Raw genomic sequence first — 89,516 nt, 5'->3', positions numbered from 1 at the left:
ATTTGATGAAGCGGCTCTTTACGTTCAAGAGCCATGCCAACGATGCACCAGACCATCATTTCCAGGGGCAGGCGGCGTTTACGCAGGGTGACTGTGCCGGACTCGGCAAGACAACGAGAGATGAGCTCCGGGTCAAGAAAATCGCCGAGAGAAGTTAGTGGGTTACGCAAGGAGTCGTAACGAGAAACGAGATCAAGGGCCTGTCCAATGTGCATAAAAAAATCCGGAAACGGGTGAGCATTTCCGGATTCTTACACAACCACTGGATCGGTCAACCGATCCTTAACTGATCGGCATTACCTATTAAGCGGGTTTTTTACTATCGGTGATTGACTGAATTAGTCATCAATCGGAGCCGGTCGGGCAGCCGGAGCTGCAGCAAAGTTAGTTGCTGCATGACCACCGGCAGAACCTTTACCGCTGAACTCATCTGTTGATGGTTGTACGGCCTGTGGTTCTGGCTCGACGGTAGGTACAACCGAAGGCGCAGCAGATTCTGTCTCTTCAGCCGCAGGCTTAAATACCGGGGAGCTGGCAACCACGTTGGCTTCTGAGCTTGGCTCTTTCGCTTCAACCGCTGGAGCTTCAACTACCGCCGGTGTGGCTACATTCGATGTAACTGTATCGCTAACGGCTTCCATTTCGATATCAGCTGGCGCGACAGGTGCCTGAACTTCTGCAACCGGTGCTGGCTGTTCAACCTCGGACACTGGCGCGGCGGCAGGGGCAGAAGCCACGCTGGTCGCGACAATGGATACCGGCGCTTCGATTGGTGCCTCAACCGGTACGTTTACCGTTGGTTCTGGCATTACGCTATCCGGCTGCTCATCAAACGCTTGAATGGCCGGTATCGCTTCAGCCGCAGGGTTAACGTATTCGTTAAACTCGCCGCTGGTTGCCGTGTCGACCATTGTCGGTGCGGTTACGATATCGGTAACGATAGGAGTAACTGCCGCAACGCTAGCTGCTTCAACGACCTGTGTTTCAGGCTGCTGACGCTGACGACGAGCGTTATCTTCAGCAACGTTAGCCGCTTCCAGTGCTTCAATTGGTTCAAACACTTTAGGCTGCTCGGTCACCATCGCCGCATAGTTGATGAAAACTTTACCCGATGCCAGTTCAGGCGATGCCATTGCGAAGGTCAGTGGCATGGCTGAAGCCGTTGGGTATTGCTCATCACGGTAACGACGACGACGCTGACCACTCACGCGCAGATGACGAGGTGAGCGGCGTGAACGACGCGGCATGCCGTTAGTGTCGTTATTGTTATAGCCATTTTGCTCGCTGTCTGAATCAGAAGCCGCATTGGTTTGAGCGACGGCCTCGTCGTTATGAGCTTCAGCAATAACGGGCAGTAACTTAATGTCTTCTACTGGCGCCGTATTCATTACGGCTACCGGCGCTTCAACACTATTTTCAGTCGAAGTTTCAGACTGAGAGGTTACGCGCACTTTATGAGGCAACTGGCGGCGCTGGCGACGTTGTGCAATAACGGCCGGTTTGTCCTCTTCAACCACGACTTCCGGAACGATTACGCTTTCAACAACCGCTTCGGCAACCTGTTCGGTTTGCTGAACCTGTGCCTGCTGTTGACGCCTGTCTTCGTTACGGCGGCGTTGACGGTCGGCACGAGACTCACGACGGCTATCGTCACGGGCTGGGGCCGGGGCAGCAGCAGCAGTTTCTTGAGCGACGGCCTCTTGCGGCTGACGATTGTTACGACGAGCATCCTGCGCGTTATCGCGGTTTGGACGTTCATTATTACGTTCGCCATTGCGGTCTTTACGATTGTTATTGTTGCGACGGTTGTTATTACGGCGATCTTGTTGAGCGTTAGTGGTTTTTTCACTTACCGCTGGCTCAGCTGCTTTAACCGGTTCTGCCGGTGCTAACAGGTTTTTCAGGCCGCTGACAAAGCGAGATAACAGCCCCGGACCCGCTGGCGCAGCCGGTGTTGATGCTGCTGGCGCAGGTGCCGTTTTTTTCTCTTCAACAGGAACGGATTCCGTTGCTAGGGAGAAGCTGGCTAGTGCCGGTTGCTCAGGCAGCTTACGCTCATGGGTTGTTTCTTCTTCGCTTTCTGTTTCTGCTTCATGTAACTGAGGCAGTAAGTAGCTTAATACGTTACTTTCTTCGCCAGGTTTTTTACGAATCACTTCGTAATGTGGCGTTTCCATACGGTCGTTTGGTACCACAACAACGCGAACTTTACCGCCTGAACGACGTTCAATGGCGTTAATTGATTCACGTTTCTCGTTCAGCAGGTAAGAGGCAACCTGTACAGGAACGATGGCGTCAACTTCTTTGGTATTGTCTTTTAACGCTTCTTCTTCAATCAGACGCAGAATCGACAGGGCCAGAGATTCGTTATCACGAACGGTACCGGTTCCGTTACAGCGAGGACACACGTGGTGGCTTGACTCGCCTAACGATGGGCTCAGACGCTGACGGGACATTTCTAATAGGCCAAAGCGTGAAATACGACCGATCTGGATGCGGGCACGGTCTTGACGAACGGCATCTCGCAGACGGTTTTCAACTTCACGCTGATGGCGAATTGGGGTCATATCGATAAAGTCGATAACGATTAAGCCACCTAAGTCACGCAGGCGTAACTGGCGGGCAATTTCATCGGCGGCTTCGAGGTTAGTATTAAAGGCCGTTTCTTCAATATCGCCGCCGCGGGTTGAGCGCGCGGAGTTGATATCAATGGCGGTTAATGCTTCGGTGGTATCGATAACAATTGAACCGCCGGAAGGGAGGCGAACCTCGCGCTGGAAGGCCGATTCAATTTGAGATTCAATTTGATAATGGCTAAATAACGGAATTTCACCGGTATAAGGCTTGATTTTGCTGCTGAAATCAGGACGGCCAAGGGCTGCAATGTGCTCTTTAGCCAGATCGAGGATTTTCATATTGTCGATCAGGATTTCGCCGATGTCCGGGCGTAAATAATCACGGAAGGCTCGAACAATAACGTTGCTTTCTTGATGGATTAAGAACGGAGCAGGGCGACCTTCGGCCGCTTTCTTAATGGCTTCCCAGTGCTTTAAACGGAAGGATAAATCCCACTGTAAGGCTTCTGCAGATTTACCAACGCCAGCCGTACGGACGATCAGGCCCATACCGTTAGGAATTTCAAGAGAGTCCAGCGCTTCTTTTAATTCCTGACGATCGTCACCTTCGATGCGACGGGAAATACCGCCGGCACGAGGGTTGTTTGGCATTAAAACTAAATAACTACCGGCCAGACTAATAAATGTAGTTAGTGCTGCGCCTTTATTTCCACGCTCTTCTTTATCAACCTGAACGATAACTTCCTGACCGACGTGTAAAACATCTTTGATGTTCTGGCGCCCATGGGAAGAACTGTTGGATGAAAAGTATTCGCGGGAAATTTCTTTAAAAGGGAGGAAACCGTGTCGATCTGCACCGTAGTCAACAAATGCCGCTTCAAGACTTTGTTCAACTCGGGTTATTTTGCCTTTGTAAATATTAGCTTTTTTCTGTTCATGTCCTGGACTTTCAATATCCAAATCGTACAGACGTTGCCCATCAACTAAGGCTACACGCAACTCTTCTTGCTGAGTTGCGTTAATTAGCATTCTTTTCATTTAAACTTTACTCATTTTTTTACATTGTCAATTGAGTCTACGCATAGGGGAACTAATGGACGGAGTTAACCGATGGCCCCGAGTCTTATCGCAAAATCGTCAACCTCACGGCTGTCGCTTGCATAGGGGCGCATTATCTCGGTAAGCCTGTATTTCTTTGTGAAAACAGCGCTTTTTATCAGGGAAAGCCATCTCTAAAAAGTAAATCGAGAGCGGTTCCTTTTTACCATCCAAGCCACTACCCGTAGCTCGCTAATTGCTTGATATCTTATAGTGTCTTACGCCATTGCTGCACTGATTAAGCGATCTGCAAATTTTATTTTTTGCCTATTTTCTCGCCATCGGCGGGTTTAAGGCATAAAAACAGCCACATTATCAACTGCTGGCCGCGTTATGGCAAGGTGACTTTTACTGTTTCACATAATCATGTAAAAACAATGTTAAATTATCACGGTGTTCAAGTCAGCGTGCCAGAACATTCACAGAACTACCTCAGTGGTATATAACTCATTTTGTTGCCGAAATAGCGTTATTATAAGTGTAGACATGAAAACAATTTAATAAGGCATATTTAGCAAAAAATGATCGTGCTAGAATCCACATTATGAAAACAAGTAATCCATCGGTACCATCCGTACAAAATATCGCTATCACTGCCGATACCGCAGGGCAGCGAATTGATAACTTTTTAATCACCCTGCTAAAGGGCGTTCCAAAAAGTATGATTTACCGCATCTTGCGTAAAGGTGAGGTTCGCGTTAATAAAAAGCGTATTAAGCCGGAATATAAGCTACAGGACAGCGATATTATTCGCGTCCCGCCGGTTCGGGTCGCTGAACGGGAAGAGTCGGTCGTTTCCGCTAAGTTAGATAAGGTGGCGGCGCTAGAAAACTGCATTATTTTTGAAGATGACTATATTTTGGTGCTAAATAAGCCGTCAGGCACTGCCGTTCACGGTGGAAGTGGTTTGAGTTTTGGCGTAATTGAAGGGCTTAGGGCATTAAGGCCTGAGGCTAAGTTTTTGGAGTTAGTTCACCGTTTAGACCGTGAAACGTCCGGCGTGCTGTTAGTGGCTAAGAAGCGATCCGCTTTGCGAACGTTGCATGAACAGCTGCGGCTTAAAACCATGCAAAAAGACTATCTGGCGTTGGTTCGGGGACAATGGCAATCCCATTGCAAAGTGATACAGGCGCCTTTGTTGAAGAACGTGCTGCAAAGCGGAGAGCGTATTGTCCGGGTTGATGCAGACGGTAAACCGTCAGAAACCCGGTTCAAAGTCGAAGAACGCTTCGATAGCGCGAATGCGACGTTGGTGAAAGCCAGTCCGGTAACCGGTCGAACCCACCAGATTCGGGTTCATGCATTATATGCTGGCCATCCGATTGCGTTTGACGACCGCTACGGCGATCGGGAGTTCGACAGCGCTTTAGCGGCGACTAAGCTGAATCGGCTATTCTTACATGCGGCTGCGCTGCGGTTTGAGCACCCAAACACCGGTGAAACGATGAGAGTGGAAGCCCCGATGGACGGCGCGTTACGCTATTGCTTAACGGTGTTACGCAACCCAAAATAGTATCGTGCTAAATGCGTCGGTAGCGATGTAGCTATATATAGAAGAAATATCGCTACCGACCAGATTGATAGGTCAGGGGATTGATACCCGCTTTTATCAATAATTTCGTCAATGAGATTAAAGGTAGGCCGACTAAGGTATTGGGGTCGCTTCCGGCCAGCCTGTCAAACAGGGCGATACCCAACCCTTCACATTTAAAACTGCCAGCACAGTTCCACGGCCGTTCTTTATCTAAATAAGCGCTGATTTCACTCTCTGTCAGTTGACGAAAATGGACCTCAAAGGTTTCGCACAGCGCTTCATATTGGCCTGACTTCCCATTATATAGGCATAATCCAGTGTAAAAAGTAATGCACTGGCCGCTGGCCTGAGATAGCTGAATCATGGCATTGGTTTTGTTATGTGGTTTGCCCGTTATTTGGTTATTGAGTACGCAAACCTGATCGGAACCAATAATTAAGCCGTCAGGATGGCTGATTGCCACCGTTGTTGCTTTTTCTATTGCTAAACGAACCACTAAATGCTCTGCCGTTTCATTTTCTTTAGCCTGTTCATCAATATTCGGTGCGACGGCAATAAACGGGATACCGAGTTTTTCGAGCAAAGCCATCCGATAGGATGAGGTTGAAGCTAAGACTAACGATGACATAGTGATACCTGATAGCACTGCGTTGGGCCGTATAGTCTATCGTAGCCCATAATAGAGTTACATTTTGTTTCGCTCATTTTATGCTTATTATTGGTTAAATCCTGATTAAAAGGATGGCGAAATAGGGCGGGCTACCTTAAACTATGGCCCATCTTAAGCGCTGAGATGTTAAATGCAGGTGATTTACGTGCTTTTTCTTTGACTATCAGCCATTACAACGTTAATATGCGCGCCCTATGCAAAAGGTAAAATTACCCTTAACTATTGATCCGCTTCGTACGGCTCAGAAAAGTCTCGATTACGCTGGAATTTACTCAGCCGATCGGGCCGTGCGTTTAGCCGAATCAGTAGTAAGTGTGGATAGTGATATCGACGTAGAAGTATCATTTAATATTGATAATCAACGTTTAGTTGTTATTACAGGCAAAGCGAGCGTTCCAGTAACGCTGATGTGCCAGCGCTGTAATCACAACTTTGAATATACCGTTCACGCAACGTATTGTTTCAGCCCGATCAAAAATGATGAGCAGGCAGAAGCATTACCGGCAGGCTATGAGCCAATCGAAGTCGATAACTTTGGCGAAATCGATTTGCTGGCACTGATTGAGGATGAACTTATCCTTTCTTTGCCAATAGCACCGGTTCATGAATATGAACACTGTGAAGTGTCCGACGCGGACATGATATTTGGTCAACTGTCCCCTGAGGCAGACAAACCAAATCCATTCGCCGTATTAGCCAGTTTAAAGCAAAAGTAACCGAGGAGTAAGGTCGATGGCCGTACAACAGAATAAAAGTACCCGTTCAAGACGTGGCATGCGTCGTTCACATGATGCATTGACTACTGCCGCAGTATCTGTGGATAAAGTCTCAGGTGAAACCCACCTGCGTCACCACATCACAGCTGACGGTTACTACCGTGGCCGCAAGGTAATCGTTAAGTAATCGGCGATACCTTGACTCGTCTAACCATTGCGTTAGATGCTATGGGCGGGGACTTCGGTCCCTGCGTTACAGTGCCTGCATCTTTGCAGGCATTGGCTTCTAATCCAGCCCTCATTCTTCAGCTTGTTGGCGATCCTTCCACCATCGAACCCCTGTTAGTTAATAGCAAACCCGATATTCTCAAACGACTTCAAGTTATCCCAGCCGAATTAATGATTGCTAACGACGCGAAACCGTCATCCGCCATCAGAAATAGCCGCGGCACCTCTATGCGTATTGCTTTAGATTTAGTGAAAGAGGGGCAGGCTCAGGCCTGCGTCAGCGCAGGAAATACCGGCGCACTGATGGGGCTGTCGAAATTGATGCTAAAGCCCTTAGAGGGAATCGAGCGTCCGGCATTAGTGACTGCGGTACCCAACCAGAATGGCGGTAAAACGTTATTGTTGGATTTGGGGGCTAACGTTGAATGCGATAGCGAAATGCTGGTTCAGTTTGCGGTGATGGGCGCGGTAATGGCAGAGGAAATTCTGCAGATCCCTAACCCTCGGGTTGCGCTGTTGAATATTGGTGAAGAAGAAACTAAAGGGCTTGATAACATTCAGGCTGCCGCGGCTATACTCCGCAATGCACAACAGATAAACTATATTGGCTATCTGGAAGGGAACGATCTTCTGACTGGTGAAACTGATGTGCTAGTATGTGATGGTTTTGTCGGTAACGTAACGTTAAAGACATTGGAAGGCGTAGTTCGAGTATTTCTTTCATTATTATCGTCAGGTAAAACAAAACGTCCGTGGTGGGCAAAACTCATTGGTTATTGGTTCAAAAAGAGTTTGTCTAAACGTTTCGGGCATTTAAATCCCGATCGATATAATGGAGCCTGTCTGTTAGGATTACGCAGTACGGTGATTAAAAGTCACGGCGCTGCAAACCAACAGGCTTTCACCGTAGCCATTGAGCAGGCCATACAGGCCGTGGAGCGGAACGTTCCTACGCAAATTGCTGCTCGTCTTCAGGCTGTATTACCTAAGAGTGACTGATCGTTCATGTATACAAAAATTCTTGGTACCGGTAGCTATCTGCCTGTACAGGTACGAACCAATGCCGATCTAGAGCAGATGGTAGATACAACAGACGACTGGATTGTTTCTCGTACAGGGATCCGTCAGCGTCATATAGCAGCACCAAATGAAACTGTCGCCACCATGGCTTGCCATGCGGCTGATAAAGCTATTGAAATGGCCGGTATAGACAAAGATGAGATCGGGTTGATTATTGTTGCAACCACCTCTTCCAGTAACGCCTTCCCGAGTGCGGCTTGCGAAGTTCAGAATTATTTAGGTATTAAAGATGCTGCCGCATTTGACGTTGCAGCAGCCTGTGCCGGGTTCGCCTACGCTATTAGTATTGCCGATCAATATGTGAAAAATGGTGCTGTAGCGAAAGCGCTGGTTATTGGTTCTGACGCATTAAGTCGGACGTTGGATCCACAAGACCGCGGTACGATCATTCTATTTGGTGATGGTGCAGGAGCCATTGTTGTCGGCGCTTCACAAGAGCCGGGAATTATCTCTACCCATCTTCATGCGGATGGCCGTTATGGCGATCTGCTCACGTTGCCTAATCACGATCGGGTTGATCCGTCTAAGTCGGATTATTTGACCATGAAAGGGAATGACGTATTTAAAGTTGCAGTTACCGAGTTGGCGCATATCGTTGATGAGGCTCTGACTGCCAATAATATTGATAAATCTGAGCTGGACTGGTTAGTGCCACATCAGGCTAATTTACGCATTATCTCTGCCACGGCGAAAAAGCTGGGAATGGGAATGGAAAAAGTGGTTATTACTTTGGATCGTCATGGTAATACTTCAGCCGCGTCGGTTCCGGCAGCGTTAGATGAAGCGGTGAGAGACGGTCGGATCCAACGAGGCCATTTGATTATTCTTGAAGCCTTCGGCGGTGGATTTACCTGGGGCTCTGCGTTAATCCGGTTCTGATTTTTGTCTGAAACTTTTGTTTGGAAAAACAATAATGAGTCAATTTGCAATAGTGTTCCCCGGGCAGGGGTCACAGACGGTAGGAATGCTGTCCGCGCTGGCGGATAGCTTTCCGATTGTACAGCAGACTTTTGCGCAAGCGTCTGACGCTTTAGGTTACGATTTATGGGATCTGGTTCAACAAGGGCCTGAAACTGAATTGAATAAAACGTGGCAAACCCAGCCGGCGTTATTGGCCGCGTCAGTGGCAATCTGGCGAGTATGGCAGCAGCAGGGCGGTAAAACGCCTGCGGTTTTGGCCGGGCATAGCCTTGGTGAATATTCCGCATTAGTTTGTGCTGGCGTATTAGATTTTAAAGATGCAATTCGCTTAGTCGAACTTCGCGGTAAGCTGATGCAAGAAGCGGTTCCTGAAGGCACCGGTGCGATGTCCGCTATTATCGGATTGGACAACGATGCTATTGCTAAAGCCTGTGAAGAGTCTGCTCAAGGGCAGGTTGTTTCTCCAGTGAATTTTAATTCACCGGGGCAAGTGGTTATCGCAGGCAATAAAGAAGCCGTAGAGCGAGCAGGCGCAGCCTGTAAAGAGGCGGGTGCCAAACGTGCTCTACCTTTACCCGTTAGCGTGCCTTCTCACTGTGCGTTAATGAAGCCAGCGGCAGATAAATTAGCCGAAGCGTTAAAAGCCATCGCATTTAATGCGCCTCAGATAACGGTAATTAATAACGTTGACGTTAAAGCTGAAACCGATGCTGAGGCTATTCGTAGTGCGCTAGTTCGCCAGCTATACAATCCGGTTCGTTGGACTGAAACCGTTGAGCGTATGGCGGCCGAAGATATTACTTATTTATTAGAAGTTGGTCCGGGTAAAGTATTAACCGGATTAACGAAACGAATTGTCGATACGTTATCCGCTGCGGCGGTGAACGATCCTGCTAATTTACAAAGTGCGCTTGAGCTGTAAGTTAGAACAGAATAATCGTAAAGGGGAAATGAATGAGATTAGACGGAAAAATTGCTTTGGTCACCGGTGCTAGCCGTGGGATTGGCCGAGCGATAGCTGAAAAACTCGTTTCTGAAGGTGCCACCGTAATTGGAACCGCAACGTCAGAAAAGGGCGCTGAAGCTATTAGTGAATATTTAGGCAAAAATGGAAAAGGATTGGCGCTGAATGTGACCGATTCCGCATCTATTGAAACTACGCTTAATACTATTCGTGCTGAATTTGGTGAAATTGACATTCTGATCAATAATGCAGGTATCACTCGCGATAATCTGCTAATGAGAATGAAAGATGATGAGTGGCAAGACATTCTTGACACGAATTTGACGTCGGTTTTTCGCCTATCAAAAGCAGTTATGCGTGCAATGATGAAAAAACGTTATGGACGGATAATTACTATTGGCTCAGTTGTTGGTACAATGGGTAATGCAGGGCAGACTAACTACGCGGCAGCTAAAGCTGGTATAATTGGTTTTAGCAAGTCGCTGGCGCGTGAAGTTGCCTCCAGAGGTATTACCGTTAATGTTATCGCGCCCGGTTTTATTGAAACCGATATGACGCGTGCATTGACAGACGAACAACGGTCAGGCATTTTGTCACAAGTCCCAGCTAATCGCTTGGGCGAAGCAAAAGAGATAGCCAGCGCTGCTGCATTTTTAGCCTCTGATGAAGCTGGATATATTACGGGTGAAACCTTAAACGTGAATGGTGGCATGTACATGCTTTAAGAATCGCTAATTTTTTAAGCAATTTGAGTCAGTTTTGGGCAAAAAGTTTAAAATTGTGGTTCGACCAGCCGTTATTTGGTTGCATCTTTTTCAACATTGAATAAACTACGAAAACCATCGCGTTAGCGAGTTTTGATAGGAAATTTAAGAGTATGAGCACTATCGAAGAACGTGTTAAGAAAATTATTATTGAGCAACTGGGTGTTAAAGAAGAAGAAGTTAAGAACGCCGCTTCTTTCGTAGAAGACCTCGGTGCTGATTCTCTTGACACCGTTGAACTGGTTATGGCTCTGGAAGAAGAGTTTGATACTGAGATTCCAGACGAAGAAGCAGAGAAGATTACTACTGTTCAAGCAGCGATTGATTATATCACTGCTGCTAACGCGTAATCTGAACATATCTAGGCGGTCACTCGACCGCCTAAGTTTTTCTTCATTTCCTAATTCAAATTATCCCTCTTTGGAGGATTCAGCGTGTCTAAGCGTCGAGTTGTAGTGACTGGTATGGGCATGTTATCCCCTGTCGGCAACACTGTAGAGACTACATGGAAGGCTCTCCTTGCTGGGCAGAGTGGTATTAGCCTTATTGACCATTTCGATACTAGCGCCTACGCAACGCGTTTTGCTGGTTTAGTTAAAGGTTTTAACTGTGAAGAATTCATTTCACGCAAAGATGCGAGAAAAATGGATGCCTTCATTCAATATGGTATTGCTGCCGGTATGCAGGCAATGCAAGATTCCGGTATTGAAGTAACCGCAGAAAATGCACCGCGTATGGGTGCCGCCATTGGTTCAGGAATCGGTGGTTTAGGCTTAATTGAAGAGAACCACAGCGCACTAATGACCGGTGGCCCTCGTAAAGTAAGCCCGTTCTTTGTGCCTTCAACTATTGTGAATATGATCGCAGGTCATCTTTCCATTATTTATGGACTAAGAGGCCCGAGTATTTCTATCGCTACGGCCTGTACTTCAGGCGTACATAATATTGGTCATGCGGCAAGAATTATTGCGCATAACGACGCAGATGTTATGTTGGCCGGTGGGGCAGAAAAAGCCAGCACGCCGTTAGGCGTTGGCGGATTTGGTGCTGCACGCGCACTTTCAACCCGAAATGATGATCCTCAGGGCGCAAGCCGTCCGTGGGATAAAGACCGCGATGGTTTCGTACTTGGCGACGGTGCCGGCATTATGGTGCTGGAAGAGTATGAACACGCCAAAAAGCGCGGTGCGAAAATTTATGCTGAAGTTGTTGGTTTTGGTATGAGCAGCGATGCTTACCATATGACTTCACCTCCTGAAGATGGCGCCGGAGCAGCGTTAGCTATGGAAAACGCATTACGTGATGCTAACGTGACCCCGTCACAAATTGCTTACGTTAATGCCCATGGCACTTCAACTCATGCCGGTGATAAAGCAGAAGCCTCGGCAGTGAAGAGCATATTTAAACAGGATGCCAAGCGGGTTATGGTTAGCTCAACCAAATCCATGACCGGCCACCTGTTGGGTGCTGCTGGTGCGGTAGAGTCGATTTTCTCTATTCTTGCACTGCGCGATCAGGCTATCCCTCCAACCATTAATCTGGATAATCCGGATGAAGGTTGCGATCTTGATTTTGTTCCGCACGAAGCTCGTCAGGTCAATGGAATGGAATATGTGTTATGTAATTCATTCGGTTTCGGCGGTACTAACGGTTCGGTTTTGTTCCGTAAAATATAGGCTCAGAGCGGATATCTTCTCTAATGAGTAAATAAACGGCCCGGTATATTCACCGGGCCGTTTTACTTATAGAATCGGGGAATGCTTAATGATAGTTAACGCGTTCCTGATAACATCTCGATGATAATGGCCAAAACGATGAAGAAAAAAATTATAGGGATTTTTGCAGTACTTATACTGGCCGGAGCTGCCGGACTTTTTTCTGGCTATAAATGGCTACAGAGCTACGCAGAAACTGCGTTAACTATTCAACAGGACGCTTACTTTACTCTGCCTGCGGGCACCGGGCGGGTGGGCTTAGCTCAACTGCTGGTAGATAAGAAGATTGTCGAGAATATCAAACCTTTTCCATGGTTATTACGGGCTAAGCCTGAATTAGCTGGCTTCAAAGCAGGAACCTATAAATTAACTCCGGGAATGAGTATTAAAGATTTACTTCTATTGCTCCGTTCCGGTAAAGAAGCACAGTTCTCGATTCGATTTATCGAAGGATTGAAAATGCAGGACTGGCTGCAGCTGCTAGCCGAAGCGCCATATATCAATCAGACCTTAAAAAATTTGAACAATAGCGATATTGCTGAGCGCCTTGAGATTAACGATCCTAAGCATCCGGAAGGCTGGTTCTACCCGGACACCTATAATTACACTGCCGGTACCACGGATATTTCATTGCTTAAGCGAGCCCACGAACGGATGAAAGCCACTGTGGATGAAGTATGGCTCGGCAGAGCTGAAAACCTACCTTATAAAACACCTTATGAAATGATGATCATGGCATCTATCATTGAAAAAGAGACGGCTTTGGATTCTGAACGGGATAAAGTGGCCTCGGTGTTTATTAACCGCATGCGTATTGGAATGAAGTTACAGACCGATCCGACGGTAATTTACGGTATGGGTAGTCAATATAACGGCAATATCACCCACAAAGATCTGGCCACGCCAACGGATTACAACACTTACGTTATCAACGGGCTGCCGCCAACGCCAATTGCGATGCCGAGCGTTGCTTCATTAAAAGCGGCGGCGCATCCGGCAAATACGCCTTACCTGTATTTTGTTGCGGACGGTAAAGGTGGTCATACTTTTACCACTAACTTACAAAGCCATAATCAGGCCGTGCGCAGCTATCTTCAAATTTTACGTGCAGGAAAATGATCGTTATGAGTGGTAAATTCATTGTTATCGAAGGGCTTGAAGGTGCAGGAAAAACTACTGCCCGGGATACCATTGTTGCTGAGCTGAAAGCCAAAGGGATTCAGGATATTGTCTTTACCCGCGAGCCGGGAGGAACGCCGCTGGCAGAGAAATTGCGCGAGCTGGTTAAGCAGGGCGTTGAAGGCGAAATACTGACGGATAAAGCCGAAGTATTGATGATGTACGCTTCACGAATTCAGCTGATTGATAATGTGATTAAGCCTGCATTAGCGCGCGGAGCTTGGGTAGTTGGCGATCGGCACGATCTCTCTTCTCAAGCCTATCAGGGCGGCGGCCGCGGTATTGATAGTAAACTGATGACGGCATTGCGAGACACCATTCTGGGTGATTTCTATCCGGATCTGACCTTATATCTCGATCTTCCTCCAGAAATTGGTTTACAGCGGGCCCGGCAACGAGGCGAGCTTGATCGCATTGAAAAAGAGTCGTTAGCCTTCTTTGAACGCACCAGAGCGTGTTATCTTGAGTTAGCCTCAGGTAATGATGCCATTATCACTATCGATGCTTCACAACCTCTTGACGACGTTACGGCAGATATCCGTCAGGCGATGCAACAATGGTTGGAGCAGGTTAAGTGATTTGGTATCCGTGGTTAACGCCGGTTTATAAGCAACTAGTTGCTCAATACGCCTCTGAGCGTAATCATCATGCATTATTGATCCAGTCGGTTCCGGGCTGTGGAGATGAGCCACTGATACAGGCGTTAGGCCGTTGGCTGATGTGCCAACATCGCAACGGTGAAAAAACCTGTGGCGTTTGCCATAGCTGCAATTTGATGAAAGCTGGAACGCACCCCGACTGGCTGGTTGTGGAGCCGGAAAAGGGCAAAAGTGCGCTTGGCGTAGACCAGATCCGCCAACTGACTGAAACCCTCTATTCTCACTCCCAACAGGGCGGGCTAAAGGTTGCTTGGATCCCTCAGTCTGAGCTGCTTAGCGAAGCCGCCGCAAACGCATTGCTTAAAACGCTGGAAGAGCCGCCAAAAGATACCTACTTCCTGCTGGGTTGTTACGATCCGTCACGCTTATTGGCCACGATACGCAGCCGTTGTTTCCACTGGCTGTTATCTTGTCCCGATGAAGAATTCAGCGTTAAATGGCTGACACACCAGAATGCAGGCCAACGTGATAGCTTAAAGACCGCTTTGCGTTTGAGCCATGGCGCACCCATTGCCGCGCAACAGCTACTAACCTCAGACATCTGGGGAAAACGCGAAGCGGTTTGCCGTGGCTTAGGCGTGGCTTTTCAGCAACGGGATCTACTGTCACTGCTTGCGTTATTGAATCATGACAATGCTGACGAGCGCATTCACTGGGCAGTTTCTCTCTTGCTAGACGTTTTAAAATACCAGCAGGGAGCGGCGACGTTCATTGTGAATCAGGATTTCACTGCTATCATTCAAAATATGGCTGAGCTAGCCTCTTCGGTGACGTTTAATCAGATAATCCAGAAGTGGCTCAATTGCCGCCACGATTTGTTGTCCGTTGCCGGAGTTAACCGGGAACTGCTATTGACCAACATGCTTAATCAGGCCGATGAGCTATTAGCCTGATTTTTTATTGAAACGAGTTAATTTCCCCTATGTATTTAGTTGATTCCCATTGCCACCTTGATGCGCTGGATTATCAAGGCCTGCATACCAATTTAGACAGCGTTCTCGAAGCCGCCAAACGGCGGGGCGTTGGTGCGTGTTTGGCCGTGTCAACCACGCTGTCCGGTTTTAATAGCCTGAAATCGATGGTTTCAGGCTATCCGCAGGTGTACCTTTCCTGCGGTGCCCACCCGTTGAACTTAGACGAAGTCTATCAACCCGAGGAGCTACTACGGTTGGCATCTGACGAGCGGGTAGTTGCGCTGGGCGAGACCGGTCTGGACTATTTTTATCAAAAGGATAACCTTCAGCTGCAGCAAACCTGCTTTCGCCAGCATATACAAATAGGGCGTCAGTTGGGTAAACCGGTGATTGTTCATACCCGTGACGCACGTGCCGATACGCTGTCAATTCTAAAACACGAAAAAGCGGAAGAATGCGGCGGCGTGCTGCACTGTTTTACTGAAGACTGCGACACCGCCAGGCAGCTGTTGGATATCGGTTTTTATATTTCGTTTTCAGGCATTGTTACCTTCCGCAATGCGGATGCGCTGCGTGAGGTTGCCCGCTATGTGCCGTTAGAGCGGATGTTAATCGAAACCGATTCGCCTTATCTGGCTCCGGTGCCACACCGTGGTAAAGAGAACCAGCCGGCCTATGTTAGAGACGTGGCTGAATATCTTGCGGTACTGAAAGGGGTTGATGTGGCCGAGCTGGCAGAAGTGACCACGCGGAATTTTAGCCAATTATTCAACGTGACGTTGTAATGTATACGGGCGGTTTACCGCCCGTATAAGACTAAACGGGAACATTATTACGCGAATAAATACTGGCCGTTATATTTTTATGCTGATAATATGCGCACGCCTTCAAAGTACCACCGCGTTTAATCCTCTTCTACGCAATATCATATGCTCATCTGGGTAAGTTTTTTTGTGCCTGTTTTACCGAATTTATTCACCTAACCTGATTAGCTGACTAAATCCTAGGTAATAAATACAGGGCATGTAAAGGATAGATAGCATCATGGATATGCAATCAAGAAAGTACGGCAGGACATTTCATTACCCGTTTTCACCGGGAACAACGAGTGACGACCGGATTAATCATCAATGGTGGCATGATATATCGCTAATAGAACGATTAGTGCACACCGAAAAACTGGATGGTGAAAATAACTGTCTAAATAAATATGGCGTTTTTGCACGTTCGCACGGCGCATCAACGCAGTCTGCATGGACACAGCAAATTCGCCAGCGCTGGCAATTGATTAAAGATGACTTAGGCGATATTGAGATATTTGGTGAAAATCTTTATGCGATTCATTCTATTGAATATCGGCAGCTTGAAAATTACTTCTTTGTATTTGCCGTGCGCTGCAAAGATGTCTGGTTAAGCTGGGAAGAGGTTAACTTTTATGCCGATCTCTTTGATTTTCCTTGTGTCCCAGAAATTGAAGTATCACCCGTTGCTGACGGTGAAGCTCATTTTAGTCAGATGATAATTAATCATGCTCAACAAAGTAGTCGATTTGATTCATGGGATATCTCTACTCAGGCAGCAAGCCCGATGGAAGGCATTGTCAGTCGAAATCGTGCAGAGTATCCGGTATCTGATTTCGCTCATCAGGTGTTTAAATATGTTCGTAAAAATCATGTTAAAACCGACGTACACTGGAAGAGAAATTGGAAGCGAGCGGCACTATCTTTTGAAACCTCAAGGATAGGTGAGTGATATGACGTGGACTCTAAGTGAAAATAAGTCGTGGGCGTTTTTAGAAAAGAATTACGCTTGGGTCGCCGATATGAGAGGCGTTGAACAAGACCCCTCATATCATACTGAAGGCGATGTTGCTGAGCATACTCAAAGGGTATTGGAATCATTAGTGTCATTACCTGAATACGCTGAGCTGACACCGTTAGAGCAAGAGATCCTTTGGGCGGCTGCGTTGTTGCATGATGTCGAGAAACGAAGTACCACCAAAGTGGATACGGATGGAAAGATTATTTCACCGGGGCATGCTAAGCGCGGTGAGCTTACGGTTAGGAAGCTATTGTTTAAACAGATCCCGACGCCGTTGGCGATCAGAGAATCAATAGCGGCGTTAGTTCGTTACCACGGGTTACCTTTATGGATAATGGAAAAACCGGACCCACAAAAAGCGCTGCTTTTAGCCTCATTGCGGGTAGATACTTATTTATTAGCCATTTTGGCTAAGGCTGATGTGCTAGGGCGAGAATGTTCGGATGCCGATGAACTGCTGAGCAGAATAGAGCTATTTGAACTCTATTGCCGTGAACAGTTATGTTGGCGGCAACCGCGAGAGTTTTGCTCTTCGGAAGCGCGGTTCAACTATTTTGCTAGCGATAGTCGGGATTTAAACTACCAGCCTTATGATGATTACAAAAGTAGGGTGACTTTACTGTGTGGCTTACCGGGAATGGGAAAAGATCGCTATCTTCAATATCATTATTCGGCGTTACCGGTGGTTAGTCTAGATGATATTCGTCGGCAGCTTAAAATCAAGCCGGATGATAAAATGGGTACCGGACGGGTAGTTCAGCAGGCGAAAGAGCAGGCTAGGATGAAACTCCGTGTGGGCGAAGATTTTGTCTGGAATGCAACTAACATCACTTATCAGATGCGTCAGCAATTGATAAGCCTGTTTGTCAGCTATAACGCTTGGGTTCGAATTGTTTATCTGGAAGTACCCTACGATCGCTGGCGGGTACAAAATAATAACCGTGAATATGCGGTGCCGGAAAAGGTTCTAGAACGGATGTTGAGTAAACTTGAATTGCCTACGCCCGATGAAGCTCATGACGTGATTTACCATACCGACTATTGATGATGATTATAAACAAAAACGCCGTTCGGTAAACCGCACGGCGTTTTTTTAAACCTAAACTAGGTCGATGGCTTGAGGTAATTAAACCAGATTCTTAGCGACAAATTCCCAGTTAACCAGTGCCCAGAAGTTTTCTAAATATTTAGGCCGAGCATTGCGGTAGTCGATGTAGTAAGCATGTTCCCATACGTCGACGGTCAAGAGTGGCTTATTACCGTCAGTCATCGGGTTAGCGGCATTAGAGGTGTTTACAATTGCTAATGTGCCGTCAGCCTTCTTCACCAGCCAGGTCCAGCCTGAGCCGAAGTTTTTGATAGCAGAATCAGTTAACTGCTCTTTGAATGCGGCAAAAGAGCCAAAGTGCTTTACGATGAGATCGGCAACTGCACCCGTCGGTTCTCCACCGGCTTTTGGTGACAGGCAATTCCAATAGAACGTATGGTTCCACACTTGCGCCGCGTTATTAAAAATTCCGCCGGAAGATTTAAGCACGATCTCTTCCAGCGATTTTCCTTCAAACTCAGTCCCTTTGACTAAGTTATTCAGGTTAACAACGTAGGTATTGTGATGTTTACCATAGTGATATTCTAAAGTTTCAGCCGAGATGTGTGGTTCTAAACCGTCTTTAGCATAAGGTAGGGCTGGTAATTCAAACGACATTTGATTGCTCCTCAAGAAAAAATAGAATGCTCATTGATTTCTGTAACCCTAAACCGGCTGTTATCTGAATCATGAGTCATTTGAAAAAAAACTGTTGTTACATTGTTATAAGATATGATTTTATCAACTTTTTTTTATATTAAAAGAGGGAGATAGGAAAAGGTCAAAATGTTAATCGCCGTAATAACCGGTGAGCGACCTGATAGCGGGGAATTAGAGTGAATAAAAAATTGGTTGCACGATGGGTTGAAGCGGTAAAACTCAACGAGGTATTCTGATTGCAACTTATGCAGTGTAACTCCATACCAATCTGCTACAATAAAGCCCTGCGAAAGAGAGCAATTTTCTTATCGATACAGCCCGCTACCATAGTAAAACAATGAGCGCCACGCATGCTTGAGGAAGCAAGACAATGACAACAATAGAAAAAATTCAGCTTCAAATTGCTGAAAACCCAATCCTACTGTATATGAAAGGCTCGCCTAAGCTACCGAGCTGTGGCTTTAGCGCTCAGGCTGTACAGGCTTTGTCTGCCTGTGGTGAACGTTTTTCTTATGTCGATATTTTACAGAATCCGGATATTCGTGCCGAGCTGCCTAAATATGCTAACTGGCCAACTTTCCCACAGCTGTGGGTTGAGGGTGAGCTGATTGGTGGCTGTGACATTATTTTAGAAATGTATCAGCGCGGTGAATTACAGCCGTTATTGAAACAGGCCGCATTAAAATACGGTGCTCAAGACGCTGAATAGTTTTCTGCTTTGATATAAACAACCCCCGGAAGCCTATGCTTGCGGGGGTTGTTTTTTTAATCTTTGACCTGTTGGTCCGGGGTTAAAGGCCATCCGCCCAGTTTCTTCCAGCGGTTCACCAGTTCACAAAATAGCTCAGTTGTGCGCTCCGTATCGTATAGCGCCGAGTGAGCCTGAGAGCTATCAAAAGCAATACCTGCAGTCAGACAGGCTTTGGCCAAAACGGTTTGCCCCAACACTAATCCGCTAAGCGCGGCAGTATCAAAGGTAGCGAAGGGGTGGAACGGATTGCGTTTTAGCCCCGTTCTGTCGCATGCGGCCATTAGAAAACCGTGATCGAAAGCCGCATTGTGTGCCACAACGATTGCCCGGTTACAGTTTTGCTCTTTGATGCCGTTTCGCACCATTTTAAAGATGGCGTGTAACGCCTCATATTCACTGACCGCACCGCGCAGAGGATTCGTTGGGTCAATACCGTTAAACGCCAAAGCGTCGGGAGAGAGTATTGAGCCTTCAAAAGGGTCTACGTGAAAATGCAATGATCGATCTTTGATCAACCACCCTTGTTCATTCATTTTTAAGGTAAAAGCGGCTATTTCTAATAAAGCATTGGTTTTTGCGTCGAACCCCGCAGTTTCTACATCAATAACAACGGGATAAAAGCCACGAAATCGATCGCTTAAACTGTTTTGAGTATTATTATCAGCCATGTCTACCTATTCTTAACGCCGTTTTAAAAAATCAGAGGGCTATTATGCCAAATTTTGTTGTGCCTTGCAGTCAGCATCATTCTGAAGGATGCAAAGAAATCCGTTTTAACCATTTTTGAGTCAGCGAACGCCGATAAAGCGCCCGTTTGGCTACGCAACGACAAGGTTAGTTGCCTAATGCGTCACTGGCCTGTTTGTTTTCAATTAGCTCAATTTTATAGCCATCCGGATCTTCAACAAAAGCGATAACGGTGGTGCCGCCTTTGACTGGACCTGCCTCTCTGGTTATTTTTCCACCGGCTTTGCGAATTTGTTCACAGGTCTGCGCAACGCTATCAACGCCTAGTGCAATATGGCCAAACGCGTTACCCATATCATAGCTTTCAACGCCCCAGTTATAGGTCAGTTCAATGACTGAACCTTTGCTTTCGTCGCCGTAGCCAACGAATGCCAGAGAATATTTATATTCAGTATTTTCGCTACTGCGCAGCAGATTCATGCCGAGTACTTGGGTGTAAAAATCGATAGACCGCTGTAAGTTACCAACGCGTAGCATGGTATGAAGTAAGCGCATGTTGTTATCCTCTTTATGGTAGAACCAGAACGTTCAATTAGGCGGAAAGTATACTCTGATGTCTATACCCGGTTGAAGCTTTCTATTTATCACTACATTTATCATTATCTTTATCATTAATGAAAAGGGCAGAGAACCATTGACCCATCTGGTTTCCTTGCTTTTTAGCCCGGTTCAATCTATTACCTATTAATAGGGCATTTAGTCATAGGCTTTGTCACTACGTCTACGGGCATCGGGTGTTATCATGGCACAACAGCTTGAGTTTTTTGATATTCCATCCCCTTGCCGGGGCATTTGTCAAAGCGATGCTCGGGGATATTGCTTGGCATGCTTAAGAAGCAGGGAAGAACGTTTTCACTGGACCATCATGAGTAATAGTCAAAAGCGTGATGTTCTTCGGTTATGCCATCAGCGGCAGTTAGCCCGCAATAGAAAGTCAGTAGATAAAAACAATTCAGATCCCCAGCACCCCACATTATTTTGATTTACCAATAGGGTAATTATTTTATTCATTGAATTTTCTTAATTAATTCAATAACCGACCGATTTAAATAGGAAGAGGTATTATTTGAATTACTGCAATAGCGGTACATTTGCAGCATAATGAATATGCTTATATGAGTAAGCATATTTAAAAAGGATGAACTATGAAACGTTATTTAACCGCTCTGGCTATTTTGGTTGCCTGTGCTGGCGCTCAGGCTGCAATGATTGAAGTTCCTGTTAATAGTGTTTCTGCTGAAGGAGTTGGTCAATCAATCGGTAATGTGGCCATCAGCGAAACTGAATATGGTTTACTGTTTACACCCAACCTTAAATCATTACCCGCAGGCGTTCATGGGTTCCATATTCATGAAAAGGCCAGCTGTGAATCCGCTACTAAAGATGGCAAAGCGGTGGCCGCTCTGGCTGCCGGTGGTCATTTTGACCCTGACAATACGGCAAAACACTTAGGTCCTTATGCCAATGGACATCTGGGTGACTTACCTGCCATCTATGTGGCCGTAAACGGTACGGCAACCACGCCAGTGCTAGCCCCTCGTTTAAAAACCATTGCTCAAATTAAAGAGCATGCACTAATGGTTCACGCCGGTGGTGATAACCATTCAGACCACCCGGCACCGTTAGGCGGTGGGGGAGCAAGAGCTGGATGCGGTGTGATTAAATAATCTGATGATTATGGTTCAATGTATCGCTTACCGTTTCTGACGATGTCATGTATCCGTGCCGCCTTTGTGGCGGCACTTATCTTTATTAACTCATTAATAATTAATTTAATTATTTTAATGAGCGTGAAGGAGTGTTTAATTTGTTAAAAATATTAAGTGTGTGGATTGATTTATCGGCTAAAATTAGTTCTATAGGGCCGTGATGGATACATTTGTCGTATGCAGTAAATTATTATTGAATGTTTTGATTATTGGCATTTTTATAGGAAGAAAAGTCATAATTGAATCCTAATTACCCATATTTACTTATAGATTAGGTTATCATATGAATTCTAAAACCCAATATACGTTAGGTGCAGATATAGCAAAGCTGGTACGAAGCTGGCGTAGTATTATTGACCTTCGCCTTAAACCCGTTGGTTTAACACAAACCCACTGGATCACGCTTTACTATTTAAATGGTTTACCACCAAACCAGTCACAAATTCAATTAGCTAAAGCGATTGGCATAGAGCAACCCTCCTTAGTTCGTACGCTCGATCAATTAGAACGCCGTGGTTTAGTTCGACGAGATCCTTGCCCATGCGATCGTCGGGCAAAAAAAATTAATCTGACTGAAGAAGCAAAACCGATACTAAGTCAGGTCAGTGAAGTTGTTGATAGCGTAAGAGACGGTATTTTATTGGATGTGGAAGAGCATGAGCTGGCCGTTTTCGTTAATCTGGTTAGAAAGCTTGAACAGAACATTGCTAATATGGCAAGTAAGTAAATTGCCTTTTGCATAACCGTTACCGGATATGCATATCTACCTGATGATAAACAGTATTTCTTGGCGTAGAGCGCATAAGTATTATTCAAGATTAATGATATCAATGCTGGCATTATTGCTGACTTCATTTTGAGGTGGCAATTAACGGAGATTTTGATTTAATACCTATCCCATATTATCTGATTTCCTTCAGAACAATAAGCGTAGATAAAAAGGTATTAATGATGATATCTGGTAAATATATCGGTGTTATGTCTGGAACCAGTTTAGACGGCGTTGACGTTGTTATTGCTGACATTAGCGCCTCAACGGTTATTCAAAAAGCAAGTTATTCACATCCTATGCCACCTGACATAAAGCAAAGTATTCTCGCCATATGTCAGGGGCAGCTAGCAACACTTTCTCAAATTGGTCAATTAGACCTGCGCTTAGGCATACTGTTTGCCGAAGCGGTTCAGGGATTATTAGACCAATATCAAATTCCTGCCTCAGATATCTTAGCGATAGGTAATCATGGTCAAACCGTCTGGCATCAGCCGGAAGGGCAATATCCTTTTACCATGCAGCTTGGGGATAACAATCGCGTCGCTGCGATGACCCAAATTACCACCGTAGGGGATTTTCGCCGCAAAGATATGGCATTCGGTGGGCAGGGCGCGCCATTAGTTCCCGCTTTTCATCAGGCCCTATTAGCCACGCCCGATGAGCGTCGGATGGTATTGAACATCGGTGGAATTGCTAATTTATCTTTGCTGATCCCCGGCGTTAACGTGAGTGGCTTTGATACCGGGCCGGGCAACATGTTGATGGATGCCTGGATTGAAAAACATCAGGGAAAAAGCTTCGATAGAGATGCCGTATGGGCTCGTCAGGGCAGCGTTAATTTCCCGCTGCTATCGGCCATGTTATCCGATCCATATTTTGGTTTGGCCGCACCGAAAAGCACCGGTAGAGAGCATTTTAACCTGCAATGGCTGTCTCGCCAGCTTGAGTCGTTTGCACAGGTTTCGCCTCAGGACGTGCAGGCAACGCTAGCGGAACTCACCGCGGTGAGCATTGCTGACCATATCCAGCGTGCCGGCGGCTGTGAGCGATTATTGGTTTGTGGCGGAGGTGCCCGTAATCCTCTTCTGATGGAACGTATGGCTCGGCTGCTCCCAGATACCGTTGTTGATACCACCGATAACCATGGCATTAGCGGTGATGATATGGAAGCGATGGCCTTTGCCTGGCTGGCGGCCAGAACGCTTTCCGGATTACCGGGAAATATTCCTTCTGTGACCGGCGCCTCAAGGCCTACGGTTCTGGGTGCTGTTTACACTCCCTAGGCGAGAATAATTGATACAATATCTGGTATGCTATACTTGACGTGAGATAATCCACGTCAGGAGTGAAACATGAAAAAGTTAACGTTAAGCTTAGCGCTAGTAACTCTGGTTGGCACGTTAGTCGGTTGTAGTAATAATGTTGCTAAGACCGATAAAACAACGACTGAAACGTTGTTACATTATCAATGTGGGAATCAACCGTTAGACATTCGATTAAATGCTCCCGCACAACAGGTTCGCGTTATTATTGATGGAACTGACCAACTGCTTCATCGGGTTGCTTCGACCTCAGGCACTCAGTACAGCAACGCTTACTATTCCTTTTGGTATAGTGCCGATAACGCTATGATTTTACGCGGTTCTACCATCATTCTTAATGACTGCAAAATAATCCCTTAGTCTGAGCATATTTTCTTCACTTACTGCGTTAGAGCGTTTGAAATCCTGACGTAGTAAGTGCAAGATAAGGCAAAATTAGATCTCTATAGGTTTTCTGGTTATGCCGAATCAATTCAATAGTGATATTGCCGATCTGCGGCGGGAATATACTCAAGGTGGCCTACGCCGTAAAGATTTACCGCCAGAACCCTTAACGTTATTCGAACTCTGGCTAAAACAGGCCTGCCACGCCCAAATTCCCGATCCTACTGCGATGGTGGTGGCTACGGTTGATGAACAGGGCCGTCCCTATCAGCGAATAGTTTTACTAAAACACTATGATGAAAAAGGCTTCGTTTTCTATACCAATCTGGGTAGTAGAAAGGCACAGCATATCGGCCACAATAACAATGTGAGTCTGCTGTTTCCGTGGCATATGTTCGAGCGTCAGGTCATCGTTTCCGGTAAGGCTGAACGCATCTCTACAATGGAAGTGGTGAAATATTTCCATTCCCGTCCTAAAGATAGCCAGATTGCCGCATGGGTATCGCAGCAGTCTTCTCGCATATCGACCCGTGGTGTACTTGAAAGTAAATTTCTTGAACTAAAGCAGAAATTCTTACAGGGTGAGGTTCCACTGCCGAGCTTCTGGGGTGGATTTCGCGTCAGCATTGAGTCGATGGAATTTTGGCAAGGCGGCGTAAACCGGCTCCATGACCGATTTATCTATCAACAGACAGAAAATAATTGGAATATTGACCGTTTAGCGCCTTAACCCCTAGCCATTGGCTTACGTGACGTTTATTCTATCCGGCTTAATAAAAACGATTTATACATTGCGATAATAAAACTGAATATCTATCGCAGCTTAATAACAACGGAGTTATGTATTGATGGCGAATAACCTGATTAAACAATTGCAAGAACGCGGTCTGGTCGCCCAGGTGACGGATGAAGTCGGGCTATCAGAGAGACTGGCTCAAGGGCCAATAGCTCTGTATTGCGGCTTTGATCCCACCGCTGACAGCTTGCATTTGGGCCATTTGGTTCCGTTATTATGCTTAAAGCGCTTTCAGTTGGCGGGTCATATGCCAGTGGCATTAGTGGGTGGCGCGACCGGCCTGATTGGCGATCCAAGCTTTAAAGCGGCCGAGCGTAAGCTCAATACCGAAGACACGGTTGGCGACTGGGTTGAAAAAATCCGCCAGCAGGTTTCCCCGTTCCTCGACTTTGACTGCGGCAGCAACAGCGCCAAAATGGCCAATAACTACGACTGGTTTGGCGGAATGAAAGTGCTGACCTTCCTGCGTGATATTGGTAAACACTTCTCTGTTAACGCCATGATCAATAAAGAAGCGGTTAAACAGCGTTTGAACCGCGACGACAGCGGTATCTCGTTTACCGAGTTTTCCTATAATTTGTTGCAGGCCTATGACTTCGCCTGCCTGAATGAAGAGCACGGCGTTGAGCTGCAAATTGGTGGTTCAGACCAGTGGGGTAACATTACTTCCGGTATCGATTTGACCCGTCGTCTACATCAGAATCAGGTATACGGCTTTACCGTACCGTTAATCACCAAGTCTGACGGTACTAAGTTTGGTAAAACTGAAGGCGGGGCAATTTGGCTGGATCCGAGAAAAACCAGCCCATACAAGTTCTACCAATTCTGGATAAACACCGCCGATGCCGACGTTTACCGTTTCTTAAAATTCTTCACCTTCATGACGCTAGAAGAGATTAATGCGTTGGAAGATGAAGATAAAAACAGCGGTAAAGCGCCGCGTGCACAGTATGTTCTCGCTGAAAACGTGACTCGATTAGTCCACGGTGAATCAGGCCTTGAAGCCGCTAAGCGTATTACTCAAAGCCTGTTCTCCGGTGAGCTTAATGATATTACCGAAGACGATTTTGCTCAGCTAGCTCAGGACGGTATGCCAGCGATAGCCCTTGAGTCGGGTGCCGATTTACAGCAGGCTTTAGTCAATTCTGAACTGGTACCTTCCCGCGGCCAGGCAAGAACCATGATAGCCTCTAATGCGGTAACGATTAACGGCGAAAAGCAGTCAAATCCGGAATATGTGTTTGTAGACAGCGATCGTTTGTTTGGTCGTTACTCTCTGCTACGCCGGGGTAAAAAGCATTACTGTTTAGTCTTCTGGCAATAAATGATTGTCTAAATTGGCCGTGAATGCGGCCATTTTTTTGTTTTTATGCATAGCGTAAATCGTCTGACTCCTGACACAACGTATCCGATGCGTTTAATTATTTAGAGATAATCCCAAAATGAAAAATATTCTATCCATTCAATCCCACGTGGTTTATGGCCATGCGGGCAACAGCGCTGCGCAATTTCCTATGCGTAGAATGGGTGTAAACGTATGGCCTTTGAATACGGTTCAGTTCTCTAATCACACGCAATATCGGCAATGGGAAGGCTGCGTAATGCCCGCCAGCCATTTGACCGATATTGTTCGTGGCCTCAGTGAGATTAATCAGTTAGAGCGCTGTGATGCCGTTTTGAGCGGTTATATTGGCTCTCCGGAACAGGGAACGCATATTCTTGATGCGGTTGCTCAGGTTAAGGCGGCTAATCCTGCCGCATGGTATTTTTGCGATCCGGTCATGGGCCACCCGGAGAAGGGCTGCATTGTTGCGCCCGGCGTTTCTGAGTTTTTCTGCAAACAGGCGATGCCGGTTAGTGACATGATGGCGCCAAACCTGCTGGAGTTAGAGCAACTGTCGGGAAAAACCTTAACCAATGTTGATGAAGTGATTACTGCGGCGCGAAGCCTGTGTAAACAGGGGCCGAAAGTCATTTTGGTTAAACATCTTAGCCGCGCCGGATATCGTGCCGACGCCTTTGAAATGGCGTTAGTCACCCCTGATGATGCTTGGCATATCAGTCGTCCGTTGGTTGACTTCGGGCCTCGTCAGCCGGTTGGCGTTGGTGACATTACCAGCGGATTACTGTTGGTCGATTTATTACTCAAGAAGCCGTTGCCACAGGCGTTAGAGCACGTTACCGCCGCCGTGTATGAGATTATGCTGGAAACCCAGCGCCGCGGAGAATATGAGCTACAGATCGTGGCGGCTCAGGATAAGATCGTTAATCCTGAACATCATTTTGAAGCAGTAGCGCTGTGAGTTAAGTTATCCCATAAACTGCGGGCCATCTGGCCCGCTGACAACGTAGTTTAATTCAGTTTGATCGTCAGTTTTGTCCGCATACTCAAGGCTGGAATATTTATTTTTCCTAGCGGCCGAGGGCGATATTTTTAATAAAGAAGCGGGCTTTTTTGCCCGCTTTTTTACATCTGAATCAAAGCTTATTTCAGGCCTTCGGCCTTTAGCGTTGCATCAACCGCCGGGCGGGCGGCTACGCGGGCTAAGTAAGCATTGATTGCCGAGTAGGCGCTTAAATCAAGCTGAACGCGCGGTGCCCAGCTCAGGACGGTGAACAGATAAGCATCGGCAACGCTGAATTTAGCGCCAAGAACAAACTGGTGCTTTTCTAGCACGCTGTTCACGTGGCTAAACTGCTTATGCAATTTTTCTTTGGTCACGGTTTTATATTCTACCGGGGTTTGAGCATTAAACAGCGGGCTAAAGCCTTTGTGTAATTCGGTAGAGATATAGTTCAGCCACTCGACGGCATGATAAAACTCAGGCGTTCCGTGGGCCGGCATTAAATGTTTTTCAGGGGCGCGATTTGCCAGATACTGCACGATAGCAACGCCTTCGGTCAGGATACTTCCATCGTCAAGCTGAAGAGTTGGAACCTGACCTTTAGGGTTTACCTGTAAGAAGTCATCACCGCGTTCCGTTTTCTTGGTCGCTAAATCAACTTTTTCCAGCGAATACGTCAGGCTGGCCTCATTAAGAACGATATGAGGGGACAGGGAACAAGCGCCGGGTTTATAAAACAGTTTCATTGAGTTTCTCCGTTAGCACATAAAAGTGAAGCTTAGCGTCTGGAAGTATACTCTAACTTGTAGGATGAGAGCGCCGACAAAGCGGTTTAATTTGGTTATTACGCCCGTTTTATTCGCAAAAAATTTCCGAATATCACTCTGTTCTGGTGGTTAAAGGGCGAGGTTTTGGCGTTTAATATCAGCGACTATTTTGCTATTCGGCCTTTTCTTTGAATTCACATAAATCTTCAATCAGGCAAGATCCACAGCGTGGCTTTCGGGCTACGCAGGTATAGCGACCGTGAAGGATTAGCCAATGGTGGCAGTCGACTTTAAACTCAGCCGGTACCACCTTAAGCAATTTCTCTTCAACCTGTTCTACGTTTTTTCCCGGAGCAAAACGGGTGCGGTTACACACTCTGAATATGTGGGTATCCACCGCAATGGTTGGCCACCCGAAGGCGGTATTGAGCACCACGTTGGCCGTTTTGCGGCCAACGCCGGGAAGGGCTTCCAGCGCGGCGCGATCTTCAGGAACCTGACTACCGTGCCGTTCAACTAAAATACGGCAGGTTTTAATTACGTTCTCCGCTTTAGCGTTAAACAGCCCGATAGTTTTAATGTAGCTTTTAATCCCGTCAACGCCCAATGCCAGAATGCTCTCTGGCGTATTGGCCACCGGGTAGAGTTTGGCCGTTGCTTTGTTCACGCTAACGTCAGTCGCCTGCGCAGACAGCAAAACTGAAATCAGTAATTCAAAAGGGCTGGTGAACACCAGTTCAGTGGTGGGTTTTGGATCGTTATCACGTAAGCGCGTTAAAATTTGTATACGTTTTGCTTGATTCAAACCGGATATCCTTACTGAGTCATTTCCGTCTGTTTATCTGACGGATTCGCTATTTTTAGTTCAACGGGCTTACTTTTATATGCTTTAACCTTTTGGTCAATCACATATTTTAGCGCGAGCAGAAAGCCAAGCCCAAGAAACGCGCCGGGCGGTAACATCGCTAAGAGAAATGCGTTATCTAAATGAATCACTTCAATGCGCAATACCTTAGCCCACGCGCCTAATAGCCGTTCTGCGCCGTCAAATAGCGTGCCGTTGCCCAAAATTTCACGCATTGCCCCCAATACGAATAAAACGCTGGTGGCACCTAGCCCCATCGCCAGACCGTCGATGGCCGAAAGGGGAACCGGATTTTGTGCGGCATAGGCTTCTGCACGGCCAATAACGATACAGTTGGTGGTAATCAGAGGAATAAAGATCCCCAGTGATTGATACAGGCCGTAAGCGTAAGCATTGATCAATAGCTGAACGATGGTAACCACAGAGGCAATGATCATCACATAAATCGGTATTCTGATCTCTTGCGGAACCCACCGGCGCAGGGCAGAGACCGCCACGTTAGTACAAATCAGCACCATGGTGGTGGCTAATCCTAAGCCCAATGCATTGGTTGCCGTAGACGAGACGGCTAACAGAGGGCATAAACCCAGCAGCTGAACCAGCGCTGAGTTGTTTTTCCACAGTCCCTGATTGAGTAAATATTTTATATCGTTCATTCTCTGGCCTCGCAGCGCGGGAGTGACGTTAAATGCTCATGATTCAGCTGTAAATACAGCGCGGTTTTTTTGACCGACTTGACTACCGCTCGGGGCGTGATGGTGGCGCCGGTAAACTGGTCAAACATGCCGCCGTCCTTTTTTACGCCCCAGCGGGTATCGTTATCACCGTTAACCTGCTGGTTAGAAAAATGGGTAATCCAGTCGGATATGCGTAGCTCAATTTTATCGCCTAAGCCGGGCGTTTCATGATGCTCAAGCACGCGAGTGCCTAAGACTTCACCGTTAAAATTTGCGCCGACAATCAGCTGGATTGCGCCGGAATAGCCGTCAGGGGCGGTTGTCTCTATGGCTGCTGCCACCGGAATATTCGCTTTGCGGGCAATAAACAGCCGGTGCGGGGTATCCGTTCCTAATGCCGAGTCGGTGACAATGTAACAATCATTAACCAACTGATTATCATACAGGTCGGGGGGGATGACCTGATCGAAAATTGCCTTTTGCTGTAGATCGGCCTGATAGGCAATGGTTGATTTGGTGACCAGATAAACCGCGGAAGTTAAACCCGTAGACAGCGCGGCAAACAGCGCTAGCGTTATCCCGTGTCGTCTCATCGTATTTAGCATAATGGATCCTTAACGATGCCCGTAAGCGCGCGGTTGGGTGTAATGGTCAACTAACGGCACGGTAATGTTTGCCAGCAGTATGGCAAACGCGACGCCGTCAGGGTAGCCACCATAGCTGCGAATGAGCCAGACTAAAATAGCAACCAGTGCACCAAAGATTATCCGGCCTTTCGCCGTGGTTGATGCGGTAACCGGATCGGTAACAATAAAGAAGGCACACAGCATGGTCGCGCCCGATAGCAGGTGGATCCACGGAGCCGCATTGTTTGAAGGATCGATGAGCCAGCCTAAGGTAGAGACAACGGCTAACGTCGCTAAAAAGCTAAAAGATAGCTGCCACTGAATGATTTTTTTCCATAACAGAAACAGGCCGCCAACGAAGAAACCTACGTTGATCCATTGCCAGCCGATGCCGCCCATATTGTTATAAATCGGCTGCCCCAATACCTCGCTAATGCTGTGGCCGCTACGCAGCCCGGTCTTTAGCGTATCCAGCGGCGTTGCCTGACTGATTCCATCAACGCCCAGCATCAGTTTGAATATGTCGTCACCGTTGAGCGTTTGCCCGCTAAAAATGATGCTGAGGGTGTCGATTAGCCCAATGTGGGTGCCCTGAAGCGGCGACGGGGGAAGCCAGCTGCTCATTTGGACCGGAAACGAGATCAGTAGGATGACATAGCCGACCATCGCCGGATTAAACGGATTTTGGCCCAAACCGCCGTACAGCTGTTTAGCAATAATAATCGCGCAGAACGTACCGATAACAATCACCCACCACGGAGCCAGCGGAGGGATACTCACGCCTAAAAGCAGCGCCGTCAGTAGGGCTGAGTTGTCTGCCAGCCGCGCTTTAACCGGTAAATGCCGAAGCTTTAGCACAGCACCTTCGGCAATCAGGGCAATAGCAATAGCGAGAATGACCTGAATAATGCTTCCATAACCAAAAAAGTACCACTGCGCAGCCATTCCCGGAAGGCAGGCCAAAACGACCCACAGCATCAGGCGACCGGTAGATTGCTGGCTGTGGGCAAAGGGTGAACTGGTTATACGAAATGACATTTATTCATCACCTGGAGACGTTAGCTGTGAAGAGGTTAGCTGTGAATGTTGAACTTGGCCAGAAGGTGCAATCTGTTCTGTCGGGAGTGAATCAGCCGGTGTGGGTAATGCCTGTGACTCTTTTTTGGCTTTTGCTCTGGCAATAGCCGCGGCGACCGCCGCTTTACGATCGTCTTGGGTCGGCGCTATTTCTGATGAAGCTAGAGCCACATCAGGCGCGTTAGCCTGAGATAGTTCGCGTTTAGCTTTTGCTCTGGCAATGGCTTCGGCCACCGCCGCTTTGCGCGGATCGGTACCTTCCTGATCTTCCAGAGTACTTTGGCCTGCTGCGTTACTAGCAACCGACAGGGCTTGCTGAGATTTCTTTGCTTTAGCGCGGGCAATGGCCGCCGCTAACGCGGCTTTACGCGCATCGGTTTCTTCTGTGGTTGGCGTATCAGCGGGTTGAGAAACCACACTTTGGGCATCCAGCTTGGCCTGTCGCTGTGCTTTTCTGGCCTGACGGGCAGCAATCGCTGCGCTGTTGTCAGGAAGTGCGCTGCCGTTAATGGAGTGAATAACCGGATGTACCGATTGCGCGACGTCAACCGGCCTTTGCCGTTTGACGCGTTCAAGCGCTGACTGAATGGCCTGACTGTCTTCCGCTGTGACCTGCGTTTCAGCCTTTTTGTGGCGCTGTAGCCGGGCGGCTTTCTCTCTTTCTAAACGGGCCTGTCTGGCTTCAAAGCGGACTTTAGCCGTTTGGGCCAATTGAGCCTGTTGGTCTTGCTCTCGAATTTCCGCCTTTTCCTGACGATAGTACTGAACCAGAGGAATATTGCTGGGGCAAACGTAGGCACAGGCGCCGCATTCAATACAGTCGAACAGGTTATAATTGCGGGCCTTATCATGTTCTTTGCCGCGGCTGAACCAATATAGCTGCTGGGGTAATAGCCCGGCAGGACAGGCATCAGCGCATTGAGTACAGCGGATGCAGGGCTGTTCCGCTTCAGGCGGTGAAAGCTCACCGGCGCTTGGCGCAATAATACAGTTACTCATTTTGGTCACCGGAACGCTAAGGTCCGGTAGGGCGAAGCCCATCAGCGGGCCGCCCATAATCACCATCGGCGGCGACTGGGTTTGGTAACCAAACTGGTTTAATAGCTCCGAAACGGGCGTGCCCAGCAACGCCCAAACGTTTCCTTTATCGCCCATCGCGTTGCCGGTAAGGGTAACCACTCGCTCAAGCAGCGGTTCTCCGTCCATGATGGCGCGCTTAATCGCAAACACCGTACCGACGTTCTGCATCAGAACGCCGATATCGGAGGAGCGGCCACCGTGAGGAACTTCCAGACCGGTTAAGATCTTGGTCAACTGCTTTGCGCCGCCGGAAGGGTATTTAGTCGGGATAACGCGAAGAACAACGTGAGCAATATCGCTTGCATTTTCGTGACGTTGTAACGAATCCCTGATTGCCTGAACGGCTTCTGGCTTATTGTCTTCGATGCCAATAACGATCGTTTCGGGCCGTAAAATATGGCCAAGAATATTACAGCCGATCAGCAGTTCGTCGGCGTATTCCTGCATCAGCCGGTCGTCAGCGGTGATATAAGGCTCGCATTCAGCACCGTTGATAATCAGCGTTTTTACCCGATTCAGGGCACCGTCAATTTTACTGGCGGTAGGGAAAACGGCACCGCCCAGGCCAGCAATGCCCGCCTGATGAATATGGGCGATAAGCTGCTCCGGCGAGTGGGCCCGGTAGTCGGTCAGGCGGTCGCGCTCACACCATTGCTCTAACCCGTCGGGCTCAAGGCGAACGCAGCGTTCTGGCAGGGCAGATGGATGGGTGCTTGGGTAATAATCAATGGCGCTTATGGTGCCGGAGGTTGAGGCATGAACCGGTAACATACGGTTTTTGCCTTCCGTCAGCGGCTGGCCTTTTAATACGCGATCGCCAACCTGAACCAGAAGTTCGCCTTCTGGCCCTAAGTGCTGCTGGAGCGGAATTTGTAAATACGCGGGCAAAGCGGCCCGCTTAAGGGGAATCAGGCGAGTTTGATCCTTCATCTCGGGAGGATGAATACCGCCGTCAAAATCCCAAATCTGGTTTTTCTTAAACCGGGAAAACAGATCAAACATGTGGATTTGTCTCAATAACCTGTATCGGGATTGCCTGTAAATCCCATTTCCAGTTGGCCGTAGTTTGCAAAACCGGTCGCATTTCTATGCATTCTGTAGGACAGGGTGCCACACAAAGATCGCAGCCCGTGCAAAGGTCGGCGATCACCGTATGCATTGCCCGGGTCGAACCCACAATGGCGTCAACGGGACAGGCCTGAATGCATTTAGTACAGCCAATACAGTTGCTTTCGTCAATGAAGGCCACTTTACGCACCGGATTGGTTTCCATCGTGGCAAGATCCAAAGGCTGAGGCTCAATGCCCAGCGCGTCAGCCAGTTTTAGCATGACCGCTTCGCCGCCGGGGGCACATTTATTAATCATTTCACCGTTGTTAGCCACGGCTTCGGCATAGGGACGACAGCCCGGATAGCCACACTGGCCACACTGGCTTTGTGGCAACAGGCTCTCTACCGTATCAACAATCGGATCGGCATCTACCTGAAAGCGTCGGGCGGCAAAGCCTAAAATAGCGCCGCAGACTAATGCTAATAGCGTCAGAACGATGACGCTGGACCACAAAGAGAACATTAAAATCTTACCAATCCGGTGAAACCCATAAATGCGAGTGACATAAGGCCTGCTGTAATCAATGCGATAGATGAGCCTCTAAAAGGGGCTGGTATATCCGCCGAGGCTAAACGTTCACGAATAGCGGCAAACAGCACCATCACGAATGAAAAACCGACGGCGGCACTAAAACCGTACACCGTTGATTGCATAAAGTTGTGCGACTGGTTGACGTTGAGTAGCGCAACGCCTAATACCGCGCAGTTGGTGGTGATTAGCGGTAAGAATATCCCCAGCAGCCGGTAAAGAACCGGGCTGGTTTTGCGCACCACTAGCTCCGTGAACTGAACCACCACGGCAATAACAAATATAAACGCCAGCGTTCGCAAGTAGCTCAACCCCAGCGGCTCTAAAATATAGTTTTCTACTAACCACGCGCAAATCGACGCCAGCGTCAGCACGAAGGTTGTTGCTAATCCCATTCCGATAGCGGTTTCAAGCTTTTTAGATACGCCCATAAACGGGCATAGACCTAAAAATTTAACCAATACGAAGTTATTAACAAAAACGGTGCCGACAAAAAGTAGCAAATAATCGCTCATCTTGATGCCTAAAAGAAAAGAAGCCGCCATATTATCAATAATTGGCGGCTGAACCACAACACTACAAGTGTAAGGATATTGTGTTTTACCCCTATCGGGGTAGGTTAATGCCTGAAAAAACGGCCTAACTCAGACCAATAATAGCACCGTGCTCATCAATATCGATATTGCGGTAGGCCGGTAAGGTACCTAAGCCGGGCATTGTCATGATACTTCCGGCATAGGCACGAATAAAACCGGCTCCGGCAGAAACTTTAAAGGATGAAATCGTGACGCTGAAATTTTCAGGTACGTTTTTCAATGCCGGATCGGCGCTGATAGACAGCGGCGTTTTAGCAATACACAAGGGTAAATGGCCGAAACCAAGCTGTTCAAGCTGCGTTAACTGCGCAGCAGCCTGCGGCGTGATGATGGTTTCATTGGCACCATAGGTATTGACAATCGCTTCGATTTTGTCGGTGAGTGACAGTTCGTTGGGGTACAGCAGGGTAACCTGATGCTGATTCTGGCAAGCTTGAGCGACGGTTTTCGCCAGCGCCGCCGTCCCTTCACCGCCGTTGGCGAAAGCGTCGCTGATTTCTACGCCGTCAGCACCGCACGAAAGCGCAAACTGATGCAAATAGTCCAGCTCTTCCTGCGTATCGGTCGGGAAGCGATTGATGGCGATCACTACCGGTAAGCCGTAGCGTTTCGCGTTGGTAATATGCCAGCCAAGATTCTTGCAGCCAAGGGCCAGCAGCTCAACGTTACTGTCGGCAATTTCATCGGGCAGCGGTTGGCCCGGCTTAATATTAAATTTACCGCTGTTAGCCTTAAGGCTACGCAGTGTGGCAACTAGCACCACGCAAGAAGGGCTAATGCCGGACTGGCGGTATTTAATATTGAAGAATTTTTCCATTCCCATATCGGAACCAAATCCGGCTTCGGTGACCACATAGTCAGCCTGTTGCAACGCAATGCGATCGGCAATTACCGACGAGTTGCCGTGGGCAATATTGGCAAAAGGACCAGCATGGATCAGAACCGGCGTATTTTCGCTGGTTTGCATGATCGTTGGCTGAATGGCATCTTTCATTAATACCGTCATCGCACCGGCGACTTCCAACTGTTCTGCGGTAATCGGATTTCCATGAATATCATGGGCCAGAATGATGCGGCCAATACGCTGGCGCATATCTTTCAGGCTTTCAGCCAGCGCCAGTATTGCCATTAACTCCGACGCTGCGGTGATATCGTAACCGTCGGTGCGTTCTACGCCGTTAACGCCGCCGCTTACGCCGATGGTAATGTGGCGTAATGCACGATCGTTATGGTCAACCACGCGTTTCCACAAAATATGGTTCGGGTCGATGTCTAAGCGGAAAAGGCCGGTATGCTCGGTAAATTGATGGCCTAACCGCTGTTCGTGATACAGGCGGGCATCTAGCGCTGTGGCGGCCAAATTGTGCGCTGCCGTAATCGCGTGAATGTCTCCGGTGAGGTGGAGATTGAGCTTTTCCATCGGCAAGACTTGCGCTTTACCGCCGCCGGCCGCGCCGCCTTTCACGCCGAACACCGGGCCAAGGCTGGGCTGGCGAATACAGGCGATACAGGATTCACCGATAAAGTTTAGCCCTTGGCTTAGCCCAATGGTGGTGACCGTCTTACCTTCACCCAGAGGCGTAGGCGTAATGCTGGATACCAGAATTAGCTTGCCTCTGGGGGCGTTAGGATTTATCAGCGAGAGATCGATTTTAGCCATGCTAGAACCGTAGGGGATCAAATATTGTTGTGCTATGCCGTAACGTTGAGCAACTTCATTAATAGGTTTTAAATGAATAGAGGTCATCTCTTTACACGATCCTATGTATTAAAATCAAAATACGCGCGTGGCGTGGCGAAAGCAGGGGGTAAATTATGTCATAACTTGAGGGGAAATGGGGGATAACGATCGCTTTATTTCGCCTTAATTGATATAAAATTTAGACAAATCAACTACTCATTTTTATAGATTGGCCATCCCGTTTGTCTGTAAAATATTCGGCTTACCGCTAATTTGAGTAAAAACAGATTATTTCCCCTGATTAAGGACTGTTTTTCATGTCGTGGCTGAAGCTTTTACGTATTGATCCCTTTTTATTAATTCTGATTTCGGTGGTGATACTCGCCTCCGTCTTTCCCTGTGAGGGGGAGGTGAAAGTCGCGTTTGGCTATATCACCAAAGCAGCCATTGCGCTGCTGTTTTTCATGCACGGAGCCAAGCTGTCTCGCGAAAATTTGTATCAAGGGCTGGGGAACTGGCGGCTACACGGGGTGGTTTTTGCCAGCACGTTTGTTCTGTTTCCAATATTAGGCTGTTGCCTGTACGTGTTGGTACCCAGCGTGTTAACGCCGGGCATGTATCTCGGTTTTCTCTATTTGTGCGCGCTGCCGGCCACGGTACAGTCCGCCATTGCGTACACCTCCATGGCGGGAGGAAACGTTGCGGCGGCGATTTGTAGCGCCTCGGCATCCAGCATTTTGGGCGTGTTTCTTTCACCGATTCTGGTTGGGCTATTAATGCATACTCAGGAAGGCAGCACCGATACGGTCGATGCCATCATGGCTATTATCATGCAGCTTATGGTGCCTTTTATTATCGGTCATTTATGCCGCCCGCTGATTGGCCAATGGGTTGAGAAGCATAAAAAATTGATTAGTAAGACTGACAGAACGTCGATTTTGTTGGTGGTGTACACCGCGTTTAGCGAGGCGGTTATTGAAGGCATCTGGAATCAGGTCAACGGTTGGTCGCTGCTGATTATTATTGGCCTTTCTCTTCTCTTATTGACGGTTGTTCTGATCGTCAATACCGGGGTGGCGCGTTTAATGGGCTTTAGCACACCGGATGAGATAACCATTGTGTTTTGTGGTTCGAAAAAGAGTTTGGCAAACGGTATTCCCATGGCTAACGTACTGTTTCCTGCGGCGTCCGTCGGGATGATGGTTCTACCGTTGATGATTTTTCATCAGGTTCAGCTTATGGTTTGTGCCTTCTTGGCTCAGCGCTACGCAAGACGGATAACGTAGATGCGTGACGGTGAACGGGTATTCAAGTCAGGCGCGGAGAGAAAGGGCGTATGAAAATGATACAATCGATAAGAACTTGATTATTTATTTGATGTCGTAGAAGATGCCCAGCGTTGTATCAATTGGCCTGAGTATGTTAGCCATTAACCTGTTCGTTCCTCCGATTGATCAATGACATATATTATTTGTTAATTGCAGTCGTAGCAGCCAGAGAATAAAAACGTAAATGTCAAAATTTCAGCCTCCAAAGTTCAATTACTCATTCTTTTTGCCTAAATATTGGCTTACATGGTTTGGGCTAGGCTCACTTTATTTATTGGTTCAGCTACCGTACCCAGTGATTTATTTTCTTGGGACCCGGCTGGGTCGTTTCTCGATGCGCTTTTTAAAGCGCCGGCTGCATATTGCCCGACGTAACTTAGAACTTTGCTTTCCTGATATGCCCGAGCTTGAACGAGAAAAGCTGATCGTTCAGAATTTTGAATCCGTAGGCATGGGGCTGTTTGAAACCGGTATGGCGTGGTTCTGGTCAGATAAGCGGATTAAGAAGTGGTGTAAGGTTGACGATCTAGACATCATGGCGCGTATTAGAGCCGATGGAAAAGGGGTGCTGTTGGTTGGCATTCATTTTTTGACTCTCGAATTGGGGGGGCGTATTTATGGAATGTATAACCCCGGCGTTGGCGTTTATCGCGCCCATAACAATAAGCTGATGGACTGGATTCAGGTTTGGGGCCGCAGTCGTTCAAATAAATACTTTATCGATCGTCACGATATGAAAGGGATGATCCGTGAGCTGCGAAAAGGCGAAATATTGTGGTATGCGCCTGACCACGACTACGGTCCGCGTAATAGCGTTTTTGCGCCGTTTTTTGCCGTACCAGAAGCGGCTACAACCATTGGTACCAGTATTTTGATGCGCATGGCTAATCCGGTTATTTTACCGTTTACGCCTAAACGTAATCCGGACGGCAGTGGATATACCGTGATGACAACCGAACCACCGACCGGTTTTCCCACGGACGATCCCATCGCGGCGGCGGTTTTTATGAATAAAATAGTTGAGAAAGAGATCCTCAAAGCCCCCGCGCTGTATATGTGGCTTCATCGCCGCTTTAAAACACGACCGAATGATGAAATATCTCTTTATTAATCAAATTATAAGCAGTTGTAATCTAGATAGCATTTTGTTTACCCAAAAGGGTGATAAAACGCTTGCGTTATGTAGTCCATTATGAGTAAATGTGAATCGGCCTGTGCTACAGACCTATTTATGTACGACATTTGAGTAAAGCAGTTCCCTCTTAAAAGCCGTTATCTTTTGATTCCGCTTATTAGACGAACATCTTCTTAGTGCCTCCATAAGTAATGACTCTGAAAATCTGGCCTTAATGCCTATACCCTATGATGTATGGCAGGTTAACTAATTTAAAGGTAAGTAAAGATGTCCAAGAAAACCGGCAAAGTTAAATGGTTCAATGAAAGCAAAGGTTTTGGTTTTATTGAGCAAGATGATGGTGGCAAAGACGTATTCGTACATTTCTCTGCTATCGCTAGCGAAGGTTTCAAAACCTTAGCTGAAGGCCAAAAAGTAGAATACACCATTCAAGACAGCCCACGCGGTCCAGCAGCTGCAAACGTTGTTGCTATCTAAGTTAGCATTAACGTTTATAGAGGCTAGCAAAAGTTAATTTTGCCCTCTAGTGACAAGGACCCGCATCACTGATGCGGGTTTTTTTGTAGTGTATGACAGACAAATTTACAACACCTGGCACAGAATGTGCGGATGTCCTTAAAATTCATAGTAAAAGGATAAATTACATAAATATATTAAGAGGTAATAAACATGACCCTAAGAATGGGACAAGTAAAATGGTTTGATCAAGGCCAAGGCTTTGGTTGGATTTCACCAATCGATGGTAGCTCCGATGTGTTCGTTAATCGCAGCTCTATTGCAACATCAACTAAATCATTGACTGAAGGGCAGAATGTGGAGTTTTCTACATTTAAAAGCTCAAGAGGTCTATCTGCATCAGACGTAATTGCGTTTTAGTTCTATTATCAACTACTGAGTGAAGGAAAGAGAGTCGTTAAGGTTTTTGCATCAAATAACGTGTTATCGTCACAACTAACACGCCTCCCAATTAATTGCTGCTTTAATGTTATACTTTCCTTCATCAAAATTTCTAAGCTGACTCTTCGATACCCTGTCGTATCGAATATGCTCATCAGGGTTTCCTCTCATGCGATATCAATGTCCACTTTGTCATCAATCATTACAACTGGGCAGTCAGGCATGGCGATGCAGTAACAATCATCAGTTCGATCGGGCAAAAGAGGGTTACGTTAACCTTATGCCGGTTCAGCATAAAAAATCTAAAAATCCCGGCGATAACCAAATGATGATGCAGGCTCGTCGTCAGTTCCTCAATGCGGGTTACTATCAGCCTCTGCGTGATGCGGTTACCGCCATACTGGATAAACAGTTACCGGAACGCCAGAATGGACTATCGCTACTGGATATAGGCTGTGGTGAAGGGTATTACACCGGTTTTTTGGCTGAGTCACTCAATAAAAATAGGCAGTTGACCGTTTACGGTCTGGATATCTCTAAAGGTGCGATCCGTTCTGCTGCAAAACGCTATTCCGTTGCTAATTTCTGCGTGGCTTCCAGCTACCGTTTGCCGTTTGGCGACAATTCCGTCGATGCAATCTTGCGTATTTATGCCCCGTGCGAAGCGTCAGAACTTCAGCGGGTGGTTAGTGATAATCATGGGATTATTGTTACCGTTACGCCTGCGCCACATCACCTGTTTCAGCTGAAAGAGCTTATCTATCAGACGGCCCAGCCGCACGATGAGGTTATTGAGGCAATTGAAGGGTTTGAGCTGGTCGAAGAGCAACGGTTGAGCTATCCAATGAGCCTATCCGGCACTCAGGCGGTTAATTTACTGCAGATGACGCCTTTTGCCTGGAAAGCATCAGAAAAGCTGATTGCTGATCTGGCGGCTGAGTCAGATTTCCATTGCGAAACGGATTTTTTTATCCGCATATACAAGAAGTAATCACATCGCTATTGATACGGAAAAGCCGGGTATATCCCGGCTTTTTGCTGTGTGAATGACGGAGAAGACTAGTCGCAATGAATAAACTTAATGGCCAACCCGCCGCGAGACGTTTCGCGATATTTTGAGTTCATGTCTTTTCCGGTTTCAAACATGGTTTCGATAACCTTATCTAAAGACACGCGAGGCTCACTGGTACGGCGCAATGCCATGCGCGATGAATTAATTGCCTTAACGGATGCGATAGCGTTACGTTCGATACAGGGAACCTGAACCTGACCGGCAACCGGATCGCAGGTCAGCCCCAAATTGTGTTCCATGCCAATTTCAGCCGCGTCGCACACCTGCTGCGGGCTACCGCCAAGTAGTTCCGTTAAGCCTGCGGCCGCCATCGAGCAGGCAACGCCAACTTCACCCTGACAGCCCACCTCGGCACCCGAGATTGACGCGTTCATTTTATACAGTGCGCCAATAACGCCTGACGTCATAAAGTAGCGGATATAAGATTCAGGGCTCACCGGTTGAATAAAATGATCATAGTAGGCAAGAACGGCCGGGATGATGCCACAGGCACCGTTGGTTGGCGCCGTTACTACGCGGCCACCGGCAGCATTTTCTTCATTGACGGCCAGAGCAAACATATTAACCCAATCAATCACGTTCATTGGGTCGTTTGACAGCTTGTCCGAAGATACTAACATTCGGCGTAACGGCGCGGCACGACGGGGAACCTGAAGCGGGCCGGGTAAAATACCTTCGGTATTGATGCCACGATCGATACAGTCACGCATGGTTTGCCAAACGGCGGCGAAGTAGTTTTCAATATCCTTTTTGCTATGCATCGCCAGTTCGTTTTGCATCACCAGACCGGATAATGAAAGCCCGTTGCTTTTACAGTGCTCTAATAAATCAGCCGCTGATTTAAACGGAAAGGGTACGGTGACTTCGTTTACCGATTCTTTACCAAAATTCTCTTCATCAACGATAAAGCCGCCGCCGATTGAATAATACGTTTTAGTATAAATAATTTTTTCACCGGCAAAGGCGGTAATCGTCATGCCGTTTTCGTGCAGAGGAAGGTTATTGTTATGGAAAACCATTCCGCTGTCATGAGGGAAGTCCACTTCATGTTTGCCATTTGCTAAAGGCAGGCGCTGACGTTCTTCAACGCTACGTATAAACCCGTGAATAGCGTCAATTTCAACGGTGGCCGGTAGGTTTCCTGCCAGCCCCATAATGATAGCAATATCCGTGTGGTGGCCTTTACCGGTTAAGGATAACGAACCATAAACGTCTACGGCAATGCGGGTAACGAACGACAGTAACTCTTTATGACAGAGATCGTCGACAAACTCTTTGCCGGCTTTCATTGGGCCAACGGTATGTGAACTCGATGGGCCAATACCAATCTTGAACATGTCGAAAACGCTAATCACATACAACTCCTCAGTGGCGAAAACTTTTTAATTTGTGCACGGCTGGCCTATGACTGCCATCCATAGAAAATCGTGACTTGCTAAGATAATCCCGTTTTGAGTAAGTTCATTAAATCATTAGTCAATTGAGCTATATGATTTTCATTGACTGAAGTTTCATCTTGCAACATTGGCTAATTGTAGTCTTTTTCTATGGTGCGAGGCTAATAATATAGTGTATTTGTGCTATCAATAATGGTTTTCTTGTAGCGTAAAGAGCAAGATAGTTAAAAACGTGAGAATAATCACTCTCGACGCCTTATATTTCAGCAGAGGAAGCTGTGTAGATCTGCCTTGCAAGCCGGTAAAGAATAGAGGCTGTCAGCCCCCAGATTGGGTAACCGGCATAAAACATAAAGTAGATACGATGAGGCTGGCCTCGGCGAGTGATGTCCATAGAAAAGTAGTTTTTGCTATTCAGGACATAACGCAGCGGTATTTCAAACATCATTTCAACTTCATCCTGATTAGCTTTAAACATGATGTTTGATGGTAGAAGACCGACAACGGGGGTTACCTGAAAACCGCTGATGCTGTCGAGCGCCGGTAGTTGGCCAAGAATAGACGCGACCTCAGGATTAAGGTTAATTTCTTCATAGGCTTCTCTCAGGGCGGTTTCTTCCGGCGAGCTATCGCTGAGGTCTGCGGCTCCGCCAGGAAAAGCGATCTGTCCCGGATGTTGGCGTAGATGGGAAGCGCGACGAGTCAGAAGCAACGTGGGTTCCCGATGGCAAATAATGGGAATCAAGACTGCCGCTTTGCGTGATTGTTGAAGTAACGGCGTTGGCAGCGGAAGCTGCAATTGGAAACGTTGGATAAACTGGCCGATCGCATCGTTCATGGAAAACCATCGAAAAATAGACATAATAGAACAGTATATCGTGTGTCACGGATGAGTGAATACATCTGCACTACTATTCGGTTATACTATCAAAGAACCCTACAGGAATTATCTGTTAGCGTTGCGTTGTACCAAACGCGCCAGCTCGTTACCCCCTTATCGTTAAAAGCAGGTTTATATATGACTCTCGGCACACCATCACTGCGTCACGAAGAGCAACAAGAAGCGGTAGAACGCATTCATAAACTGATGTCTGAAGGAATGAGTAGCGGAGAAGCTATCGCGTTAGTGGCGCAAGATATTCGGGCAAATCACACCGGAGAGAGAGTGGCATTAATGTTTGACGACGACGACGAATAACGGTTTTTTTATTTAGCAGACCGATCGTCAATAACTGGCCATAAAAATTAACCATCAATAGTTAGTCATCAATAAAGGGGACCAAATTTATCCAGATAGGTAAGATACAATCGAGTATCAAATTCTAGCTGGTGGTAGTTTGGTTCCATGTGGCAACATAAATTATAGAATGTCTTATTATGATCTTTCTCTTTTAAATGAGCCAGTTCATGGACAACAATCATCCGCAATAATGGTTCCGCTGATAATTTGAATACGTTTGCTATTCTGATTTCTGCTTTAGCTTTTAATTTCCCGCCTTGAATTCGAGATATGGCAGTATGGGTTCCTAACGCATGCTTAATTACTTGAATTTTATTATCGTAACAAACTTTGCTTACTTGCTGAGCATTTTTCATTGATTCATTTTTTAACCCACTAGCAAATTGATATAACATTTTGTCGGTAGTATAACCGTGGGGAACGGGGTATCGGCTTAATAATAATTTGCCCAACGTTTCTTGCTTAATCAGCGTAGCCACCTGCTGGCGTATGCTTTCTGGGTAACCGGCGAGATAATTTAATGAGTCCACAGTCTTTTTATCCTAAACGGTTGACAGCTGAAAATGCAGCGCTGGTTATTTTATCATCCAATAGTGCGCATTGCATTTTACATTGGGATGAGAGGGCGAAATAATGGAATTCAAGTCTCATCTAAGCGTGTTAATTATATGAAAATCCAATAATAAAAATAATTTTTTATTTACCAAACGGTTTTGTTTAAAATAAAAATATATAAAATATGTGCACCCGATCTAATTTTTTATTTCCCCAAGTAAAACACCTTGCCATCGCTTATCGAATATGCGGTAATGTTTTTGGCCTGTTAAACAGGGCTACTTTGAGTAAGTCATTTTGATTAAAATAGTTCCTTGGTCAGACGTTATCTACAGATCACATCTTATCGGATCTTTTCTTAGTGCCTGCATAAGTAACCACTGAAATACTACCGGCCTTCTGTGCCTTATGGCGGGTTAAACATCCAAGTAGGAATTTTTGTAATGTCTAAAAAAACTGGTCACGTTAAGTGGTTCAACGAAAGTAAAGGTTTTGGTTTCATCACCCCAACTGACGGTAGCAAAGATGTATTCGTACATTTCTCTGCAATCGCAAGTAATGGCTTCAAAACTCTGGCTGAAGGCCAACATGTTGAATTTTCAATTCAAGATAGCCCACGTGGTCCATCAGCAGCAGAAGTCGTTGCGTTGTAATTGATTTAAAATTACTTAAAGCGTTAACGCTGTTGTCAAAAACCCGCATTCGCGGGTTTTTTTTCACCTTCATCATTGGCCTGAAACTGACTGGAAGACTATTTTTATCGAGAGACTTGCTACTCTATTTCTTGCTCAATGCCTTAGTGGCTTTCTTTAACACCATCTTGATTCTAGCTACCTCTTTAGCCGACAGCTCAACGCTATCGGGCTGAGATGGTTTAGCCTTTACCGGAGAATGTGTGAAGCTGTCTTCGAGCCGTTTAATGATCTCTGCATTCATTGAATGATTATTTTTTTCTGCCTGAACTTTCAGTTTGGTTTTAAGCTCTGCCGGGATCCGTACGCTGAGAGAGGTGATAGTCATAAATAGATTTCCTGTATGGCAAGATCAATAAATGAACCCAATGGTTGTTATAACGCCTTTACCCATCGGGATAAAGAATAATTAACCATGGACCACCGGAAATGATAAAAATAATGCGCTTTGGCCGACGGTAACGTTAACCGACGGTAACAAAGCGCAGTGATTCTAAATAATTAGGCGAGAGACGGAGCCGGGCGGGCAATAATGCTGCGGGTTTCCATACGGACTTCGGCAATCGTAACGTCAAGCGAATCACCCTGACGATAGATAACCTCACCGTTAATCATAATGGTGCCGGTTTCAGAACTACATACCAGCTCATCGCGTACCGCATGGATAAACGGTGCCGGAATAAACGCAACGGCACCGTTTTCGAGCAGCTTGATCCGCATTCCCCCTCGGGAAACGTCCATAATCTCTGCATGATAACGAGTATCGGTACCGGCTTTGTCCTGCAAGAAACGGGCATATAGCCAGTCACCAACGTCACGTTCAGCCATTCGGTTGAAGCGGCGGCGATCGGCAAGCGGTTGCAGTATGCTTTCATCCGGCGGAGAGGATGGTTGCCCGTGAATTAACGCTTTTAATAACCGGTGATTGACAATATCACCGTATTTACGGATTGGAGAGGTCCAAGTGGCATAAGCTTCTAGCCCCAAACCAAAGTGAGGCGCTGGCTTTGCGCTTATTTCCACGTAAGTCTGGTATTTACGCACTCGGCTGTCTAAATAGGAGGTTGGCTGAGCGTCAAGGAAACGACGCAGCTGGCAGAAGCCCTCAAGCGTTAGAATATGTTCTGCGCTAAATTCAGCTCCGTTGGTTTGTAATACGGTAATAGCCTGTTCGACTAGCGTTGGTTCAAAACCGGCATGGGCGTTAAATATGCCATAGCCTAAGCGTTCAGTTAACACGGTAGCCGCACAGACATTGGCGGTGATCATGGCTTCTTCAACGATGCGGTTGGCTATCCGACGATGCTCGGTAACGATCTCAAGAACTTCGCCTTTTTCACCCAGAATAAACCGATAATCAGGGCGATCTTTAAACACCAGAGCGTGCTGAGTACGCCATTCAATACGGCGCAAGGCTACCTGATGCAAGCGCCTGATTTGCTCTGCAGTATCTTCATTTTCTGGCTGCCATTGGCTGGAATTATCTTCCAGCCAGTTGGACAGTTTTTCATAGTCCAGCTTAGACTGAGACATCATCCAGGCGCTGAAAAATTCAATATCCGAGCCTATTGTGCCATCATTGGCAATAGTGACCTGACAAACCAGCGCTGGTCTGCGCTGATGGGGATGCAAAGAACATAAATTTTCAGACAGTTCCCGCGGTAGCATCGGGATATTAAATCCGGGTAAATAGTTGGTGAATGCCCGTTTTAACGCAATCCGATCGAGTTCGCTGCCGGCGGTAACGTATGCAGTAGGGTCGGCGATGGCGATGCTCAGCCTTAACCCGTCGTTGTCTAGCTTTTCTACAAATAGTGCGTCATCCATATCTTGCGTTGACTCACTATCAATAGTGACGAAGTGCAGTGATGTCAAATCGCGGCGGGTGATTCCTTCATCGTGAAGCTCAGTGGGTATCCACTCCGGGGCTTCACGCTCTAACTGATGGCGTGACAACGTCACCCACCACGGCGCTAAATGGTCATCACCAAAGGTAATAAACTGCGTTACCTTGGCCTGAAAACCATTATTACCGTTAAGCGGATGGCCGCTCATTTCCGCTACCGCCCAGTCGCCTTGGGCGAATTCATGAGCCAGCCCCGCAACGGGTTTGCAAGGATAGGCATCTTTTAACAGCGGATGGTCGGGGGTAATAAACAGGCGTTCGCCTTTCTTTTGTATCCGGCCAATAAAGCGGGTTAGAAACGGTTCGATCAGCGTTTCAGGCTCAACTAATTCACGATCTTTCTCGGTATGTACGCTGGCGGTAATTTTGTCACCGTGCATCACTTTCTTCATGGCTGGCGGCGGTATGAAATAGCTTTTCTGGCTATCTATCTCTAGAAAACCAAAGCCTTTTTCAGTTGCTTTGACGACGCCTTCAACTCGGGGAGTTGTAGCATGGAGTTGCTGTTTTAGCTGAGCGAGCAGCGGATTGTCTTGAAACATAGATTCCGGACGTCATGAATTAATGAGTAGATTTATGAGGGACTGTTTTACACAAAACCACACTCTGGGGCAAGTGCAGCGTGCATTTTGGGGTGATAAATATCGACAAAATGGTTAACAAAAATACAATAGCACGGGAATATTAAGCTCTGGCTCACATAGTTGCGTTTTATGCGTGACATCGATCGGCCTATATTCCTAATATAATGATTCTATTTCATCACTCACATCAGGTGCCGAACAATGCTCAATGTAAATGAATATTTTGCAGGAAAAGTAAAATCAATTGGCTTTGAAAATGGAAGTATTGGCCGTTCAAGCATCGGCGTTATGGCGGCGGGAGAATACAACTTTAGTACCGCACAGCCTGAAGAGATGAAGGTCATTAGCGGTGCCCTGAAAGTACTGTTACCGGGGGCAACGGAGTGGACCGTATTTGGCGTGGGAGAAACGTTTCAGGTTCCGGGGAAAAGCGAGTTCAGCGTGCAGGTTTGTGAGTGTTCGGCCTATTTGTGCCGCTATTTGTAGTGTATAGCTTAGCGTTTATCTAGCCCAAAAAATTAGGCCTGCGAAGTAGCTTCGCAGGCCTAATGTCATTCTAGCCGGTATTCAGGCTTAGTCTTTCAGTTCTAACTCGTTCATTGCAGCAATGCTAAAGCCACCGTCAACGTGTAACACTTCACCGGTCACGCCCGAAGAAAGGTCGGAACACAGGAAGGCCGCTGAGTTACCCACGTCTTCAATAGTTACCGTACGGCGAATTGGCGTAACGGCTTCACAGTGAGACAACATCTTTTTAAAGTCTTTAATTCCTGATGCGGCTAACGTGCGGATAGGACCGGCAGAGATTGCGTTAACGCGAACGCCTTCTGGCCCCATGGCGTTAGCCATATAGCGAACGTTGGCTTCTAAAGACGCTTTGGCTAATCCCATTACGTTGTAGTTAGGAATAGCGCGCTCTGCGCCTAAATAAGACAGCGTTAATAGCGCTGAGTTAGGATTTAACATGCTGCGACAGGCTTTGGCTAAAGCAACAAAGCTGTAAGAGCTGATGTCATGAGCGATATTAAAACCTTCGCGGGTTACGGCGTTGACATAGTCACCGTCTAACTGGTCGCCTGGGGCAAAACCAATTGAGTGAACAAAGCCGTCGAACTTAGGCCATACTTTTGCCAGCTCTGTAAACAGGTCAGTCATGCTTGAGTCTTCAGCAACGTCGCAAGGTAATACGATTGTTGAGCCTAATTCTTCAGCGAAACCTTCTACGCGAGATTTCAGTCTTTCATTCTGATACGTTAAAGCCAGTTCGGCTCCTTCGCGTTTCATCGCCTGAGCGATGCCGAAGGCAATAGAACGATTGCTGGCTACGCCAGTAACCAGAATGCGCTTACCGGTTAGAAAACCCATAGCTATTAATCCTTGTAGTAAATAGAGCGACCACCGGAGGAGCTCCGAAATGGTTGTCGTTAAAAAAACGGAGCGATTCTATCATGCATCAACAAAATATGGTGAACCTTGTCGTGCTGCTCCGATCTGTGATAATCAATAAGCTAATCAAACGGCCCATTAGCCTACGTTTTATTGGCCAATTATTGCGCCATTAAATATCGGTAATATCTTTGCGCCAGTGGTCAGCGGTGAGCGCCTCGGTAAAGTGGCTGGCGATCATCCGGCGGGTAATATCGTGCAGCGGAGAAGCGATGACTTCCGCAGTATTACCGCGTTCAACCACTTCGCCAGCGTGCATAACCAGTAACTGGTCGCTGATGTGCTTGATCATGCCCAAATGCTGACTAACGTAGATATAGGATATACCGTGCTTTTCTTGTAATTCCATCATTAAGTTCACTAACTGTGAGCGCATGGACATATCCAGCGAAGCTAATGCTTCATCGGCAACAATAATTTTTGGCTGAAGTATCAATGCCCGCGCCAGCGCAACGCGTTGTTTCTGCCCGGATGCCAGCATTTGTGGGTAGTAATAGGCATGATCGGGTAATAAGCCGACCTGACGCAGGGTGAGGTTAATCCGTTTTTCCCGCGCGGAGGCTTCTAAATCGGTATTCAGTTTTAAGGGTATATCTAACAGCTGACCAATACGCTGGCGAGGGTTAAACGAGGTGTTCGGATCCTGAAAGATCATTCGAATATGTTGGCTGCGATAGCCATAATCGCCAAACTCTAGCTTATGGTCATCAATGGTGATATCACCGGAGGTTGGCTTTATCATGCCGGAAATCATTTTTGCCAGCGTTGATTTTCCTGAACCGTTCTCGCCAATAATTGCCAAGGTCTGGCGTTCACGCAGAATAAAGCTGAGCGGTTTTACCGCTTCCAGTTCATGAGGGCGGAACAGGCCGGTCCGGTAGCGGAAGGTCTTGGATAAATTGCGCACTTCGAGCAACGTGGTACCCATTATGACGGATCCTCCATATTCAGAGGAAAGTGGCAGGCAAACTTGTGGCCTTTAATATCGCGCAGGCGTGGAGTTTCAATACATTTCTTTTGCGCATACGGGCAGCGAGGCCCTAACCGACAGCCAATTGGCAAATGTTCCAGCGACGGGATCACGCCCGACAGCGTATTAAGCCTGCTTTTATGGGGTAAGGTCAGGCCAAAATCCGGCATGGCTCGGATCAGCGCCTGCGTATACGGATGATTAGGCGCATTCAGCAAGTCATCACATTCAGCGCTCTCTACCGTTTGCCCGCAGTACATCACGTTAATCCGGTTGGCCCATTTGCTCATCACCTGAAGGTCGTGGCTAATCAGCAAAATCGTGGTGTTGTTGTTTTGGTTCATCCGGGCTAACAGGCGAAATATTTGAGCCTGAGTCGTCGGTTCCATCGCATTGGTTGGTTCATCTGCGATCAATAGCTTGGGTTGATTAGCCAGCGCGATAGCGATCATCACTTTCTGGCACTCGCCCTCGGTGATTTCGTAAGGATAGCTGCCCATAATATCTTTATGGTCTTTTATTCCTACGCGGTGCAGTAGCTCAATGGCCCGATGCTTACGCCAGTTAAATCGCTGCCACCACCGGCCTTTATAGGTCCACGCGGGAACGGCCTGAATAATCTGTTGGCCAATTTTCTCTGACGGATCCAGACAGGACTGCGGTTCCTGAAATATCATGGAAATATTGTGGTCAACCAGCTTGCGCCGTTGGCGGGGAGTCAGTTTAAGTACGTCGATATCATTGAAGCGGAAGCGGTCTGCCGTAATGCGCCAGTTATCTTTGCTGATGCCGCATATCGCTTTGGCTATCAGGCTTTTACCTGAACCGGATTCGCCGACCAGCCCGCGAATTTCCCCTTCGATGAGAGTTAGGCTTACGCGATCGACCGCCTTTACCGGGCCTTCTGCGGTCATAAATTCGATGGTGAGGTTACGAATGTCTAGTAGTGGCATTATTCATCACCCGTAGAAATTGCACGGTACAGACCGTCACCGAGCAGGTTAACCAGCAGCACGCTAATCAAAATGGCACCACCGGGCAACATCACGCTCCATGGCGCAACGTAAACCAGCTCCAGAGAGTCACCCATCATCGCGCCCCATTCAGGCGATGGCAGCTGCGCGCCCAAATTGAGGAAACCCAGCGCGGCAATATCCATAATCGCCATGGACAGCGAGCGGGTGAATTCGCCTACCAGTACTGGCGCAATATTGGGAAGTAATCCGCCCCACAAAATATAGCCGGTGGTCGCGCCATCCAACCGGGCGGCAATCACATACTCTTTTTCCAGTTCCTCATGAACCGTAAGGTAGATGGTATGTACCATCCGGGGCAGCAGGGCAAGCCAAACGGCAAACATTGCGTGTTCCAGCCGTGGCCCCATAAATGCCACCACCACAATCGCAATTAACAGCGATGGAATCGACAGCAGGGTGTCCAGAATATGGTTAAGAGTGGCTGAAAGCAGGCCGCGGGTTACGCCAGCGATAACGCCCAGTATGGTTCCGCACAGCGCGGCGGCCAGCGTGACTAATAGCGCGGAGCCAAAGGTCGGTGCGGCACCGTTAAGCAGGCGGCTTAATATATCCCGCCCCAGATCGTCGGTTCCCAGAAAGAATGAAACATCGCCGTGGCGCGACCATGATGGGGGTAATAGCTGATAGCCCATAAACTGTTGGTCAAGCAGGTAGGGAGCGATCGTACCGCCAACGATGGTTAGCGCGATCAGCGCCAAAAAGCCATAAAGCCCGACCGTTGCTAAGATATCCTTGTGGAGCCGCTGCCAAATAAAGCTCAGCGGACTTAGCGTTTTTTTCTCGCGGTATACGTTATCGGAAAGCATACCATTCCTTCTTTTTGAGTGGATTGGTCATGGCGCTGAAAATATCGGCCAGCAAACTGACGGTAATCGCCAGCGTTCCCATAATCATGATACCGGCGGAAATAACGGCAAAGTCCTGCTGGCGAATGGCAATAATTAACCAGCGCCCCAGCCCCGGCAGGTTAAACACCGACTCGGTAATCATGGCGAGTGCCAGCATGGTTGAGAACTGTAAGCTTAGCTTAGGCAGCATAATCGGTAACGCATTATGCAGCACGTGACGGCGAATAATGGTAATGCGCGACAGCCCACGGGTTGCTGCCGCTTTAATGTAGTTCTGCCCGTTAATTTGAATCACGCTCTGGCGCATTAAACGAATTACTTCAGTGCAGGGCGCTACCGCCAGCGTAATCACCGGTAATATCAGGTGGAGTAATACGCTGATGATAATCTCATCCCGATAGGGAGATTCAGACAGCCAGGCATCAATCAGGGAAAATCCGGTCACCGGATTAATCTGATATAACAGGTCATAGCGGCCAGAAACCGGAAGCCAGCCAAGGTTGAGCGAAAAGAATAGCGTCAACAGCAGGGCTAACCAAAAGATCGGAATAGAAAAGCCAAATAGCGCGACGGAGGTAATAATATTATCCGGCCACTTATGTTTACACACACCGGCAATCAGGCCTAGTGGAATGCCTAAGCCTAACGCCAGAATAAACGCGAGCATGCACAGTTCGATGGTGGACGGAAATACCACTTTGAGCTGATATCCAATCGATTGGCCATTGATGACCGACGTCCCGAAGTCGCCGTCAAGCAGGCTGTTGAGATAAAACGAGTAAGCGTCCAACAGATGGGCGCCGCTTAATGGCGCATTCGGCGTGTAATAAGAGACGCTAAAGCTGACTAAAGTCAATATGCCGAGCGTCACTAACGCTAATAGACAACGACGAAGAATATGGATAATCATTTCTGCTCCGCCTCTGCTTTTTCCCGGTAAACGCCGGCAAACGACGCGTTACCCAATGGCCCCAGCACCAACCCCTTGATGTCATAACGATAAGCCTGAATCCGAAGCGATGACGCCAGCGGGAGTACCGGTAATTCATGCGCCAGAATTTTTTGGGCCTGCCGATAGGTTTCGATTCGCACTGACAAATCCTGAGACATAACGCCTTGAGACAGCAACCGATCGAATTCAGGGTTACACCAGCGGGCGTAGTTACTCTGAGAGCCGATCGCCGCACAGCTTAGCAGCGGGCGAAAAAAGCTATCGGGATCGTTACTGTCCGTGGTCCAGCCGCTAAGGGTTAGGTCATGGTCATCATCGCCAAGCCGGGCCTCTTGAAAACGGCCTTCAATCGGAACAATGGTAACTTTGACATTAATTCTGGCCAGATCGGCCTGAATCAGCTCGGCCATTTTGAGCGGGCTTGGGTTATAGGCCTGAGAAGCGGTCGGAACCCAAAGGTGTAACCGCAAATCTTTAATTCCCACTTCTTGCAATAACTGCCGGGCCTTTTCTATATTATATTCGGTAATCTGTGAGTCATTATCATAGGCCCATGAGGTTCTCGGCAATATCGATGAGGCAGTTTCTGCGGTACCGTAATAGATTGATTGCATCAGGCGAGGGTTGTTGATAGACAACGCAATCGCCTGACGTACACGAAGATCGTTTAGCGGCGGCTTTTCGGTATTAAACGCCAGATAGGCGATGTTCATGCCGGTACGCAGTGAGATCCGAAGCCGTGGATCGTCACGCAATATTGAGAGCTGGCTGGCGGCCGGATAGGCCAGAACGTCACACTCGCCGGTTAATAGCTTCGACAGCCGACCGGTACCACCCGCGCCTAAATCGATCACCACCTGCTGCATTTTTGGTAAACCGCGCCAGTAAAGCGGATTGCGCTGGAGACGGACAAACTGCCCGGGGCGATACTCATTGAGCAGAAAAGGGCCGGAGCCAACCGGCTGGCGATCAATCAGTTCCTGCGTGCCGACTCTGGTCAGATTATTCGCATATTCAGCGGACAGCACCGGCGCATAGTGGGTGGCTAAATGCCATAGAAAAGAGGCATCGGGCTTCGTCAGCTGAATTTCTACCGTATAGCTATCCAGCTTCTTGATGCTTTGTACGGTGTCGGAAAACTGCATACTGTCGAAATAAGGGTAATGGCCGCCGTTAACCGAATGGTAGGGCGCTTCCTGATTGAAAATCCGGCTAAAGCTAAACACCACATCATCGGCGTTCAGGGTTCGGGTTGGCGTAAACCATTCGGTGGTCTGGAAAGGCACATTTTTGCGTAAATAAAAGCGATAGGTTGCACCGTTGTTCAGGGTTTCCCAACGTTCGGCCAACTCGGGGACTAAACGGTAGGTATACGGATCGACGTCCAGCAGGCGATCGTAAAGCTGAGCGGCAATGGTATCGACTAAAATCCCGCCGTTGGCGATTTGTGGGTTAAAGCTGTCAACGACGCCGTTAACGCAATAGACAAAGCCACTCTGGCGGATGTCCGGTAACGGCGTTTTTACCGGCCCGATAGGCGATGATACCCCTGACGGAGACGTTGTTGGCGCTGCCGCATTTTCCGGGGCCGCTGAGGCCCATGCCGGAGCGATAAATCCGGCACACAGCAGCACACATAGTTTTAAGCCACGCATCATATAAAGGGTTCTTAGCTATCGGATAGAACAGGGCGATGATTATACAGGAGTATAGCCATCATCCCAATCCTTAGCGTTGCTTAAGCAAGGATTACTGAATAAGTTGTAGGATTTTTAGTCCGATCGAGCAACATTCAGTCACTATCCTGACGATTCAGCGGCTCTGACCTGCGTAATATTCCCCGCAGCTGGTGGTAGCTTAAGCCTAACAGCTTGGCCGCCTGACGCTGATTATATTGAGATTGCCTCAGCGCTTTGCCGATAACGGCCTGTTCCCGATCGGATAACCACTGTTTTAAATTGACGGGTAGCTCCGGCACGGCATCATGGGGTTGGCTATCAGCTGAACCGTCCGTTGATATCAACTTGGCTAAGCCCGTATGGGCGAAGGGATCGATAATAATGTTATCTAATGGTCCACCATGATGCCCATGACGATAAATCGAGCGTTCTACCACATTCTTTAGCTCACGCACGTTACCCGGCCATGAATAGCCCATTAACGTTTCTACCGCGTCAGGGGTGAAGCCTTCAAATACCTGAATTTCCAGCTCGCTGCACATCTGAATGGCAAAGTGATTGGCTAATAGCATGATGTCTGGCCTGCGCTGGCGCAGCGGCGGTAAATTGATTACGTCAAAGGCCAGCCGGTCTAGCAGGTCTGCCCTGAATTTCCCCGCTTTTGCCATTGCCGGTAAATCTTCGTTAGTCGCACAGACTAAACGAACGTCGACCTGCAGGGGCTGGGTGCCGCCAACGCGTTCCAGTTGACCATATTCAATCACCCGCAGTAGCTTTTCCTGTACCAGCATCGGGGCATTGGCTAGCTCATCGAGAAACAGCGTTCCGCCGTCGGCCCGTTCAAACCGGCCAAGATGTCGCTTTTGTGCGCCGGTAAACGCGCCGGCTTCATGACCGAACAGCTCAGAATCCAGTAGGGTATCGCTCAGCGCAGCGCAGTTCAGAGAAATAAAAGGCCCTTGCCAGCGTTTGGATAGGTAATGAAGGCGGTGAGCAATCAGCTCTTTACCGGTTCCTCGCTCGCCAATCACCAGCACCGGCTTATTCAAAGGAGCAACCTGCGATGCCTGCTCGAGCACTTCAAGAAAGCTGTTGGCTTCGCCAAGAAGGTTATCAACGTTATTTAGCATGGTGAATTTCGCCACTAATTGGTTTTTTTCATCACATCATTTTTTATGGGTAAAAGGCAAGAAAAATAAACGCTATTTAAAATCATTAGGTTACAAAAAATGAAAGGTTGGCACGCTTCTTGATATATCTACGGTATCTACCACGGTGGTATCGCCACCGGCTAATTGATGAATGATTAACTAACTAAAGAGGATTTAACCATGGGTATTTTTTCTCGCTTTGCCGATATCGTGAATGCCAACATCAGCACGCTATTAGAGAAAGCTGAAGATCCACAAAAGATGGTTCGCCTGATGATTCAGGAAATGGAAGACACGTTGGTCGAAATTCGCTCCACTTCCGCCAGAGCGCTGGCTGAAAAGAAACAGTTAACCCGCCGCATTGAGCAGGGTGAAACGCAGAAGGTTGACTGGCAGGAAAAAGCCGAACTGGCTTTACGTAAAGATAAAGAAGATCTGGCTCGTGCTGCGTTAATAGAAAAGCAAAAAGTGGCCGATTTAGTAGTTACTTTGCAAAATGAACTGGTTACCATTAATGAAACGCTAGACCGCATGCGCAGCGAAGTTGCCGAGCTGGAAGCTAAGCTCAGCGAAACCCGCGCTCGCCAACAGGCGCTGACTTTACGTCACGAAGCGGCCAGTACCACTCGTGAGGTTCGTCGTCAGTTAGACAGCGGTAAGCTCGACGTAGCGATGGCCCGTTTTGAGCAGTTTGAGCGCCGAATCGACCACATGGAAGCAGAAGGCCAAAGCATTGGTTTGGGCAAAGAAAAGAGTCTGAGCCAGCAATTTACCGAGTTGAAGGTTAACGAGCAAATTGACAGCGAACTGGCTGCTCTTAAAGCTAAAATGAATAAAGAGATCTGATATACCCGTCGTTGCACCATGAATGATTAAGGTATAGTTCACACTCGTTCAGACGATGCCGCTTATTTTCCCACGGTCAATAAGCGGCGGTTACCGGATTTTAGAAGAAGGAAGACCAATGAGTTGGCTAATGGGTTTACTTGCCATACCGCTAACGTTATTTATCTTGTTTATTGTCCCTATCTGGCTGTGGATGCATTACCGCAATAAACAGCAGGACGGGGGCCAGCTAAACCAGCAAGATAGCCAACGGTTAGCGACACTAACGGATGAAGCGCAGCGAATGAAAGCGCGCATTCAGTCGCTGGAAGCTATTTTAGACGAAGAGCATCCAAACTGGAGACAAGGCTAATGAACAACAAACTGTACCGTATTCCAGACGAAGGCATGATCGGTGGCGTATGTGCCGGAATAGCACGTTACTTCGGTCTTCCGGTACTTTTAGTCAGAACCATGGCCGTACTGGCACTGTTTTTTGGCTTCTTTTTCATTACGACGATTGTTTATTTTGTGATGGTATTTGTGCTAGACAGCGCACCGGGAGAAGAGGCGTCGTTACACAGTCGCGTACCGGCCCGTGTGCGGATTAAACAGGTTGAGCAAGATCTTGCCGCCAGCGAACAGCGCCTGCGCGAATTAGAACGTTATCTGACGTCAGAAACGTTTCAGGTTGAAAGTCGCTTTCGCCACCTATAGCTTCAATTTCCCACCGTTCTTGCGTCATGCTTTACGTGAAGTTCCTTCTTAAAGGAGGAACTTCACGCTGATGCCAAACCCCGGTGTATATATAGCACCTCTCAAATTACTTCAATTTACTTCAATTTTACCACACGCATCCTTGGCCTCAGGAGTGATACCACCATGGCAACCAAACTAACGGCTCATATACCAAAGCTGGTGGCGTTAATATTATTTTTTGGTAAATCTTACGCGCCCGTCTTAGTGTTATCATTATTATTGAAAAGCACTTTATGGCGACCGGTACGATTGTTGCTGGTCTTATTTGGTGAACCATTATTAAGAAAGCTATTTGGTTCTATTGCCTATCGCTTAACTAAGGCTGCGGATGAAACGATTACAAAATGAAATAGGCTCACTGGTTAACCGCTCAATGGATCGCCATTTGCGTCTGGCGGTTACCGGCTTAAGCCGCAGTGGTAAAACCGCGTTTATTACTGCCTTTGTAAATCAACTGCTCAATATTAATAACGGCGCACGGCTACCGTTATTCTCAGCGGTGCGGGAAGAACGCCTGCTGGGGGTGAAACGTATTCCTCAAAAAGACTTCGGCATTCCGCGTTTTAGCTATGACGAAGGGCTGGCCTCGCTGTACGGCGCGCCGCCAAGCTGGCCGACGCCCACCCGTGGCGTTAGCGAAATTCAGCTAGCGCTGCGCTTTCGCTCCAAAGATTCACTGCTACGCCATTTTACCCACCACTCGACGCTTTATCTGGAGATCGTTGATTATCCGGGCGAGTGGCTGCTGGATTTACCGATGCTGGAACAGAGCTATCTCGACTGGTCACATCGAATGAACAGCGTCAGGCAAGGGGAACGCGCCCAGTGGGCGGAGCCTTGGCTGGCACTGTGTAAAACCTGCGATCCGCTGGGGCCGGTAGACGAAAATCTGTTGGCAGCGATCGCCGAAGAGTACAGCAACTATCTTTTACGCTGTAAAAACCAAGGGTTGCACTTTATTCAGCCGGGTCGCTTTGTGTTACCCGGCGATTTGGCCGGTGCGCCGGTTCTGCAGTTTTTCCCGTGGCCGGAAATCGATGCCAAAAATCAGGCTAAGCTGGCTCAGGCCGATAAGAAAACCAATTTCGGCATGCTGCGGGCCCGCTATGACTACTACTGTCAGCACATCGTTAAAGGATTCTACAAAGATCACTTTATGAAGTTTGACCGACAAATCGTATTGGTCGACTGTTTGCAGCCGTTGAACAACGGGCCGCAGGCGTTTAACGATATGCGCTTGGCGCTCACTCAACTGATGCAAAGCTTCCATTACGGCCAGCGCACCATACTGCGCCGTCTGTTTTCCCCCTGCATTGATAAACTGATGTTTGCCGCCAGTAAGGCTGACCATATTACCCCGGACCAGCACGCCAATTTGGTTTCTCTGCTACAGCAATTGGTACAGGAAGCATGGCAAAACGCTGCGTTTGAAGGCATTAGTATGGACTGCGTTGGCATGGCTTCGGTGCAGGCCACAGACAGCGGAATGATTGACAGCGGCAATGGTAAAATGCCGGCGCTGAAAGGCTACCGGTTAGAAGACGGGCAGCCGCTTACCGTTTATCCGGGTGAAGTTCCGGCCAAACTGCCTGAACCTTCATTCTGGCAGCAGCAGGGTTTTCATTTTGACCAGTTCAGGCCGAAGCCCATGAGCGTTGACTCCCCGTTACCGCACATTCGGTTAGATGCGGTAATGGAGTTTTTATTAGGAGATAAGCTGCGATGAATCAGCCATTGAAAGGGCGCATTACCTTTGATGAGCCTCTGATTGAAGAAAAAGATCCGGTATTACGCAGTAACCAAATTTTTGATCGTCAGCAGGCCGAGCATTTTTATCCTTCCGCCCCTGAGCTTGAACAAGAGCAGGAAGAGGGGCAGGCTGAAGGCATTATCAATAGCGCATTGAGGCCAAAGCGTAGCCTATGGCGCAAAATGGTCACGCTCGGGCTGGGCCTGTTTGGGCTTAGCGTGGTCGCGCAGGGCGTTTACCAGATTGCGGTGGCCATTCAGAACCATGAGTGGATTACCTTAGGCGCTTACAGCGCTGGCGGCATTATCGTTATTGCCGGTATTGGTTCGGTAGTCGGAGAGTGGCGCAGGCTATACCGACTGCGGGAACGGGCCGCCGAACGCGATATTGCCCGAGAATTGTTACACAGTCACGGATTAGGCAAGGGCCGTGAGTTCTGTGAAAAACTGGCCGCACAGGCCGGTATAGACCAAAGCCATCCGGCTTTACAGCGCTGGCACGCCTCGTTACATGAAACGCAGAACGATCGTGAAGTCGTCGCGCTGTATGCCAAGCTGGTTCAGCCTGTATTAGACCAACAGGCGCGGCGTGAAATCAGCGGTTCGGCTGCCGAATCCGCGCTGATGATTGCGGTTAGCCCGCTGGCCATTGTCGATATGGCTTTTATTGCCTGGCGCAATATTCGACTGATTAACCGTATTGCCGCAATCTATGGCATTCAACTGGGCTATTTTAGCCGTATTCGGTTGTTCAAACTGGTGATGCTAAACATCGCCTTTGCTGGCGTAACGGAGCTGATCCGGGAAGTCGGGATGGACTGGATCTCTCAGGATATCACCGCCCGCCTTTCCACCCGAGCCGCGCAGGGCATCGGAGCCGGACTGCTGACGGCCCGCTTAGGCATTAAAGCCATGGAGCTTTGCCGCCCGCTGCCGTGGATGGAGGGCGATAAGCCAAGGTTAGGGGACTTCCGAACCCAGCTTATCGCTCAGCTGAAAAGCAAATTGCCTAAAGGCGGAAGCGATAATCAGTAGTTCTTGTTGGATCAAACAAAAATGGCGGCAAGGTCAATAACCTGCCGCCATTTTTATAACGCGATGCGTTTTAGACTGCTGACATACTCAACGGTTAAAATACCGCCCCTCGGCCGCTAGAGAAAGTTAATATTCCGATATTGATTATGCGGACGAAATTTACGCTAAAACTAAATCGAACTACTCTATCAGCAACCCCGATCGTTATGCGTTTAACGCCTGCTCTAAGTCTTCCAGAATATCTTCAATCGCCTCAATGCCAACGGACAGCCGGATCATTTCAGGCTTAACGCCCGCCGAGGCCTGCTCAGTTTCAGACATTTGACGGTGAGTAGTTGAGGCAGGATGACAGGCCAGCGACTTAGCGTCGCCAATATTGACCAGTCGTTTAAAAATTTTCAGCGCATCGTAAAACTTAACGCCAGCCTGATAGCCATCCTTCAAGCCGAAAGAGAGTAAGCCAGACGGCTTGCCTGACATGTACTTCTGCGCTAACCCAAAATGCGGGTGGGCAGGAAGCCCGGCATAGCTTACCCATGCGACCTTCCCGTGCTGCTCAAGGTATTTAGCGACTTTCATCGCATTATCCACATGCCGCTCCATGCGCAGCGATAGCGTTTCCAAACCCTGTAGCAGCAAGAAGGCATTCATTGGCGACAGTGCCGCGCCGCAGTTGCGCAGCGGAACCGTTCTCGCTCTGGCAACAAACGCAGCCGGGCCGAAGGTATCGTTATACACCACGCCGTGGTAGGCCGGTTCTGGATTGCTGAACATCGGGAAGCGCTCTTTGTGCTCGGCCCATGGGAATTTACCTGAATCAACAATCACACCGCCCAGCGAGTTACCGTGGCCGCCGACGTATTTGGTGATCGAGTGAACCACAATATCTGCGCCAAACTGAATCGGCTTACACAGTACTGGCGATGCCACGGTATTATCGACAATCAACGGAATACCACGGGCATGGGCAACGTCAGCCAGCCCTTGAAGATCGGCAATATTTCCTGCCGGGTTACCAATACTTTCGCAATAAACCGCTTTGGTATTTTCATCAATCAGTTCGGCAATGGCCTGCGGTGAATCATCGCGGGCAAATTTTACGTTAATGCCTGAGCTTGGGAGCATATGGGCAAACAGCGTATAGGTTCCGCCGTAAAGCTGTGGGGTGGTGACAATATTGTCGCCGACCTGAGCAATAGTCTGAATCGCATAGGTAATAGCAGCACTGCCAGCCGACACTACCAGCCCGGCAATACCGCCTTCCAGCGCGGTCAAACGCTTTTCTAATATGTCATTGGTCGGGTTCATTATTCGGGTGTAGATGTTTCCCGGTACCGCCAAATTGAATAAGTCAGCGCCGTGCTGGGCATTATCAAATTCGTAAGCAACGGTTTGATAAATAGGAACAGCCACAGATTTGGTGGTTGGATCGCATTGAAATCCGTGATGTAGGGCAAGCGTTGCGTCTTTCATTCCATACTCTCTATTATTTTGCTTTCAACGGGTAACTCATATAAGCAGTCTTTGTTGAGAAAGGGAATCCTGTTTAACTGATATTTTACGGCTACTATTGAATACAGATTAAAGACAGAAACAATATATGTGCTTAAAGCGTTTTTTCCAGATCTGTCAACTTTTTGTGACAGTGCTCTTCATCTGCTATTCGCTAACGGGTATCATAGCGATAACTATTGTCCACAGTACCAATTGAGTAAGGCTATAAGCGATGCGTCTTGAAGTTCTCTGTGAAGATCGGCTGGGATTGACCCGTGAGTTACTCGACCTGCTCGTGGCGCGCAGCATTGACCTGCGCGGCATTGAAATCGATCTTGCCGGCAAAATCTATCTCAATTTATCCGCTATTGATTTTGACGCTTTTAGCGCACTAATGGTCAGTATTCGGCGTATTTCTGGGGTTACCGACGTTCGAACGGTCACCTATATGCCTTCAGAGCAACGGTTCAGAGCGCTACGGGCGTTGCTTGAGTCTTTGCCTGAACCGGTTATTTCTATCGATTTAAAAGGGCGAATTGAGCTAGCAAATGATGCTGCACTGATGCTGTTTGGTATGGATGAAGATAAAATCCTGACCCAGTGTGCATCAGCGCTGGTGAGTGGCTATAACTTCCAGCGGCACCTCGACGACGACGATATCGCGCCTTATTCTGAACGAGCGATCGTCCGGGGGCAGGATTATCTGATAGATATCATGCCGATTTATCAGGCAAATGAACAAGATGCTGAGCAGCGTGATGTTACCGGTGCGGTTATTGTACTGAAATCTGCCGTTAGAATAGGCCGCCAGCTACAGAATAGAAATATCGCCGATAATAATGCGTTTGGCCATATTGTTACCGTTAGCAATAAAATGCGCCAGTTGATTGAACAGGCGAATAAACTGGCGGTGCTCGATGCGCCGTTGCTGATTATCGGTGACACCGGAACCGGCAAAGATGAGCTGGCTCAGGCTAGCCACTTGCGCAGCGCCCGCCGCGATAAACCGTTCTTGGCCTTAAGCTGTGCCTCATTGCCTGATGATGTGGTTGAGAGTGAACTGTTTGGCCAGGCGGCCAGCGGTTACCCCAACGTGGTTGAAGCTAAAAAGGGATTTTTTGAGCAGGCTAACGGTGGTTCGGTATTGCTGGACAGCATCAGTGAAATGTCGCCAACGATGCAGTCTAAATTATTACGTTTCTTAAATGACGGCACCTTTCGCCGGGTGGGTGAAGACAACGAGGTTCACGTTGACGTACGGGTGATTTGCGCCACACAAAAGAGCTTGCTCAATCTGGTGAGTCAGGGGTTATTTCGTGAGGATCTGTACTATCGGCTAAACGTGCTGACGTTAAATATTCCCCCCTTGAGGGAGCGGGTTCAAGACATCATGCCGTTAACTGAACAGTTCATCACGCTGTTTGTCGACCAGTTGGGCATTCCACGGCCAAAACTGGCGCCTGAACTGACCGCGCTGCTAACCCAGTACGGTTGGCCGGGTAACGTTCGCCAGCTTAAGAACGTGCTCTATCGTGGTTTAACCCAGATGGAAGGCAACGAATTAAGGGTGAAAGACATTGTGCTGCCGGAGATAACATCAGAAATGATGCTGAATCACAATATTATGGAAGGCAGCCTTGACGATATCTGTAAACGTTTTGAATGCTCGGTTCTGACCCAGCTTTATAGCAGCTACCCAAGTACGCGTAAGCTTGCGAAGCGCTTAGGCGTTTCCCATACGGCGATAGCCAATAAGCTAAGAGAATATGGCTTGAGCCATACGTCACGTCATGGCGAAGGAGCTGATGCAGAATAGCTTCAGACAGTGTTAATAATAAAGGGAGCCACTGGCTCCCTTTATTATTGACTAAACCCAAGCTACTTCAGTGAGGCCAGTGCAGCATCATAGTTAGGTTCAGTGGCGATCTCTTTCACTAACTCGCTGTATATCACCTTGTCATGCTCATCAAGAACCACCACTGCGCGAGCGTTTAGGCCTTTCAACGGGCCGTCTAGCATTTCTACGCCATAGTCTTTCTTAAAATCAGTACCGCGGAAGGTAGACAGCATAACGACGTGGTCTAAGCCTTCTGCGCCACAAAAACGAGCCTGAGCAAACGGCAGGTCGGCAGAAATGCACAGAACAACGGTATTTTTTACGCTGCCGACTAATTGATTAAAGGTTCTTACTGAGGTTGCGCATACGCCGGTATCAACGCTCGGAAAAATGTTAAGCACTTTGCGTTTGCCAGCGTAGTCGCTTAATGACGCGTCGGACAGGTCTTTAGCCAGAAGGGTAAACGGCTTAGCCTTATCACCGGCTTTTGGTAGTTGGCCAGCGACGGACAATGGGTTGCCTTTCAATTGTACGGTTTGTGTCATGACGACCTCCAAGTGTTACTTTTATTTAACAATTGGATTAGCTTAGCTCAACAATTGTGGTTTGGGTATGACAAATATTGTCGTTGAGCAAATAAATAACGGTCGTTGAATTTGAATACGTTATTCCAGCCCCGTTGGCTGCTGCCAAAAATAAGCGCTCAGAACCCGTCTGGAACCGCTTAAATGATTTCCCTCATAATCAGTTAGCATCCTGCCAGATGGCTGCTATTGGCCTTCCAATTTAGAAATGGCAGGTAGGATTAATTTGATCGGGGCTAGAAACGTGTTTTCAATTGCAAAAGGCGGGTGGGGCTGATGTACCAAACGGAGAGGGAAACGTACGGATAAAAAAATGGCGCACAAAGTGCGCCATTTTCACAAATACAAAAAGACTTACTTAGTGTATTTACCACGAGACATGTTGTCTAAACGTTGGTTTGCACGAGCAGCTTCATCTTTAGCAACTTGTACATCAGAACGTAAAGCAGCAACATCGCTGATCAGTTGAGTCAGCTTGCTGTTAGTAGTTGTATCAGTTTTAGCACAACCTGCTAACAGAGTAGCGCCTAAAATTACTGCACCCAGTACCAGTTTAGTACGGTTCATATTTACACCCTCAATTTGAATTAACTTTTTTGCATGTAGCCCGATAAGTATTACACAAACTATTTTGGAATGAGAATAATTTTTTAACTTCGTATCAACTATTTTGCTTATTTGGTTAAAGAATAGTCAAAATAATTTTTTTACTGGAGAAAAAAGGATCTTACGCTACTTAAAAACATCGGGGAAAGTCATTTTCAAGATATTTGCGATAACGGTCTGAAAAATAAGGCTGTGTTTATATCCACTATCGCAATTTTATTAAAGATAAAAAAAACGCCGTATCAACGGCGTTTCTTAAAACAAAATATTATCTTAAACGATATGGACCGACGAAGTATTGGTTGTGCCGCTGGCAACTAATGCACCGGTTACCATGACAATCATTTGGCCTTTCTGAGCCAAACCGCTGGCTAATGCAGCTTCTTTACCGATACGGTAGAAGTCATCGGTCGAAGCGATTTCTTTCACTAACTGTGACGTCACGCCTTTGGTCAATACTAACTGACGAGCAGTCGTTTCGTTAGTAGTCAGAGCCAGAATAGGCGCGGTAGGGAAGTATTTACGCACGGCCTTGGCAGATTTACCGCCCTGAGTTGCAACAACAATCAGTACCGCATCCAGCTTCTCAGCCGTTTCAACGGCACCGCGGCAGACTGCTTCAGTAATACGTAACTTACCGGAGGTAGCCAGCGTATCAACACGACATGGCATCACGCGGTCAGTACGCTCACAGATAGTTGCCATGATGGTTACGGCCTCTAACGGGTACTTACCCTTGGCGCTTTCACCAGACAGCATCACAGCATCAGTACCGTCTATAATGGCGTTAGCAACGTCGCCCGCTTCTGCACGGGTAGGGCGTGGGTTTTTAATCATCGAGTCCAGCATTTGGGTTGCAGTGATAACAACTTTACGTGCACGATTACATTTCTCGATCATCATCTTCTGGGCAAAAATAACTTCTTCAACCGGGATCTCTACGCCTAAGTCACCGCGGGCAACCATGATGCCGTCTGAGGCTTCAAGGATTTCATCAAAGTTATTCAAACCTTCCTGATTTTCAATTTTGGAAATGATTTGAATATGCTCGCCGCCGTGCGCTTTTAGATGTTCACGGATGTCTAAAACGTCTGAACGCTTACGAATAAATGATGCTGCTACGAAGTCAACGTTTTGCTCACAGCCGAACACCAGATCATTTTTATCTTTTTCAGATAACGCAGGCAGTTGGATTGAAACGTTTGGCAGGTTGATGCCTTTGTTCTCACCCAGATCGCCGCTGTTCAGAACGCGACAGATAACTTCGTTCGCTTTAACGTCGATAACCTGCATGCCGATTAAGCCATCATCGACCAGCACGGTGTTGCCTACCTGAAGGTCACTAGCAAAGCCGGTGTAAGTCACGGCAACGCGCTCGCTGTTACCAATAACGCTTTGATCTGTGGTGAAAGTGAACGTTTGGCCAACGACTAATGACGCATCGTTACCGCCTTCCAGCTTCATGGTGCGAATTTCTGGGCCTTTAGTATCAAGCAGGATAGCCGGCTTATGGCCAGTTTTAGCCATAACGGCACGAATGTTCTTAATACGTTGACCGTGCTCATTGTAATCACCATGAGAAAAGTTCAAACGCATTACGTTCATACCTGCATCAAGCAGCTTTCCCAGAACTTCTTCAGATTCAGTTTTAGGACCGATAGTACATACAATTTTGGTTTTTTTCATGATGATCAATTTTACCGATAGAGTGTGTTAGAAGAAAATGATGGCCTGCTGTGAAGTCTTCAGGCGAGACGGTATTCGTTTTTATGTTTCTTTATCTTATGGAGAAACAAAACAATCCCGCCGGTTTATAGATTAAAAACGTCAGGAGCAAAACGATGCTCCGCTTCAATATAGCTGGCGAATAATTGACCAGTTTGACGTGCTGAAACCTTTCACCTGCTATATTTTGCCTATTATAGTGGGGAATAGCTATAGAAGAAAATGGATAAATGCTGAAATTGTAAGGTTGATAATAGCTGATTTTAGTAGAAACGCACAAAGAGAGCGGGGCGAGCGAGAATTAACCGGAGATAAAAAGATGGTGCGCCCTAGTGAACTCGAATCACCGACCTCCACCATGTCAAGGTGGCGCTCTAACCAACTGAGCTAAGGGCGCATTAAGATATTTGGTGCGTCCGAGTGGACTCGAACCACCGACCCCCACCATGTCAAGGTGGTGCTCTAACCAACTGAGCTACGGACGCACAGACTAACTAAAACCAAATCGTTATTACCTGATAGCAACAACAATGCGCACGAATATTAACGATGAAGCGTCTGGCTGGCAAGGAGAAAAACTGAATTTATTGTGGCGATTGGTCTAATTGGTGAGGAACTGCACAGCCCGGCTCTTTTTTATTCAATTTCTGCCGGTTTATTGAAAAACGCCCCGAACGTTTTTTAAGCCATCGGGGCAGGAGGTTAACGTAAAACCCGCTGTAAAATCCAATCAATCGGCCGTTTTTGCAGCCAGCGCATCCTTAAGGCCATCATAATCGCCGATGCGGTTAGGCCAATAATAAATCCTATCCAGAAGCCAGCGGGGCCCATGCGGGCAACCACCATATCGGTCAGTCCGAGAATATAGCCGATTGGCAATCCGATAATCCAGTAGGCGGTAAAAGTGATGAAAAAGATCGACCGAGTATCTTTATAGCCGCGCAGTATCCCGCTGCCAATAACCTGAATAGAGTCGGAACACTGGTATATCGCCGCCAGCAGCATCAGATGAGTAGCTATCATCACAACCTCAGGGCTATCGTTATACAGTAAGGCTATCTGGTGGCGGAATACCACGGTAAAAATGGCCGTTATTGCAGCCATTAAGAGGCCGAGGAGCAGAACGGTATAAGAGGCGATTCGGGCTTCATTCACTTTATTCTGACCGAGTTTAAAACCAACCCGAATTGATGCCGCTACGCTCATGGCTAAAGGCAGAACAAACACCAGGCTGCTGAAGTTAAGCGCTATCTGGTGGCCAGCCACAGAGGCAACGCCCAACGGTGAAACCAGCAAGGCGACCACGGCAAACAGCGTGACTTCAAAAAATATCGCCAGCGCGATTGGCAGGCCGAGCTCGGTTAAACGTTTTAAGGTTGGCCAGTTCGGTAATTCAAACTTTTTATCTGCGTTAATATCTTTTTGCGGTGCAGCAGCCCCGACATATATTTTAATACACAAGAACATAAACCAATAAACCAGCGCCGCCGCTACGCCGCAGCCTACGCCACCCATTGCCGGAAACCCGAGTTTTCCGTGGATCAAAACGTAGTTGATGGGAATGTGGATCAGCAGGGCGATAAAGCCAATCACCATGCTGGGTTTGGTTTTTGATAAGCCATCGCACTGGCTTCTGAAAACCTGAAAGTATAGATACCCCGGCACTCCCCACGTCATGGCCCGCAAATAACGGATAGTAATATCGGCCAGCTTAGGATCGATGCCGTCCATCCGTTCAATGACTAAATGGCCGTTGTATAACACCAGCATAATCAATAGCGAAATCGCCGTTGCCAGCCAAAATGATTGCCTAACCTGATGGGCGATATAATCCCGACGCCCTGAACCATTAAGCTGAGCAACGATTGGCGTCAGCGCCATTAACAGGCCCTGACCAAATAGGATGGTGGGTAACCAAACGGACGTACCTACGGCTACTGCGGCCATATCCGTTGCGCTGACGCCGCCGGCCATAATGGTATCGACTACGCCAATGGCCGTTTGTGAAAATTGGGCAATGATAACCGGGATAGCTAAAGCCATCAGGCTACGCGCTTCACTGATATACTTCTGCACGCAATACCTTCTGTGTGATTCTGAGAGCCCCTTGGCGTTAAGAGCATGGGCAATGAGGGATAAATAATAACGTTGAATCGGATTGTACCGACTCAGCCGTTGTAATCCAATCCAATAATAAAAATGAAATGTCCCCAAGCCACTTTTTATTCAAATATAACCGGATAGCAATCACCGTCATGGAGATAAAACTGGATTTGGTTTTTGTGACAAATTGCGGCACACTTTCGCCATTGCAGTTTTATTCCATCATTTAACCACTGAGGTTTATCGAATGTTTACCGGAATTGTTCAGGGTACCGTTTCTGTTGTCGCCATCGATGAGAAATCCAACTTCCGTACGCATAAAGTAAAATTCCCACCGGAACTATTGCCTGATTTAGAACTGGGCGCATCGGTTGCGCATAATGGCTGCTGCCTTACGGTAACTAAAGTAGAAAACGACATTGTTAGCTTTGATTTAATGAAAGAGACGCTGCGAATCACCAACCTTGGCGATATCAAAGTCGGCGATCGGGTTAACGTTGAGCGTGCCGCTAAGTTTAACGATGAAATTGGCGGCCATTTAATGTCCGGCCACATTATCTGTATCGCTGAGATTGTGAAAATTCTGGCGTCAGAAAACAACCGCCAGATCTGGTTTAAAATGCCCGATGAACTGATGAAATACGTTTTGCATAAAGGCTATATCGGTATCGATGGTATTAGCTTAACCGTCGGCGAAGTGGCAAAAGGGCGTTTTTGTGTGCATCTGATACCGGAAACGCTGGAAAGAACCACGCTGGGTGAGAAGCGCTTGGGCGATAAAGTGAATATTGAAATCGACCCTCAGACTCAGGCCATTGTTGATACCGTAGAGCGGGTATTAGCTAATCGGGGGTGATCAGACTGCTGACAAAGTAGCTCAATTTGGTTTTATCGTAAGTTTCGTCCGCATAATCAATATTGGAATATTGATTTTTCCTAGCGGCCGAGGGGGGATGTTTTTAAAACCGAGGATTCAATCATCGGGAGTTGTCAGCGACAGTAAAGGGCTTATTTCACAATAAGCCCTTTTACATGTCTACACGCCGTTTCTGCCGTAGATTACGACACTTTATCCAACGGCTGCTCCGTTTGGTCGCCATCTGTTAGATATTGAACAATACTCTCCGCCGCTTTGCGTCCGTCGGCGATGGCGGTAACCACTAAATCGGCCCCTCTTACCACGTCGCCTCCGGCGAAAATTTTCGGGTTACTGGTCTGGCAAGCGTAGTGGTTAAGGTGCGGCGCAACAATCACCCCGTAGCTATCTAAATTAACTCCCACATCGGTTAGCCACGGCATGGCGTGCGGCCGGAACCCAAATGCCATGACTACCGCATCGGCGGCTAACACAAATTCAGAGCCTTTAACCACCACCGGGCGGCGGCGGCCCGCGACATCCGGTTCACCCATTTCGGTTCTGACTAATTTAACGCCGCAAACCAGTCCTGATTCATCTAGTTCAAGGCAAACCGGCTGGACGTTAAACATAAACTCAACGCCTTCTTCCCGCGCGTTATTCACCTCTTTTTTCGAGCCCGGCATGTTGGCTTCATCCCGGCGATAGGCGCAGGTCACTGCGATTGCTCCCTGACGAACCGAAGTGCGCAGGCAGTCCATGGCGGTATCGCCACCGCCTAACACCACCACGCGTTTACCTGACATATCGATATACGGTTGCTCTTTCAGCTCCGGCAGATGCATCACTTTTTTGGTATTGGCAATCAGGAACGGCAGGGCATCGTATACGCCCGGCGCATCTTCGTTGTCTAAACCGGCGCGCATTGACTGGTAGGTTCCGACGCCCACAAATATTGCATCGAACTCGGCCAGAACCGACTCAATGCTGACGTCTTTGCCGATCTCGGTATTTAGCCGAAACTCAATGCCCATCCCGGTGAATACTTCACGGCGATGAATCATCACCTCTTTTTCTAACTTAAAGGAGGGAATACCAAACGTCAGCATGCCGCCGATTTCAGGATGACGATCGAACACCACGGCGTTAATGCCACGGCGGGCTAGAATATCGGCGCAGGCTAATCCGGCCGGACCGGCACCGACGATCGCTACGCGTTTATTGAGCGGCTTCACCTGAGAAACATCCGGGCGCCAGCCCATTTCAAAGGCGGTATCGGTGATGTAACGTTCAATATTACCCACCGTCACGCCGCCGAGTTTGCCTAGCGTACAGCTGCCTTCACACAGGCGATCCTGAGGGCAAACGCGGCCGCAGATTTCCGGCAGGCTACTGGTCTGGTGCGACAGCTCTGCGGCTTCAATAATCCGCCCCTGTTTCGCCAAGGTGATCCAGTGCGGGATACGGTTATGCAGCGGGCAGGTCCACTCACAGAATGCGTGATCGCCGCAGGAAATGCAGCGATCGCCCTGATTTTCGACCTGTTCCGGAGTGAAGCGTTTATAGATTTCAACAAATTCAGCTTTACGTAGCGCCAGATCTTTTTTGGTGGCATCGCCGCGCGGAACAATAATTTTGCCGGCCAGCGAATTGATTGCCGGTTTGGCGACGTACTCGGGCGCAGAGGCCGTCGTTGAGGGATCTTCGCGCAGGGCTGCACTCAGGCGCTTTTGCTGCTGGCTTTCAGCCAGATAGGCTTCATCGACCAGCTTCAGCGCCTTGGTCGGGCAGGCGGATACGCAGGCCGGGCTTTGGGCATCGTTGGCGCAAAGGTCGCACTTGTGCGCCGTGGTGCGCGTTTGATCCATATCGGCAAGCGTTATGGCTTCGTCAACCATACTAATGGCGCCAAACGGGCAGGCAAGTACGCAGGTTTTACAGCCGATACATTTTTGTTTATTTAACTGGACGCTGTCTTGTTCATGAGTCAGGGCATTGCTCGGGCAAACTTGAACGCATGGCGCATCATCACAATGGCGGCAGGTAACGGCCGTTCTGATATCAGCCGTTTTTATCACTTTGATTCTTGGCAAATACAGTTCCGGCAGCTCCGGGTGTTTTCCGTGGTTATGGGTCATTGCACACGCCACTTCACACACGCGACAGCCGATACAATTTTTTGCATCAGCGATGACAAAGCTGTTCATAAAATACTTCCTGTAATGTTTCCGTTATTGACGGATTCGGTAATTTATTGGGGATAAGCATTACTTTTATTATGGTTATGCTGTTTATCACAGTTGCCGCTATCAGGACAATAGAAAAAATGCTTGAAAGTCATATAGAAAAACCATAAATAAATTATGGTTAATTTTATGGGGGTGGGGGGTATTTTATTGATTAATCATGGGATAATAATGAATAACGTTAAAAACATGGCTTAGCTGATACGTTTCCGCTTGAGGTAAATTATTTCAAACGGAAACGTTTTATCATAACCAATAGCTTGTTATCTGAGCGTTTAAAAAATTACTCGCCAGACATGCCTAAGCTTTGAAGGAACTGCTCAACCGGCATTTTCTGCCCGTTTAGATCGATGATACCGTCAGCGTAATTAAAGCTAGACGTCAGTTCGTCGCCCTGTACGGTTAGAGTTTTCATTTCTGTTCCCATCGCGATCAGGTCTTTGACGGTCATATCGGCCGCGGCCTGAGCCTCTTCGGCACTCATTCCGTCAAAGGCTTGACTATTCATTTTCGCCTGTTCAGCGATCATGGGTACTGACAGATGAGTGGTGCTGCTAAATTGCTTAATCAACTGAGCGGCGAGCTGGCCTATATCGGTAAAATTCATTGATTCAGGGCGTTTTAACGTCAGGGACATATCTAGCTGGCTTTCGCCTTTTGCGTTTTTCCAGATTAACGGAGAAATGGCAATGGTCGGGTTACCCTCAAGGAACGTCATTAGCTGAGTCATTAACTGGTTATCGTCTAATGCCGATGCTGAAGAATTGCCCATGGCAGAATTCAGCAATAGCGCGGAGATCTGATTTGAGTTTTTATTAATGTAGCGTAGGGCATTACCGTCAAACTGATTCATTTTCAGCAGCATATGACCAGAGCCAAGATTGTGATTAGCAACGGTCAGATTACCAACCGTTGTATTCAGCGTTTGGTCAATGTTCTTATCGTCTTCCTTCACGTCACTACTGATCGTCAGGTCACTCACAGACAGCGTTGACTGACCATTGACCTCCTGAACGAAGCTCTTCATTTTGAAGTTAGCCAGACCAACGTTCATATCAAACTTACCGTTTTTCACGCTGCCGTTTAGTGCGATGTCTTTAAAGGTATAACGTTCCTGATGCTTTTCTTCATCCACCGCATTCATCACCACGTCACCGATATCGAGCGTCGAATCGATAACGTGGGTGGTGTTATCGATACTCCCTTCAAGATTCATTTTATTGACGTTTAATGACGAGCCTGATTCGGTTAATTCAATCGGCGTTGAGACAAAATTAAATCTGTTTTTATCTTTTTCCACCACGATGGTGCCATCAAAAGTAAGTCCGTTGAACTTAAGCGCACTGGCGGGATCTTGAGCGGTTTTGTCTTCCATTGGCGCGACGACCAGCTTAACGGCAGTGCTTCCGTCGTAGGAAGATAGCGCATTAACGGTCAACGGCGACTGGCCCTTTGACATATCAAACAGGGGTTTTATTGATTCAGTGTTAACTAATTCAATCGTTGAGTACGCCAGTTTAGGCACAAGGCTAAGCTTTTCTAGCGGGAATGGGCCATGGCTAACGTTTTGATTGATAGTCACATACTCTTTGGTTGCCGGGTCTGCGTTGACCTCAACGGGATCGGTAGCCACTTTAGCCGCCGGATCTACGGAAACCTCAACGGTGTAGGCGATCTGCGATGAAAAAATACCCCTTTGGTATTTAGCGATAGTTAGATTGCTATTCGCAGTAGGAAAGTATTTATTAACCTGCACCTTCGCTTCAATTAAACCTTGATTTATCTGGGTTTCAATTAATTTGCCGGTATACCAAGATGCGCCAACCCAGGCTCCGCCCAGAACTGCCAGCACGCCAACGGCAACGATCGATTTTTTCATAGCCATGTTCAATCCTATTTTCTATAACACGCGGTTTATAATAACGAAGGGTTTATGACAATTGGGAGCAGGGTAGCACAATTAAATATTCCCTTAAATACGGGCTTTTCATCCGTTGATTAGTAGCCAATCTGGCCTGATTTGCAATAATCATATAGCTATACTCAATGGTAATCGTAATAAGTCTCATCTGCAGTAAGATGGTAGTAATCCCAAACCTATCACAAAATGGCAGTGGTGATTGTGAGAGTATATAAAGGCTGTCTCTTATTCGGTTAACGATATTCCGATAGTGTTTAATTTAGCAGATTCAGGAGAAAACGATGGTTAGCATGCGTATAGAGAAAGATTCAATGGGGCCAATTGAAGTACCTGAAAACAGTCTATGGGGTGCCCAAACTCAACGATCTCTCGAACATTTCCGTATTTCCCAAGAGAAAATGCCAAAGGCATTAGTGCACGCATTGGCACAGGTTAAGCGTGCGGCCGCAACGGTAAATATGCAGCTGGGTTTGCTCGATAAAACCAAGGGAAACGCCATTATTAGCGCGGCGGATGAAGTGCTAGCCGATCGGCACAGCAACGAGTTTCCTCTGTCAATCTGGCAGACCGGATCCGGCACTCAAACTAACATGAATATCAACGAAGTTCTGGCCAACCGGGCAAGTGAAATTCTGGGCGGGAAGCGGGGGAACGACCGTTTAGTTCATCCTAACGATGACGTGAATAAGAGCCAAAGTTCGAACGACGTTTTTCCTACCGGTATGCACGTTGCTGCGGTTACGGCGATTCTGGAGCATTTGCTGCCTGAATTAAAAGCATTACATAAAACGCTGGCGGCCAAGGCTGAAGCCTACCGGGATATCGTTAAAATCGGGCGTACTCACTTACAGGACGCCACTCCGCTGACGCTGGGCCAGGAGGTTTCCGGCTGGGCGGCTATGCTGGCCTATAACCTCAAGCACATAGAACAGGCAGTTCCCCATCTTAGCGAACTGGCGTTAGGTGGAACCGCGGTGGGAACCGGGCTGAATACGCATCCTGAGTATGCCGTCAGGGTGGCGAACGAGCTGGCGTCACTGACGGGCCTACCGTTTGTGACTGCACCCAATAAGTTTGAAGCGCTGGCAACCTGTGATGCATTGGTTCACGCCCACGGCGCGCTGAAAGGCTTGGCGGCATCGCTGATGAAAATAGCCAACGATGTTCGCTGGCTGGCGTCGGGCCCGCGCTGTGGTATCGGTGAAATTGCTATTCCTGAGAACGAACCCGGCAGTTCAATTATGCCGGGTAAAGTGAATCCAACGCAGTGCGAAGCCGTCACCATGCTGTGCGCTCAGGTGATGGGAAACGACGTTGCGGTTAATATCGGCGGCGCATCGGGTAACTTCGAGCTTAACGTTTATCGCCCGATGATTATTGATAATTTCCTACAGTCAGTACGCCTGCTGGCCGACGGAATGAACAGCTTTAATAAGCACTGCGCGGTGGGTATTGAACCTAACCGGGACAGAATCAGCCAGCTGCTGAATGAATCGCTGATGCTAGTTACGGCGCTCAATACGCATATTGGCTACGATAAATCGGCCGAAATAGCGAAAAAGGCACACAAAGAAGGGCTAACCTTAAAAGCATCGGCGCTGAAGCTCGGCTACCTGACAGAGGCTCAGTTTGATGAGTGGGTAAGGCCTGAAGACATGGTCGGCAGCATGAAAAAGTAAAAGGATAGCCAGTCAATACAAGCCACCCGAAATAGAGGGTGGCTTGGTCTGAATTCCCATTAAGCGCAAAACATTGCCCCTCGGCCGCTAGATAAAGTCAATATTCCGACTTTCTTTTTGCGGACGAAACCTATACTGAACCAAAATTAAACGCTAACTCGCCAGCTAAAACCGATGACGATGGTGTAAATCTTGGGTTACGCTTTCCATTTTTCAACATGATAACAAGATGGTAGTTTGTCAGCAGCCTCCGAGGGATTGCCCCCGATACTTCCGCATCCATATCAGCTTGTAGGCCGCCGGTATAATAAACATAGACAGTAGCGGTGCGGTTATCATGCCGCCAATCATCGGCGCTGCAATACGGCTCATCACCTCAGAGCCCGCACCGGTGCCCCACAAAATGGGCAGTAAACCGGCGATAATCACCGAGACCGTCATGGCCTTAGGTCGAACCCGAAGTACCGCGCCATGGTATAGCGCATCGTCTAACGCCTTCTCGCTAAACGTTTCTGGTCGGCTCAGCGCCGGGTTGGCCTCTATGGCGTGGCGTAAATACATTAACATGACAACGCCAAACTCAGCGGCAAGGCCAGCTAACGCGATAAAGCCGGTGCCGGTGGCAACCGAGAAGTTAAATCCTAGCGAGTAAAGGAACCAAATTCCGCCGGTCAATGCGAAAGGGATGCTGGCAACGATCAGTAACGCTTCACTTAGGCGTCTGAAGGCAAGGTAAAGCAGAATAAAGATAATCATCAGCGTTGCCGGAACCATCAGCTTCAGCTTCTGATTGGCCCTTTCTAACAGCTGATACTGGCCGGTATAAGAGACGCTTGTTCCCGCTTTGAGCTGAACCTTCTCGCCAATCATTTGGCGAAGATCGTTAACCACTGACACCATATCCCGATCGCGCGTATCAATATAAATCCAGCTGGCAGGGCGGGCATTCTCGGTTTTTAACATCGGCGGGCCTGACACCACCTGGATGTCAGCCACGTCACCCAAGGTAATTTGCTGTTTCATCGGCGTTAATATCGGCAGTTGACGTAAAGCCTGCGGGCCGTTTCGGTAGCTTTGCGGATAGCGAATATTGATCGGGTAGCGGGCAATGCCTTCTACCGTTTCGCCAATCATTGCGCCGCCGATAGCGGAAGAGACATACAGCTGAACGTCTTCAATCGACAGGTTATAACGGGCGGCCCGTTGCCGATCGATATTCACGTCAATATAACGCCCACCAACCAGCCGCTCGGCAAGCGCTGAGACCACGCCGGGAACCTGCTTAGCGACGTCCTCTATTTGCTGCGCCGTGGCGTCGATATCGGCTAAGTTAGTCCCTGAAACCTTAATGCCAATCGGGCTTTTTACGCCGGTAGAGAGCATATCAATCCGGTTACGAATCGGCTGGACCCATAGGTTAGCCAGCCCGGGCAAGCGCACGGTCCGATCCAGCTCATCAACGATTTTGTCGATCGTCATGCCGCGCCGCCATTCGCTTTGCGGCTTTAGCTGGATGGTGGTTTCAATCATCTCCATTGGCGCGGAGTCGGTGGCCGTTTCAGCCTTGCCGGCTTTACCGAATACGGTCGCCACTTCGGGTATGGTCATAATCAGTTTATCGGTCGTTTGCAATAGCGCTGCCGCCTGTGCCGCCGATATGCCCGGTAACGTTGACGGCATATACAGTAAATCGCCTTCATTAATTGATGGCAGGAATTCGCCGCCAATTTTACTCAATGGCCACACGATGGTTGCCAGCGATAAAAACGCGATCAGCAGCGTGGTTTTCGGCCAGTGCAACACCTTAAGCAATAGCGGATGATACATTTTGATCAGAAGGCGATTGAGCGGATTGCCGCTTTCTGCCGGAATTTTTCCCCTGATCCAGAACCCCATGAGGATAGGAATAACCACAATGGCTAAACCGGCAGCACCGGCCATGGCATAGGTTTTAGTTAACGCCAGCGGCCCAAATAGTCGGCCTTCCTGACCTTCTAAGGTGAAAACGGGAATAAACGACAGGGTAATAATCAGCAGGCTGATAAACAGCGCTGGGCCGACTTCAACCGCCGCATTGGTAATGACGTCCCAGCGCGTTTGGTTATCTAACTCTTGCTGCGGATGATGACGCTGCCACTCTTCAATCTTTTTATGGGCATTTTCTATCATCACGATGGCGGCATCGACCATGGCCCCCACGGCGATAGCAATACCGCCTAGCGACATAATATTGGCATTGACCGCTTGAAAATGCATCACGATAAAGGCGATACACAGGCCTAACGGTAACGAGACGATCGCTACCAGCGCCGAGCGCACATGCCATAAGAACAGGGCACAGACCAACGCCACCACGATAAATTCTTCGAGTAGCTTGTAGCTTAGGTTATCGATGGCCCGGTCAATCAGTTGGCTACGGTCATAGGTGGTAATAATCTCAACGCCTTCAGGAAGGCTGGACTTCAGCGAATCTAACTTGATTTTGACCGCCTCAATCACCCGCCGGGCATTTTCGCCGGAGCGCAACAGAACCACGCCGCCAGCAACGTCACCTTCACCGTTGAGTTCAGCCACGCCTCGACGCATTTCTGGCCCGATTTGCACCCGGGCCAGATCGCGTAAATAGATCGGAACGCCGTTTTCACCGCTTTTTAATACAGTATGGTTGAAGTCGTCCAGCGACTGAAGATAGCCGCTGGCTCTGACCATATACTCAGCTTCGGCTATTTCAATGGCTGAGCCACCGGCTTCCTGATTCGATACCCCGATCGCCCGTTTAACGTCACCAAGGGTAACGCCATACTGCGCCAACTTTAGCGGATCGACGATAATTTGATATTGCTTAACCGCGCCGCCCACCGACGCCACTTCCGCCACGTTAGCAATGGTTTTCAGTTCAAATTTTAAAAACCAGTCTTGCAGTGAACGCAGCTCAGCGAGGTCATGTTTACCGCTACGGTCAACTAATGCATATTCAAAGATCCAGCCGACGCCAGTGGCATCGGGGCCTAGCTCTGAGGTAACGCCATTCGGCAGTTTTCCCTGTACCTGATTTAAATACTCAAGCACCCGCGAACGAGCCCAATACAGGTCGGTGCCGTCTTCAAAAATGACATACACGTAAGAGTCTCCGAAGGCAGAAAACCCCCGTACGGTTTTTGCACCGGGAACCGACAGCATGGTGGTGGTTAACGGATAGGTGACCTGATTTTCAACAATTTGAGGTGCCTGACCGGGGTAACTGGTTTTAATAATAACCTGAACGTCAGACAGGTCCGGAAGGGCGTCAACGTTGGTGTTGACAATGGTCCAGCCGCCCCAAACGCTAAGCAATAGCACCCCCATCATCACCAGAAAACGATTGGTAACCGAGCGGCGAATAATCCATTCAATCATCATCGTTTCCTTTAATGGCTTGAGTGTTGTAATGGCTGAGGCTGTTTGTCTGCAGGGCTATCTACCACGGTATCTTTCTGCCGCATACGCGCCAGAGCGCCTGAAATGTTGGCTTCAGAGTCAATCAAAAACAGGCCGCTGACCACCACCGTTTCACCTTCTTCCAGACCGGATAACAGGGCGGTTTGCTGCTGTGACTCATGAAACACTTTGATTAACTTTGGTACAAACCGGCCTTCAGCGCTTAAGGTAATCACCCGCTGTTCATCGCCGGAATCAATCACCGCCTGAGACGGAATCAAAGGCATGGTGTCGCTTTGACTATTGACGGTCATCACCGCATTCATGCCGGGTTTGAGCAGTTCATTGGGGTTATCCAACGCGAGGCGAACCTGCTGGGTGCGGGTAATGGGGTCAACGCTGGGCAGCACGTCCCACTTCAGGATCTTGAATGATTTATCCGGATAGGCAGGAATATGAATCTTAAACTGCGTCGCGTTGTTTAACAGATAAGAAGAGGACTCCGGTATGGCGGCATTAAGCCAGATAGGGCTAACGCCCTGAATTTTAGCGACCACCTTATCTTTAGATATATTCATTCCGCTGCGCAGGTCAAATGCGGTGATGACGCCGTCCATCGGGGCTTTAATCACAAAATGCGTTTGGGCCTTTTTGGTTTTACGCAGTTGGGCAATCTCTTCATCAGACATTCCGGCCAGCCGTAGCCGCTCTAAAATGCCCTTGATTTGCACGGCAGAAGCGCCGGTTTCTGCCAACAGAAGATATTCACTCTGGGCTTCAACCCATTGAGGAATGGTTAATTCAATCAACGGTGTGCCTTTTTTAACTTTATCGCCGATGGTTAATGGATAGACTTTTTCGATAAATCCGTCAGATCGCGCCTGAACAATGGCATATTGATACTCATTAAAGTTCAGGCTTGCCGGAACGGTCAGGGCGTAGTTCAACTTGCCATACACCACCTTTTCGCTGCGTAAGCCAAGGTTTTGAGTCAGGATTGGATCGATTCGGATCCCGTCTTTGCTCTGGGCATTATCATCGTCTTCATCAACATATTTGGGCACTAAATCCATATCCATAAACGGAGACTTGCCCGGTTTATCAAACTTGGTATTCGGGTACATGGGGTCATACCAGAACAGGGCTTTACGCTCAGCCGTTGCGGTATTTTGTGACGGCTGCCCAATATAGGCGTGGATCCCGGTGGTGATAACGCCGCCAATGAATAAGCTACCGACGATTAATGTGATGTTTTTAACGGTTGTCGAGGCCATAGTTATTCCTGAATTAGCTATTGCTGCAAGGCTACTGAGCCAAAGCAATCTTTTTTAGCTGAGAAATATTGCCAGCCTGAACGAAGTCCAGCGCAACCTGATTGCCAACCTGAATCTCGGCAATCATGGCCGGATCGTCAAAGGTGAAGCGCATGGTCATGGCCGGCCAGTTAATTGCCGGAATAGGGTCGTGGGCAATGGTGACTTTGTTGTTGTCCAGATCGATCAGTTTAACCACGCCCTTGGTACTGATAACCGTTTGCCGTGCGCTTGGCGATGCCGATGGGTGCATTCCGTGATCCTGCGCGGCGCCGGCGGTAAAGGCGATGGGGCCTGAAAGCAGGCTAACGATAATCAGCGTTAGTAATTGATTCATTATTCACTCCGGTTTCAACATGAAAATAAACAAGGTTACTCAACCCAGCCGCCGCCTAATGCAGTGAATAGATTGATTTCATTAATTTGTTGGTCATATTTAAGGTCGGTTAAGGTTTGTCGGGCGCTAAACAGCGTTCGCTCGGTATCCAGTATTTCGAGATAGCTAATGGCCCCGTTGTCATACAACACGTTGGCCCGGCGTAGGGTAGTTTGCAGGGAATTCAGATAGCGCCGCTGAGCCTCTATGCGTTGAGCAATGGAATCTCTCAGAGATAGCGCATCGGCAACCTGTTTAAACGCGTTCTGAATTTTCTGTTCATAGGTCACTACCGACATTTGTTGGCGAATTTCTGCCAGTGACAAATTGGCCCTGTTCTTACCACCGTCAAAAATTGGTATTGATATTTTAGGAATGAAATTCCACAGCCCGCTGGCAGAGTCAAACAGGCTGGAAAGGTCAGTACTGCTACCGGTAGCACTGCCGGTTAACGATATTGACGGGAAGAATGCCGCTCGAGCCGCGCCAATATTGGCATTTCCGGCCATTAATAAGCGTTCAGCCTCAACGATGTCAGGGCGCTGCAACAAAATGTCTGATGATAAATTTGCCGGAAGCGTCACCATTGAAACCGGTTGAGCCGCGCTCGTTACCGGTTCGGCGGGCAGAGAATATTGACCGACAACCAGCTGTAGTGCGTTGTTGGCCTGAGACAGTTCACCCCGGCGTTTAGCTATATCGCTGCGGGCGGTTTCTATTTGGCCGCGAGCCTGTTCTAGCGCCAGTAACGTAGAGTTACCAACGCGGGTTCGTTGTTCAATAAACCGATAAGAGCGCTGATAGTTGAGCAATGCTTGATTGGCAATATTGAGTTGCGCCTCGGTCCGGCTGCGGTTCATATAGCTTTGCGCAACGTTAGAGACCACCAGAATATGCACCGCTCGCTGAGCCTGCTGACTGGCGAAAAAACGCTGCTGTTCGGCTTCGCTCATATTTTTCAACCGGCCAAAGAAATCCAGCTCAAAGCTAAGGGCCATGCCCACGCTGTACTGATGGGTAGTGGTTGACTGACTGTCAAAGCCGCCGCTATAGGTCGCGTTAGAAGAGCCATTAAGCTGTGGATAGCGCTCGGCATCGATGAGGCTATATTGCGCCGCCGCCTCGGCAACTTTCAGGCTGGCGGTTCTCAGGTCTTGATTATGTGTCAGCGAAAGGGCAATAACCTGCTTTAACTGAGGCGACAGGAAAAAGCTACGCCAGCCGGTATCCTCCATTCCGGTTGATTCAACCAGCGCATTGCGGCTCGCTGAAAAAGAGTTGGGTACCGGCATATCTGGCCGTTGATAGCCGGGAGCCAGAGAGGTGCAGCCAGCCAGCGCCAACAGCGTAATTAATGCTACGTTTTTCAGTTTACACATAATTAGCCCTGTTCACCGCAACGCCATATTGGCCTGATTGTTATAAGATGGCAGTGTATACAGCGGGCTCTGTTTAATAGATGACAGCTTAATGACAATTTTGTCATTTTCACGATATCACCCGGATATCGTCTAGAATGGTCCTGAATACGGCACAGGCCAAGCGGAGGCAGAATGAAACTGTTAGTGGTAGAAGATGAGGCTAAGACCGGCGAATACCTGTGTAAGGGGTTAACGGAGTCGGGCTTTGTTGTCGATCTGGCGGATAATGGAATGACCGGATATCACCAGGCGATAACCATGGAATACGACTTAATCATTCTGGACATCATGCTGCCTGACATTGACGGCTGGAACGTGGTTAAACTGTTGCGGGCTGCAGGCAAGAACGTGCCGATCCTGTTACTGACCGCACTCGGCAATATTGAACATCGGGTAAAAGGGCTGGAGTTAGGCGCTGATGACTATCTGGTAAAACCGTTCGCCTTCGCCGAACTGCTGGCCAGAGTCAGAACCCTGCTTCGACGAGGCGCTTTTGCCATGGTGGAAAACCAGTTTCAGCTTGCTGACTTAGAGATAGACTTAATCAAACGCAGGGTCACTCGCTCCGGCGCTAAAATTGTCCTGACCGGAAAAGAGTTTTCACTGCTAGAGTTTTTTATCCGCCATCAGGGTGAAGTATTGCCCCGTTCGCTCATTGCATCGCAGGTATGGGATATGAATTTTGATAGCGATACCAACGCGATCGACGTAGCGGTTAAACGGCTGCGCGCTAAAATTGATAATGACTTTGAGCCGAAGCTGATCCAAACGGTCAGGGGAATTGGCTATGTGTTAGAGGTGGCCGATGAAGACTAGCCTAGGCCACTTCGCACGCAGGCCATTATCACTGACTTTCCGCTTAACCCTGTTTATTAGCATCATGGCGATTGCCGCGTTTTCCGTTTTTAGCTGGGTAACTATCCGCTCGGTTGAGCAACATTTTGAAGAGCAGGATATTAACCAACTGCAAGAGTTAAGCGCCACGCTGAGTCGGTTCTTAGGCGATAATAATCTACCCGAAGCAACGCGCATTGAGAAGGTCACTAACGCCGTTTCTCAACAGGTTAACGCTTACCTCTATCTGGAAAATCAACGGCATCAGCGCCTGTTTCAGTCACCGGGCGGCCCGGATTTTCAGCAGATAATCAAACAGAATCCGACCAACGCGGTACATGCGCTGACTTGGAGTGAGGAACGCGCTCAGCCTCAATCTCATTCCGGCGACGACAGCGGTCATGAGCCCCAGTCGGCAGGCTATCGGGTAATGAGCTTACCGATACCAACCGTTATCAACGGGCAGGCAACGCACTATCGGATGGTGATTGCGCTCTCGATCAATTTTCATCTGCACTACATTCAAGAGTTAACCCGTAGCTTAAGCGTAGCCGCACTGCTTATTTGCCTAATTATCGTACTGATTGTACGCATTGCGGTGTATCAGGGGCACGCGCCGCTGCGTCGCGTTAGTAAGACCATTAAAAGCATTACCTCCGATAATCTGGACGTGCGCTTGCAGCCCAATGAGGTTCCGATTGAGCTACAGCAGCTGGTAGTCTCCTTTAACTCAATGATTGAACGCATTGAAGACGTGTTTAAACGACAGTCTAACTTCTCGGCGGATATCGCCCACGAAATACGAACCCCGATCACCAATTTAGCCACACAGACTCAAATCGCACTGAGCCAGAACCGGAGCGCAGAGGACTATCAGGAAGTTCTGTATTCCAATCTGGAAGAGTATGAACGCATGGCAAAAATGGTCAGCGACATGCTGTTTCTGGCTCAGGCCGATAACCATTTGCTGATCCCCGAAAGCGAAATCATCGATTTGAACGTTGAGATCGGCAAAGTGTTTGAATATTTTGAGGCTTGGGCTGAAGAAAAGGGCGTAACGCTATGTTTGGTTGGCAATGCTGCGCCAATTAAGGGCGATGTGCTGATGCTACGTCGGGTGATTAACAACCTCCTTTCCAACGCGGTTCGCTATACGCCGCAGGGGAAATGCGTAATAGTGACGCTGTCACAAATAGTTGGCGGCGTAAACATGTCATTTGCCAATCCGGGCTTAGATATTTCTGCTGAACACCTTCCCCGGCTCTTTGACCGCTTTTATCGGGTTGACCAGTCTCGACAACGCAAAGGTGAAGGTAGCGGAATTGGGCTGGCTATTGTTAAATCGATTATTGAGGCCCATCGAGGTAAAGTGACCGTAACGTCAAATTCAGGCGTAACTGAATTCACGGTCTCGATGCCCCAATGATCAAAAATATTCACGGTTGTTATTATGATTCCTAATGATAACAACGCGGGCATAGCCTACACTCAAAAAACAGGCCTCAACGAGACGTTCCATGCAAAATGAAAAGCAGCGCGTTGCTTTAGTATCTATGCTGGCAAGTGGCCTGCTGGCTATCGGTAAGTTTACCATCGGGCTATTCACCGGAAGCATTGGTTTAATCTCCGAAGGGATCCATTCGTCTTCTGACTTCATTGCTACCGTTATTACCTGGTGGGCTGTCCATATCAGCGATAAACCCGCCGATGACAATCATCACTATGGCCATGGAAAAATGGAGAGTATGGCGGCGCTGTTTGAAGTTGCGCTACTATTCGGTGCCGCAGGGTGGATAGCCTATGAAGCCGTTCAGCGTTTAATGGGGGAACCCCACGAGATTATTGCCGCGCCGGTAGTGATAGCCATACTGCTGGTCTCTATTGTGGTTGATTTTTTCCGCGTTCGGGCGTTGCGCCGCGTGGCTAAAAGCACCAATAGCCCGGCGCTCGAAGCCGATGCGCTGCACTTTTTCTCCGATATGCTGGCATCGGGCGTGGTATTGATCGGTATCGTATTTGTTACCTTTGGCTTTTTAAAAGCGGATGCTATTGCCGCTATTATCGTTGCCTGCTTTATATTTAGCGCGGCAGCCACTTTAGGTAAACGTTCATTTGATTCACTGGTCGATACCGCCCCGGCCGGAACCGAAGCTAAAATAGCCTCGCTGATGAAAGGCTTCCCTGAGGTGATTGAAATTGAACGAACCCGGGTGCGTAATGCTGGCCCGATGCTGTTTATTGAACTCACGCTGGCGGTCAGCCGTGGGCTCCCGTTGGAGCTGGTTAGCGAACTAAAAGATCACATTACGCTTAAACTACAGCAAAATTTGAATAACGCTGAAATTACCCTGATCGCCCGGCCTCGTTCTGAAAGCAGTGAAACGATCGCAACGCGGGTGAGGATCATCGCGGCTAATCTCGACCGGGCTATTCATCGGTTAACTATACTGCAACTGCCGGATCGATTATCAATCAGCTTTGATTTAGAACTCGAGGCAGACTTAAGCCTGGAGCAGTCAAACACCCTTGTGCGTATTCTTGAGGAAGCAATCCGTACGGAGCTGGGGCCGCAGATTGAAATTGATACTCATATTGAGCCCATTGTGGCTAACTGGTTGGAAGGGCGAGACGCCAGCGCCGAAAGGCAACGCGAGTTTGAGAATGCGCTATATTTGGCGTCTGGCGATAGTGGTCAGGGTGATAAAATCCATAATGTCCGGGTCCGTGAAACAAAACAGGGACTAATTATCTATTTCAATTACTGTCTACCGTCACACATGGCGGTTAACGATATTCATACTTCAGTCGATCGGGTAGAAAGAGTTATCCGCTCCAGCTTTCCGGACGTATTTCGCGTTATTGGCCATGCGGAACCGTTGAAATAGCGCATGGATCAGCATGACTAATCCACTACCATTTAATATATTTAATACATAAAACAAAACCTACCTAAAATAGGTATGTTTTGTTTTACATATTAGTTGAGTAATTATTGCTCTTATCATGGTCAGCGCCGAAATAGTTGAAAACAACAGGTTATGCATTACCTATTCAATGCATAACGCCTGTTAAATCGGTGTTGTAAAATAAGCACTAAAAAGCACAATGACACATCAGTCTAAGTTTGGACTTCCAGCTGAGGTGTCATTTTGTTATCTTGAAAGCGTAGTTTTAGTAGTGAGGTATATGTGAAGTAATCATATAAATATTCATGTACATAAGCATTATATTAACATTACACTCATATTCACATATACCGATTAACCGTTTGACCATTGATGATATCAAAATGCTTGATAATATAAAATTAATGAAACTGAAAGCAGAAAAGCCATTAGAGAGTATATGGCGGATTGTGAATGCGTTGACAGGTAAGGGCACTAAACACCTTGAGCACGAAGAGTTCATTTTTAATCATTATAATGAGCGTAATGAGTCTGAGCACTATGTTTATGTGGTGTCGAGCGGTAGCATTCAATTATATCAGGGTGAAGGTGGATTACTGGTTGGTGTTTCAGATGCGCCACTGGTATTGGGCCTGTTGAAATCGAAGTATACGTTTAATGCTTATACTTTTGAACTAGATAGCAATAGCGTTATTGAGAGAATACCTTACGAAACGGCTATATCTATCATTAAGCATGATGACCTTTTAGACGATTTGCTGGCTTATCTGGCCTTTATTAGTGACTGCCACACCTATCGTGAAACGGTTTTCATTCAAGATTCAACGTATAAAGTACTTTGCTTATTACTGATGGAGTTAAGCTATAAGCCTTTAGAAGAACGCCTAAAGATAAGCGTAATCGCCTACATAATGAAGCGAAGCAGCATGTCCAGAAGCGGGGCGCTAAGAATGCTTTCTGCGCTACGGGAAGGGGGGTATATTGATATGCAAAAAGGCAAACTAATAAACGTTTGTAAATTATTCCCTGATAATTTTTAAATTAATTCTGAGCACAGATTTAATTTTTTAATAACTAGTACGGATGTAGTAATTATATTGATATAGTAACTGTATGGTAATTATGTAGTTATGCTTTATGTTTTTTAAAATAATAAGTTAGAAATAGTGCAAACCCTTTATCATGTGAAAAATCACAAGGAAATTTTATGTTCTATAATAAAATAGACTGTCCATATTGTAATGATTCTAATCATATTAGAAAACATGGATTAGGACGTTCTGGCTACCAGCGTTATTTTTGTTCTTCTTGTCATAAAACATTTCAAAAGAAATATGTTTATGCCGGATGGGTTAATAATTTAAAAGCTAAAGAGCTATCCCAAGAATCAAAGTTGTAAAATGTAATATCCACATTATGCAGCATAAAAATAGGTCACACGAATATTTATATTTATGTGGCCTATTTTAATTGTTAAATCAAATGTTATTCCACCAATGAAATCGCTGGCATAATTAATTCAATAGATAACCTATTAGAAATTATGCTGTCTATGATTGAAATCTATCGTATTCCGCGTATTTCTGCGCCGCCGCGAGCGCTGATTTTCCCATGCTATTGAATCTATGCCACATAGCCGGGTGTGACGCTCAGGCGTGGGTCTATCAGGTATGCTGGGCCATTTTTCGAAGTTTTCCAAACGGTTCATTGACACGGGTGAACGGATAAAAGACGGCCTTAGACAATATATTGAACCTATTAAAAACGCATTGGCTGAGATACTCAAAAACATCAAGTCAAGGTCGAGTTTGTGAATAAATATAGCTTGATGAATTGTCTTCCTTCCTTGTCTTTCATGTCATAAGAAATTCAGGTAACCAGAATATTTATAACAACGCATTAATGCTATTTAAATAAATTAGCTGTTGCCATTAACCCCCAATTGTCAGTCATCCATATAGCTATTCATCAACACGTAGCGCAATGAGTGTGATATTAAACTCGCGTATCTGAAGCAAGTTATCAACGCTGAATGAATAAATTAATCCATATAGCTAATGCATTTTAGCGTTATATATCCATGGTGAAAGTTATGATCTAAGAGTAACCGTTGATAGTTCTAACAATAAACTTAGTGCGCTAGTATGGTACCATCCAAAATAATGGAAGCGTTGATCATCACACTACGTTAAGTCAGTGATATTGAGTTGCAGCGTAATTCTCATTCAAATAGAAGACGTCGAAATATCGCGAGTTCCTTGCGGATGAAGCTCGCTATTTTAATCAGCTGAAATAACCAGCTCTTTCTATTAACTTCAACTTTGACGGATGCTTAAAGGAAAGAGTATTGGGTGAAAGCTTCAAGCTTTAGCTTCGGGTAAGCGGGCCAGATAGCGGCCGATAAACAGGGCACCGACCAACATGGCGCACAGAAATACCGATAATCCATTCCAACCGTAATTGTGCCAGAAAAACCCGCCCAGCGTTCCGGCAATGCTTGAACCGACATAGTAAAAGAACAGGTACAGGGCTGAAGCCTGGCCTTTTGCCCGCTTGGCTCGTTTGCCAATCCAACTGCTGGCAACCGAATGAGCGCCGAAAAATCCGCTGGTAAATAGCATCATGCCGCTAAGAACCAACCACACTGACGAAAACAGGCTAATCAGCACGCCAGCCAGCATAATACCAATCGACGACAGCAAAACCGGGCCGCGGCCAAAGCGCTGGGTTAGCGTTCCGGCCTTTGGCGAACTATAGGTTCCCGTCAGGTAGACAACCGATAGCAAACCAACCATCGCCTGACCAATAAAATAGGGCGCTTCCATCAGCCGGTAACCAATATAGTTAAACAGCGTCACAAAGCTTCCCATCAGCAGAAAGCCTTCGGCAAACAGCAATGGCAATCCGCGATCGTGCCAGTGTAAACGGAAGTTAATCAATAAGGTTCTCGGGCGAAGGGACGATGCTCTGAAATGGCTGGATGCCGGAAGTATTCGCCAAAACACGATGGCTGCAATCAGCGCTATGACCCCAATGCCGCCGAGGGTAACCCGCCATGAAAAGAAGTCAGTTATTACCCCGCTGAGCAGCCGCCCGCTCATGCCGCCGATAGAGTTCCCGCTGATATAAAGCCCCATGGCGAAGGCCACGTGCATCGGATCGATCTCTTCGCTCAGGTAAGTCATCGCAACGGCAGCTACGCCGCTCAGCGCTAGCCCCACAAGCGCCCGCATAATTAAAATGCCCTGCCAGCTGGTAGTCAGTGAGCTGGCAATCGTCAGGATTGCGGCCAGCATGAGCGCGGTAACCATCACCGGTTTACGCCCGATGGCGTCAGAGATAGGGCCGGTAAACAGTAAACCCACCGCCAGCATGCCGGTCGCAACCGATAGCGAAAGGCTACTACTGGCCGGTGAAATATTGAAGTCTTGCGATAGCACGGGAAGAATTGGCTGAACGCAATACAGCAGTGCAAACGTCGCCAGACCGGCAGAGAACAGGGCCATGGTCACGCGGGTAAACTCCGACGTGCCCCGGACGATAAAAGGCGAGCGAACCCGGCCAGATTTAGCGACCATTTGTGTATCCGATATGGAACTATTATCGGTCGGTGATTCATCAGGCGTACTGTTGTTATTGAGCTTAGGCGGTATCACTCTAGTTCCTCCGTCGGGAATGGCTTAATCAAGAAAAACAAGACCGATGATTCTGTCTACGGATTGGTGACAAATCGGTTTTGCTAAACGATAATCAATAACGTTAATGACAGCGTACCTATTTTTAGCATAGGCTCGATTCAGTAAACACAATTTATTGGTAAAAGGATCAAACGGTTGACGTAGAGAAATAAAAGCGACACCCTATCAATCGACCTATCGCTATCAATAATAATATGGGTTTCTTCATGATACATCTTGTTATGCACAACTCCCGATAACATTGTTAGCTATTTTGTCATTTTTTTATGTGTAAACAGGAGTAGAAGCGTGAACAGAGAAGGCCAACCGGGGCATATTGACCATATTAAGCAGACCAACACGGGTGCGGTATATCGGTTAATCGACCTATATGGTCCTATTTCTCGCATCGAGCTGTCTAAAGTATCCAATTTAGCGCCCGCCAGTATCACTAAAATCGTCCGTGAATTGTATGATGCCCACTTGGTAAAAGAGACTGAATTTAATGAAGTCGGTAGCCGCGGTCGCCCGGCCGTTGGCATTGAGCTCGACACCCAAGCCTGGCATTATCTGACAGCCCGTATTCATCATGGTTGCCTGACGCTGGCCCTACGGGACTTAAGCAACCTGATCATTGTTGAAGAACAAATCGACCTGCCGATTGATAACAGCTCATCGCTGCTGGACCGGATTGTCTATCTGGTTGAGTCGTTTTTTACCCGACATCAAAAACGCCTTGAACGCCTGACGGCCATTGCCATTACGCTACCGGGAATTATTGATGCCACCACGGGCATCGTCCATAAAATGCCGTTCTACAACGAAGAGAATGTGCCACTCGGGC

The 89,516-nt window shown here is 47.8% G+C and carries 86 protein-coding genes and 2 tRNA genes (1 of these 88 only partly in view); 47 read left to right on the top strand and 41 right to left on the bottom strand.

Annotated features, from left to right (window positions below; all coding sequences use genetic code 11):
* The coding region (locus GVI43_RS08570; protein WP_211959076.1) for a transposase domain-containing protein at nucleotides 1-215 on the bottom strand (215 nt) is incomplete at its 3' end.
* Between the two features lie 123 nt (nucleotides 216-338).
* Nucleotides 339-3,614: a ribonuclease E gene (gene rne / locus GVI43_RS08565; RefSeq protein ID WP_159566443.1), complete on the bottom strand. Its 3,276-nt coding sequence runs from the start codon at nucleotides 3,612-3,614 to the stop codon at nucleotides 339-341.
* 604 nt (nucleotides 3,615-4,218) lie between these two features.
* Here rne and rluC point away from each other — a divergent pair.
* Nucleotides 4,219-5,187, top strand: coding sequence for a 23S rRNA pseudouridine(955/2504/2580) synthase RluC (rluC, locus tag GVI43_RS08560; protein WP_159566442.1), 969 nt, complete (start codon nucleotides 4,219-4,221; stop codon nucleotides 5,185-5,187).
* A gap of 52 nt (nucleotides 5,188-5,239) precedes the next feature.
* Here the strand turns inward: rluC and GVI43_RS08555 are convergent, their stop codons facing one another.
* Nucleotides 5,240-5,836, bottom strand: coding sequence for a Maf family protein (locus GVI43_RS08555; protein ID WP_159566441.1), 597 nt, complete (start codon nucleotides 5,834-5,836; stop codon nucleotides 5,240-5,242).
* Between the two features lie 236 nt (nucleotides 5,837-6,072).
* Here GVI43_RS08555 and yceD point away from each other — a divergent pair, with 236 nt between their 5' ends.
* The 14 genes from yceD (at nucleotide 6,073) to GVI43_RS08485 (ending at nucleotide 17,884) form a co-directional block, all read left to right on the top strand.
* Nucleotides 6,073-6,594 (top strand): 23S rRNA accumulation protein YceD, encoded by a 522-nt coding sequence (yceD, locus tag GVI43_RS08550; protein WP_159566440.1) that lies wholly within the window; start codon nucleotides 6,073-6,075, stop codon nucleotides 6,592-6,594.
* Between the two features lie 16 nt (nucleotides 6,595-6,610).
* Nucleotides 6,611-6,781, top strand: coding sequence for a 50S ribosomal protein L32 (rpmF, locus tag GVI43_RS08545; protein ID WP_159566439.1), 171 nt, complete (start codon nucleotides 6,611-6,613; stop codon nucleotides 6,779-6,781).
* Between the two features lie 11 nt (nucleotides 6,782-6,792).
* On the top strand, nucleotides 6,793-7,821 hold the full coding sequence (gene plsX / locus GVI43_RS08540; protein ID WP_159566438.1) for a phosphate acyltransferase PlsX: 1,029 nt from the start codon (nucleotides 6,793-6,795) through the stop codon (nucleotides 7,819-7,821).
* 6 nt (nucleotides 7,822-7,827) lie between these two features.
* Nucleotides 7,828-8,781 (top strand): beta-ketoacyl-ACP synthase III, encoded by a 954-nt coding sequence (locus tag GVI43_RS08535; protein WP_159566437.1) that lies wholly within the window; start codon nucleotides 7,828-7,830, stop codon nucleotides 8,779-8,781.
* A 34-nt stretch (nucleotides 8,782-8,815) separates the two neighbouring features.
* Nucleotides 8,816-9,745 carry an ACP S-malonyltransferase gene (gene fabD / locus GVI43_RS08530; RefSeq protein WP_159566436.1) on the top strand — a complete coding sequence of 310 codons (930 nt, stop codon included), beginning with the start codon at nucleotides 8,816-8,818 and terminating at the stop codon, nucleotides 9,743-9,745.
* A gap of 32 nt (nucleotides 9,746-9,777) precedes the next feature.
* A complete protein-coding gene (gene fabG / locus GVI43_RS08525; protein WP_159566435.1) occupies nucleotides 9,778-10,512 on the top strand; it encodes a 3-oxoacyl-ACP reductase FabG in 735 nt (244 codons plus the stop codon).
* 152 nt (nucleotides 10,513-10,664) lie between these two features.
* Nucleotides 10,665-10,901 carry an acyl carrier protein gene (acpP, locus tag GVI43_RS08520; protein ID WP_029095374.1) on the top strand — a complete coding sequence of 79 codons (237 nt, stop codon included), beginning with the start codon at nucleotides 10,665-10,667 and terminating at the stop codon, nucleotides 10,899-10,901.
* An 84-nt stretch (nucleotides 10,902-10,985) separates the two neighbouring features.
* Entirely contained in the window at nucleotides 10,986-12,227 is a 1,242-nt protein-coding gene (gene fabF / locus GVI43_RS08515) for a beta-ketoacyl-ACP synthase II (protein WP_159566434.1), read from the top strand.
* Nucleotides 12,228-12,365: 138 nt separating this feature from the next.
* Entirely contained in the window at nucleotides 12,366-13,385 is a 1,020-nt protein-coding gene (gene mltG, locus GVI43_RS08510) for an endolytic transglycosylase MltG (protein ID WP_159566433.1), read from the top strand.
* Nucleotides 13,386-13,390: 5 nt separating this feature from the next.
* Nucleotides 13,391-14,023: a dTMP kinase gene (gene tmk / locus GVI43_RS08505; protein WP_159566432.1), complete on the top strand. Its 633-nt coding sequence runs from the start codon at nucleotides 13,391-13,393 to the stop codon at nucleotides 14,021-14,023.
* Nucleotides 14,020-14,997: a DNA polymerase III subunit delta' gene (gene holB, locus GVI43_RS08500; protein WP_159566431.1), complete on the top strand. Its 978-nt coding sequence runs from the start codon at nucleotides 14,020-14,022 to the stop codon at nucleotides 14,995-14,997. Before tmk ends, holB begins: the two co-directional genes overlap by 4 nt.
* Before the next feature lie 29 nt (nucleotides 14,998-15,026).
* Nucleotides 15,027-15,803, top strand: a complete 777-nt coding sequence (locus GVI43_RS08495) for a metal-dependent hydrolase (protein WP_159566430.1) — start codon at nucleotides 15,027-15,029, stop codon at nucleotides 15,801-15,803.
* A 259-nt stretch (nucleotides 15,804-16,062) separates the two neighbouring features.
* A complete protein-coding gene (locus tag GVI43_RS08490) occupies nucleotides 16,063-16,770 on the top strand; it encodes an RNA ligase family protein (protein WP_159566429.1) in 708 nt (235 codons plus the stop codon).
* A 1-nt stretch (nucleotide 16,771) separates the two neighbouring features.
* Nucleotides 16,772-17,884, top strand: coding sequence for an AAA family ATPase (locus GVI43_RS08485; RefSeq protein ID WP_159566428.1), 1,113 nt, complete (start codon nucleotides 16,772-16,774; stop codon nucleotides 17,882-17,884).
* An 81-nt stretch (nucleotides 17,885-17,965) separates the two neighbouring features.
* Here the strand turns inward: GVI43_RS08485 and sodB are convergent, their stop codons facing one another.
* Nucleotides 17,966-18,544, bottom strand: coding sequence for a superoxide dismutase [Fe] (gene sodB / locus GVI43_RS08480; RefSeq protein WP_159566427.1), 579 nt, complete (start codon nucleotides 18,542-18,544; stop codon nucleotides 17,966-17,968).
* A gap of 412 nt (nucleotides 18,545-18,956) precedes the next feature.
* Here sodB and GVI43_RS08475 point away from each other — a divergent pair, with 412 nt between their 5' ends.
* Nucleotides 18,957-19,295 (top strand): Grx4 family monothiol glutaredoxin, encoded by a 339-nt coding sequence (locus GVI43_RS08475; RefSeq protein ID WP_159566426.1) that lies wholly within the window; start codon nucleotides 18,957-18,959, stop codon nucleotides 19,293-19,295.
* Between the two features lie 56 nt (nucleotides 19,296-19,351).
* Here GVI43_RS08475 and rnt read toward each other — a convergent pair whose 3' ends face one another.
* A complete protein-coding gene (gene rnt, locus GVI43_RS08470; protein WP_159566425.1) occupies nucleotides 19,352-20,005 on the bottom strand; it encodes a ribonuclease T in 654 nt (217 codons plus the stop codon).
* 166 nt (nucleotides 20,006-20,171) lie between these two features.
* Nucleotides 20,172-20,579, bottom strand: coding sequence for a lactoylglutathione lyase (gloA, locus tag GVI43_RS08465; RefSeq protein WP_159566424.1), 408 nt, complete (start codon nucleotides 20,577-20,579; stop codon nucleotides 20,172-20,174).
* A 247-nt stretch (nucleotides 20,580-20,826) separates the two neighbouring features.
* Here gloA and GVI43_RS08460 point away from each other — a divergent pair, with 247 nt between their 5' ends.
* The 8 genes from GVI43_RS08460 (at nucleotide 20,827) to pdxY (ending at nucleotide 27,370) form a co-directional block, all read left to right on the top strand.
* Nucleotides 20,827-21,066 carry a DUF1289 domain-containing protein gene (locus tag GVI43_RS08460; protein ID WP_159566423.1) on the top strand — a complete coding sequence of 80 codons (240 nt, stop codon included), beginning with the start codon at nucleotides 20,827-20,829 and terminating at the stop codon, nucleotides 21,064-21,066.
* Between the two features lie 163 nt (nucleotides 21,067-21,229).
* Nucleotides 21,230-21,751 carry a superoxide dismutase family protein gene (gene sodC / locus GVI43_RS08455; protein ID WP_159566422.1) on the top strand — a complete coding sequence of 174 codons (522 nt, stop codon included), beginning with the start codon at nucleotides 21,230-21,232 and terminating at the stop codon, nucleotides 21,749-21,751.
* A 325-nt stretch (nucleotides 21,752-22,076) separates the two neighbouring features.
* Nucleotides 22,077-22,520 (top strand): transcriptional regulator SlyA, encoded by a 444-nt coding sequence (slyA, locus tag GVI43_RS08450; RefSeq protein ID WP_159566421.1) that lies wholly within the window; start codon nucleotides 22,077-22,079, stop codon nucleotides 22,518-22,520.
* Nucleotides 22,521-22,744: 224 nt separating this feature from the next.
* Entirely contained in the window at nucleotides 22,745-23,848 is a 1,104-nt protein-coding gene (anmK, locus tag GVI43_RS08445) for an anhydro-N-acetylmuramic acid kinase (protein WP_159566420.1), read from the top strand.
* Between the two features lie 69 nt (nucleotides 23,849-23,917).
* Complete coding sequence (locus GVI43_RS08440; RefSeq protein ID WP_159566419.1) at nucleotides 23,918-24,247, top strand: MliC family protein; 330 nt, start codon at nucleotides 23,918-23,920, stop codon at nucleotides 24,245-24,247.
* A 100-nt stretch (nucleotides 24,248-24,347) separates the two neighbouring features.
* Complete coding sequence (gene pdxH, locus GVI43_RS08435; RefSeq protein ID WP_159566418.1) at nucleotides 24,348-25,001, top strand: pyridoxamine 5'-phosphate oxidase; 654 nt, start codon at nucleotides 24,348-24,350, stop codon at nucleotides 24,999-25,001.
* A 115-nt stretch (nucleotides 25,002-25,116) separates the two neighbouring features.
* Nucleotides 25,117-26,391 carry a tyrosine--tRNA ligase gene (gene tyrS, locus GVI43_RS08430; RefSeq protein ID WP_159566417.1) on the top strand — a complete coding sequence of 425 codons (1,275 nt, stop codon included), beginning with the start codon at nucleotides 25,117-25,119 and terminating at the stop codon, nucleotides 26,389-26,391.
* 118 nt (nucleotides 26,392-26,509) lie between these two features.
* Entirely contained in the window at nucleotides 26,510-27,370 is an 861-nt protein-coding gene (gene pdxY, locus GVI43_RS08425; RefSeq protein ID WP_159566416.1) for a pyridoxal kinase PdxY, read from the top strand.
* 182 nt (nucleotides 27,371-27,552) lie between these two features.
* Here the strand turns inward: pdxY and gstA are convergent, their stop codons facing one another.
* From gstA to GVI43_RS08380, 9 genes are all read right to left on the bottom strand, one after another.
* A complete protein-coding gene (gene gstA, locus GVI43_RS08420; protein ID WP_159566415.1) occupies nucleotides 27,553-28,158 on the bottom strand; it encodes a glutathione transferase GstA in 606 nt (201 codons plus the stop codon).
* 193 nt (nucleotides 28,159-28,351) lie between these two features.
* On the bottom strand, nucleotides 28,352-28,984 hold the full coding sequence (gene nth, locus GVI43_RS08415; protein WP_159566414.1) for an endonuclease III: 633 nt from the start codon (nucleotides 28,982-28,984) through the stop codon (nucleotides 28,352-28,354).
* A gap of 11 nt (nucleotides 28,985-28,995) precedes the next feature.
* Nucleotides 28,996-29,700, bottom strand: coding sequence for an electron transport complex subunit E (locus GVI43_RS08410; protein WP_159566413.1), 705 nt, complete (start codon nucleotides 29,698-29,700; stop codon nucleotides 28,996-28,998).
* Nucleotides 29,697-30,326: an electron transport complex subunit RsxG gene (rsxG, locus tag GVI43_RS08405; RefSeq protein WP_159566412.1), complete on the bottom strand. Its 630-nt coding sequence runs from the start codon at nucleotides 30,324-30,326 to the stop codon at nucleotides 29,697-29,699. Before rsxG ends, GVI43_RS08410 begins: the two co-directional genes overlap by 4 nt.
* A gap of 9 nt (nucleotides 30,327-30,335) precedes the next feature.
* Nucleotides 30,336-31,385: an electron transport complex subunit RsxD gene (gene rsxD, locus GVI43_RS08400; RefSeq protein WP_159566411.1), complete on the bottom strand. Its 1,050-nt coding sequence runs from the start codon at nucleotides 31,383-31,385 to the stop codon at nucleotides 30,336-30,338.
* Nucleotides 31,386-33,506 (bottom strand): electron transport complex subunit RsxC, encoded by a 2,121-nt coding sequence (rsxC, locus tag GVI43_RS08395; protein WP_159566410.1) that lies wholly within the window; start codon nucleotides 33,504-33,506, stop codon nucleotides 31,386-31,388. It abuts the gene before it with no gap.
* Nucleotides 33,499-34,077, bottom strand: a complete 579-nt coding sequence (rsxB, locus tag GVI43_RS08390; RefSeq protein ID WP_159566409.1) for an electron transport complex subunit RsxB — start codon at nucleotides 34,075-34,077, stop codon at nucleotides 33,499-33,501. The genes rsxC and rsxB overlap by 8 nt, the downstream gene beginning before the upstream one ends.
* Nucleotides 34,077-34,658, bottom strand: coding sequence for an electron transport complex subunit RsxA (gene rsxA, locus GVI43_RS08385; protein ID WP_159566408.1), 582 nt, complete (start codon nucleotides 34,656-34,658; stop codon nucleotides 34,077-34,079). The genes rsxB and rsxA overlap by 1 nt, the downstream gene beginning before the upstream one ends.
* Before the next feature lie 124 nt (nucleotides 34,659-34,782).
* On the bottom strand, nucleotides 34,783-36,486 hold the full coding sequence (locus tag GVI43_RS08380) for a formate--tetrahydrofolate ligase (protein ID WP_159566407.1): 1,704 nt from the start codon (nucleotides 36,484-36,486) through the stop codon (nucleotides 34,783-34,785).
* A gap of 251 nt (nucleotides 36,487-36,737) precedes the next feature.
* Between GVI43_RS08380 and GVI43_RS08375 the strand changes: the two genes are divergently transcribed.
* The 5 genes from GVI43_RS08375 to rlmA all read left to right on the top strand — a co-directional run bounded on the left by GVI43_RS08375 (nucleotide 36,738) and on the right by rlmA (nucleotide 40,771).
* Entirely contained in the window at nucleotides 36,738-37,706 is a 969-nt protein-coding gene (locus GVI43_RS08375) for a bile acid:sodium symporter family protein (protein WP_159566406.1), read from the top strand.
* Between the two features lie 226 nt (nucleotides 37,707-37,932).
* Nucleotides 37,933-38,859 (top strand): Kdo(2)-lipid IV(A) acyltransferase, encoded by a 927-nt coding sequence (locus GVI43_RS08370; RefSeq protein WP_159566405.1) that lies wholly within the window; start codon nucleotides 37,933-37,935, stop codon nucleotides 38,857-38,859.
* A 291-nt stretch (nucleotides 38,860-39,150) separates the two neighbouring features.
* On the top strand, nucleotides 39,151-39,360 hold the full coding sequence (gene cspE / locus GVI43_RS08365; protein WP_029092928.1) for a transcription antiterminator/RNA stability regulator CspE: 210 nt from the start codon (nucleotides 39,151-39,153) through the stop codon (nucleotides 39,358-39,360).
* A 192-nt stretch (nucleotides 39,361-39,552) separates the two neighbouring features.
* Nucleotides 39,553-39,759 carry a cold-shock protein gene (locus tag GVI43_RS08360; RefSeq protein WP_159566404.1) on the top strand — a complete coding sequence of 69 codons (207 nt, stop codon included), beginning with the start codon at nucleotides 39,553-39,555 and terminating at the stop codon, nucleotides 39,757-39,759.
* A gap of 190 nt (nucleotides 39,760-39,949) precedes the next feature.
* Nucleotides 39,950-40,771: a 23S rRNA (guanine(745)-N(1))-methyltransferase gene (gene rlmA / locus GVI43_RS08355; RefSeq protein ID WP_159566403.1), complete on the top strand. Its 822-nt coding sequence runs from the start codon at nucleotides 39,950-39,952 to the stop codon at nucleotides 40,769-40,771.
* Between the two features lie 68 nt (nucleotides 40,772-40,839).
* Here rlmA and GVI43_RS08350 read toward each other — a convergent pair whose 3' ends face one another.
* The gene (locus tag GVI43_RS08350; RefSeq protein WP_159566402.1) at nucleotides 40,840-42,207 is read right to left on the bottom strand and encodes an L-serine ammonia-lyase; all 1,368 of its coding nucleotides are present in this window, start codon (nucleotides 42,205-42,207) and stop codon (nucleotides 40,840-40,842) included.
* Nucleotides 42,208-42,505: 298 nt separating this feature from the next.
* Nucleotides 42,506-43,111, bottom strand: coding sequence for a CoA pyrophosphatase (locus tag GVI43_RS08345; protein ID WP_159566401.1), 606 nt, complete (start codon nucleotides 43,109-43,111; stop codon nucleotides 42,506-42,508).
* A gap of 156 nt (nucleotides 43,112-43,267) precedes the next feature.
* Here GVI43_RS08345 and GVI43_RS08340 point away from each other — a divergent pair, with 156 nt between their 5' ends.
* A complete protein-coding gene (locus GVI43_RS08340) occupies nucleotides 43,268-43,447 on the top strand; it encodes a YoaH family protein (RefSeq protein WP_159566400.1) in 180 nt (59 codons plus the stop codon).
* A gap of 68 nt (nucleotides 43,448-43,515) precedes the next feature.
* On the opposite strand, the gene GVI43_RS08335 is transcribed toward GVI43_RS08340, so the two are convergent.
* Nucleotides 43,516-44,019: a M48 metallopeptidase family protein gene (locus GVI43_RS08335; protein ID WP_159566399.1), complete on the bottom strand. Its 504-nt coding sequence runs from the start codon at nucleotides 44,017-44,019 to the stop codon at nucleotides 43,516-43,518.
* Nucleotides 44,020-44,487: 468 nt separating this feature from the next.
* Here GVI43_RS08335 and cspE (GVI43_RS08330) point away from each other — a divergent pair, with 468 nt between their 5' ends.
* Nucleotides 44,488-44,697 carry a transcription antiterminator/RNA stability regulator CspE gene (gene cspE, locus GVI43_RS08330; protein WP_029092920.1) on the top strand — a complete coding sequence of 70 codons (210 nt, stop codon included), beginning with the start codon at nucleotides 44,488-44,490 and terminating at the stop codon, nucleotides 44,695-44,697.
* A 124-nt stretch (nucleotides 44,698-44,821) separates the two neighbouring features.
* Here cspE (GVI43_RS08330) and GVI43_RS08325 read toward each other — a convergent pair whose 3' ends face one another.
* Together GVI43_RS08325 and GVI43_RS08320 are read right to left on the bottom strand one after the other, a co-directional pair.
* Nucleotides 44,822-45,064, bottom strand: a complete 243-nt coding sequence (locus GVI43_RS08325; RefSeq protein WP_159566398.1) for an Arc family DNA-binding protein — start codon at nucleotides 45,062-45,064, stop codon at nucleotides 44,822-44,824.
* Nucleotides 45,065-45,237: 173 nt separating this feature from the next.
* Nucleotides 45,238-47,184: an exoribonuclease II gene (locus tag GVI43_RS08320; RefSeq protein ID WP_159566397.1), complete on the bottom strand. Its 1,947-nt coding sequence runs from the start codon at nucleotides 47,182-47,184 to the stop codon at nucleotides 45,238-45,240.
* A 243-nt stretch (nucleotides 47,185-47,427) separates the two neighbouring features.
* Here GVI43_RS08320 and ppnP point away from each other — a divergent pair, with 243 nt between their 5' ends.
* Nucleotides 47,428-47,712 (top strand): pyrimidine/purine nucleoside phosphorylase, encoded by a 285-nt coding sequence (gene ppnP, locus GVI43_RS08315; protein ID WP_159566396.1) that lies wholly within the window; start codon nucleotides 47,428-47,430, stop codon nucleotides 47,710-47,712.
* Between the two features lie 87 nt (nucleotides 47,713-47,799).
* On the opposite strand, the gene fabI is transcribed toward ppnP, so the two are convergent.
* The 7 genes from fabI to pspF all read right to left on the bottom strand — a co-directional run bounded on the left by fabI (nucleotide 47,800) and on the right by pspF (nucleotide 55,288).
* The gene (gene fabI / locus GVI43_RS08310; protein ID WP_159566395.1) at nucleotides 47,800-48,591 is read right to left on the bottom strand and encodes an enoyl-ACP reductase FabI; all 792 of its coding nucleotides are present in this window, start codon (nucleotides 48,589-48,591) and stop codon (nucleotides 47,800-47,802) included.
* A 193-nt stretch (nucleotides 48,592-48,784) separates the two neighbouring features.
* Nucleotides 48,785-49,600 (bottom strand): putrescine export ABC transporter ATP-binding protein SapF, encoded by an 816-nt coding sequence (gene sapF, locus GVI43_RS08305; protein ID WP_159566394.1) that lies wholly within the window; start codon nucleotides 49,598-49,600, stop codon nucleotides 48,785-48,787.
* Nucleotides 49,600-50,595, bottom strand: a complete 996-nt coding sequence (gene sapD, locus GVI43_RS08300) for a putrescine export ABC transporter ATP-binding protein SapD (protein ID WP_159566393.1) — start codon at nucleotides 50,593-50,595, stop codon at nucleotides 49,600-49,602. Before sapD ends, sapF begins: the two co-directional genes overlap by 1 nt.
* The gene (sapC, locus tag GVI43_RS08295) at nucleotides 50,595-51,485 is read right to left on the bottom strand and encodes a putrescine export ABC transporter permease SapC (protein ID WP_159566392.1); all 891 of its coding nucleotides are present in this window, start codon (nucleotides 51,483-51,485) and stop codon (nucleotides 50,595-50,597) included. Before sapC ends, sapD begins: the two co-directional genes overlap by 1 nt.
* Complete coding sequence (sapB, locus tag GVI43_RS08290; RefSeq protein ID WP_159566391.1) at nucleotides 51,472-52,437, bottom strand: putrescine export ABC transporter permease SapB; 966 nt, start codon at nucleotides 52,435-52,437, stop codon at nucleotides 51,472-51,474. The genes sapC and sapB overlap by 14 nt, the downstream gene beginning before the upstream one ends.
* The gene (gene sapA, locus GVI43_RS08285; protein ID WP_159566458.1) at nucleotides 52,434-54,134 is read right to left on the bottom strand and encodes an ABC transporter substrate-binding protein SapA; all 1,701 of its coding nucleotides are present in this window, start codon (nucleotides 54,132-54,134) and stop codon (nucleotides 52,434-52,436) included. The genes sapB and sapA overlap by 4 nt, the downstream gene beginning before the upstream one ends.
* Before the next feature lie 137 nt (nucleotides 54,135-54,271).
* Nucleotides 54,272-55,288, bottom strand: a complete 1,017-nt coding sequence (pspF, locus tag GVI43_RS08280; RefSeq protein ID WP_159566390.1) for a phage shock protein operon transcriptional activator — start codon at nucleotides 55,286-55,288, stop codon at nucleotides 54,272-54,274.
* Nucleotides 55,289-55,489: 201 nt separating this feature from the next.
* Here pspF and pspA point away from each other — a divergent pair, with 201 nt between their 5' ends.
* From pspA to GVI43_RS08250, 6 genes are all read left to right on the top strand, one after another.
* A complete protein-coding gene (gene pspA / locus GVI43_RS08275) occupies nucleotides 55,490-56,155 on the top strand; it encodes a phage shock protein PspA (RefSeq protein WP_159566389.1) in 666 nt (221 codons plus the stop codon).
* A 118-nt stretch (nucleotides 56,156-56,273) separates the two neighbouring features.
* Nucleotides 56,274-56,507, top strand: coding sequence for an envelope stress response membrane protein PspB (gene pspB / locus GVI43_RS08270; protein ID WP_159566388.1), 234 nt, complete (start codon nucleotides 56,274-56,276; stop codon nucleotides 56,505-56,507).
* A complete protein-coding gene (pspC, locus tag GVI43_RS08265; RefSeq protein WP_159566387.1) occupies nucleotides 56,507-56,851 on the top strand; it encodes an envelope stress response membrane protein PspC in 345 nt (114 codons plus the stop codon). Before pspB ends, pspC begins: the two co-directional genes overlap by 1 nt.
* Before the next feature lie 165 nt (nucleotides 56,852-57,016).
* The gene (locus tag GVI43_RS08260; RefSeq protein WP_159566386.1) at nucleotides 57,017-57,241 is read left to right on the top strand and encodes a hypothetical protein; all 225 of its coding nucleotides are present in this window, start codon (nucleotides 57,017-57,019) and stop codon (nucleotides 57,239-57,241) included.
* Nucleotides 57,222-58,619, top strand: a complete 1,398-nt coding sequence (locus GVI43_RS08255) for a YcjX family GTP-binding protein (RefSeq protein ID WP_159566385.1) — start codon at nucleotides 57,222-57,224, stop codon at nucleotides 58,617-58,619. Before GVI43_RS08260 ends, GVI43_RS08255 begins: the two co-directional genes overlap by 20 nt.
* Nucleotides 58,616-59,677 (top strand): YcjF family protein, encoded by a 1,062-nt coding sequence (locus tag GVI43_RS08250; protein ID WP_159566384.1) that lies wholly within the window; start codon nucleotides 58,616-58,618, stop codon nucleotides 59,675-59,677. Before GVI43_RS08255 ends, GVI43_RS08250 begins: the two co-directional genes overlap by 4 nt.
* A 204-nt stretch (nucleotides 59,678-59,881) precedes the next feature.
* Here the strand turns inward: GVI43_RS08250 and GVI43_RS08245 are convergent, their stop codons facing one another.
* The gene (locus GVI43_RS08245; RefSeq protein ID WP_159566383.1) at nucleotides 59,882-61,150 is read right to left on the bottom strand and encodes an O-acetylhomoserine aminocarboxypropyltransferase/cysteine synthase family protein; all 1,269 of its coding nucleotides are present in this window, start codon (nucleotides 61,148-61,150) and stop codon (nucleotides 59,882-59,884) included.
* Nucleotides 61,151-61,403: 253 nt separating this feature from the next.
* On the opposite strand from GVI43_RS08245, the gene tyrR reads away from it, so the two are divergent.
* Nucleotides 61,404-62,987: a transcriptional regulator TyrR gene (tyrR, locus tag GVI43_RS08240; protein ID WP_159566382.1), complete on the top strand. Its 1,584-nt coding sequence runs from the start codon at nucleotides 61,404-61,406 to the stop codon at nucleotides 62,985-62,987.
* Nucleotides 62,988-63,049: 62 nt separating this feature from the next.
* On the opposite strand, the gene tpx is transcribed toward tyrR, so the two are convergent.
* The 6 genes from tpx to GVI43_RS08210 form a co-directional block, all read right to left on the bottom strand.
* Nucleotides 63,050-63,553 carry a thiol peroxidase gene (gene tpx, locus GVI43_RS08235; RefSeq protein WP_159566381.1) on the bottom strand — a complete coding sequence of 168 codons (504 nt, stop codon included), beginning with the start codon at nucleotides 63,551-63,553 and terminating at the stop codon, nucleotides 63,050-63,052.
* Nucleotides 63,554-63,946: 393 nt separating this feature from the next.
* Nucleotides 63,947-64,159 carry an LPP leucine zipper domain-containing protein gene (locus tag GVI43_RS08230; RefSeq protein ID WP_159566380.1) on the bottom strand — a complete coding sequence of 71 codons (213 nt, stop codon included), beginning with the start codon at nucleotides 64,157-64,159 and terminating at the stop codon, nucleotides 63,947-63,949.
* A gap of 312 nt (nucleotides 64,160-64,471) precedes the next feature.
* Nucleotides 64,472-65,884, bottom strand: coding sequence for a pyruvate kinase PykF (pykF, locus tag GVI43_RS08225; RefSeq protein WP_159566379.1), 1,413 nt, complete (start codon nucleotides 65,882-65,884; stop codon nucleotides 64,472-64,474).
* 359 nt (nucleotides 65,885-66,243) lie between these two features.
* A tRNA-Val gene (locus tag GVI43_RS08220) sits at nucleotides 66,244-66,320 on the bottom strand.
* 11 nt (nucleotides 66,321-66,331) lie between these two features.
* Nucleotides 66,332-66,408: transfer RNA gene (locus GVI43_RS08215), tRNA-Val, on the bottom strand.
* Between the two features lie 217 nt (nucleotides 66,409-66,625).
* Complete coding sequence (locus GVI43_RS08210) at nucleotides 66,626-67,999, bottom strand: MATE family efflux transporter (protein WP_159566378.1); 1,374 nt, start codon at nucleotides 67,997-67,999, stop codon at nucleotides 66,626-66,628.
* Between the two features lie 274 nt (nucleotides 68,000-68,273).
* On the opposite strand from GVI43_RS08210, the gene GVI43_RS08205 reads away from it, so the two are divergent.
* Nucleotides 68,274-68,882, top strand: coding sequence for a riboflavin synthase subunit alpha (locus GVI43_RS08205; RefSeq protein ID WP_159566377.1), 609 nt, complete (start codon nucleotides 68,274-68,276; stop codon nucleotides 68,880-68,882).
* A 203-nt stretch (nucleotides 68,883-69,085) separates the two neighbouring features.
* Here GVI43_RS08205 and aegA read toward each other — a convergent pair whose 3' ends face one another.
* A complete protein-coding gene (gene aegA, locus GVI43_RS08200) occupies nucleotides 69,086-71,089 on the bottom strand; it encodes a formate-dependent uric acid utilization protein AegA (protein ID WP_159566376.1) in 2,004 nt (667 codons plus the stop codon).
* A gap of 322 nt (nucleotides 71,090-71,411) precedes the next feature.
* Nucleotides 71,412-73,013 carry a YdgA family protein gene (locus tag GVI43_RS08195; RefSeq protein WP_159566375.1) on the bottom strand — a complete coding sequence of 534 codons (1,602 nt, stop codon included), beginning with the start codon at nucleotides 73,011-73,013 and terminating at the stop codon, nucleotides 71,412-71,414.
* A 317-nt stretch (nucleotides 73,014-73,330) separates the two neighbouring features.
* Between GVI43_RS08195 and fumC the strand changes: the two genes are divergently transcribed.
* Entirely contained in the window at nucleotides 73,331-74,728 is a 1,398-nt protein-coding gene (gene fumC, locus GVI43_RS08190; RefSeq protein WP_159566374.1) for a class II fumarate hydratase, read from the top strand.
* Between the two features lie 240 nt (nucleotides 74,729-74,968).
* On the opposite strand, the gene GVI43_RS08185 is transcribed toward fumC, so the two are convergent.
* From GVI43_RS08185 to GVI43_RS08170, 4 genes are read right to left on the bottom strand one after another with little or no spacing between them, the layout of a single operon-like run.
* Nucleotides 74,969-78,124: a CusA/CzcA family heavy metal efflux RND transporter gene (locus tag GVI43_RS08185; protein ID WP_159566457.1), complete on the bottom strand. Its 3,156-nt coding sequence runs from the start codon at nucleotides 78,122-78,124 to the stop codon at nucleotides 74,969-74,971.
* 11 nt (nucleotides 78,125-78,135) lie between these two features.
* A complete protein-coding gene (locus GVI43_RS08180; RefSeq protein WP_159566373.1) occupies nucleotides 78,136-79,419 on the bottom strand; it encodes an efflux RND transporter periplasmic adaptor subunit in 1,284 nt (427 codons plus the stop codon).
* 31 nt (nucleotides 79,420-79,450) lie between these two features.
* A complete protein-coding gene (locus GVI43_RS08175) occupies nucleotides 79,451-79,795 on the bottom strand; it encodes a copper-binding protein (RefSeq protein WP_159566372.1) in 345 nt (114 codons plus the stop codon).
* Nucleotides 79,796-79,830: 35 nt separating this feature from the next.
* Nucleotides 79,831-81,213: a Cu(I)/Ag(I) efflux RND transporter outer membrane protein gene (locus GVI43_RS08170; protein WP_159566371.1), complete on the bottom strand. Its 1,383-nt coding sequence runs from the start codon at nucleotides 81,211-81,213 to the stop codon at nucleotides 79,831-79,833.
* Between the two features lie 174 nt (nucleotides 81,214-81,387).
* On the opposite strand from GVI43_RS08170, the gene GVI43_RS08165 reads away from it, so the two are divergent.
* From GVI43_RS08165 to GVI43_RS16060, 5 genes are all read left to right on the top strand, one after another.
* The gene (locus tag GVI43_RS08165) at nucleotides 81,388-82,071 is read left to right on the top strand and encodes a copper/silver response regulator transcription factor (RefSeq protein WP_159566370.1); all 684 of its coding nucleotides are present in this window, start codon (nucleotides 81,388-81,390) and stop codon (nucleotides 82,069-82,071) included.
* Nucleotides 82,061-83,515, top strand: coding sequence for a Cu(+)/Ag(+) sensor histidine kinase (locus GVI43_RS08160; protein WP_159566369.1), 1,455 nt, complete (start codon nucleotides 82,061-82,063; stop codon nucleotides 83,513-83,515). The genes GVI43_RS08165 and GVI43_RS08160 overlap by 11 nt, the downstream gene beginning before the upstream one ends.
* A 91-nt stretch (nucleotides 83,516-83,606) precedes the next feature.
* Nucleotides 83,607-84,974 (top strand): cation diffusion facilitator family transporter, encoded by a 1,368-nt coding sequence (locus GVI43_RS08155; protein ID WP_159566368.1) that lies wholly within the window; start codon nucleotides 83,607-83,609, stop codon nucleotides 84,972-84,974.
* A gap of 404 nt (nucleotides 84,975-85,378) precedes the next feature.
* Nucleotides 85,379-86,035 carry a helix-turn-helix domain-containing protein gene (locus tag GVI43_RS08150; protein ID WP_159566367.1) on the top strand — a complete coding sequence of 219 codons (657 nt, stop codon included), beginning with the start codon at nucleotides 85,379-85,381 and terminating at the stop codon, nucleotides 86,033-86,035.
* Between the two features lie 167 nt (nucleotides 86,036-86,202).
* Nucleotides 86,203-86,394 carry a transposase-like zinc-binding domain-containing protein gene (locus tag GVI43_RS16060; RefSeq protein ID WP_425482134.1) on the top strand — a complete coding sequence of 64 codons (192 nt, stop codon included), beginning with the start codon at nucleotides 86,203-86,205 and terminating at the stop codon, nucleotides 86,392-86,394.
* A 961-nt stretch (nucleotides 86,395-87,355) separates the two neighbouring features.
* On the opposite strand, the gene GVI43_RS08145 is transcribed toward GVI43_RS16060, so the two are convergent.
* Nucleotides 87,356-88,573: an MFS transporter gene (locus tag GVI43_RS08145; RefSeq protein WP_159566456.1), complete on the bottom strand. Its 1,218-nt coding sequence runs from the start codon at nucleotides 88,571-88,573 to the stop codon at nucleotides 87,356-87,358.
* A gap of 408 nt (nucleotides 88,574-88,981) precedes the next feature.
* On the opposite strand from GVI43_RS08145, the gene mlc reads away from it, so the two are divergent.
* Nucleotides 88,982-89,516, top strand: the beginning of a protein-coding gene (mlc, locus tag GVI43_RS08140; protein ID WP_159566366.1) for a sugar metabolism global transcriptional regulator Mlc. Its footprint extends 683 nt past the window's final position; only the first 535 of its 1,218 coding nucleotides appear in the window; its start codon is at nucleotides 88,982-88,984; its stop codon lies off the right edge, out of view.

The sequence above is a fragment of the Budvicia diplopodorum genome, from assembly GCF_009800925.1.
GTDB lineage: Bacteria > Pseudomonadota > Gammaproteobacteria > Enterobacterales > Enterobacteriaceae > Budvicia > Budvicia diplopodorum.
Note: the sequence above shows the minus strand (reverse complement) of the source record. Positions and strands in the feature narration are given on the sequence as shown.

Excerpts from the sequence above, each read along its gene's own strand:
- rne (WP_159566443.1), bottom strand. The coding sequence starts at position 3,614 with ATGAAAAGAATGCTAATTAACGCAACTCAGCAAGAAGAGTTGCGTGTA.
- rluC (WP_159566442.1), top strand. The coding sequence starts at position 4,219 with ATGAAAACAAGTAATCCATCGGTACCATCCGTACAAAATATCGCTATC.
- GVI43_RS08555 (WP_159566441.1), bottom strand. The coding sequence starts at position 5,836 with ATGTCATCGTTAGTCTTAGCTTCAACCTCATCCTATCGGATGGCTTTG.
- yceD (WP_159566440.1), top strand. The coding sequence starts at position 6,073 with ATGCAAAAGGTAAAATTACCCTTAACTATTGATCCGCTTCGTACGGCT.
- rpmF (WP_159566439.1), top strand. The coding sequence starts at position 6,611 with ATGGCCGTACAACAGAATAAAAGTACCCGTTCAAGACGTGGCATGCGT.
- GVI43_RS08535 (WP_159566437.1), top strand. The coding sequence starts at position 7,828 with ATGTATACAAAAATTCTTGGTACCGGTAGCTATCTGCCTGTACAGGTA.
- fabD (WP_159566436.1), top strand. The coding sequence starts at position 8,816 with ATGAGTCAATTTGCAATAGTGTTCCCCGGGCAGGGGTCACAGACGGTA.
- fabG (WP_159566435.1), top strand. The coding sequence starts at position 9,778 with ATGAGATTAGACGGAAAAATTGCTTTGGTCACCGGTGCTAGCCGTGGG.
- acpP (WP_029095374.1), top strand. The coding sequence starts at position 10,665 with ATGAGCACTATCGAAGAACGTGTTAAGAAAATTATTATTGAGCAACTG.
- mltG (WP_159566433.1), top strand. The coding sequence starts at position 12,366 with ATGAAGAAAAAAATTATAGGGATTTTTGCAGTACTTATACTGGCCGGA.
- tmk (WP_159566432.1), top strand. The coding sequence starts at position 13,391 with ATGAGTGGTAAATTCATTGTTATCGAAGGGCTTGAAGGTGCAGGAAAA.
- GVI43_RS08495 (WP_159566430.1), top strand. The coding sequence starts at position 15,027 with ATGTATTTAGTTGATTCCCATTGCCACCTTGATGCGCTGGATTATCAA.
- GVI43_RS08490 (WP_159566429.1), top strand. The coding sequence starts at position 16,063 with ATGGATATGCAATCAAGAAAGTACGGCAGGACATTTCATTACCCGTTT.
- GVI43_RS08485 (WP_159566428.1), top strand. The coding sequence starts at position 16,772 with ATGACGTGGACTCTAAGTGAAAATAAGTCGTGGGCGTTTTTAGAAAAG.
- sodB (WP_159566427.1), bottom strand. The coding sequence starts at position 18,544 with ATGTCGTTTGAATTACCAGCCCTACCTTATGCTAAAGACGGTTTAGAA.
- GVI43_RS08475 (WP_159566426.1), top strand. The coding sequence starts at position 18,957 with ATGACAACAATAGAAAAAATTCAGCTTCAAATTGCTGAAAACCCAATC.
- rnt (WP_159566425.1), bottom strand. The coding sequence starts at position 20,005 with ATGGCTGATAATAATACTCAAAACAGTTTAAGCGATCGATTTCGTGGC.
- gloA (WP_159566424.1), bottom strand. The coding sequence starts at position 20,579 with ATGCGCTTACTTCATACCATGCTACGCGTTGGTAACTTACAGCGGTCT.
- GVI43_RS08460 (WP_159566423.1), top strand. The coding sequence starts at position 20,827 with ATGGCACAACAGCTTGAGTTTTTTGATATTCCATCCCCTTGCCGGGGC.
- sodC (WP_159566422.1), top strand. The coding sequence starts at position 21,230 with ATGAAACGTTATTTAACCGCTCTGGCTATTTTGGTTGCCTGTGCTGGC.
- slyA (WP_159566421.1), top strand. The coding sequence starts at position 22,077 with ATGAATTCTAAAACCCAATATACGTTAGGTGCAGATATAGCAAAGCTG.
- anmK (WP_159566420.1), top strand. The coding sequence starts at position 22,745 with ATGATATCTGGTAAATATATCGGTGTTATGTCTGGAACCAGTTTAGAC.
- GVI43_RS08440 (WP_159566419.1), top strand. The coding sequence starts at position 23,918 with ATGAAAAAGTTAACGTTAAGCTTAGCGCTAGTAACTCTGGTTGGCACG.
- pdxH (WP_159566418.1), top strand. The coding sequence starts at position 24,348 with ATGCCGAATCAATTCAATAGTGATATTGCCGATCTGCGGCGGGAATAT.
- pdxY (WP_159566416.1), top strand. The coding sequence starts at position 26,510 with ATGAAAAATATTCTATCCATTCAATCCCACGTGGTTTATGGCCATGCG.
- gstA (WP_159566415.1), bottom strand. The coding sequence starts at position 28,158 with ATGAAACTGTTTTATAAACCCGGCGCTTGTTCCCTGTCCCCTCATATC.
- GVI43_RS08410 (WP_159566413.1), bottom strand. The coding sequence starts at position 29,700 with ATGAACGATATAAAATATTTACTCAATCAGGGACTGTGGAAAAACAAC.
- rsxG (WP_159566412.1), bottom strand. The coding sequence starts at position 30,326 with ATGCTAAATACGATGAGACGACACGGGATAACGCTAGCGCTGTTTGCC.
- rsxD (WP_159566411.1), bottom strand. The coding sequence starts at position 31,385 with ATGTCATTTCGTATAACCAGTTCACCCTTTGCCCACAGCCAGCAATCT.
- rsxC (WP_159566410.1), bottom strand. The coding sequence starts at position 33,506 with ATGTTTGATCTGTTTTCCCGGTTTAAGAAAAACCAGATTTGGGATTTT.
- rsxB (WP_159566409.1), bottom strand. The coding sequence starts at position 34,077 with ATGTTCTCTTTGTGGTCCAGCGTCATCGTTCTGACGCTATTAGCATTA.
- rsxA (WP_159566408.1), bottom strand. The coding sequence starts at position 34,658 with ATGAGCGATTATTTGCTACTTTTTGTCGGCACCGTTTTTGTTAATAAC.
- GVI43_RS08380 (WP_159566407.1), bottom strand. The coding sequence starts at position 36,486 with ATGACCTCTATTCATTTAAAACCTATTAATGAAGTTGCTCAACGTTAC.
- GVI43_RS08375 (WP_159566406.1), top strand. The coding sequence starts at position 36,738 with ATGTCGTGGCTGAAGCTTTTACGTATTGATCCCTTTTTATTAATTCTG.
- GVI43_RS08370 (WP_159566405.1), top strand. The coding sequence starts at position 37,933 with ATGTCAAAATTTCAGCCTCCAAAGTTCAATTACTCATTCTTTTTGCCT.
- cspE (WP_029092928.1), top strand. The coding sequence starts at position 39,151 with ATGTCCAAGAAAACCGGCAAAGTTAAATGGTTCAATGAAAGCAAAGGT.
- GVI43_RS08360 (WP_159566404.1), top strand. The coding sequence starts at position 39,553 with ATGACCCTAAGAATGGGACAAGTAAAATGGTTTGATCAAGGCCAAGGC.
- rlmA (WP_159566403.1), top strand. The coding sequence starts at position 39,950 with ATGCGATATCAATGTCCACTTTGTCATCAATCATTACAACTGGGCAGT.
- GVI43_RS08345 (WP_159566401.1), bottom strand. The coding sequence starts at position 43,111 with ATGTCTATTTTTCGATGGTTTTCCATGAACGATGCGATCGGCCAGTTT.
- GVI43_RS08340 (WP_159566400.1), top strand. The coding sequence starts at position 43,268 with ATGACTCTCGGCACACCATCACTGCGTCACGAAGAGCAACAAGAAGCG.
- cspE (WP_029092920.1), top strand. The coding sequence starts at position 44,488 with ATGTCTAAAAAAACTGGTCACGTTAAGTGGTTCAACGAAAGTAAAGGT.
- GVI43_RS08325 (WP_159566398.1), bottom strand. The coding sequence starts at position 45,064 with ATGACTATCACCTCTCTCAGCGTACGGATCCCGGCAGAGCTTAAAACC.
- GVI43_RS08320 (WP_159566397.1), bottom strand. The coding sequence starts at position 47,184 with ATGTTTCAAGACAATCCGCTGCTCGCTCAGCTAAAACAGCAACTCCAT.
- ppnP (WP_159566396.1), top strand. The coding sequence starts at position 47,428 with ATGCTCAATGTAAATGAATATTTTGCAGGAAAAGTAAAATCAATTGGC.
- fabI (WP_159566395.1), bottom strand. The coding sequence starts at position 48,591 with ATGGGTTTTCTAACCGGTAAGCGCATTCTGGTTACTGGCGTAGCCAGC.
- sapF (WP_159566394.1), bottom strand. The coding sequence starts at position 49,600 with ATGGGTACCACGTTGCTCGAAGTGCGCAATTTATCCAAGACCTTCCGC.
- sapD (WP_159566393.1), bottom strand. The coding sequence starts at position 50,595 with ATGCCACTACTAGACATTCGTAACCTCACCATCGAATTTATGACCGCA.
- sapC (WP_159566392.1), bottom strand. The coding sequence starts at position 51,485 with ATGCTTTCCGATAACGTATACCGCGAGAAAAAAACGCTAAGTCCGCTG.
- sapB (WP_159566391.1), bottom strand. The coding sequence starts at position 52,437 with ATGATTATCCATATTCTTCGTCGTTGTCTATTAGCGTTAGTGACGCTC.
- sapA (WP_159566458.1), bottom strand. The coding sequence starts at position 54,134 with ATGCGTGGCTTAAAACTATGTGTGCTGCTGTGTGCCGGATTTATCGCT.
- pspF (WP_159566390.1), bottom strand. The coding sequence starts at position 55,288 with ATGCTAAATAACGTTGATAACCTTCTTGGCGAAGCCAACAGCTTTCTT.
- pspA (WP_159566389.1), top strand. The coding sequence starts at position 55,490 with ATGGGTATTTTTTCTCGCTTTGCCGATATCGTGAATGCCAACATCAGC.
- pspB (WP_159566388.1), top strand. The coding sequence starts at position 56,274 with ATGAGTTGGCTAATGGGTTTACTTGCCATACCGCTAACGTTATTTATC.
- pspC (WP_159566387.1), top strand. The coding sequence starts at position 56,507 with ATGAACAACAAACTGTACCGTATTCCAGACGAAGGCATGATCGGTGGC.
- GVI43_RS08260 (WP_159566386.1), top strand. The coding sequence starts at position 57,017 with ATGGCAACCAAACTAACGGCTCATATACCAAAGCTGGTGGCGTTAATA.
- GVI43_RS08255 (WP_159566385.1), top strand. The coding sequence starts at position 57,222 with ATGAAACGATTACAAAATGAAATAGGCTCACTGGTTAACCGCTCAATG.
- GVI43_RS08250 (WP_159566384.1), top strand. The coding sequence starts at position 58,616 with ATGAATCAGCCATTGAAAGGGCGCATTACCTTTGATGAGCCTCTGATT.
- GVI43_RS08245 (WP_159566383.1), bottom strand. The coding sequence starts at position 61,150 with ATGAAAGACGCAACGCTTGCCCTACATCACGGATTTCAATGCGATCCA.
- tyrR (WP_159566382.1), top strand. The coding sequence starts at position 61,404 with ATGCGTCTTGAAGTTCTCTGTGAAGATCGGCTGGGATTGACCCGTGAG.
- tpx (WP_159566381.1), bottom strand. The coding sequence starts at position 63,553 with ATGACACAAACCGTACAATTGAAAGGCAACCCATTGTCCGTCGCTGGC.
- GVI43_RS08230 (WP_159566380.1), bottom strand. The coding sequence starts at position 64,159 with ATGAACCGTACTAAACTGGTACTGGGTGCAGTAATTTTAGGCGCTACT.
- pykF (WP_159566379.1), bottom strand. The coding sequence starts at position 65,884 with ATGAAAAAAACCAAAATTGTATGTACTATCGGTCCTAAAACTGAATCT.
- GVI43_RS08205 (WP_159566377.1), top strand. The coding sequence starts at position 68,274 with ATGTTTACCGGAATTGTTCAGGGTACCGTTTCTGTTGTCGCCATCGAT.
- aegA (WP_159566376.1), bottom strand. The coding sequence starts at position 71,089 with ATGAACAGCTTTGTCATCGCTGATGCAAAAAATTGTATCGGCTGTCGC.
- GVI43_RS08195 (WP_159566375.1), bottom strand. The coding sequence starts at position 73,013 with ATGGCTATGAAAAAATCGATCGTTGCCGTTGGCGTGCTGGCAGTTCTG.
- fumC (WP_159566374.1), top strand. The coding sequence starts at position 73,331 with ATGGTTAGCATGCGTATAGAGAAAGATTCAATGGGGCCAATTGAAGTA.
- GVI43_RS08185 (WP_159566457.1), bottom strand. The coding sequence starts at position 78,124 with ATGATTGAATGGATTATTCGCCGCTCGGTTACCAATCGTTTTCTGGTG.
- GVI43_RS08180 (WP_159566373.1), bottom strand. The coding sequence starts at position 79,419 with ATGGCCTCGACAACCGTTAAAAACATCACATTAATCGTCGGTAGCTTA.
- GVI43_RS08175 (WP_159566372.1), bottom strand. The coding sequence starts at position 79,795 with ATGAATCAATTACTAACGCTGATTATCGTTAGCCTGCTTTCAGGCCCC.
- GVI43_RS08170 (WP_159566371.1), bottom strand. The coding sequence starts at position 81,213 with ATGTGTAAACTGAAAAACGTAGCATTAATTACGCTGTTGGCGCTGGCT.
- GVI43_RS08165 (WP_159566370.1), top strand. The coding sequence starts at position 81,388 with ATGAAACTGTTAGTGGTAGAAGATGAGGCTAAGACCGGCGAATACCTG.
- GVI43_RS08160 (WP_159566369.1), top strand. The coding sequence starts at position 82,061 with ATGAAGACTAGCCTAGGCCACTTCGCACGCAGGCCATTATCACTGACT.
- GVI43_RS08155 (WP_159566368.1), top strand. The coding sequence starts at position 83,607 with ATGCAAAATGAAAAGCAGCGCGTTGCTTTAGTATCTATGCTGGCAAGT.
- GVI43_RS08150 (WP_159566367.1), top strand. The coding sequence starts at position 85,379 with ATGCTTGATAATATAAAATTAATGAAACTGAAAGCAGAAAAGCCATTA.
- GVI43_RS16060 (WP_425482134.1), top strand. The coding sequence starts at position 86,203 with ATGTTCTATAATAAAATAGACTGTCCATATTGTAATGATTCTAATCAT.
- GVI43_RS08145 (WP_159566456.1), bottom strand. The coding sequence starts at position 88,573 with ATGGTCGCTAAATCTGGCCGGGTTCGCTCGCCTTTTATCGTCCGGGGC.